We start from the raw sequence: 91851 nt of genomic DNA, 5'->3' as shown, positions 1-91851 counted from the left end.
ATAACTGTGCTTCGTCATTATTTGATCCTCCAATTTACTTCCTTAATTATACTAAATCAGAGTCTCTATTTAACTTGTACACTTTTTATTCTAGGCCCAAGTCCCGCAGCAAATTGTTCGAATGTTTCATTAGCATAAATAGTGACAACATTCTGATCATCATTATAAACACGTTCGCCCTCTTGATTAACTGGTATCCGTAACCCACGACCAATCTTCTGGCGACGTGTTAAATCGTTCTTAGGCGTCGTGATAGTTAAAATTTGAAAAACATTTGGATTATCCCACCCCTCTTTCAATGCCGAGTGAGTAAAAATGAATCTTAACTTAGCCGACTTAGTATCTGTTTCCGGCCTTCCGGGAACATATTGAGTAAGTAAGCCCTCCTTATCTGCCATAATAGCGTTATAGGCGGATTCATCTTTAACACTATCCCCCTTAGAATCACGATACATTTCTGGTTTCTTTTTTGTTACTTTATCCTTAGCAAAATAACCATCATGTACTTCTGAAACAGGGACATTATAATCATTTAATACTTGATATTTAGGATTGCTATGCAATATTTCAGTATAAAGTTGTTCAAACAATTTAGCATACCTACCACTTTTAGAGCCTTCCTCAGTGTAAATACGGTAATTCTTAACTTCATCTAAAAAAACCAAGGAGAGTACCTTAATCCCCTGACTCTGCATTCTAAGTTCACGATCTAAATGATCTCTAATCATCGCTTGCATCTGAGAAGTAACCCATATTTCACGTTCACCCTCTAATGAACCAATCACAGCTCGATAGCCATTTTCAAATTCAACAAACGATTCTAAAACATTAATTTCTGCAACTAATCCTAAAGCATTATATCGAGGATTCTTAGTTTTTTTAGCCAATGAATCATTTATCGACAACGTAATAACCTTTTTGTCAAAGTCACCATTAACTGCCTTATAAGCAATCACTTTTGCCCGTAATTTATTATCTTTATTTTTAGGCTGTTCTTTAAGTTCAACCACGGGTATATTTCCATCAGTATCCACATCAGTACCTAAAGTTTCGATATGTTTAACCATATGCTCCTTGTATGCCTGAACCGGTCCAAATTCATATAAAAGTGGATATTGTACATCCTTATGAGTCGCTGAATAACGGAGAACTACTTTTGGATTTAGTGAAGAGATCGCCCTTTTACCAGCTATTGCACCATCAACAGATTGGGGCTCATCAACAATCACAATCGGATTAGAATTAGTGATTTGATCAAGGGGACGACCACCAAAAAAGCCTTCACTATACTCTTGATTAATAACGTTAGTCCCTTTATTAAATGCTTGAACAGTCATTAGCATTATTTCAAAGCTACTACCCTCAAAATCTTGTAAATTGCTTATTTGTTTTGAGTCGTAAACAAAGTAATGATATTTATCAGTATTATAAATGTCACTCAAATAGTCTTTAAGTTTGTCAAGACTATCCGCCACTCCAGATTTGATGGCCCTACTAGGGACAACAATGATAAATTTATTCTCACCAAACTGCTTATGCAACGCCACGATGGTCTGCAAATATACCATCGTTTTTCCAGTTCCCGTTTCCATCTCAATATTAAATTGTGGAAATGGAGACAAGTACGTATCATCTGGATATTTACCGTTATTAGCTAATAAAGTTTTCTTAACCGACTCATCTAATATTTCGGGATCAACAATAATCTTATCCATAGTGCTGTCATGGCCAGATAGAGTATCGATAACTGATTCAACCGCTTTTTTTTGATAACCTAATTTTTCATAATTAATCTGCATCTAAATCCACTCCAAACTGAAGTGATTATTTAATTCTGAGTCTTGCTTCAATAGTTCAATCAAATTGAATTTTTCAGGCGAACCATTGTCCATCTCTTTTAAAACTACTTTTGCGTTTTGTAGTTTTCTCTGAATATTCAATTTATCCATTAACGCTATACTATATTCACCAAAAATAACGAAAATCTCTTTATCATCAGATATAAAGTGATAATTATCACCATCAACCTTGGGACTTATATTTAACCTAATTCCCGACTTTAAAGCAATCTCCAGCGCACGCTGATCATTTGTAGATTCATCTGTAAAGGGTAACATAGTTAATTGCTGTGTAAATAATTGAGGATCCTGATCCCATCGATTTATAGTAGATCTTTTTAATTCATATACCCTAAAACCAGTATCCAAACTTACATCATTGGACTTAATTGCTTTATAAAGATTGTCTCCCGCCCGCCGAATTCGTTCTTCTGAGACCTCAGGTATTGTTACATATCCATCTTTAAATGCTACTGATGTTTCTTTTGTCTTTTCAGGTAACTGAACCAAAATATATTTTCTACTACCTTTGTCTTCTGAATTTAGCTCCATTACGGCTTGCGCAGTAGTTGCTGAACCCGCAAAGAAATCAAGAACTATATTATCAGATTTATCCATACCAAGATTAATACATCTTTTAATGGTACCAACTGGTTTTGGTTTTTCAAAATCCTCTTTATTGAAACCCAAATTCATAAACTGTTCCGTTCCACGTTCACTATTAACATCTGTAAAAGTCCAAGAACTAGTTGGCTTTACTAGAGTTCTTTCATCCAGATAATCCTTCTCCATAATTCCCCATATTTTACGCGTAGGCATGAATTTTGGAAGTAACTTGTTTATTTTTGACTTCGCTGTTTCAATTCCCCATCTCCATCTACCATCTTTTCCATCTTCTCTTTTAGGAACAATTTGAATATAGCCATCCATACCGTTTGTTTCATAGCTGGGAAAGAGATCTCCTGTATTTTTATTGTAATAAAAGTAATAGAACATCTTAGGTCTATCCTCACGAAGATCTTTTTCCCCTGTCTTTCTTAAATCAATTTCTCTATATTTTCGGTCATTTTTATCAGTTTTGTTATAACGTCTAGTGATTTTTTCAGTAGGTTCAAAACCATACCATTTTGTTTTAGCTATATTCTTAGCATAGACAATAATATATTCGTGTGCGGTTGCTATGAACTTATCATCCGATCTACCTTTGGGATTATTAGTATTACTGATAATTCCGATTCGATTATTTTCCCCAAAAATTTCATCCATTATGCTATATAAATTCTTTATTTCATTATTATCAATTGAAACGAAAATTACACCACTATCTTTCAGTAATCTTCGTGAAAGTTTTAGTCTTGGATACATCATATTTAACCAATCCGTATGAAAACGCCCACTAGTTTCTTTATTTGTAGTCGTAGAATTCCCATCTTCATCTATCTGTCCAGTTTCTCTCAGATAATGCTCATAACCATCATGGTAGTCATCATGGTAAATATAATCATTGCCAGTATTGTACGGAGGATCTACATAAATAACCTGAACCCTTTCTTCGTATGATTTTTGAAGTAATTTTAACACTTCTAAATTATCGCCCTCTATGTACACGTTTTCAGTATCTTCCCAATTTTTAGACTTACTCTTATTGGCAATTAGAGTCGTTTTTTCAGAAGGTGCATCAGCCTCTAATTTAGCATTTCCTTTACCTCTCCAAGTAAAATCATATTTTTCAACATTTCCCATTTCTTCTAAATCCGGCGAAAGTATTTCTTGAAGTTTATCAAAATTAATCTTACCATCGTTAATCACACTGGGAAATAATTTTGCTATTTTTTCTGCAGCTGAAGTTCTAAAGTTCAATGTGCTTGAATCAAATTTATTTTCATTCATTACATATACCCCATTCCATTTAAGTTATCATATAATAAATAACATTAGGTCTTTGGACAAAGAACATCTTCGATTCTCTTATCCTAATTGATTTTACCATCTAATATTACAATTAAAAATGTTCAATTCTTGAAGTCATTTAGCAACGCATCTCACCTAATAGAAAAACTAAAGGTATTCGTCAAACAGTTAATATGAGTGTATATTAACTAATTAACTACATAGCCTATATTTGAAACCTCTGTAGCTTTCGCATCACTTATGATACGGCGACCCAATATTAATCATAAACGCCCGGTACACCTGCTCCGACAGTACCAACCGCATCAACTGGTGTGGTAGCGTGAAGCGGCCAAATGAAATTTGGGTGTCGGCGCGTTTAAGGACTTCCGGCGAAAGCCCGAGCGAACCGCCAATCACAAAATCAATGTCGCTATGACCGTAAGTGGTTAGCTTATCGATTTCAGCCGCGAATTCTTCGCTGGAACGTTCCTTCCCCTTAATAGCGAGCGCGTAAACGTAATCACGATCCTTAATCTTATCCAGAATCCGCTGGCCTTCCTTTGCCATCACGTTAGCCATCTCTGCGTTACTTAATGACTCGGGGGCCTTTTCATCCGGAACCTCGATAATTTGGAATTTCGCAAATTTACTCATTCTTTTCGCATATTCTGCGATCCCCTGTTTGAAATATTTTTCCTTCAATTTGCCGACACAAATAATTTTGATGTTCATAATTTCCCACCTTTACACAAGTTATCAACATAGTTATCCACAGGTGCATAACTTAAATTTCAACATATTGTGTTGAACACTAGTTCGCCACAATATTTATTTGTCACTGATTTGTCAAGTCCTCATCGACTTATCCACAGTTATCCACCACAACATTTGTTTGCCCGTAGTATTTATAAAGCCCATTATATCAGCAATTCGCCCCTTTGAAAATATTTTTATAAAAATCAATCCACAAGTAGCCACGCCGCCTGTGGATAACTTTTAAACAAGGCTAATCCACACCGTTCCGGCCGTTGATTACCTACTAAATATTGAGACGTTTTTTATCCCCGAATTTATCCACAGTTTTCCACAATTAAAAAACTTGCAAAAAATGCTCGCTTGTAGTTTTTGAATTTCGTTCGGCTTTTGCTCAAGCAGTGGCGATTACATTCGTTTTGAGACCGTTTTATGAAACTTTATTCTTCGGGTTTTTCAAAATTATCAGTTTTACCGGTTGCAAAAACACTCGCAACCTGAACCAATTTGTCCACAAAATCCGCCGTATCCGTACTCGATCACCCATACCAATCTAAAAAAAGCGTGTCCGGATGATTCGTCCATCCGAACACGCTCATGAAAATTTAACTTCTAGTTACTCTGTTTAGTTAACGCTTTGGTAGTTTCCGTCAACTTCATGTCGGTCGTCTTCAACTTACTATTGTGGTAGTACTTGACCTTCACCGTATCGTTGACTTCGTGGCTGTAAAGCGCCGTCCGCAAGGTTGCTAAGCTAGTAACCTTCTTACCACCCAGCTCGGTGATCACGTCGTACTTGCTAATGCCGGCCGCTTTTGCTGGTGAACCGCTGTAAGTCTTCATCACAACGACCCCTTTGGTCACGCTAGTTGGCAAGTTTAGCACGGAGCGGCGGTCACTTTGCGAAATGTTCGCTAAGTCGTAGGTCGCAACCCCTAAGGCTGGCCGAACCACTTCACCGTTATTCACCAATTCATTGATGATCTTGACGACTTCGTTACTTGGAATGGCAAAGCCCATCCCTTCAACGCTGGTCCCAGAACTATCCGAAGACAGCTTCATCGAGTTAATCCCGATAACTTGGCCGGCTAAGTTGAAGAGCGGACCACCGGAGTTCCCGGGGTTAATGGCAGCGTCGGTTTGAATAACCGTCGCGTACCCGGTCTGCTGGCCGGACGTATTGGTCGTAGCGACCGTCCGTTTCTTAGCGGAAACAATCCCTTCAGTCAACGTCGTGGCGTAATTTGAGCCTAATGGCGACCCGATCGCCAAGGCGCTCTCCCCAACTTCAATGTTGTCGGAGTTACCGAAACTGGCCGTCTTGGTAACCTTTGAAGAATTGATCTTCAATACGGCTAAGTCGGTCACGGAATCGGTCCCAACGATTTTCGCGTCTAACTTGGTCCCGTTACTCATGATGACCCGGACCGCGTTCGAACCGCTGACCACGTGGTTATTGGTCACGATGTAGGCCGCGTCACCGCTCTTCTTATAAATCAGGCCGGAACCCTCACTATATTCTTGTAACTTACTCTTGGAGCTCGAACTTGAATTGGAATCATCACTCGACGACCCGTCGTCGCCACCCAAGATACCACTCCAACCGCTGTTCGTACTTTGCTTTTGCAAGTTAATCACGGAAACCACCGCTGCTTTATTATCCTTGAAAACTTTGGTAGCCTGCGAACTAACGTTAACCTTCACGTTAGTCGTCCCCGTTGAACCCGATTTATTGGAACCGGTCGGAACACTAGTACTAGACGTTGCGATGTTCGTATTTTGTAGCATGTTAATGCCGCCGTACGCCACCCCACCGCCGATTAAACCGGCAACTAACGCGGTGACTGCAACTTTGATCAATGATTTATTGGCCATAATGACGCGTCGAAACGCGATCCCTCCCTACTAATGCTGATTTTTAAGTTTAGTTTAGCTAAAAAGTGTGATTTTTCTATGACTGAACGTTAGTGTAATTATTAATTCGTCATCATAGTGTGATTAACTTGGTGGCTTGTTCGGGATCCGTATCGTAAATCTGAAAGTCGTGTTCGACACCGAAGTCGCGATCCTTCATCATCGACGCCACCGTTAAGTGTGCCAGTGACTTCATGTTATTATCCTGGCTACGGTGCCCCAGGTAAATGCGCTTCGTCCGCTTACCAATGACGTCCATTAAGGCGTTCGCACTATCTTCATTGGATAAATGACCTTCGTCACCTAAAATCCGTTGTTTGAGCGGCCACGGGTAGCGACCCATCCGCAACATTTCCAAATCGTGGTTACATTCAAACAGGTAACCGTCGGCGTCACGAATGACGCCCTCAACGTGGTCGGAAACGTAGCCGGTGTCGGTAATGATCACGAAGGATTTGCCGGCGTGGTGCAGTTCGTAAAATTGCGGTTCGGCGGCGTCGTGCGATACGCTGAACGATTCGATATCCAAATCGCCCAAGCCTAACGTCGTGTTCGGGTCAAAAACGTGGCAGAGTTCCGGTGGGACCTTGCCGATTTTATGCGCCATTGCGTCCCAGGTGCCCTGGTTGGCATAAACGTCCAAACCGTATTTACGCGCCAAAATCCCCGCGGAATGGCAATGGTCGGTGTGCTCGTGGGTCACGAACAAACTGTCGACTTCGTTGATGTCGCGACCGATTGAGGCCATTAAGTTAGTAATTTTCTTACCACTTAACCCGGCATCCACCAAGACCTTGTGTTCCGGCGTTTCAATGTACGTCACGTTGCCGGTACTCCCGGACGCGAGTACGCTCACTTTCATGTCATCTGTTGCTAATTTTAATACCATTTTTTCGGTTCTTCCCATCTCTGAAATCAGCTACTATCTAATCATGATACACGCTTTTAGCAGGGTTGCAAAGGTCGCGCTCCGCAGCCATTTAAAAAGGGCTCCCGCTTTGAGAGCCCTCCATCACGAGCCGCACTTACCAAATGAGGCCGGCCGCCGTCTCCAACGAACTGGCTTCATTTTCAGTGGTGCTCGTCGTATTACTTTTCATGGATGCACCCGTAAAGGCGTTGATCCGGTGTAAACTCACGTTCGAACTATTTTTACTCCGCACGGCAAAGATCCAGGTCGGCACGTAAACGCTACTGTCCTTCAGCTGTAATAGCCGTGAGTAGCCGAGCCGCCCCCACACGATGCGCGAGTTATTTGAGACCTGATTATATTGATACAGTGCCACCAGCGCCTTTTTCTCGCTAATGGTGACCGCCTTTTCACGCAGGGTCTTCACGTGGGCCACGTAGCTCTGGGTGTAGCCGGTCAACTGATTATCCTTGTCGACCGTGATCCGAATTTGACCCGTATTGGTCAGAATCTCACCATCCGCCACCTTCTGAACAAAGACGTAGTCGCCGTCGGAAGACTGCTGGTCATCATAAACGTACTGGTCACCGTTGATCACGTTCCCCGACTGCTTGATGAACGCGGTCAGTTCCTGCTTAGCGTTCTTCTTATCAATCGTCTGCGGGTCACGCAAGGTGCTAGTTAGCTTACCGTTGCTTTGCACCCGGGTGTTTTGTTCAGATAACTGACTGGTATGCTTTTTTAGCCCACTGTCGTTACTCCCGGCAATGTAGTAGCCGGTACCTTCCTTGTTATCCGGATTTTTAAAACTAATATTATCGGCCCGCATCTCGCTGATAACGGTCGTTACCGTATCCCGCGACGGTTTAGCCGACGTGGTCGAACTGGTCTGGACGAACATAAATATCAAAAAGATATCCAGCACGACAAACGCCACCAGGAAGATCCACTCAATTCTTCGAAAATTCATGCGCCCGCCCCCTTAAGATCCGCTAAGCATCGACGTATACGTTTTCCAACTACCATCGTAGTTAACGTAGTACGTCGGCGTTAAGTCGATCACTAGTTTGGACGACTTATTTTGCGACCATTGATAACCCAGTTCGACCGTTCCGATTTTATTATCCTTATAACCAGCCGCTAACAGTTTTTTGCGAACCGTTGCCGAACTTGGTAACGTCACCGACTGCTTTTTACCCGTCGTTGGTACCGGCACTTGCAGGCTGTACAGCGAGAAGTAGTAGCGGTCGAGCCCGTTAGCCGTCAGCTGAATCCGGACGTCGCCGTTTTCGGTCTGGTTAAAAATTGGGAAGCCTTCAACGTAGCTCCGATAAATCACACTGCTGCTGGTCGAATCAAAACCGTAGTAGCGAATATTATCCATCGGTACGCCGAGAGTACTTAAATACTTATAACTCCGCTGCAACTGGGTCGTCAGTGATAACTGACGGGATTCACCGGAATCACTGTAATCTTCAAAGTAAACCGTCCCCAACTTCGGGTTAACGGTCATCCGTTTGAAACTCCCGGTCGTATATTCCTGCTTACCGCTGCGGTTATGCACCGAAACGGTCGAGTTACCGTCCGCGTCTAATAAGCGGTTGGCGATTTCACTAGCCGCCGACTGGCTCCGTAAGTAACTGTAGGACTGCATCTTGACGTCCTTCGTATAGTCCAAGCGGGTCACGTTATTGGCGTAGGTCATCCGCACGGCAATCTGCGTCACCTGATCCTTAGCCAGTACCTTTTTCAACGCGCTCAACGACTTTTTCTCCAAGCGGACGCTGTAAACGGCGTGGTGGTTATCATTTAACAGGTATAGGTGGTCCTGATCATGAATTGGAATCACGATGCGACTGAACTGCGACGAGCGGAAGTTCCGCAAGTTTTGCTTAAAGGTGGTGTTAAACATGCTGACGGTTACGCTATCCGGAAAGTTCAGCACGTAAGTATCTTCACCATTGAGTAACGCCGTATAACTCTCAGCCGACGCCGTCCGGACTTTTGAAATACTCTTGGCGTCCCACTTGCTGATCTGTTCTTTGAACTGCGCCACCAGACTAACGTTGCGGTTGATCAGCAGCGACTGTTTCTTATTACTATCCGTATAAATTAACTGCGTCGGTAGGTAAATATCATCCACCGTCCGCGTTGCCAGCGTTGAATTGGACGACGTCGTGCTAACCTTACTTTCACGTTCATAACGCGACGGGTTCATCCAGATGTAAACCGATAAAACCACGCTGAGCGCAATGAGCAGGGTCAGGATGGTCGGTAAAATGAGGCGTCTAAACTTGTGCGTCGTCATCCCAAAGATCCTCCTCTTCATATGGTTCGTAAGGCAACGAAATGTAGAACGTCGAGCCCTTACCCTCTTCACTGTCGACCCAGATCCGGCCGCCTAGCATTTGAACGACTTCCTTAGAAATCGCCAAGCCTAGTCCGGTCCCACCTTGCGCCCGCGAACGGGCTTTGTCGACCCGGAAGAAGCGGTCGAAGACGTGGTTTAAGTCGGCCCGAGGAATCCCCAGTCCCTGGTCACTAATGCTAATAATGACCTGGTTATGGGTCTCCAGTAAGCGGCAGGTGACGACCCCGCCGTCCGGAGAATACTTGATGGCGTTGTTCATAATATTATCCAACACCTGGGTGAACTTATCGGTATCGATTTCGACCCACAGATCCCGTTTGGTAAACTCACGCTTGATCGTATAATACTTCGCCGGGTTGTCATCCTTTTTCAAAATCATGTCAAAGCGGTTCAACACGTAGTTAAATAACTCGTTGATATTAACGAGTTCCATGTCGACCCGGGTGGTCCCGGAATCCATCCGTGATAAGCTCAACAGTTCGTTGATCATTCGAATCATCCGGTCAGTTTCTTCCTGGGTGACCTTCAAAAAGCCGGGGGCCACTTCAGGATCCTTCCAGGCACCGTCACTCAACGCTTCAATGTAGCTCCGCAAACTCGTTAGCGGCGTCCGCAACTCGTGGGACACGTTGGAAACGAACTGTTTACGGTCATTATCAATTTTTTGTTGTTCAGTAACGTCGTGTAAAACGCAGACCAGCCCACTAATAAAGCCGGACTCCCGTTGAATCAACGAGAAGTAGGCGTTTAGGATCAAATCGCGTTCGTTTGACGAGAAGTCTAAGATCAATTCATCCTGCGTTTCGATTAAATCGCGTAACGAGTAGTCGTCGCGAATCTTCAGTACGTCCAGGATTGAACTACCAATGGCCTTTTCCGCACTAAAATCAACGAAATCGGAAGCCGTTTCGTTAATGATCGTAATGTTACCGCGGCGGTCGGTCGCAATCACGCCATCACTCATATGCGACAGAACGCTGTCTAGCCGCCGCCGTTCCGCTTCGGTCGATTCCTGGGACTCTTCGACTCGGATCGACAAGTTATTAATGGCGCGCGCCAGCTGCCCTAATTCGTCGTCACTATAGACCCGGACCTGGCCGGCATAGTCGCCGCGCGCGATCCGCTGGGTCTGTTGTTTCATTTCTTCGATTGGTCGGGTAATTGCCCGGGCAATAATGATGGCAATGCCCAGCCCGAGCACCATCGCCACTAGTGACGCAACCACGAAAATACCCATGATCGTGTTAATGGTACTGTAAACCGACTTCATGTTCGCCCGCACGTATAGCACCCCGACCAGCTGACTATTATTACCGGTCGAACTGGACGTATACAACGGCACGATTGAAATATAGTAGCGACCATTATTTTGAGTGTCGTAGGTGTTCTTGGTGTACGAGCGGTTATTATAAATCGCATTTTTAACGTTGCGGTCGGTCGTTTTTTGGCCGACAATTCCCTGATCATTGACATCGTTGGTCCCACGAATGGTCCCCTTACTGTCAATGACGCGGATTTCATCAATATTGTTGTAATTATAATTCGACAAAATGGTCTTAATTTGATTATTGGCCTTCGTCGTTTTATTAGACGCCAGTTGTTCCGCCAACGAATTATCCACGTAAGTCGGGATCTGCACCGTTGACTTAAACTGCCGAATGTTGGTCGATTCTAGTTGACGTACGAAGATCGCACCCACGATTTCCAGCGTGATTAAAAGTAATAACGCAAAAACGAGCGCAATCTTAAAATTGATCGACTTAAAAAAGTTTCTCCGTTTAAATCTCAGCACGGTCTAATAACCTCTACTCATTTTCTGGATTGCGTAGGTAGTAGCCGACACCCCGCCGCGTCACTAACCATTTCGGGTGACTCGGGTTGTCTTCGACCTTTTCACGTAAACGCCGAACCGTTACGTCGACGGTCCGCACGTCACCAAAGTAGTCGTAGCCCCAAACCGTTTGCAGCAAATGTTCCCGGGTCATCACTTGGCCAATGTGCTGGGCTAAATAATGCAGTAATTCAAATTCCCGGTGGGTCAGCTCGATATTTTCACCGCGTTTAGAAACCATGTAGGCTTCCGGGTGAATAACCAAGTCACCAATTTCGATATCCGAATTTTCTTCAACTTCCGCTGGTTGAGCCGCCGGGGTGCCTTGACGCCGCAAGTTTGCCTTGACCCGGGCAACCAGTTCCCGGTTTGAAAATGGTTTGGTGACGTAGTCGTCGGCACCCAATTCCAGTCCCAAGACTTTATCCAATTCGGAATCCTTGGCCGTGACCATGATAATTGGCATGTCGTAGTTTTTACGAACTTGCCGGGCGACTTCCAACCCGTCCATTTTCGGCAACATTAAGTCCAGTAAGATCAAATCCGGGTGAACCTCGTCGACCTTTTGTAAGGCCTCTTCACCGTCGGCTGCAACGTGGACTTCGTAACCCTCCTTGGTCAGGTTAAACTTCATAATATCAGAAATTGGCTTTTCATCATCAACAACTAAGATTTTCTTCATTACGATTCTTCCTCCTTAGGGGAAAACAGGTTTACTTTTATTTTTTGGTGGAGCTTCGATAAATTACGGTAAGTTGTTAAAAAAATTACCGCGTCAGGTGGGCTGAATGATATTTCAGCGCTATTTTTAGTATAGCACAAATATCGTAAGCTTTCTCACGGGGCAATCCGCGTGGTCACAGTATTTCCCGGGAAATAATTGCCGGCTTAAAGCCACCCTTTTTTACCGTTTTTCAAAAAAAATCGCAGTTTTTGAAAAAAAATTCAAAAATAGTGTTGTCAGAGTCCGATATTCATGATATTATATTTTTCGTTGAGTTATTCCGATTCAACAAAACGACATGGGCAGTTAGCTCAGCTGGCAGAGCAACGGACTCTTAATCCGTGGGTCCAGGGTTCGATCCCCTGACTGCCCATAACAAACCACTAATCAGTTTTCACGCCGTGATTATCCACCGTGAAAGCTGATTTTTTTATGCACAAATTTTTTGATACTTATACAAGAATCCCGTCGTGACTCCCGGATTACCCAACTAGGATTAATTCCGGAAACCACGCGTTTTTTATTTTTTCCAGCCAATGCCACTTTCTTTTGTTAAGCCCATTATACGAGGACCGCTTGCGTGCCCCACCTTTTAACGCTTAACTAGCGATTCTTTTCACCTTCAGGAAAAGTGTGCGCCTAGCATGACAATCACGCTATTTTCCGGCATACTAGACTTCAAAGGGGGTGGTACCATGCACCATACCACACGACAAGCCGCGCTACATATGATTCAAACGGCCCCCGTTTTTACGCTCGCAACCGTCGACGCGAACCAGTTCCCTACGATGGTTGCTCTAAGTCCGTTGCCGTCTTCGCGTAGCCTTGAGCGGATGCTCTTCTACACGAGCCGTCAAACGACGACCGCGCAAAACATTCAGGCTAGCAAGCGCGCGTGTCTATTTTGTTACGATGTTGAAAGCTATTCGTCCGTCCTATTAAAGGGACGCCTCAGTTTCGTTGGCAACGACGCCTTCGAGCAGGACTGGCACCTAGAATTGAACGACTTCCAGCGTCAATTAGCCTATAAAGATCCCGTCATTTTACAATTTCAAACGAGTGCCATCAAAGTTCGCAAGATGATGCAGTTAGATCACTTAGAACTTATCGATGAATTTCGACCGAAACCATAGACAAACATCATTAATTGCTTAGTGCCACCGACCGTTCGCGGGCGGTGGTACTTTTTTGATTAAAACATGTTTCAGTCGGCAACTTACGCCGTCTAACCCAGAATCAGCACCCATCCGTTCTTGGCTACGTGGCCGAAACGTGCTCGGGGCAGCTGACGCCTGTGCCTGCTACGCTAGTCCCACAATGCAAAGCCCGCATCATGGCTTACTTGGCTGCGTAGCCGAAACGTGCTCGCGCCAGACTGGGGCCTGCGGTTAGCTACGTTACCAGCACCATGCATACTTTGCTACGTAGCCGAAACGTGCTCGGGGTGGCTGACGCCTGTGCCTGCTACGCTAGTCCCACAATGCAAAGTCCGCATCATGGCTTACTTGGCTGCGCGGCCGAAACGTGCTCCGGTCGGCAACTTACTCCGTCTAACCCAGAATCAGCACCCATCCCAAAGCCCGGGATAAGTGCTGATTCTACGTTAGTACTCGTAAGTTACTCGCCTCCCTACGCACTCTTTGTTCCCTCACCTTCAAAATCTCCCCCTATTTTCTTAACTCCGCCATGCGGTTCGCCGGTCGATTATTTGCCTGACTTTTCAAAAGGGTCTAGGCTTGATTACGGAACGATTATTTTCATTCTTATGACTGTTGCACTTATTTAGTCATTAATTAAGGAGCGTGAGCTAATGCAACTGATTAAATTACGAATTGAAAATGACGCCATGGACATCGCCTACCATCCTGATTCAAAACAACCGGCGCGTGCCCACTACCTCATCACTTATAATCCCGACCAGACAATCGGCGAAAACCTCGAAAACATCAAGGTCCGCCTTGCCGGGTTGAAATTTGACGCCGCCATCCTCGAAAACGGCCTTAACTATCCCTTCTCGGATACCATCGTCGGCGTCAACTACGACCGCATCGACGTTGGGTTGGCCCTAACCAACCTGCTGAACATCCCGGTCGTTAGCCAGGCGACCGTTCAACGGCTCGGCCTCACCAAGGCCGTCCAGCAAAAAGCCGCCTACTTACGCTGGCACCTCGACTACTACGGCCAATACTTCGGTGCCCGTAATCACGGCCAGGAAGCCATGCTGACCATCGGCAACGGTTATTTTGGCTTACGAGGCGCCTACGTCGAAAGTCACGCCGACAAGGACAATTATCCCGGGACCTACGTGGCCGGCCTCTACGACCAGCAAACCACCCAAATTCAAGGTAAGGACGTTACCAACGAAGACCTGGTCAACTTACCAAACGCCCAGTTCATGACCTTTGGCGTTGATCACCAAACACCTTACACCACCAACAAGCACGATTTACAAGACGTCTATCGTAGTCTTGACCTCAAAACCGGGCTGTTAACCACGACCGAAATCGTCCGCCTGGCTTCCGGTCACCAGGTCCGCGTCCAAGTGCAAAAAATTGCGAACATGCACGACTGGCACCGCTACAGCATCCGTTACCGGGTCACGCCACTCAATTTCTCCGGTAGTTTACAAATCTACTCTGAAATCGATGGAAGCGTTGTCAACGCCAATGTAAGTCGGTATAATGTTTTTGACCAACACCACCTGCAAACGTTGGGGATTGCGTCACATGGCGATACCATCGCCCTTTCCGGTCAAACGCGGACGTCGCACCGTACTTACACGGTCGCCAGTCAGCTAACCAGTCCGGACGTCGACGTGGCCCAAACCGGTCAAACTAGCGATCAGCCCGCGGGCGTTCGCCAAACGGTTTCGTTAGCGGTCCGGGTTGGTCAGACCTACACGTTCGACAAAAACGTCGTCATCGCAACCGGTTCTTCAACCACGGCTCCCGTCCTCGCTGAAGTCAGTGCTGAGCTGCACCAGTCCAGTTTTGACAATACGGTCAAAGCCAGCACCGCCTATTGGCAAGCAACTTGGCGGGACGCCGATATTCAGGTTGACGGCGACTTGACGAGTCAACGGATGCTACGGGTCAACTTGTACCACAGCTTTGTGTCCGCCGCCGCAATCGAAAGCGGGCAGATCGACGCTTCCGTTGGCGCCCGGGGCTTACATGGCGAAGCTTACCGGGGACACGTGTTCTGGGACGAAATGTTCATTTTACCGTTCTACACCTTGCACCGCCCAGAACTCGCTAAACAACTCTTACTTTACCGCTACCGCCGCCTGCCCGCTGCGCGTCAAAATGCACAAGCGGCCGGCTTTAGCGGCGCGATGTACCCGTGGCAATCTGCCCAAACGGGGGACGAACAGTCGCAGTTCACCCACTTAAATCCGCTGACCAAGACTTGGGATCCGGATAATAGTCGCTTGCAACGCCACGTCTCCCTGGACATTGCTTATAACGTTTGGTTTTACGTTCACGCGACCCACGACCAGGATTTCCTTAGCCGTTACGGGATGGAAATGCTGCTCTCAATCGCCGCATTTTGGATCAGTAAGGCCACTTACGATCAGCAAACCGGCCGTTACAGTATTCGGGGGGTCATGGGACCCGATGAATTCCATGAAAACTACCCGAACAGTGACCAGGCCGGTCTGACGAATAACGCCTACACCAATATTATGGTTGCTTGGCTGTTCAACACCGTCAGTGCCCTTAAAAAAACGCTGCCCGCAGCGGCTTACGAACAGGCTGCCAGCGCCGCTCACTTTGACGCTCAGCTGGCCACTAAGATGAAAACAATCAGTCAACATTTAACGTTGGAAATCAACCGCAGTGGCGTTATCGCCCAATTTGCGGGCTATTTCAAGCTACCCGCGCTCGATTTCCGCAAGTACCAACAAAAATACGGCAACATTTCACGGATGGACCGCATCTTGAAGGCCGAAGGTAAGACCCCCGACGCCTACCAAGTTGCTAAGCAGGCCGACGCGCTGATGGCCTTTTATAACTTCGACGTCAGCACGGTCCACGCCCTCATTACCAAGATGGGCTACCAGCTACCCGCAGCTTACCTGACCCATAACATTCAATACTACCTCGCGCGGACGACCCACGGCTCAACGCTGTCACGCATCGTCTACGCCGTTTTGGAGCAATTGGACGGGAATTACGATGAGGCTTGGCAACTCTTCTCAGACGCGCTCGTATCCGACTATTACGACATTCAGGGTGGCACGACCGCCGAAGGAATCCACCTCGGCGTGATGTGTGCAACCCTCAACCTGACGACCCGTAACTTTGGTGGGGTCAGTCCGTTCGGCAACCAACTACGGGTCAGTCCCCAACTACCCGAACAGTGGCAAAAGCTCCACTTTAAGCACGACTTCCGTGGCGTCCATTACGACTTTACGGTTACGGCAACCCAGATTACCGTTAGTGCGGACGCGGATTGCACCATCACCATTGTGGGTCAGGACTACCACTTAAAAGCTCACCAACCTCAGACGGTGGCTTACGAGACGAATTAGGAGGAACTTCGATTGACAAAATTTGCAGATATTAAAGGCTTTGTTTTTGATTTAGACGGCGTCATCACCGATACGTCGGTATTCCATAGCCAGGCTTGGCACCAAGTGGCCGATAAAGTTGGCGTGACTTGGGACGACGAGTTGGCCGACGCCTTGAAGGGCATCAGTCGGATGGACTCGCTAAACCTGATTTTAAAAAAGGATCACAAGGAAAACGACTTCAGTGAAGCCGAAAAAGAAGCCTTAGCGACCGAAAAAAACGACAACTACTTGAAACTGGTCAACCAAATGACACCCGCCAACATCTTACCGGGAATTCAGGATTTTCTAGCGACTGTTAAGGCAAAGGGCTACTTATTGTCATTAGCTTCCGCTTCAAAGAACTCGCCGTTAGTCCTTAAAAAATTAGGCTTGAGCGACTACTTCCCGAAAGCGGTCGACCCGGCAACTTTGACCCATGGCAAGCCCGATCCCGAAATTTTCCGGCGCGGGGCTGAAATTCTCGACCTCCAACCCGGCGAATGTATCGGGGTGGAAGACGCCGCGGCCGGCGTACAATCAATCAACGCGGCCGGCGAAACTTCGATTGGCATCGGCGACCCGCAAATCCTAAGTGCGGCCGCCATTAACTTTACCGATACGACCCAGTTGACGTTAGCTAATATTCAACAACGTTTAGCCTAACCCGCCACTGAAAAAGGACCAGTGCTTCAGTTAAATTCTGAAGTACTGGTCCTTTTTGATAACGGCTAAATTAAGCCAAAGTGTTGTAAGCCTAATTTAATCCCGTCGTGCATATTATCCGCCGTGACGTACGCGGCCATCTTTTTAACGATTGGATTACCGTTGCCCATTGCGACCGGCGTCTGTACGGTGTCAAACATCTCAACGTCGTTCAGCTGATCACCAAAACCGTACGTTGGCACGTTCGTCAGGTGGGCCTTAGTCAAAATGTCGTGAATCCCGACCGCCTTCGACACACCCCAGGCCATCGTATCGAGCGCCCGCGGATTATTACGGACAAAACTCAGGTGCCCCCGGTAACGCCGCCGGTACTGGTCACCGACAAACGGGTCAAAGGTTAGCAGGAAATTAATGTGGTGGTGCTGATAAAAGGCTGGGTCAATTGTGGCCCGTTGCTTAAGCACCCGGTAATTAGTTACCGTCAGCGCATCCTTATGGCTTAGCGCAAAACCGGCGTTATTATAATAAGCCAAAGCTTGCTGCTGACGGTTAGCGAAGTGGGTCACGTCCGCCAAGAGGTCCTTGTCCAGCTCGTGGGCCGACAAGAACTTCCCCTGGTAAGCGACGTAACTCCCGTTGGCACTAACGATCGAGTCGATTCCGGTCGCGGCCATGATGTCCGCCACTTCAAACACGTTGCGCCCGGTCGCAATCACCGGCAAAACGTGGTTGGCTTTTAGCTGCTTAATCGCAGCCACACTACTGGGCGCCACCGTCTTATCATCACGCATCAGCGTCCCGTCCAAATCAAAAAATACAACTGCTTGATACAAATGAAGACCTCCCATGATATCAAATCCCATCAAACGGTTAGTACCTTTCCATTATAACGCCGCTTACCAGATTGCTGGGAAAAGCAGCCGCTCAATTCGATTAACGCCATCAAAAAAAGCCATGACCAATCAAGGCAAGTCATGACTTTTTTTACGTCTCTTAAGGATTGACGGGGATACTTCCTAATGACATAATCGCGGGGTGCTGATTAAGAAGTACACTTAATAATAACCATAGTGTTAGCGGCCTCACTATCAATTTTGTGTAAACTTTTTGTAAATGACCGCAATTTTTGCGTAAATGCTAGCGCCGCGTTTGGCCGTTACCATCAATAACGTACTTATACGACGTTAATTCCGCTAAGCCCATTGGCCCACGGGCGTGTAACTTCTGCGTCGAGATCCCGATTTCCGCACCAAAGCCGAACTCAAAACCGTCCGTAAAGCGGGTCGAGGCGTTAATGTACACGCAGGCTGCGTCAATCCGTTGCTGGAAAACCTTGCCCGCCCGGTAATTATCGGTAACGATGGCTTCGGAATGCTGCGTATTATACTGGTTAATATGCGCAATCGCCGCGGCTTCTGAATCAACCACCTTCACGGCAATGATCAGGTCGTTGTACTCGGTGCCCCAGTCGGCGTCCGTCGCCGGGACCACGTCGGGCACGATGGCTTGAGTGGCCGCGTCCCCGCGAACTTCAACGCCGTTATCCCGTAACGCTTGAATCATGGATGGCAAGTAAGCCGCCGCAACGTCTTTGTGGATCAGGAGCTTTTCAGTCGCATTGCAGACGGATGGCCGTTGGACCTTCCCGTTCAACACAATGTCGGTCGCCATTTTCAGCTGGGCGTCCTTATCCACGTAAACGTGGCAGTTCCCGGCACCGGTTTCAATAACCGGTACGGTCGCCTTCGTCAGCACCGTTTGAATCAAGCGAGCACTTCCGCGCGGAATCAACACGTCGATGTAGTCGGTCAGTTGCATGAATTTTCCGGCCGTTTCGTGGGAGGTATCTTGAATCAACTGAATCGCGTTTTCATCAACGTCCTGTGCCGCTAACGCCCCGCGTAAGACGTTGACTAACGCCAAGTTCGAATGAATGGCTTCCTTACCACCCCGTAAAATGACCGCGTTTCCGGTCTTAAAGCACAGCGCGGAAGCGTCGACCGTTACGTTGGGCCGCGCTTCAAAAATCATGCCGATCACCCCTAAGGGTACCCGTTCCTTCGCAATCGTCAGACCGGCTTCGTTGCGCCAAGCACGGTCAACGTTACCGATTGGATCCGGCAACGCCGCCACTTGTTTCAAACCGGTCGCCATGTCCGCGATTCGTTGCGGCGTCAGCTTTAACCGGTCGATAAACTTAGCCAGTACCTGCGGGTTTTCTAGGTCGCGAGCGTTCGCGGCTAAAATGGCGTCTTGCTGATCAAGTAACGCCTGCGCCATCGCTAACAACACGTCGTTTTTCTTAGTGGTCGTTAATAACCCCAAACCGTAGCTGGCTTGCTGCGCTTGTTGGCCTAACTGATTTAAATCGGTAGTTGCCTTCTCCATGGAAAATTCCTCCTAAACTTTAATTAGCCAAATAATGTGCCGACCGCTTCGCCGGCTAAAATTTTAAAAATAATCGTTGGGTCCTCACCGTTAGCGAGAATCATCTGCCCATCGGCCTTGATCATCCGTTCCGCGGCTTTAAGCTTAGTGACCATCCCCCCGGTTCCAAAGCGACTGCCACTGCCCCCCGCTAAGTCGTACGTCTGCTGGTTCACTTTTTCGACGTGACTAAGCAACTGGGCACTCGCATCCGCGTTCGGATTGCCGGTGTAAAAGCCGTCAATATCCGACAACATAATCAGTAGGTCGGCACCGATATTCGTCGCCACGATGGCCGACAACTGGTCGTTATCACCGAACTTGGTTTCGTGATCCAATTCGTCAACCGCGACCGTATCGTTTTCATTAACAATCGGTACAATGTTTTGCTGCAACAACGCTTCAAACGTGTTCAAAACGTTGCGATGACTCTCCGGGTACACGAAGATGTCGCGCGTCAGTAATAACTGGCCGATTTTTTGTTCGTAAATCGCGAAGCGTTCCTTATAAATCGAAATCAGTTCCGACTGGCCGATTGCGGCAATCGCCTGTTGTTCTGGAATCAATTTTGGCCGCTGCTTCAACCCCATGTAATTTAGGCCAACCCCGATTGCCCCGGAAGATACCAAGACGACTTCGCGACCACGGTGCCGCATCGCACTGACAACGAAGGCCAACTGGTCAATCGCGCGCAGGTTGATTGCCCCGTCCGGATAGACCAGCGTACTCGTTCCGACCTTAATGACGACCCGCTTGGCCCGTAAGTTTCGCACTGCTTTCACTTTTTGCCACCAACTTCTCAATTATTTTGTTTCACGTGAAACACGTTCACTTTTAATTTCTTGCGCCATATAATTCGTCGTTGCCCGCTGGTTGACGTGCACGATTCCCATATTGGCTGCTAACACTATTAATAAAACCACAAACGCCAATAAAAACAAAGTCTTGTAGGACCAATTATCAATGATGACCCCACCAAATAACGGCCCTAACGACCGGCCGAGGGCGCTAAACGCTTGGACCAAGCCCTGGTAGCGGCCCTTCGCGGCAATTGGCGATAATTGACTGACCAGCGTCGGCATCGCCGGTGACCAGGTTGCTTCACCAATCGTCAACAGGACCATCGCAAAGATGAAGTGGGCGTAATCGTGGGCACTGACTAAGGATAGAAACGACAAGCCCACGAATAACATCCCGAAGAAGAATTGGTGGTACAAGCTTTTGATCCGATCGCCTAGTAAACTCAGTAAGCTTTGAATCAGCACCAGTAACCCGGCGTTGATCGTCCACAAGAAACTGTAATTCCGCAACGGCATCCCTAAATTCGTCATGTACACCGATAGGTTGCTGACCCATTGTTCGTATAACAACCAAATAATGAATAGGCTGATGAAGAAGGTCCACACGATCCGAAAGTTCGCCCGTGGTAACTTGATATCGCGCGCTTGCCGCGGGTCGACCCCGGTCACGTTCCCCGGTGCAACGTTGTATTCAAATAACGCGATAATCAAGAAAATCACGAATAGCCCGGTCGTCATTGAGAACAGTAGGGCCATGCCCATGCTGTACACGATTCCCACGAACATCGTCCCGAAGACGACCCCTAAGTTTGCCGCTAGGTACATCAAGGTAAACGTCCGCCGTACTTTGTCGCGCGGGACCCCCGCAGCCAGCGCGTTAAACATCGTATTCAACCAGCCGGCGGCAAAACCGGTCACCACCAGTAAAATCGGGTACCACGGCCAGCTATGTAGGAAGATCAACATAAAGTTTGCGCCGCCGTTTAAAATAATCCCCATCAACAGTAAGTAGTACGGGTTACCGCGGTCAAAGATCCGACCGCCAAGCGTACTGGCCACCACGTTCGCCACCGAGTTCAGGAGTAAAACGACCCCGGTTTCGGTCAACGACTTTCCCAACACGTTATGCATGTAGATGGTCGTTAATGGCCAAATGAAACTCATCCCGATGTTGTTCATGAATTGCCCGGCGATTAGCCAGGGTGTTGCAATTGCCTGCTTTTTAGCCATGACATCACCACCTCATAGTAAATTAATCTACTTTTAATCATAGCAAACATTAATCAAAATAACAGGGGGCGCTGACGAATAAAAACGCCTTCCCGAGCGGTTACTCAAGAAGACGTTCACTTCATTTTATTTAGCCCTGCTGGGGATCCTGGGCGTAGGAGACTGACGAAAACTTATTAAACGGTTTGACGAACAATAACTTAACCGTCCCTCGGGCACCAGCACGGTTCTTTTCAATAATCACTTCAACTTCCCCAACGTCCTGCGAGGCATCGTCGTCACGCGGGTCGCCACCGTTGAAGTCACCACCGCCACCGAAATTGCCGCCGTCGTCATCGTCGCCGCCTTCCCGGTCGTAGTAATCTTCCCGGTAAAGGAAGGCCACGATGTCGGCATCTTGTTCGATCGATCCGGATTCCCGGATATCGGATAGCACCGGCCGCTTATCCTGACGTTGTTCCACGCCCCGGGATAGCTGTGACAGTGCGATGACCGGAATACCAAGTTCCTTAGCCAACTTCTTCATCTGCCGTGAAATTTCGGACACTTCTTGTTGCCGGCTTTCGGTGTTACCACCTTCAATCAATTGCAAATAATCGACCACGATTAGGCCCAGGTTGCCCTGTTCCTTCGCGAGCCGGCGACTTTTCGCCCGGATTTCTGACATTTTGATACCGGGGGTGTCGTCAATGTAGATGCTGGCCTTGGATAAACTCCCCATGGCCACCACTAAGTGTTCCCACTCTTCTTCGTTTAACTGCCCGGTCCGTAAATGGCCGGCATCAATACTGCCTTCCGCACAAAGCATCCGGTTGACCAGCGATTCGGCCCCCATTTCCAAACTAAAAATGGCTACGGTCGTGTCGGTCTTAGTCGCCACGTTTTGGGCAATGTTCAACGCAAAGGCGGTTTTCCCGACGGCTGGCCGGGCCGCCAAAATAATCAGGTTATCCGGCTGCAGGCCGGCCGTCATTTTATCCAGTTCGGTAAAGCCGGTCGGTAAGCCGGTGATATCGTCATTATTTTGGTACAAGCGGTCAATTTCTTCAATCGACGAATTTAAAACGTCGTTGATCGACTTAAAACCACTCTGGTTACGTTGCTCGGACACGCTCATGATGTCGCGTTCGGCGTCATCGAGCAGCGTCGTCACGTCGTCGCTTTCGGTATAAGCCTTCTGGGTGATCTCGGTCGCCGTTTTAATGAGCCGCCGAACCGTCGCCTTTTGCGCCACGATTTTTGCGTAGTACCCGGCGTTAGCGGCCGTTGGGACCGAACCCGCCAGTTCGGCGATGTAGCTCATGCCACCAACGTCATCGAGCTGATTTTGGGCCGTCAAGAGGTCGCTGACCGTCACCGCATCGATGGCTTCGTCGCGATTGTTTAACGTCACCATACTTGCGAAGATGATCTGATGTGCGCGCCGGTAAAAGTCCTGCGCCTCGACAAACTCCATCGCTTCAACGAGCGCGTCGCTATTTAGGAAAATCGCCCCGAGTACCGCTTTTTCAGCTTCAATATTTTGGGGCGGTGTTTGATCTAGCACATCATTGTTCATTTACGGTCCCCTTTTTACTTTTCGACCACGTGCACGCGAATCTTAGCCGTAACTTCCGGGTGCAACTTAACGGGCACGTTCGTGTAACCCAGAACCCGGATTGGATCTGGTAATTCGATTTTACGTTTATCTAACTTAACGTTGTACTGGTCAGCCAACGCGGTTGCAATCTGCTTGCTAGGAATCGAGCCGAATAAACGCCCGTCCGTCCCGGCCTTGGCTTTCAATTCAACCACCGTTTCGTCAGCTTCCAACGAAACCTTCGTCTTTTTAGCGTCGGCGAGTTCTTCAGCCGCCTTAGCCGCTTCATTTTTTTGTTCTGCCTTTAAAGTGGCTACGGCACCCTTAGTGGCTTCCTTGGCTAACCCCTTTTTGATCAAAAAGTTTTGGGCGTAGCCGTCGGGAACGTTTTTAATTTGGCCCCGTTTACCCTTGCCACGAACATCGCTTAAGAAAATAACTTGCATCTTGCTCACTCCTAATTAGATTCTGGTGTTGTTTCATCCGTCGCCGTTAGCAGGTCAATCAGTTCCTGCTTAACGTCATCCACGGACTTCCCTTCAATTTGGGTTGCAGCGTTCGATAAGTGACCGCCACCCCCCAGTTTTTCCATGTAAACCTGGACGTTGATTTCACCCAACGAACGGGCCGAAATACCGACGCGGCCATCTTCACGGCGGGTAATCACGAACGACGCGTCCACGCCGGACATCGACAGCAGCGAATCCGCTGCTTGGGCCGCCGTGACCGGATCGTAAACCTGGTCATTTTCGCCGACACACAGGGCCATGTCCTGGTTAACGAACTCGACCGACTCGATCAAGTGGTTCCGTTGTAAGTAACTATCGACGTTTTCCTTCATAAACTGTTGTACGAGCAACGCGTCGGCTCCCGCGGAACGCAGGTAACTGGCGGCGTCAAACGTTCGTGAACCTGACCGTAGTGAGAACGACTTGGTATCGATCACGATCCCGGTCAGCATCGCCGTCGCTTCAATTTTATTGATTGGTTCCGCGTCGTGCGACTGGTACTCGAACATTTCGGTAATCAGCTCACAAGTCGACGAGGCGTAAGGTTCAATATAAACCAAAACGGGGTTTTCTGGAAATTCTTCGCCCCGGCGGTGATGGTCAATGATCATCACGCGGTTTTCCAACCGTTCGTACAGGGCTTGCGACATCGAAATACTTGGCTTGGAATGGTCCGCCATGATCAACAGGCTTTGGTCGGTCGCCTTTTCCAAGGCTTCTTCCGGCGAAATGATGGCCGACTCGATTTTTTCATCGGTCTTCAGCTGGTCTAACAACCGTTGAATATCGGAATGCACGTTTTGTTCATCCAAGACAATCCAACACTGCTTGCCATTCATTTCGGCAATCCGGCGAATCCCTAAGCAGGCCCCGACCGCGTCCATATCCGGTTGGTGGTGCCCCTGAACAAAGACCTGGTCGGACTGGTTCATCAGCTCTTGTAACGTCTGACTGATCATCCGCGCCCGTACCCGGGTCCGCTTTTCCATCGGGTTGGTCTTGCCACCGTAGAAACGGGCCGGTTCGTCTTCAGCCTTAACTACGACCTGGTCACCCCCACGGCCCAACGCGAGGTCCATGTTACTCTGAGCCAGGTCGGCCAGATTATTCATGTTGCGTTCGCCGTAAGCAATCCCGATACTTAAAGTCAACGGGAAGTTTTGCTTGGAAGTCGATTCACGAATCCGGTCAAGAATCCGGAATTTATTTTCCTCGACCCGCTGTAAGCTGCTGGCGTAACCGAGTAAGAAAAAGTGGTCGTCATCCAGCCGCTTGAGATACATCCCGAACATCTGGGTCCACTTCGATAACTCGTTGGTCACGTAGTTATTTAAGTTTGAAATGTCGGTATCGGCCATCGACTGCGTAATTTCATCGTAGTTATCCAAGAAAATCTGGCCAATAATTAACTTACCGGCTTCAAACTGGTCGGTCAGTTCAGCGTACTTGGTCACGTCCATCATGTAGACCGTATTGGTACTCTGCTGAACGCGTAAGTCAAACTGGTAGTCCTTCCAGCGAATCGTCGTGGGTTCATCCAGGTTAGCCCGGATCGTGGCGTCTAACGCGGCGTCCACGTCCGCCAGCTTATAACCCAGTAGGTCTTCGTCGCCGAAGTAACGTTGTAAATACGGGTTGACCCATTCGATCGTATCGTCATCGTTAAAAATCAGAACCCCAATTGGCATCTGAATCAGGGCTTCCTGCTCGCCCCGTTTAATCCGGTACGTCAAATCGGAAATGTACTCGTTAGCGCTCGAACTCAACTCAATCAACGTGTTATACGACATGACCCCGGCCATAATGATTAAAATCAAGATAATCGTTCCGAAAATCCAGTTCATTAAAAAGCCGGTAACTAACGTGATTAGGGACAACCCAAAAATAACCAACGCTAGCAGCCGCAACTGTTGATTTTGTAAGAAAAATGGAATTTTTTCGCGCGAAAAAATTTTTTTCATTTTAAAAATCCCTCAATAATTCTTCAGTAATAACTATATTTTATCACAATCGCCTAGCAGCTTCAGCGATTACTCGCCAAGCCGTGGGAACATTTCGCGCGCGCTACTTCGCCCCTCAGGGTACAAAAAAGCCACAGCGCCGATGGCTGTGGCTTTTGGAATAACTGAATTATTCTTCGGATACGAATGGTAATAAGCCCATGATCCGTGCACGCTTGATGGCGATAGTTAAAGAACGTTGGTTCTTAGCACTAGTCCCCGTTACACGACGTGGCAAAATCTTCCCACGTTCTGAAATGAAACGACGTAATAAGTCAGTATCCTTATAATCGATGTATTCGATATGGTTTGCGGCGATGAAGTCGACTTTACGACGACGACGGCCACCTCTTCTTTGTTGTGCCATTGGTATTTCCCTCCTCGGTCTCCGTAGCTAAGCTACTAGAATGGTAAGTCATCATCCGAGATGTCAATCTGGTCCCCGTTATTTGCAAACGGGTCGGCCTGGTTATTGTTGTTAGTTGCACTGGAAGGTGCCGAACTAGCAGCGTTACCGTTACCGAACGGATTGTTATTGTTGTTGGATGATGGTTGTTGAGGAGCAGCGTTTTGGCCTTGATTACGGAACCCATTATTATTGTTGTTGTAACCAGAATTACCGTTGTTGTAATTATTGTTACCACCGTTGTTAGCAGCCTGATGACGTTCAGACTCAGCGCGGGTCTCTAATAATGAGAAGTTATCAACGACGACTTCCGTCACGTATACCCGCTGTCCCTGTTGGTTTTCGTAATTCCGGGTTTGAATCCGGCCATCGATCCCAACAAGTGAACCTTTATGGGTAAAGTTCGCAAAGTTTTCAGCAGCTTTACGCCAGATGACGCAGTTGATGAAATCAGCTTCGCGTTCCCCATTTTGGTTCGTGAAACTACGGTTAACGGCGAGGGTAAATGACGCAACGGCGGCACCACCATTCGTGTAACGTAATTCCGGATCTCTTGTTAGTCGGCCAACAAGAACTGTACGGTTAATCATGCAGAAGCGCTCCTCTCTGAATTAGTATCGTTTATTAGTCTTCGCGTTTAACGATCATGTGACGTAAGATGTCATCATTGATCTTTGAAAGACGATCAAATTCGTTTAAAGGCGTGTCATCAGTCGTCGTTAAGTTAACGATATGATAAGTACCTTCATTGAAACCGCCGATTTCGTATGCGAAACGACGCTTTGACCAATCTTTTGAATCGATTACTTGCGCACCGTTATCAGTTAAGATTTTGTCGAAACGATCAACTAAAGCTGTCTTGGCAGCGTCGTCGATGTCGGGACGTACGATGTAAGTAATTTCATATTTCTTTGATTCACTCATGAAATTTGCACCTCCTTATGGACTTCAGGCCCTTCTTTTTGAAGAGCAAGGAAAGTAATCTAAGGGCTACTTAGATACTCACGAATTACAAGTATAGCATCTCATTCCAATTGTTGCAAGGTACTGCGGCCGACTAACTCAAAAGATCATGGAACCCGTTACATGGTTTAATTTCGTAAAGTTAGCCGCAAAATCATTTTATTTCCCGGGAAATATTTCAAAAAAATTAGGTTACCAGCCAACGCTAGCAACCTAATTTTTTAAAACTTAACTATGCTTGATCATCATCGTTTGGTGTTGCTTGTTCATCCGGCGTGGTAGGTGCTGCTTCACTCGTCGCACCGTCGTTTTCGGTTGCGGTCGTTTCAGCAGTCTCATCCGGCTGGTCGTCCTCAACTGGTTCCGGATCGACCTTTGCCATCGTAGCCACCTTACCACCGTCATCTAACCGGATCAATCGTACCCCGAGGGTCGAACGTCCAGTTTGTGACACGGTCGTAATGCCGAAGCGAATCATGACCCCCTGGTCCGTCATGACCATGATGTCTTCATCGCCGGTAACGGTCGTCAACCCAGCTAAATGCCCGTTCTTGTCGGTCACGTTAGCGGTCTTGATTCCCTTACCGCCACGGCCCTTAATCGGGTATTCCGCGGCCGGCGTTTGTTTGCCGTAACCCTTTTCGGTGATAACAAAGACCTTACTGTCCGGTTTCAGGACATCAAAACCGATTACGAAGTCGTTATCCCGTAACCGAATCCCGCGGACCCCGGTTGCGGTCCGGCCCATTGAACGAACGGCTTCTTCTTGGAAGCTGACCGCGTAACCATCGTGGGTCCCGATAATGACGTTTTGGTCGCCATCGGTAATCCGCACACCGATCAGTTCATCGCCGTCCTTCAACGTAATGGCCTTCAACCCGTTACTACGAATGTTGGCGAATTCTTGAACCGGCGTCCGCTTAACGACCCCGTTAACGGTCGTAAAGAACAGGTACTTGTCAGTATCATCCGCCTTACCGGAAACGTTAACCACCGCCTGAATCTTTTCGCCGGAGTTAACACCCAGTAAGTTGATGACCGGAATTCCCTTCGCCGTTCGGCCGTATTCCGGAATCTCGTAAGCCTTCATCCGGTAAACTTTACCAGCGTTGGTAAAGAATAGCAGCACGTCGTGGGTCGACGTGGTCAGTAAGTGTTCGATGAAGTCGTCATCGTGCACGTCCATCCCTTGAATACCGCGACCACCACGGTGTTGCGACTTAAATTCAGTCGTTGGGAGCCGCTTAATGTAGCCGTTATGGGTCAGCGTGACCGCAACTTCTTCTTCTTCGATCAAGTCTTCGTCTTCAATACTCAGGACTTCCCCGACCATCAACTCGGTCCGGCGCGGGTCGCCAAATTTACGTTGAATCTCAAGCAATTCTTCGTAAATAATTTGGTTAATCCGTTCCCGACTAGCCAAGATGGCCTTGTAGTCAGCGATGGCCTTCAAGAGGTCTTGGTATTCACTCTCGATCTTTTCACGTTCCAAACCAGTCAACCGCACTAATCGCATGTCCAAGATTGCTTGGGCCTGCTTATCAGATAGGCCGAAATTGTCCATTAACTGGTTCTTCGCGATTTCGCTAGTTTGCGACTGGCGAATGATCCGAATAATTTCGTCAATGTGATCGAGCGCGATGCGCAACCCTTCTAGAATGTGGGCCCGTGCTTGGGCCTTCTTCAAGTCGAATTGTGTCCGCCGGCGAATCACGTCTTCTTGGTGTTCCAAGTAGTACGTCAAGATTTGCTTCAAGCTCAACACTTTCGGCGCACCCTTAACGATGGCTAACATGTTGAAGCCAAAGTTGGTCTGCATCAGGGTCATCTTGTAAAGGTTGTTTAAGATCACCGAAGCACTCGCATCGCGCCGCACGTCAATCACGACCCGCATCCCTTCGCGGTCACTTTCATCGTTGATGTCGGTAATCCCTTCGATTTCCTTATCACGGGCTAACGAGGCGATCCGTTCGATCAGCTTCGCCTTGTTGACCATGTACGGTAACTCGTTAACGATGATCCGCTGTTTGCCGTTCTTTTCTTCTTTGATATCGACCTTAGCGCGGACGATAATGTTACCGCGACCGGTCTCGTAAGCCCGGCGAATCCCGGACTTCCCCATCACGATCCCACCGGTTGGAAAATCGGGACCGGGTAAGACTTCCATCAAGTCGGTCGTCGTTGCGTCCGGATTATCCATCAGCATGTGAATGGCCGAAATAACTTCGGACAAGTTATGCGGCGGAATGTTGGTCGTCATCCCAACGGCGATCCCAGTTGCCCCGTTAACGAGCAGGTTCGGGAAGCGCGCTGGTAAAACTTCGGGTTCCCGTTCGGTATCGTCGTAGTTGGGTTGCCAATCAACCGTGTCTTTATTAATATCACGTAACATTTCAACCGCGATCTTACTCATCCGGGCTTCGGTATACCGCATCGCCGCGGCACCATCACCGTCGACCGACCCGAAGTTCCCGTGACCGTCAACTAACATGTACCGGTAACTAAAGTCCTGGGCCATCCGTACCATTGATTCGTAAATTGCGGAGTCACCGTGGGGATGGTACTTCCCCATGACGTCGCCGACGATCCGGGCAGACTTCTTATAAGGTTTGTCCGGAGTGACCCCGAGTTCGCTCATGCCGTAAAGAATCCGGCGGTGAACTGGCTTTAAACCATCCCGCACATCCGGTAACGCCCGCGCAACGATAACACTCATTGCGTAGCTTAAAAATGACGTCCGCATGGTCTTGGAGAGGTTCACGTCTGTTATTCGATTGTTCGATAAATCTGAATCAGCCAAAGTAGTGTCCTCCTTCTTGACTGCCGTTGTTGTTTGTTAAAGCGCAAGCCGTTAGTCAGCACGTGACTAGACGTCCAGATCCTTAACAAAGGTCGCGTTCTCTTCGATGAATTGGCGCCGCGGCTTAACCTGGTCACCCATTAACATCGAGAAGATCCCATCAGCGTCCGCGGCGTCTTCGTCACGAACCCGCAATAAGCGGCGCTTGTCCGGATCCATGGTCGTTTCCCATAATTGTTCCGCGTCCATTTCACCTAACCCTTTGTACCGTTGAACGACCGGCTTTGGTGAAGGAGCTAACTGCCCTAACACTTCGCTCAGTTCTTCGTCGGAGTCAATGTACTTCACGAACTTCCCTTGCCGTACTTGGTACAGCGGTGGTTGGGCGATGTACACGAACCCGGCGTCCACTAACGGTCGCATGTAACGGTAGAACAACGTCAGCAACAAGGTCCGAATGTGGGCCCCGTCGACATCGGCATCGGTCATAATAATTAATTTATGGTAGTTGGCCTTGCTCAAATCAAAGTCGCCACCGAAGCCGGTCCCCATCGCCGTAAATAGCGAGCGAATTTCTTCGTTGGCCAAAATTTTATCGATGCTGGCCTTTTCAACGTTTAAAATTTTCCCCCGGATCGGCAAAATCGCTTGCGTTAACCGCGAACGCCCCTGCTTAGCGGAACCACCGGCGGAATCCCCTTCGACAATGAATAATTCACTGATTTCCGGGTCCTTACTGGTGTTGTCCGCCAACTTACCAGGTAGATTACTAATTTCCAGCCCACTCTTCTTACGGGTCACTTCACGGGCTCGCTTAGCGGCAACCCGCGCCTTAGAGGCCAGTAAGCCCTTGTCGACCACTTTACGGGCGACACTCGGGTTTTCCATCAGGTACTTACTGAAATGCTCTGAAAACAGCCGGTCAACGGCTGCCCGGGCATCCGAGTTCCCTAACTTGGTCTTGGTTTGCCCTTCAAATTGCGGGTTGGGGTGTTTCACGCTGACAACCGCGGTCATGCCTTCACGGACGTCTTCACCGGAAAGGTTGGCGTCGTTTTCCTTCAACAGGTTATTCTTCCGCGCGTAATCGTTGATGACCCGCGTTAGTGCCCGTTTAAACCCTTCTTCGTGGGTCCCACCTTCGTAGGTGTGGATGTTGTTCGTAAAGGTCATTAAGTTGCTATGGTAGTCGTCGGTGTATTGTAAGGCAACTTCCACCGTGATGCCCTTTTGCGCCCCTTCAACGTAAATCGGGTCCGGGAACAGCACGTTCTTATTCTTATCGAGGTATTCAACGTAGTGGCGGATCCCACCTTCGTACAAGAAGTCGTCTTCAGTCGGTTCATCCGGCCGGTTGTCGCGAATCGTAATCCGCAAGCCCTTGTTTAAGAACGCCAGCTCACGAATCCGGGTCGTCAAAACGTTGATGTCGTAAGTGGTCGTTTCCCGGAAAATATCCGGATCCGGCACAAAGTGGACCGCCGTACCGTGGTCATCGTCACTGGCATCGCCAATGATCTTCATCGGCGTCTTGACCTTCCCGCGGGCAAAGTCCATGTAATAGACGTGGCCGTTCCGGGTTACCTTGACGTCCAGTTCGGATGACAGCGCGTTAACGACCGACGCCCCGACCCCGTGGAGCCCACCGGAAACTTTATACCCGCCACCGCCGAATTTACCACCGGCGTGCAGAATCGTATAAACCGTTTCAAGGGCCGGCTTCCCGGTCTTCTTTTGAATATCGACCGGAATTCCGCGTCCGTTATCGGTAACGGTAATACTGTTATCCTTTTCAACCGTTACGTGGATCACGTTAGCAAAGCCCGCTAAGGCTTCGTCGATCCCGTTATCAACAATTTCCCAAACCAAGTGGTGGAGCCCCTGGCTACTAGTCGTCCCGATGTACATCCCGGGACGCTTCCGAACAGCTTCGAGCCCTTCCAAGACTTGAATTTGGCTGGCATCGTATTCACGGGCCTCTTCAAGTTTGGTTTCTTTTTCGTTTTCGGTCAATGCGGTTCCTCCTCATGTAAAATACCGTGATTAACATTAAATACTTTGGGTGCGTTGATCAATTGACGCGCCACGCCGTCTAGGCTCGGGGTGGTCAAAAAGGTCTGCACTTTATCTTGAATCGCCGTCAACAGGTGGGTCTGGCGGTCGGCATCGAGTTCCGACAAGACATCGTCAAGCAGTAAAACGGGGTATTCCCCGGTCTCGGCCTTCATCAGGTCGATTTCCGCTAACTTGACGGATAACGCGGTCGTCCGCTGCTGGCCCTGAGAACCGAACGTCTGAACGTTTTTGCCGTTGACACTAAATTGTAAGTCGTCGCGGTGCGGACCAATCAACGTCGTTCCCTGAAAGATTTCCTTTGCTTCCTGCTGGGCGTATAACTTTTGTAAGGTTTCGTATAGGTGGTCGACCGACGTTTGATCCTCGGTCGGAACCTGTGTGACGTAGTGGAAAGTCAGTTGTTCCTGCTGCTGCGTAATTTCGCTGTGCACGCCCTGGGCCCACTGTTCAAGTTGGCCCAGGAGTTCCAAGCGCTTATGAATAATTTCGGCGCCAAACGCGGCTAACTGATCCGACAACACGCCGAGGTACACCTTATCCTTGACCTGGTGGCGGCTTAATTGCCGCAAATAGAGGTTCCGTTGCTTTAAAATTGCACGGTACTGGCTCAGGTTATAAAGGTACTTCGGACTCATTTGGCCGAACTCCATGTCCATGAAGCGCCGCCGAATCGACGGTGCGCCCTTGACGATCGACAGGTCTTCCGGGGCGAACACGATGACGTTTAACTGGCCGACGTATTGCGATAGTTTCGCCTGTTCCAGGTGGTTGACCTTGGCGCGCTTGCCGCGTTTTCCCAGGGTCAGCTCTAACGGCACACTACCGGTGGCGCGGTGCAACCGCCCCTTTAACAGGGCCGTCTGGTGCTGCCAGCGAATCAGTTCGCGGTCGTTGGCCGTCCGGTGACTGCGCGTTAATGCCAACACGTAGATGGCTTCCAACAAGTTGGTCTTGCCCTGGGCGTTTTGCCCCAGCAGCACGTTGACACCGCGGTCAAAGGTCACGTCCAAATCAGCGTAATTGCGAAAATTATGCAGCGTTAAATTTTCTAAGTACATCTAATCAGTCGTTTCTTGTTCCGAGCGAATAAAAAATGATCCGTTGTCCGCAACTTCAATCGTGTCGCCCGGATAAAGTTTACGACCCCGCCGATCATCTGGTTCACCATTCACGAGAACGGTCGTTTCTTTTAAGAACCACTTTGCTTGACCACCCGATCCAATGATGGCCGTTTCTTTCAGAAGCTGTCCTAACGTGATGTAGGACGTTCTGATATCTACTGGCTGTTTCACAATGTCACCTGCCTAACCTTTCCTCACAAGCTATCGAGCATCTATTAACGCGTCAAAAGACACGCTTCAACAGGTTATATTATACTTGTTTTTTCATGAAAATTCAATTTGTAACCGTGCTCAGAGCCATTTTAAGCCGATTTAAGCCATTTTAATGTCGGGGTACTAACCCGGGGGTAAATTTGCTAAAATTCCCGAATTTTGCGTTTTTGCTAAAAGTTCCGTGATTTTTTACCGCAAAATTCAGGGGTAACGCCCGCCCTTCAACCTAACAATCCGTCACCCGATCCATAATCAGCCGATTTCCGTAACGACTAGTTTATGCATTTACACGAACTTCAATAGTTACAGCACTGTTAAAAAGCGTGCTGCCCATGGCCTTAGCATTACTTACACGCGTTAAAAAGCCCCGTCATTTCAGCTTGAAATGACGGGGCTTTACTTGAATTTGGATATTTATTCAGTGCTTAAAAAGTCCGTACCGGCGTGATCAACTGAATAAAGTTTTCGCCGTCTTCGGTTGGGACCAACGTAAATGGTCGTAACGCCATCGTGAACGAAATCCGAATCATGGCTTGGCCGAACGAACGTAAGGCTTCCTTCATGTAGTCCGGGTTAAACGAAATTTCCAGTTCATCACCGGTTAATTCGGCTGGTTGCAACTGTTCGGTGACTTCACCGACGTCCGGCGAGTTCCCAAAAATCGTCACCGTCTTATCACTTGGGTTGACCGAGAACCGAACCACGTTATTGCGGCTTTCGTGTGACAGTAATGATGCCCGTTCAATTGCAGCGGAGAGCGCCGGCGCTTCGATTTCCACGGTTGTACTCGATTCTTTTGGAATCAAGCGCGATGTATCGGGATAGTTCCCCTCCAGTAAGCGGGAATAAAACGAAGTGTTACCCAACACGAACAACACTTGGTTTTCGGATAAGCGCATCTGAACGTCGGGGTTGTTGTCACCGATCATCCGGGAAAGTTCGGTTAAGCTTTTCCCCGGAATAATCACGTCATAATCGGCGTTATTAGCTTCCGGTAACTTAATTTTACGTTGACTTAAGCGGTGTGAATCGGTTGCAACGGCTAAAAATTCGCCGTCCTTCAAAATAAAGTGGACCCCGGTCAGAATCGGCCGGCTTTCCTGGGTTGAAACGGCGATAACCGTTTGACCGATCAATTCTTTAAAGACGTCGCCGGCTAGGGTCACGGTGTTGGTCGTATCAATTTCGGGTAGGTGCGGGTAGTTTTCCGGATCTAAGCCGTTGATCGTAAAGGACGCGGCCCCCGAGGTGATCTGGGTTTGAAAGCCGTCTTCAACGTTGACCGTCATGGTATCTTCAGGTAATTTCTTAACGATTTCGCTGAAGAAACGTGCGGGTAAGACGATGGAGCCTTCCGCTTCCACGACTAACGTATTGTTGTCGTCGACAGCTGGAATCGTGGTTTCAATTGAAATATCGGCGTCACTACCGGTTAAGGTAATGGCGTCACTAGCAACGTCTAGCTTTAAACCAGTTAAAATTGGAATCGTGGTTTTAGAAGAAATTGCCCGTTGGACGTTGTTTAATTCTTTAATGAATGCTGATCGGTTGATCGTGAATTTCATAAGTTGATCCTCTCTTCTAGTAACGGTGCGGTTAAATATAGATTAGTAATTAAAGTTCGTAGTACTAGTAGTGCGGTGGATATTGTGGAAAAGTTTGCAAAAAGCCTGTCTGACTTGAATTGTCCACATGTGCATAACTTGTGGACAATTTAGCAACTTATTCATTTTTATCCACATTAGGCTTTGAGCTGCCCCTTCAAATCACCAACTGATTTTTGCATCTCGGTGTCGGTTTTAAGGGCCGCTTCAATCTTATCATAGGCGTGAATAACGGTCGTATGATCCTTCCCGCCGAATTCGTTACCGATTCGCGGTAGTGAACTGTCGGTCAGTTCGCGTGATAGGTACATGGCGATTTGGCGCGGGATCACGATTTGTTTATTCCGTTTCTTCCCCTTAAGTTCCGCCACGGTCACGTGGAAATACTTAGCGACCTTTTCCTGAATGACCGGAATCGAGACTTCGGATAGCTTCGAGTTAAGGTGTAGGCTTTTCAAAGCATCGGCCACTAAACTCGTGGTGATTGGTGAGTTATTAAGGCGCGAATAAGCCTGAACCCGGGCAAGGGCGCCCTCAAGTTCACGCACGTTGGAGTCGATTTGGCCGGCGATGTAACTTAACGTATCGTCGGGAATGGTAATGCCTTCCAGATCCGCTTTATTCCGTAAAATTGCAATCCGGGTTTCGAGGTCTGGTGGGGTGATATCAACGGATAAGCCCCATTTGAACCGTGATACGAGTCGGTCTTGCAGTTGCGGAATTTCGTTCGGCAAGCGGTCGGACGTTAAGACGATTTGCTTGTTCTCTTCATATAAAGCGTTAAACGTATGGAAGAACTCTTCTTGAGTGGCTTCCTTGTTAGCAAAGAACTGAATATCATCGACCAAAAGCAAGTCGACGTTACGGTACTCTTCCCGAAACGCTTCTTGTTTTTTAGTTTGGATCGCATTGATCAGTTCGTTGGTAAAGGACTCGCTGGTCACGTACTTGACGTTACGCGTCGGGTCCGATTCTAATAATTTGTTACCGATAGCGTGCATTAGGTGGGTTTTGCCCAGACCAACGCCCCCATAGAAAAACAACGGATTATACATGGAGCCGGGTTCTTCCGACACCACTAACGCGGCGGCGTGGGCCATTTGGTTGCCCTTGCCGATCACGAAAGTATCGAACGTATATTTCGGGTTGAGTTTCGTTTCCCGCATAAATGTGGGGGTAGTTGCGTTGGCGGATTGACCAGCCGCAACGTTACCGGTAGTCACTTGCGAATCTTTCGTAAGTTGCTGATGTTCTTCTTCCGTTATCATGACCGGGCGAATTTGCTCGTTGGTTGCCTGCATTGCGAGGTCCGTAAATTTGGCAGCCAGGTTCTTTTCCCAATAATCGCGGTGTAAATTAGTTGGCACTTCGATCGTCATTTGGGAGTTATCGAGCTGGAGTGGTTTCGCGGGTTCGACAAACGTTTGGAACGTGATCTTGGACAGATCCTGTTCCATGGAGAACTTAATGAGATTCCATAAGTCATTACGTTCCAGCACGTGGATACCCCTTTTCTTAAAAAACGTAATTCTATTTTAGCATGAACGTATTGAGTTTTCCACAGGTGGACAACTGAAGTTAGAATAAATCACAGGCTGTTTTTAAAATAATCACAGCTTGTCGAAAAGTCAGCCGAAATTTCATAAGCTGCCAGTTATCCACAAAATTAAGTTTAAAATTAAGCCTAACGTAGCAAGGCATCTCAGAGTTATGCACACGATAAAATGGGGCTGTGGATAACTTTAATCACAACCAGTGATTCTGTGCAAAAGCCTGTTCACAGTTTGGGGATACCGGAAAGTTGTTCGCGGACCATCCCCAACGTTGCCCCCAAAATAAATCGATCAGCTGGTCGGTATTAGCGGTGAAAATTTTAACTTTTTGTTTTCAAATTTGGCATTCTATGCTATAGTAGTCAGGAAATGCGTTTAGGATTTAGACTGCGTTTTGAAACTAACGACTTAAATCGTACCGATTCATGTCATTATGGAGAAGGAGGTGTCATCATGAAGAGAACTTACCAACCAAAGAAGCGTCATCGTCAACGTGTACATGGCTTCCGCAAACGGATGAGCACCAGCAATGGCCGTAAAGTGTTAGCTCGTCGCCGCCAACGAGGCAGAAAAGTATTGTCTGCATAGGCCACTGATAATCAGTGGCTTTTTCTTTACAGTCCTAGACCGTTGCGTTTAGGGCTGTAAAGTTGTGTAGCAATTCGCTCAGGTTAGCTTGAGCGCACACATGGAGATGGATTATGCGAAAATCATATCGGGTAAAAAAGGAAACTGAATTTCAACAAGTTTTTGAGACCCGCAACTCGTATGCCAATCGTCAATTTGTCATTTACGTTTTGGAAAAACCGGGGCAACCCCATTTCCGCGTGGGCATCTCAGTCGGTAAAAAGATTGGGAACGCCGTTGCACGTAATTGGGTGAAACGCCGGATTCGGCAATCAATCACCGAGTTAAAGCCGCAGCTTAAGCAAGATGCCGACTTCCTCGTCATTGCCCGACCAACCGTTGCCGGTAAGTCGCAAGCCGAAACCAAAGCTTATCTAAGCCATGCGCTAAAGCTAGCGCACCTGCTGGACAATGATTAAAGTGAGGACATTCGTTTGAAAAAGTACAAAAAAATACTGGCAATGCTGGCCGTACTAGCCATCGCACTAGTGTTAACCGGATGTAGTAATGCGCCGATTACGGAGAATAGCACCGGCTTTTGGGATGGCTTGATCATCTTGAACTTCTCACGGGCGATTATTTGGTTATCAAACTTATTTGGCCAAAGTTACGGTATGGGGATTATCCTCTTTACGTTGATTATCCGGATCATTATCTTACCGTTAATGATCTTCCAGACGCGTAACATGGTCGCCATGCAAGAGATCCAACCGCAGTTAAAGGCGATTCAGAAAAAGTATTCGTCACGCGATATGGAAACTCAGCAAAAGTTGCAGGCCGAGATGAAGCAACTGTACGCTAAGCACGGCGTTCATCCAATGGCCAGCATGTTGCCATTACTCGTTCAATTGCCAATCCTGATTGCGTTGTACCAAGCCATCTGGCGGACGCAAGTCTTGAAGAGCGGAACGTTCCTCTGGCTCCAATTAGGGAGCAAGGACCCGTACTACGTGTTACCGATTCTGGCCGCGCTGTTCACGTTCGCAAGTTCGTGGTTAGCGATGAAGTCACAACCGGAAACCAACGGGATGACCACTTCGATGACGTACTTGATGCCGATCGTAATTTTAATTACGGCCATCAACGTCCCATCCGCGTTATCCCTCTACTGGGTAATTTCCAACGCGTTCCAAGTTGGACAAACCTTGTTATTACAAAACCCATTCAAGATCAATCGCGAACGGGCGGAAAAGAAGCAAGCGGAACGTGATCGTAAGAAAGCACTTGAAAAAGCTAGAAAACGTGCGATTCGCAATCACAAACGTTAAATACAAATGGACCTGCCATGCGGTGGGTCTTTTTTGTGGGTTCCTTTTGAAGGACCAACGCCCAATCTTTGCAGTGATGTTTACTAGATGGTCAAAAACGAATTTGAGCATCAACCCTAATTAATATGCTTAACCCCGGTCAACCTTCTTCACCGGCAGTCGTGCTGAAATGCTATAATGGACGCAGGTATTTTTTATGAGGAGGAAACACGAATGACAGTATTTGAAGGTAATACCGTCGAAGCCGCCATCGCGGCCGGCTTAAAAGCCATGCAAGTGACGCGTGACCAGGTCACGATTGACGTGGTTGCGGAACCGAAGAAGGGCTTTTTGGGACTGGGTAAGAAACCCGCCCAAGTTAAGTTAACGGCGGTGCCAGCCTCCGCAGCGCCAGCGCCGAAGAAACCGGCGGCACCAAAAGTGACCGTTCAGCCACAGTTGAAAGTGACGCCCGCACCAAAAGTGAAGCCGGCGGCGGTTATTCAGACGCAGGCCGGGATTAAAACGACGGCCGCACCGAAAAAGCCGGCCGTGGCTAAGCAGTCGCCGGCCGCTAAGGCGACCAAGGCTGCAAAGTCCGCAACCATAAAATCGGCTAAAAAGGCGGATCAGCCCGCACGGACAGCTGACCAAGCCATTCCGGTGCGCTCACCGCAAGAAATTGCGGCCCGGCAAGCGGCTAACGAACAAGCGGTTCGCGATCTCAGTGCGTACTTGTTAGAAATCGTTAAGCAGCTCGGTATCGTTGCGGACCTAGACGTCGACTTCGGCAATCGCCACGCGACCCTGAATTTCGATACGGCTAAGCAAGGGCTGCTGATTGGTAAGCACGGGCGTACGATCAACGCTTTGCAGGATTTAGCCCAAGTTTATATGAATCATCACGGCGCTTCGCACGTTAACGTCGTGTTGGACGTCGACGACTACCGGGAACGGCGGGCCGCGACCTTGAAACGGTTAGCGGAAAGTACCGCCCGTGAAGCGATTGCGACTGGCAAGCAGGTCTTTTTGGACCCGATGCCGTCGTTTGAGCGCAAGTTGATTCACGCGGAATTGGCGAATAACCGCCACGTCACCACTTTTTCGGAGGGCCGCGACCCGCACCGTGCCGTCGTGGTAACGATTCGTAAATAGTCGGCGTAAATGAACGCAAACAGGCGTTTGACAAACGTCAAATGAGCTATTATAGTAAGTATTAATCATTCTTATCTTTTAGATAAAGTAGTCAAAGTGCTTTATCCACGCTTTAAGGTGGCGTGGACTAGGCGCTTTTTTTATGCTTTTTAGGACATATTGTTAACTAATTAGAAGTGTTTTTTGGTATGGTATTAGGCGGTATGACGGGAATTTCCCAGCACTACTGACTTAATTGTGGGGCGAGCCCCACCGTACGGATGTTTAGAGAAAGGACATGATGAAAGATGCCAACGACCACGGAATTTGATACGATTGCGGCGATTTCCACGCCACCTGGCGAAGGTGGTATTTCAATTATTCGAATTAGCGGTGACCAGACGTTCAACGTTGTCGCGCAAATCTTTAAGGGCAAGGACCTGAGCAAAGTTCAGTCCCATACCATTAACTACGGTCACATCGTTGACCCGGACACCCATCAGGAAGTCGATGAAGTGATGGCTTCGGTCATGCGGGCACCGAAAACTTACACCCGTGAAGACGTGGTGGAAATCAACTGTCACGGTGGCTTAGTGGCGACCAACAAAATTTTGCAATTGATTTTAAGTCACGGCGCACGGATGGCCGAACCGGGTGAATTTACCAAACGGGCCTTTTTAAACGGTCGCTTGGACCTTTCACAGGCGGAAGCCGTCATGGACCTGATCCGCGCGAAGACTGATAAATCAATGAAAGTTGCGTTGAATCAGTTGGACGGGGACCTCTCGAAACTCATTCGCCACCTCCGCCAAGATATTTTAGACGTATTGGCACAGGTCGAAGTCAACATCGACTACCCGGAATACGACGCGGTCGAAGCGATGACGACTAAGATGCTTAAAGAAAAGGCGGTCGAGGTCGGACAAAGTATCGACCAGCTGTTGGCAACCGCTAAGCAGGGGAAAGTCCTGCGTGAAGGGTTGGCAACGGCAATTATCGGCCGGCCGAACGTGGGTAAGTCGAGTTTACTAAACCACTTATTACACGAAGATAAGGCCATCGTGACCGACGTAGCCGGAACGACTCGGGACGTGATTGAGGAATACGTGAACGTCCGCGGGGTACCGTTGAAGTTAGTTGATACGGCCGGCATTCGCGATACGGAAGACAAGGTCGAAAAAATCGGGGTTGAACGCAGTCGCAAGGCGATCGGGGCCGCCGACCTCGTCTTGTTAGTGCTGGATAGCAGCCAGCCGCTAACCAACGAAGACCAGGAATTGTTGAAGCAAACCGCTGAGTCGAAGCGGATCGTGATTTTAAATAAAACCGATTTACCGACCCAGTTGGACCGCAAGCAGCTAGACCAATTGGTTGATCCCGCCGACGTGTTAAGCATGTCGGTCCTGCAACAGTCCGGTGTTGAACAGTTGGAACAGCGGATTGCCAAGATGTTCTTCAACGAAGGCATTGAAAGCAGTCAAAATAACGTCATGGTCACGAACGCCCGCCACATTGGGTTATTAAACCAGGCCAAGCAGGCGCTGAGCGACGTTCAGACGGGGATCGCGGCGGGGATGCCGGTCGACCTCGTACAAATTGATATGACTCGTTGTTGGGAATTTCTCGGTCAAATTACCGGGGACAGCTATGAAGATGAATTATTAGACCAGCTATTTAGCCAGTTCTGCTTGGGTAAGTAGTGTAGGAGGAAAAAGAGAATCATGACAGAAGTAAAGCAGTATCAGGGTCGCGACTACGACGTCATCGTTGTGGGTGCCGGCCACGCCGGCTCAGAAGCGGCCTTAGCCGCCGCCCGGATGGGAAACCGGACCTTATTAATGACCATTAACTTAGACATGGTCGCCTTTATGCCTTGCAACCCGTCCGTGGGTGGCCCGGCGAAGGGGATCGTTGTGCGCGAAATCGACGCGTTGGGTGGCGAAATGGGCCGCAACATCGATAAGACTTACGTCCAAATGCGGATGTTAAATACCGGGAAGGGTCCGGCTGTCCGGGCACTGCGGGCACAGGCCGATAAGCACGCTTACAGCGCTGAAATGAAGCACACGATCGAACGCGAACCCAACTTGACCTTACGCCAGGGAATCGTCGACGGCTTGATCGTCGAAGACGGCGTCTGCAAGGGGGTTATTACCAATACCGGCGCCCACTACTCCGCCAAGAGCGTAGTGTTGACGACCGGGACGGCCGCCCGTGGGAAAATCATCATTGGTGAATTGATGTATTCTTCGGGTCCGAACAACTCCCAACCGGCGATGAAACTTTCGGGTGATTTGGAACGCCTTGGCTTTAACCTGGAACGCTTTAAGACCGGGACGCCGCCACGGGTTGATGGTAATACCATTGACTACGGCGTGACCGAAGAACAGCCCGGTGATCCGGAACCACACCACTTTAGCTTTGAAACTAAGGACGAGGACTACCTCGATTTAAAGCACCAACTGTCTTGCTGGTTGACGTATACCAACGAAACTACTCACAAGATTATTCATGACAACCTTGACCGTGCACCGATGTTTACCGGCGTGATCGAAGGGGTCGGGCCGCGTTACTGCCCGTCGATTGAAGACAAAATCGTCCGTTTCGCAGACAAGAAGCGTCACCAACTTTTCTTGGAACCAGAAGGTCGCAATACGGATGAATGGTACGTACAAGGCTTGTCCACCTCGATGCCCGAAGAAGTCCAACAACGCATTCTGCACTCGATTGCGGGCCTGGAAAAGGCCGAAATGATGCGGCCGGGATACGCCATCGAATACGACGTCGTATCGCCTTACCAGTTGAAAGCCACGCTCGAAACTAAATTGGTGAAGAACCTTTACACGGCGGGGCAAACTAACGGGACGTCCGGTTACGAAGAAGCGGCCGGACAAGGCCTAATCGCCGGCATTAACGCTGGTTTGCGGGCCCTAGACCGTGACCAGCTGACGCTTAAGCGCAGTGACGCCTACATTGGGGTCATGATCGATGACTTGGTCACTAAGGGAACTAGCGAACCGTACCGATTATTAACGAGTCGGGCGGAATACCGCTTGATCTTACGGCACGACAATGCTGATTTACGCTTGACCGATAAGGGACGCGACCTCGGCTTGATCGATGATGACCGTTACGCCGCGTTTGAAGCTAAACGCCAGGCTATCAAGGATGAGCTTGACCGGTTAGGCAAAATCCGTATTAAGCCTAACGATGCGGTCAACAGTTTCTTAGAAGCCCACCATTCCGGCATCTTAAAGGACGGCGTCTTAGCAGCCGACTTCTTGAAGCGGCCGGAAGTGCGCTACGCCGATTTGATGAAGTTCATTCCGGCAGCGCCGCAACCGCTAGAACGACACATTATCGAACAAGTTGAAATCCAAATTAAGTACGCGGGTTACATTACCAAGGCCGAGGAACGGGTCGACCACTTGAAGAAGTTGGAAGCCAAGAAGATTCCGGACCGTATCGATTACTATGCGATCGACGGACTCGCAACCGAAGCCCACCAAAAACTAAAGAAAATTCAACCAACGACGATTGCCCAGGCATCCCGGATCAGTGGAGTTAACCCTGCCGATATCGCGATTTTGAGTGTTTACATTCAGCGCGGGCGCATTGCTAAAGTTGAAGATTAATGAAGCAAAACGGGACGCGCCCGCCAAGTTTGGCAGGCGCGTTTTTTTCGTAAAAAAATAAAGGACCGGCACAGACAAGCGGCGCCGTTTGGATTATAATTATGGGAAGTTAACGGTTAGGGAGCTGCAGAAATGAGAGTGTTCAAGAGTATCATGAGCTGGGTAGTTCCGATCGTCATCGGGCTGCTGGTGGCCACGATTATTCGTTACTTTGTATTTACATTAGTTCGGGTTGACGGACCCTCGATGGAACCGAACTTAGAAAATAATGAACGGGTCGCCGTGGTTAAAACGGCAAAGATTCGACACCTCAGTGTGATCGTGTTCAACGCCCATAAGGTTGATCCGATTGCGAAGACCGGGGTGAAGTACGTGAAGCGGGTGATTGGGATGCCCGGGGATACGGTTAAAGCGCAGGACGGTAAGATTTACGTCAATGGTAAGGTCGTTTCGCAAAAGTTTATCAGTCAGTTTGAACGAACACAGGGGACTGGCAACTGGGACCTCTACGCGTTAGGGAATCGCAATGAATGGGCCGATAAGACGGTCAAAGTACCGAAAAATAGTTACTTTGTATTAGGCGATCACCGGTCGGTCTCAAACGATAGTCGCTACTGGGGCTTCGTACCGGCGAAAAAGGTGATTGGCGTCGTTAAAGTCCCACTGTGGGATACGAACGCGACCCGCCGGCATAACGTTAATAGTCTGGGTTATTAAAAAAACGGGTGATGCACCGGAATGGCGTATCACCCGTTTTTGAGCGGTAACTGTTCAGAAAAGTAAACAATTATTGTGTTTAGCAATGAACAAGCCTAAAATATAAACTAATTAATTGACAGGAGGCACCAGCATGGGCGTATTTGCAGAACGATTAAAGACGGCAATGCAGCAAGCGGAGCTGAGTTCAGCGCAGCTTGCAAAACAAACGGGGATTGGCCGTTCATCAATCAGTCAGTGGCTAAGTGAAAAGTACGTGGCGAAGCACGATAAGGTCGTCACTTTGGCAGAAGCGTTAGCGGTTGACCCGGAATGGCTGGTAGGTTTGACTGACCAGCCGACCCCGCCAGCGACCTTGCCGGTGGAACCAGTCGTTGAGGCGACCCCGCCAGTTGATCCACAACTAGTCGCATTGTGGCAGCAACTCGACGAACCGCAGCGGGCCAAGTTGCTGAAAAAGGCCAATAAGTTACTGGCGAAGGAAGTTCAGGAAACCGGTAAGGGGAAGCGGAAAGCCAAGAAGAAAAAGAAAAAGTCGAAGAAAAAGTAACGTTAAAGGGCCGTGTTATGAAGTGAACGCTTCATAATACGGTCCTTATCAGTTAATGGTTATTTTTCAACTGGCCAGCGTTCCCAGTCCTTGGCCCAAATGAGCCCCATCACGCCTTCGCCAACGTGGACGCCAACAACCGGTCCGATTTCACCTTCATCAATGGTAATGTCGGGAAAACTGGCGGTTAGGTCAGCGGTCCATTCGGCCTGAAGCTTGGGATTATTCCCGTTTTCAATGGTGACGCGCAGCGGGTAGTCGGCGGCGGCCACCGCCGCGGCCAGTTTAGCTTTAATAGCGGTGTAGGCGCGGCGCATCGTCCGTTCTTTTTCAATCGCCACAATCTTGCCATCTTCAAAGGTTAACACTGGTTTGATGCGTAACAGGTTGCCAACTAATCCGGAAGCGTTGGATAAGCGCCCGGTGCGGACAAGGTGGCTAAGGTTGTCAACGACGAAGAAAACTTGGGTCGTTTCCCGAATTTTTACCAATTGGTCAATAACTTCTTCGGGAGTGTAGCCGGCCGCGACGAGTTTGGCGGCGAGTAGGACCATGTAAGCCTCACCGGCCGCGGTAATTTTGGAATCGAACGGGTAAACTTTAATGTTCGTGACGTTCGGGAGAAAGCTTTCTAGATTATTGATAAAACTAGTGATCCCGGAAGATAGGTGGATGCTGATTACGGCATCGTAGCCCTCATCGGCGAGTTGATCATACATTGTTTGCATCTGACCCAGGGTGATCTGCGTCGTTGTTGGCAATTCGGGCGCGGTGCGCATTCGTTCGTAAAATTCTTTGGAAGTGATCTCGACGTTTTCGAGGTAGGTCTGCTTACCAAAGATGACCGTGATTGGAACAACGTGGATATTGTATTTCTGGATATCGGCTGCCGATAAATAACTAGCACTATCCGTGACAATTGCGGTTTTCATAGTGGCTCCCATCTTGTGAAAGAATTTATACTGTATTATAACGCTTGTTAATACCCGAATCTAGCGTCTTTCAGGTTCCAAAATCCCGAGTTGTAATCGGGGATTGAAACCGGCATAATGAAAACAATTAATTGCTAGGAAGGGTGGTTTGATGACAGCTCAGATGACGATAAAACCAGCGACGGCGGCGGATCAGGCGGCGTTAGCTGAAATTTACCTAATTGATCGCCAACGCGAATTTCCGTGGGTTAGCCACCCGCAATTGGCAGATTTCGACCAGGATAGCCGTGGTGAATTCGTCCTGGTGGCGTGGATCGATGGCCAGCGCGCCGGTTTTTGTTCATTATACCGGCTGGCCAACTTCATTCACCTATTATTTGTTAGTCCGGACTTTCGCCATTTAAAAGTTGGCGAGCGTTTGTTGATGGAAATGCGGCAGTACGCAACGGCGCCGTTGACGCTGAAATGCGTAATTGCTAACCAGGCGGCGCTGGATTTCTACGCCCAGGTCGGCTTTGAAATCGTACAAACTGATGAGGACGCGGTACCGCCGAATTACACGCTGCGGGATACCCGCACGGAGCAATACGTGGCCCTTGTTGACTTAAACGCACTAACTCATCACCACTTTAATTAAATCTAATTATTTTTTAATTTTGGGGTTGACATCGGTAAAAACCGGCGCTAAACTCTAATCATTAATTAAATTAAGATTAAAAACTGTGATGAGGAACGGCACTGGAAACGTTAGTCAGCGAGCTGCAGGTTGGTGAAAGGCAGTCAAAACGTCTCAGCGCGGATCACCTTGGAGTTGCGCCCCGAAATGATTTGGAGAAGGCGTTGGATGGTACCCATTAGTGTACCGGCGTATCGCACCCAGTGTGCCGTACGTGCTAAGGTGTTGGCTGCGAAGCTGACACGAATAAAGGTGGTAACCCGTTACAGACGTCCTTTAATTAACTCGGTAGAGTTAGTTGAAGGACGTTTTTTTAGTCAATTAAAGGTGGTGAGGATGATGAAATCGGACATTCAGGTGGCTAGTTACCAACAGTGGGCAACGGTGGCTAGTCGCATTAACCTTGGGCGAGGGGTCAGCATCCTCGTTGCGTTAGGGTAAATTGCTGACACATATTGATTTTAGCGGTTACGAACGTAGCCACACATATTTTAGGCGTTACACATATTATTAAGGACAACTCAAACGATTAACACATAGCAATCACACATAGTTACAGCACTAACACCAACACCAACACATAGACGGAGGTAGCACTTATGACCAAAACAATGACAGTAACCGAAACCCAAGTCGCACAACAACTTTTTGACGCGTACCGCCACCAACAACCGCTTAACATGGCCGACTTAGCCAACCAAGTACCGGATGAAGACGCTGCTTACCGGGTTCAAGCCGCGCTCACTGTGCTCAAGAATCAACCGTTGGGCGGGTATAAAGTTTCACTGACTAGTGAACAGACCCAAAAGATGTTTGACGCCGATGCGCCGCTATACGGGGCGCAGGTTGCTGATCATTTCTTAGCGGCCCCGGCCACGGTCCGGCAAAGCCAATTGATGGATCCACTCGTAGAAGTTGAACTGGTTTTTAAGGCCAAACAGACGCTGACCGCTGAAGACAGCCTAACCGATTTGTTCCACAAAACGACGGTCGCACCGGCGCTGGAATTACCAGATTCGCGTTTTTCGGACTGGTTCCCAGATTTACCTAAGAACTTAGTCGTGGCGGATGCCGCGGTTGGCGGCCTAGTCGTTTACGGCACTGAACGGGATACCGACAGCGTCTTTGATTCGGTTGCGGACGTGGCGACCCCTAAGTGTACCTTGGTTCACGATGGGGAAACGTTGAAAACCGGGGTTGCCAGCGAAGTGCTGGGTAACCCGTTAAAATCGTTGCACTGGTTAGTGGGTAAACTGGCAAGTCAGCATAAGCAGCTGACGGCCGGTCAGCGGGTCTCTTCCGGTACGTTCGTGCTACCGCCGCATTTAACGGTCGGTCACTGGCAAGCGGATTTTGATCATCAACTCGGAAGCGTTCAATTAGAGATGACTAACGATTAAAATAGTTAAGCCGTTGCGCATTTGCGTAACGGCTTTTTTTCTGCCAATGTTTCACGTGAAACATTCAGGTCGTGGTAGGCGGCCAGTGGGGACACCGGTATACTGTGGGTGTGGACGTTGCGGTGCGCTTGATTGGCGACCGAACGAAACGGATAAAAGGGGGATAGGTGGCGTGCTAATAGCTAAATCGCGAGGGTTAACATTATTCACAGTTAGCTTGTTACTGGTGCTAACTGGGTGTCATAAGGCGACGCGGGCAACGCCGGACATTGATGCGCCCGCCATCGTAACGAAGATGGATCGTACCGGAATTATTGAACATCCTAAGCGGTGGGCGGCGTTAATGAAACAAACCGAACACGGCCAAAAAATTAAAAGTGTGCGCGAACTTAACCAAGTTTTACAGCAGGGTAACCGGCACTCGTTCGTAGCGACAACGCCCAAACAATTCGAAGATATTAACGCGCCATCGATTAGTGCCGTTCGCGGTTACCGGGTCCTGAACGTGCCGTCGTTTTTTTCGACTGACGATGCGCAGACGCAGAAGTATCAGCAGCAATTACGCCGGTGCGTGACTAAGTTGAAGGACGAACCGGTCCTGATTTTGAACTTTGCCCATAATCGGGGTGGCGATTACCGTCCGATGATTGCGGGGCTGGCGGCTGTCATTCCCCGGGGAACGTTATGGTCAGAAGTTGATAAGCACGGTCACGCCAAACCGGTAGTCATGACCACTAAACGCATCTACGGTGGTCTGAATAAGCAGTCAATGACGTACCGGGCGCCGCGGCAGCGAACCGACCAAAAGGTGCTGTTGATTATGGATAATCGCACCGGTAGTGCCGCCGAATAAACGGTTATGGCTTTGAAACGTAATCCGAACGTGACGACGATTGGCCACCCGACAGCCGGGTATACGAGTGTGAATACGGGCTACGTTGCCAAGTCTAAAAAAGCGGCGGCCGTGCTGACGGTCGGCACGATTACTAGTCAGGTCGCGATCAATGGTCAAAGGCAGTTCAATAACCAACCGCTTAAGCCGGATGTCCAGACCTTGTATGCACCGGTCGCACCGCGGGGCAGTCAGTACCGCAAGCAACAGCCGCTCGATGCTGATTTTTGGGATGAATTGGTTCAGCAGTTACCACGACAATCCGCAAAAACTGGAAACTAAACTAAATTAAACCGCGCACTGCAACTTGTCGCTAGACGGTTACAGTGCGCGGTTTAATGCTGGTTATAAAACCTCTTTTAATACATTGTTATAAAACCTGCTGCAATACCGGTTAACTACGCGTTAATACGGTGATAATTTTGATCAAAGTACTTGCCGTTACGGATGTCGTCGGGTAAGCCGGCGTAAGGGGCTTCAGCAATGACGTCGTCGTTATTTTGACCGGCGTCGCCCGCGTAGGTGATCGTGGCAAATTCGGGAACGACAAGCTTCGGGTAGGTCGCGTATTTTTCGCGGGCTTCTTCCATTAAATCGATGTGGTCGTTTTGGAAGGTAACGGTAATTTCAGGATGGTCTTGCACCCATTTTGGGAAGAAAATCGTGCCGTTGACCTTGTTATCATTAGGCAGAAAATCTAGGGCAACGTCGGTCCCGGTTGGTTCGGTCCAAGCGACCTTGTAGATGCCTTCGGTCAGCATCACGATGTTGGCTTCCTGATCCTTGACCCAGCGGCCGGCAACCATCCCACCGTGGATCCGGTAGTCGACGGTGTGGTCATTTTTAGCGTACCATTCGTATTCCCACCCGTTATCGTAGGTGTAAATGAAGTGGGTGCCTAAAAAGTCAGCGAGCGTTTTGAATGTTTTAGTCATGTGATGAGCTCCTCTAGTTTTATGATTTTATATACATGTAATTAATTACATGTTAAGCGACGGAATTAAGCATAAACCGATTCGGGCTATCCGTCAAGCCCGGGGCCTTAAGCAGTCATTGTTAACCTGTCGTTAACAACCGGTTTTGTGCCGCTAATTAGTGTATACTGGGAGCGAGGGAGGGATTTTATGGCACAAAAAAATAAATTACAGTTTATTATTTTAGGGCTATTAAATCAGCGGCCCCTGACCGGTTACGACCTGACAAAGTCGTTTGATAACGAAATCGGCGAGTTTTGGCAAGCGCAGCACAGCCAAATTTACCCGCAATTAAAACGTTTAGAGGAACAGGGCGCCATTACCCACGAAGTGATGGTGAGCGGTGAAAAACTGGAAAAGAAACTGTATCACATTACCGACTTGGGAACGGCGCGCCTGCGCGACTGGATCACGGTCGGAACACCGGAATTAACAGCGACTAAGGATGAATTTATTTTAAAACTCTACTTTATCCGCAAAAGTACTGATCCGCGGTTATCCGTAATGTTGCACGAACAGTTGCGATTGCATACGGCGAAGCTGACCCATTTAAAGGGGCGGATGACAACCGTCTTTGGCGACGACCAGCAAATCGCGGACAACTACGGCCATTACTTGATCTTGCAACACGCGGTCGGCCGGGAAAGTTACTACGTGAACTGGCTCAAGCAGACGTTGAAAACCGTGAAGCACGCGCAAGCTTAGCGGTATAATGACAGTGTTACAACTCAATTAGCAGATAGGGGCGTTAGCAATGGAAAACCAAGCTATGCAGGAACCGTTAGTCTACCGGCGGGTATTACTAACGGTGGATGAAGATGATAATACGTCGTCCGAACGGGCATTTCGGTATGCCACGACGCTGGCCCGCGACTACGCGGTACACCTCGGAATTTGTTCGGTGTTAGAAAGTGAAGATATCAATATTTTTGACTCACTGACACCGTCCAAGTTGCAAGAAAAGCGGCGGCACGTGGAACAAGTCGTGGCCGACTACGTTAAATTGGCGGAGGCCAACGGCGTGGAACACGTGGAACCACTGGTCTACGAAGGCGGCGACGTCGATGACGTTATTTTGGAACAGGTCATTCCGGACTTCAAGCCGGATCTGTTAGTCACGGGCGCCGACACCCAGTTTGCCCATTCGAAAATTTCGGGGGCAATTGGTCCGCGGTTAGCTAAAAAGGCACCGGTCTCCGTTATCGTTGTGCGCTAAGGCGGATACGAAATAAAATTTTGAAAAAACGTTTCGAACCAAGCTTTAATTAGCATGGGCGGAACGTTTTTTTTATGGTTTTGTGGGACATTTTATGTCCAGATAGGCAAACAAACCGTCCAGACTTGTGTATGTGTGAGCTTGATTTTAAATTTATTTAAAAATCTAAAATCCCTTAATATAAGCGATTACAAACGGTAAAGAACATAATTTTTGAAAAAATTTCAAATTGGTTGTTGCATTTTGAACAAAGCTCGCTATAATAAAGTTTGTAAATTGATTCACAAAGAATGGAATGGAGGAACCGAACCATGATGAAAGCTGCAGACACCAAAGAAACCAAGAAAACGACTAACGAGGTTGATGAACTCGTTAAGCGTTCTAAGAAAGCCTTAGCGGAATTAAAATCGTACGACCAAGCACAGATTGATGAACTGTGTGAAAAGGTCGCGGTGGCCGCTCTGGATAACCACATGAAACTGGCCAAGATGGCCGTTGAAGAAACTGGCCGTGGGGTCGTTGAAGATAAGGCCATCAAGAACATTTATGCTAGTGAATATATTTGGAATAGTATGCGTCATGATAAGACCGTTGGGATCTTAGAAGAAGATGCCGAAAAGAAAATGATGAAGATTGCCGAACCAGTCGGCATCGTTGCCGGGGTTACGCCGGTTACGAACCCAACTTCAACGGTTGTTTTCAAAACTTTAATCTCATTAAAAGGACGGAACACGATTGTCTTTGGTTTCCACCCACAAGCTCAAAAGTGCTGTGCGGAAACTGCCCGGATTATTCAGACGGCGATTGCAGCTGCCGGTGGCCCGGCTGACGCGGTGCTCTACATTGAACACCCAAGCATTGACGCTACCAGCGCTTTAATGCACCATCCGGACGTTGCCACGATCTTGGCAACCGGTGGTCCAAGCATGGTTACCGCCGCTTACTCATCAGGGAAGCCAGCCTTAGGGGTTGGTCCTGGTAACGGCCCGACTTACGTTGAAAAGTCCGCTAACATCAAGCAGGCGGCTAACGACATCGTTCTTTCTAAGACCTTTGATAACGGGATGATTTGTGCGTCAGAAAACAGTGCCGTTATTGATAAAGAAATCTACGCCGATTTAATGGCAGAATTCAAACGCTTAGGTTGCTACATTGTAAAGCCTAAGGACGTCCAAGCGTTGAGTGACGCGGTTATTGATCCGAACCGCCACACCGTTCGTGGTCCGGTTGCCGGGAAATCCGCTTACGAAATTGCTCAAATGGCCGGCTTAAAGGACGTTGACCCTGAATGCCGCGTTCTGATCGCCGAATTAAAGGGTGTCGGCTTGAAATTCCCACTTTCCGGTGAAAAATTATCACCAGTTCTGACGGTTTACAAGTCCAGCTCGAACGAAGAAGCCTTCAAGATTTGTGACGACTTACTTCATTATGGTGGTTTAGGTCACACGGCCGGCATTCACACGACTGACGACGACTTAGTTAAGAAGTTCGGCCTGGCCATGCCAGCTTGCCGGATCTTGGTTAACACACCATCTTCAGTTGGTGGGTTAGGTAACATTTACAACAACATGACCCCATCGTTAACTCTGGGCACGGGTTCTTACGGTGGTAACTCGATTTCTCACAACGTTTCTGACATGGACTTGATCAACATCAAAACGGTGGCGAAGCGTCGGAACAATATCCAATGGGTAAAGATGCCTCCCAAGGTCTACTTTGAGCCCAATTCTCTCCGCTACCTTGAAACAATGGCTGGCATCAAAAAGGTTTTTCTAGTTTGTGACCCTGGGATGGTTAAGTTCGGCTACGCTGACCGAGTAACGGCCGTCTTGAATCAACGGGTTGAACCGGTTGATATCGACATCTTCTCCGAAGTTGAACCGAACCCGTCATCGGATACGGTCTTCAAAGGGGTCGAACGCATGAAGGCCTTCGAACCAGACACGATCATTGCCTTAGGTGGTGGGTCCGCAATGGACGCCGCCAAGGGGATGTGGCTCTTCTACGAACATCCAGAAGCTTCCTTCTTAGGTGCTAAGCAGAAGTTCTTGGATATTCGGAAACGGGCTTACAAGGTCCCAGTACCGAACAAAGTAACTTACATTGGGATCCCAACGACTTCCGGGACCGGGTCAGAAGTAACGCCATACGCGGTTATTACTGACTCCCAGACGCACGTTAAGTACCCGATCACCGACTACGCAATGCAACCAGACATTGCCATCGTTGACCCACAATTCGTTGAAACGGTACCACCACGCACGACTGCTTGGACTGGGTTGGACGTGATTACCCACGCTACCGAAGCCTACGTTTCAGTCATGGCTACCGACTACAGTCGCGCATGGTCGATTCAAGCCTTGAAGTTAGCCTTCAAGTACTTGAAAGCGTCCTACGATGGTGACCAGGAAGCGCGTGAACACATGCACAATGCGTCCACGATGGCCGGGATGGCCTTTGCGAACGCCTACCTGGGCATTAACCACTCAATCGCCCACAAACTTGGTGGGGAATTCAACCTTCCTCACGGGTTAGCGATTGCGATCACTTACCCACAAGTTGTTCGTTACAATGCGGAAATCCCAACGAAGCTGGCAATGTGGCCGAAGTACAACTACAATACCGCTTTAGGCGACTACGCTGATATTGCCCGGGCCATTGGCTTACCAGGCAAGACCGACGAAGAACTCAAGGAAAGCTTAGTTAAGGCATTCATTGACTTAGCACATTCAATGGACGTCACGTTATCACTCAAGGCTAACCGGGTTGAAAAGAAGCATTTCGATGCGAGTGTTGATCACCTTGCTGAATTAGCATACGAAGATCAATGCACCACGGCTAACCCGCGTGAACCACTCATTAAGGAATTGAAGGCCTTACTCGAACGCGAATGGGACGGCCAAGGAGTGGAAAAATAGGGTTAATTAAATACGGGTTCCTCTAATTTCATCATTAGGCTCTCGTTTTGGTGGCTAGCCACCAAAACGGGGGCCTTTTTGGTGTTCATAATTAATTGAAATATTAGTTCCTTTTATATCCAAACTAACCTATACTTATGACGGATAAGGTAAATGCAACTCAACCTTATAACGAAGGGGGACTTCTAAATGAAGTTATCGGTAACTAAACGGGGGCTTGGGCTATTGTTAGCTGGCGTTATCAGTGGGGGGCTACTGGCGACGCCAAGCGCGACTGCTGACAATGCGACGGCCACGCGCCCAACAACTCGTACGGCAACGGTCAAGTTACGGCCAACCGCGTATTACAGTGTGCGGGCGGGAAAAACGTACCGCTTTACGGATGCGCACGCGCAGGTCAAGTTGAGTGCAAACCATGATTTGAAAAATTACCGCCAGACGACTTGGACGGCGACCGGACGGAGTGATGTAACAACGCCGAACGGGCAAACGACCCGTTACTTGTACGTTAAGAACGCGCGTAACGGGGCAACCGGCTGGGTCGCGGCTAAGCTGATGAAGGCTGGCCGCCATTACCAGGTCAACGGGGCGCAAAAGATCAAGGCCAAAAATTACGTTCGGGCGACGAGCTTTAAGAAGGCAAAGGCGCCGACGCAAAAAATTTATCAACTTTCTGGTAAAAATAGTGCGATGCACTGGGTCAAGGGCCAAACCATTAGTAAGAAGAAGACTTACCGGGCGACTAAGAAGCGCCATTACTATCAAAACGGGAAAACCTACTGCTACTACTACGTCACGAGTGGTAAAACCAAGGGCTGGGTCTGGCATAAGGACCTTAAGAAGGGCACCTATTACGACGTAGCCAAGCACCAAGCCGCGATTCGCAAACGGCTCAAAACGTATTTAACGTCGGTGACCAAGGATAAAACTGCCGAAGTGGCGTTTTACAATCTGTCACCAGTTAAGGGCAGTAAAGCCGCAAAGGCGCCGCACGCCTCGGTTTATAAAGCGGGTAAGCTGGCGGTCAACGCTTGCGGTAAGTATTCAACCGTTTCGGCCAGCACTTATAAGCTGTACATCGCGGCCTACGTCTTGCACTTAAAGCAACAGAAGCGTTTCAAGTGGACTAAGGCGAACCGGGCGGGAGTCACGCGGATGATCGTTAATTCCGCCAACGACTACCCGGTCAGCATTTTACGCAAGTACGGCCGGACTAACATCAACCGCTGGCTTGCATCGCAGGGCTATTACGGCAATACGTTTAGCGCGACCCGGGCATCGCGGACGACGGCTAACAGCCTGATCAAGGTGCTTAAGGACTTACAAAATGGTAAAAAGGCCTTTTCGAATAAATCGGACCGCGCCTTCATTTTGAAATTGATGGGCAAGCAGGTTTACCGGAAGGGAATTCCAACTGGCGCCGCGCGGGCTAATAAGGGTACCAAGGTGCAGGATAAGGTCGGTTTCTTGGAAAGTAACAACGGCGACGCCGGAATCGTGCGGTTACCGAACGGTCAGCGCTACTTGCTGGTTGTCTTGACTTGGGGCCACCATCAATCCGGTTTCAGTGGTTTCCCGCGGATTGCCAAGATTACGAAAAAAGTACAACAAATCGTTTATTAACAGTTAAAAAAAAGTCCAAAAGGGCCAGTGTTCAGTTTTGTGAACACCGGCCCTTTTGGGTAGAACTAATAAACTAAGTGCTGGGTGCAGCCAGCACGAGGAGGTAACAATAGATTAAATCGTCCATGTTTTTCAAATCGAACCCGCTGGCGCGTTCGAACTTGTCGATGCGGTAAAGCAGGGTATTCCGATGGACGAAGAGGTGGGCGGCCGCCTGACGGACGTTGCCTAAAGTTTGGTAAAGCGCCCGGATCAACTGCTGGTTTTCGGGCACTCGTAGCAGCGGGGTACACAGCGCCCGTAATTCCAGCTTGCGCGGTCCAGCTAACGCGGGCAGTAGTTGCGCCGTAACCGTGGTGACCGCTTGCTGGTGCTCTTGACTGAACAACTGCTGCTCAACGGTATAGACGCGGGGCAACTTGGCATCGTGCGGTTGCTGGCTTCCTAGTAATACGGTGGTATTGGTTGCAAAGTCATCGTCTAGAAGTGCCAGCATGGCGGGCAGGTCGGTTTCGGCGCTGACCGGTTGCTTCAATAGTAAGTACCCTGCCGTTTTAGCCGTCCAAGCTTGGTGCAGGCAGCCGTCAAAGAGGGCGGCGAAGGCTTGCAACCAAGCGGTCCGGCTCTGGGTAGCGTCGGTAAACCGTACCCGGAAATAGACGAGCTGAAACTGTTCAGCGGTGGTTTGCGGCGCGTGCGCCGTTTTTCCGAGTAAGTAGGCGGTCCAGTCGTCGGTTTGGACGCTGGCCTTTGGCGTGGCTAGCAATTCTAGGAGGGCGAGCTCGCGGTCTTCCAAGTTCGTCGTATCGATGCACAGGTACTTACCGGCGGCTAGCTTAACGCAAACGGTATGGTCGCTTAACGCCGGGGCGGACTGAACCGTCGCGTGCGGATAAATTGCCATTAATTGTTGAGCATCCATGAAGATCCCTCCTATGTGTGGGTGAGCTAGTTACGAACGGTTTCGGTCGTTGAGGCCCGCGCTACCAACTTGACGGCGACCGTTTCGGGGTTGTTAAAGGTGCGTTCGGGGTTGTTGATCTGATCCAGCAACGCTTCGACGGCCTTAGCACCGATACCGGCAAAGTCCTGGACGACGGTGGTCAGCGCGGGGTCGTTTTTCGCGGCGGCCGGCAAGTTATCAAAGCCGATAATCGCCAACTGGTCTAAAATGGTCGGCGTTACTTCCTGTAACCGGTGCATCGCTTTTAGGGCCACCACGTCGTTTTCGGCAATTAACGCCGTAATTTTCTGGGCGTGGAGGTAACCTTCAAGCTGAACTGCGTCGGTACAAGTCTGAAGCGCCTGTGCCCAACGTAGCGGGAGCGTGACGTCCGTGTCCGCTAGCTTCAACTGGTTGAAGTACCCCATGAAGCGGTCGCTGACGGTCCCGGTGAACGTTTGCCAAAACGGGGTCTCGGGTAAAAAGGCGATCCGTTGGTGGCCGTGGCGTTGTAGGTGGGCGCAGGCTAACTGGCCGCCGGCAACGTTATCACTGACGATGCTGGGCACTGCCAGCGCGGCCGGCCGCTTATCCAGCACGACGAGCGGTAACCGGTGAGCGTGTAACGCCATCAGTAGGGGCAACTCGGTTGCTAAGTTTTGGGGGTAATAGATCACCCCGGCAACGTGGTGCGCCAAGTCGAGCGGGTCCCGTTGCAGAAAGCTGTCGTTAGCCATTAAGCGCAGTTGCCAGGTCGTACCGGCAAGGGTCGCCTGGATACCGCTTTGGTAATCCCCGAAAGCCGGTGCTTCAAATGGTAGTACTAACAGGATTTCACGCTGGCTCGTACTTTTATGCGGTTTCACGTAAGTACCGCCGCCGCGAACCCGATAGACCAGGTCGGCCGCGGCCAGTTCGTTGAGCGCCCGCTTAGAGGTGATCCGACTGACACCGTACTTGATTGCCACGGCATTTTCACTAGGAAGGCGGTCGTTAGGTGCGTACTCGCCACGCAGAATCGCCATCCGAAGTTGTTGATATAGAACCGCGTACTTTGCCATCGTATCCCTCCACCTGGTATACCGACGAAAACAACTTTTTTCGTCAATTGCCTTAAATTTAGTATGATTTTAAGCGCTTACATGATATATTTCAAGTGACAAAGTATATCAACTTACCTTTAAATATTGACTATGTTTCACGTGAAACAATCGGATGAAACGAGTGATCCTGTGATTAAAGTCAGCTGATTTTTGGCACGCAGTTCGACGATTAGCGGACGGAAACGCAAAGAGGCCGTGACATTAGTCACAGCCTCTTGTGCGTCTCCGAATATTGATAGCCAAAACGTGCGCCAAAAGTTTTGCGTACGTATTAAGTTGCTTGCAACATGCGGTACTGCGAATCGTATAGTTCGTAGTACTGACCACGTTGGGCCATCAATTCGGCGTGGGTCCCGGCTTCAACAATCTGGCCGTCATCAACGACGAGGATCTGGTCGGCTCGTTGAATGGTCGATAAGCGGTGCGCCACGATGAAGCTAGTCCGGCCTTTGAGTAGCTCGTTAAGGCCTTCTTGTAACAAGGCTTCAGTCTTGGTATCGATCGCGGCGGTGGCTTCGTCCAAAATCAGGATGCGCGGGTCGGCGAGTAGGACGCGGGCAAAGGCGATCAGTTGCCGCTGCCCGGCCGACATGCTGCCACCACGTTCTTGAACGGTCGTTTGGTAACCATCCGGGAGGGTTCGGATGAAATCATCCGCCCGGGCGACCTTAGCCGCCTGCACGACTTCATCATCGGTTGCGTCTAAACGACCGTAGCGAATGTTATCCATAATCGTCCCAGAAAAGATGAAAGTGTCCTGTTGCATGACGCCCATCTGGGTTCGCAACGAATCCAGCGTAATCTGGCTAATATCGACGTTGTCGATGGTGACCTGCCCCTCAGAAACGTTGTAAAAGCGGGAGAGGAGGTTGATGATCGTCGACTTACCGGCACCGGTCTCACCAACTAGCGCAATCGTTTGCCCCGGTTTGGCGTGAAACAAGACGTGCTTTAAAATCATCGGCTCATCTTGGTCGTAACGAAACGAGACGTCGTTAAAGCGCACGTCGCCCTTAATCGGTGGCAGGTCGAACGCGTCGGGGGCGTCGATCACGGTTGACTTTTCGTCCATCGTTTCAAAGATTCGCTCGAGGTAGGCGGTCGCGGTAATGAGTGAATTATAGAAGTTACCGATGTTAATGATCGGGTTCCAGAAGTTGTTGATGTAACCGATAAAGGCGATCAGCGTCCCGGTACTAACGACCACGCCAAGTTGCTGAATCCCGATAAAGTAAATCAGCGCGGTCGTGATCGTCGACACGTTTTGGACCCCCGGCCCCAGCGCGTACTGAATTTTAACCGCCCGCATGTAGGAATCGCGGTTGTCGTTAGCGACGTCGTCAAAGGCTTGAATCGCATTTTCTTCCTGCGCAAAGCCCTGGGTAATCTTGATGCCATCGATGCTTTCGTGGATGTAGGCGTTCAGGTTGGATTGCTTGTTGCTTAGTTCGCGGAAGGCGACCCGCTGCTTTTTCTGGATTACGTAGGCCCAAAGAATCAGGACCGGAATCAGCACTAGGCTGTCGAACGTCAGCTTCCAGTTGATGGCAAACATGAAGATCAACGTGATGATCACCGAGATGATGTCGGAAATTAGGTTGACCAGTCCGTTAGCCAGTAAGTCACTCAGCGTGTTGATGTAGTTGACGACCCGAATCAAAATTTTACCGTGTGGGCGCGAATCAAAGTAGGAAAAGGGGAGTCGCTGAATGTTGGTAAACAGGTCGGTCCGCATATCGATCAGTAGGTCCTGACCGATTTTCGTAATGGACCAGATGCGGTAACGGAAACAGCCAAAGGCCACCAGCAGGCTGGTGAGAAAGATGCCGCCAAGCAGCCATAGCTGGTGAAAATCACGGTTGGGAATTGCTTGGTCAATCGCCACCTTCATCAAGTAGGGGCCTAAAATGACGGCCACGTTACCGAGCAAAATTGAACCCAGAACTAATAACATTTGGCCAGCGTAAGGTTTGAGGTAATGACCTAACCGGGCGTAGTCGTGCCAGTTAAACCGTTGGCGTAGACTTTCATCCTGGTTATAAGTGTTGCGTTTTGCCATTAATGTTCCCCTCCCTTCGCTTCTTTGAGTAAGCCGAGTTGCCGGCGGTAGGTTTCGGCGTAGTAGCCGTTTTCCGCTAATAAACTTTCGTGGGTGCCGTGTTCGACGATTTGACCGTGACGTAAAACGATGATCTGGTCCGCTCGGCGCAATGACGAAATCCGTGAGGCGATGATGAAGACCGTCTTATCAGCGGTAATTTTTTTCAACCGCTTTTGGATCGTCGCTTCGGTTTCCATGTCCAGTGCACTGGTCGTATCGTCCAAAATCAGGACTTGCGGGTCCTTGACCAGTGCCCGCGTCAGCGAAATCCGTTGCTTTTGCCCACCGGACAAGCCGACGCCGCGTTCGCCCACGACCGTATCGTAGCCGTCGGGCATCGTGCGGATGAAGTTGTCGGCGTCGGCCACGGTTGCCATTTCGCGCATGAACGGTGCCGAGGCGTCCTGGTTACCGTAACTGATGTTATCCGCAATCGAATCCGAGAAGAGGAACAGGTCTTGCGTCACGATGGTGATTTGATTACGTAGTTGTTCGGCCGGCCAGTCGCGCACGTCACGGCCGTCGATCAGGACGCGACCGTGTGTCGGGTCGTAAAAGCGGGCAATCATGTTCATTAAGGTTGATTTACCGGAACCGGTCTCACCAAGAATCCCGAGGGTCTGACCAGGTTGAACGCTGAAGTTGATGTCGTCTAAGACCTTAACTTCGGGCGCGTCCGGAAAGGCGAAGTCCACGTGTTCGAACTTTACGGCACCGTGCAGCGGGGCACTCGTGGTGCTGGTTGCCGGTACGATGGCCGGCTCGGCGTCCAACATTGCGCGAATCTTAATGGTGGCGGCGGAGAAGCGTTGAATATCGTTAATCAGCCAGCCACTCATCCGCATCGGTTGGTTGAGTAGCCATAGGAACCCGTTAAAGGACACGAGTTCCCCGAGGGTCATGTGCTTGGTGATGACGAGAAAGCTCCCGAATAACAAGACGATAACCGAGAGCAGCGAGGCTAGCAGGTCCAGTGCGGGTAAGTACCGACGCGAAACGGCGGCCGAAGCCATGTTCTTATCGCGGTAGTCGTAATTCAATTTTTGGAATTTCTTGATTTCGAAGTCTTCACGGGCGAAGGCGCGGATGACCCGGTTACCGGAAATGTTTTCTTCCACCATCGCGTTCAGGCGGGCGAAACTTTGCCGGATGTTGAAGAAGACGGTGTGGGCTTCGGTGCTCATCCGTTGGGTCAGGTACCAGATCGCCGGAGTCAGGATGACCAGCGCCAGCATCAACTGCCAGTTGATCATGCCCATGACAACGACCGCGGTTAAAAACCACAGGACGCATTCCGATGAGTTATAGGTCACCCAACAGAGAAAGTGGCGAATGGCGTCGGTGTCACCGGTCAGGCGCGCCATGATGTCGCCGCTGGTGACCGAGTTAAAGAAAGTGTAGTCCAAGGATTGCAACTTGCTGAACAGGTCGTGACGGATGGCAAACAGTGAATTTTGACCGACCCGTTCCCACAAAATGATGTAACAATAGCGCATAATGGTTCTTAGTAGGGTAACGCCGACCATGGCAGCCAGTAACGGCACCAAGCGTTCCAAGTGGCCCTGGTTAATGACCTGGTCGACGATGAAACCGCCAAATAGGGGAACGATGACGATTCCGGCGGCGTTAATAACGATTAAAATGATGGCGAGAATAATCTGAATCCGGCTCCGCTTAGCGTATTGCCAGATCCACTGGTAAGGGTTCATATCGATGGCCTCCTAACGGTGCGGCTGGTCGCCGGACCACCCGCGAGTTTAATCTTAGTATGCGGGGAAGGCGGGGGCGGTTGAATAGACGTTTTTGACTAATAGCATGTCTTTTTTTGCGAAAGGGGGGAAGTGACTTGCTAGCACTCAGTGACTTTACACCGGAAGTGCTCTACGCGTTTCCGTACCGCAACGAGCAGCCGGGCACCTACGTGTACCACAAACATACTTTTTTAGAGTTATCGACCATGCTTGAAGGCTACTCCGACTATAACGTGGAGGGCCGCTGGCGGCGGGTCGTGGCTGGGCAGGCGCTACTCTTTAATCCCGGGGTGCACCACCAGGAGACCCAACCACCGCACACCCAGAGCTTGCAACTGCACATTGGTTTTCGTCACGTGGTCTTACCGGGACAAACGCCGGACCACTTACCGTTTGCGGATAGCTTAATTGACTTGGGCGCTTACCGCGAGGAGTTCATGGCGGGTGCCCGCCGGATCGTGACGGAAAGCCAGCGCCCGACCGCGTTCGGCCATGATTTACTGATTCAGGCGATGGTCGTGCAGCAACTCTGCCTCCTGTTACGGGCGTTACCGGAAAATAACGTTAGCAGCGATTACTTATCGGTCAACGAAGCGGGTGATCCCAAGGCGGACCGCTTGGCACTGGTCAGTGCGGCGACCTACTACTTGGAAGCCCACTATAACGAAGACGTGACCTTAAGTGAACTGGCTCAGCAACTACACGTTAGCGCCGCCTACCTGTCGCGGACCTTTAAAAGCGTGCAGGGGACCAGCCCGATTAACTACTTGACCGGGCTGCGGATGCGGCGGGCCAAGCACTTATTGGCCAACGAGCAGCTGACGGTAACGGCGGTTGCCCAAGCAGTTGGCTACCAGGACCCGTACTATTTCAGCAAACTTTTTAAGCGCTACTTCGGCGCCGCACCAACGCTACTGGGTAAGTCGTTACGCGGTGATTAGGTATACCCCGACCAGCCAAGTTTTTGGCGTCCCGCGGTTCAAATTAGCAGGCAAGATGGGTATACTCGGGGGGATATCACGACGTTAAGGAGGTTAGCTTTAATGAAACTGCAATATTTAGGGACCGGTGCCGCCGAACGGGTCCCCGCGTTATTTTGTCATTGTAAAGTGTGTCGCTACGCCCGTGAACACGGTGGAAAGGACGTTCGCACCCAGACGCAGGCGCTGATCGATGACGGCCGGTTAATGATCGATTTTCCGGGGGATAGTTATTTGCACGCCCTGAATGACGGGTTGGACTTTGGCCAGATACACCAACTATTGATCACCCACTGGCACAGCGACCATTTATACGCTGAAGACCTGGCGCTACGGATGCACGGTTACGGGCAATCCTTGGGGTCGGTCCTTCACGTTTATGGTAACCGTACGTGCAAAAGTTTTACGACCGCGCGTTTGACTTGGAAGGGCGTGACGATCCGCAGCGGCTGCAGTACCACCCGCAGAAGAATTTCACGACGTTTATGGTCGCCGGGTACCAAGTTTGGATCTTGGCGGCTCAGCATGGTCATTATCAGGGCGACTGCTCGATTTACGCGATTCGCGACCAGGCGGGTAAGACGCTGTTATGGACCCACGATTGCGCCTACTTTAGCGAGGAGATGTTCCAATACTTAGTCGACCAGCACCTGCACTTCGACTTCGTTTCGCTAGACTGTAATAACCAGCCCCACGCCGGCCAACCGGGCGGTCCCCATATGGGCTGGCCGGATGACCAACGGATGATGGCCCGCTTTAAAGCGCTCGGGCTGGCGGATGATCAGACCCGCTACGTGGTGAACCACTTTTCGCATAATTCCGGCTTGACCCACGCCCAGATGGAAAATTTAGTTGCCGGTAGCGGCGTGACGGTTGCTTACGACGGGTTAACGGTTGAAATTTAAGGTTAAAACGGTCGGCCGAGAAATGCTCGCAATCGTTATCGGTAACGGGTTGACGGCTTGGGCCTATTCGTGGGTGCTGGTCCGGGCAAACGTTATTAGCGGTGGGGTCACCGCAACGGCGATGGTTGCCGCGCGACTTAGTGGCTGGAGCGTCACCGGTTGGACGAACCTGATCACGGTTAGTTGTTTACTGGTTGCGTTAGGGTTCCTAGGTGGGCACAACTTTATTAATTCTATCGTTTCCAGCCTCAGCTACGTCGGTTGGTTCAGCGTGGCGCAGGCGTGGCCACCACCACTATCGATTTCGCTATGGTGGGGCTTACCACTAGCCGGTCTACTGGTTGGGCTCGGCTACGCGCTGTGTTTGACGCACCACGCATCGACGGCCGGACTGGACGTCTTGGCGTTAGTGGTCCACCGGTTTTGGCCGCGGATTCCGGTGGCCCATAGTTTACGGGTCATTAACTTAGCCGTCTTGTTACTGGGGGCTTGGCAATTTGGGTTACGGTCATTTATACTCGGCTTAGGTTTTATTTTGATTTATACGCAGACGTTAGCGGTCGTGATGAAGCGACAGCAACGGCGGGCACTTGCGTAAAATGTAAGCGCTATACTAAACGAATAACTGGATTGTAAATAGAACGGGGTCAATCCCCAAGGAGGAAGAATAGCATGATTGAATGGCGTGGATTAAGTGCGGAGCAACGGTTGGCGGTGTCCGCCGTTTGTTTACCCGAAACGCGGGTGCTGGATTTAACGGTGACCTGCCAGCAGGGGGCTAGCGGCGTTAAACTCAGCCGCGATGGTCGGCAGGCGACCTTAACGTACGGTACGACGACTGATTTGATGCGCGGAGCCGCGTTATTAAGTGCCAAAGCGCAGACGACCGAGCAGTTCGACCTGCAACAAACGCCGCAGTTTAAAGTGTTAGCGGCGATGCTGGACGTTGCTCGTAACGGGGTACCGACGGTTGCGATGATCAAACGGATGATCCGGCGGTTAGCCAGCATGGGCTACAACGAACTGTGGTTATACTTAGAAGATTTATTTGAAATTCCGGAAGAACCGTACTTTGGGCGCGAACGTGGCCGTTATTCGCAGGCCGAACTGCACGAACTTGCCGTGTACGGTGACCAGTTCGGGGTTAAGTTGGTGCCGGCGGTCCAAACCTTAGCGCACATGCATAACGCGTTGAAGTGGGAAGCCCATAATCCAGTTAAGGATACCGACGACACCTTGTTAGTCGGGGCGCCGGCAACCAAGACGTTTATGACCCACTTACTCAAGGCGGCCAGCGCGCCGTTTACGACCAACAAGATTCATATTGGGATGGACGAAGCTTACCAGTTAGGCCGCGGGCGCTATTTGGATCAAAACGGCTTTACCGACCAGCAGACCCTGATTTTGGAACAATTAAAAATGGTGGTCGGGTTGACCCAGCAATTGGGGCTCGACGCTTACATGTGGAGTGATTTGTGGTTCACCTTTGCCTCACCGAAAAACGAAATGTATGATCCGGACGTGCACTTTGACGCCGACTTTAAGGCGAGCCTGCCACCGGTTGGTCAGGTTTATTGGGACTACTACCACGAAGACGAACAAACTTACCGTGACCGCTTTGCGCAACACTTCGAACTTAGTGATAACGTGGTCTTTGCGGGTGGCATCTGGACTTGGAGTGCGCTGGCGCCCGACCAAAGTAAGATGATGGCGACGGTTAAGGCCGGATTGAGCGCGGCCAAGGCCAGTGGCGTGCAACAAGTGGTTGCGACCATGTGGTTTGATGATGGTGCCGAAGTACCGTTAAGCGCGGCCTGGTACGGGTTGCAAGCGTTCGCCGCTTACCAGTACCACGCCGACGTTACGCCGGCGACCATCGATGCCGAGTACGCGCTGACCCAGGGCGAAGCCCCGACGTTCTACCACTTGTTAGACCAGTTCGATAACTTCACCGGCAAGGTCAACGTCGACGCCGACAACGTCAGCAAGATTGTCTTATACGAAGATTTGTTATTACAAAAGTACCGGCAGAACTTACAGGCGATCGACCTCGAAAGCCAGTATCAGGACCTGATCACCCAACTGGGCCAAGTCCAACTACGGCCGGAAAACCGGGTAACCTTAACCTTTTACCGGCAACTCGCAAAAACGGTACTGGCCAAGCAACGGGCGCTAAAAGCGGTGGCCAGTTTAGGCCAACCGGATGCCGACGATGCGCAAGCCGAGCGTGCGTTGCAGGCGGTAGCCACTTACCGACAAGCCTTAGAGACGTTTATTCCCGCGTTCCGGACGGTCTGGCATGACCAACGGCGCGGTAACGGCTACGAAGTCATCGACGTTCGCTTAGGCGGGCAGTTTATGCGCTGTGCGACCGTTAGCTGGCGGATTCAAGAATGGCGGTTGGGCCATGACCAGCTGGCCGAGTTGCAAGAACCGCTATTACCAATGGATAAGTTCAATAACGGTATCGTTGGCCACGGGTTGTATAAGCAAATCGTTAGTGCCTGTGACTTGTCGTTCTAAAGGTACGGCACCTATACCAACTTAGTGGAAACATGTTTAGTTAATTGAACATAAAGACTTAAACTGTCAATTAAACCGACAATTACGATTTTTTTAGAGGTAATAATAATCGTAATTGTCGGTTTTAGTATAAAAAATATACCTAATTTTTTTAAAACCTTAAATTTGTTAACAATTACCTTAAATACGTGGATTGTTGCCAAAAAAGAAAGCGGTTACTATTAGAGCTGTAATTAAATGAAAGGAGGGAGAAACGATGACACAAGGTGTTACGAATACGGATCCAGTTCCGGTCTCGCAAAAGCCAGACCTGAACTTTTTCCAGCGATTGTGGGCTAACCGGGTATTTTTACTAATGGTTTTACCAGGATCGATCTTTCTAATCGTTTTCTTCTATATTCCGGTGCTGGCCAACGTTGTGGCCTTCCAGGATTTCCAGTATTCAGATCAAGGATTTATTTACAGTGTGTTGCACAGCCCGTTCGTTGGCTTCCAGAACTTTAAGTTCTTCTTCAAGTCGGCCGACTTCTGGCTCGTTCTCCGTAACACGGTCGGGTACAATTTGACGTTCCTGCTACTGAATTTCTTCTTCGCCATTTTCTTTGGGGTCGTTATGAGTCAGATGCGGAATCAGCGGCTCCTCAAGGTTTACCAAACGTCAATGTTGTTCCCGTACTTCCTGTCATGGGCCATCCTGTCGTACTTCGTTTACGCCTTCTTGAGCTCTGATAAGGGGATCTTGAACCACATGATCCAAGCGATGGGCGGAACGCCAATCGACTTCTACAACTCACCGTGGGTCTGGCCGTTTATCATCATCTTCCTGGGGGTTTGGAAAGGGATCGGTTACAACAGTATCCTGTACTTCGCGACCGCCATGGGAATCGACCCGTCATACTACGACGCGGCGATGATCGATGGTGCCAACAAGTGGCAACAAATTAAGAACGTGACCTTGCCACATATCTTACCGGTTGCCACGCTGATGTTGATCTTGAACATCGGGGGGATCTTCCGGAGTGACTTCGGGCTGTTCTACTTGATTCCACGTTCTTCAGGGGCACTGATCAACGTGACCCAAACGTTCGATACCTTTATTTACCGTGCTTTGACAACGACTAACGATATTGGGATGTCAACGGCCGCCGGGTTATTACAATCCATCGTCGGTGCGTTACTGATCTTTATCAGCAACTGGGTCGTTCGTCGCAAGCAACCAGAATCAGCACTATTTTAGGGGGTGACGCCATTGCGTAAAAAGAAGCAAATTACAGCAGTTGAAATCCGCAAGTTCGGACCTGGCGCCAACCTGTTTTTCAACATTTTTCTCGGTATCTTTGCCCTAAGTTGTATTCTGCCATTCTTCTTCATCATTATTTTATCGTTGACGCAGGAATCAGATATCACGACTTATGGTTATCAGTTCTGGCCGAAGCATTGGACCTTTGCCAGTTACCAGTACTTATCCAAAATGGGACACCAAGTACTGGTTTCCTTAGGGGTTACCATCTTTGTCACGGTTGTCGGGACGATTATGAACAGTTTGTTTAGTTCCACTTATGCTTACGCGATTTCACGGAAGGACTTTGCCTACGCGCGGTTCTTCACCATCTTCGCCTTGATTTCAATGTTGTTTGTTCCCGGCATGGTTCCGACTTACTTGATCGTGACCCAAATGTTGGGCTTGCAAGATAATATCTGGGCCTTGATTTTGCCAATGAGTTTTGGGGTTTACAACGTGTTGATCATGCGGACGTTCTTCAAAACGTCGATTCCGGAACCAATTATCGAATCGGCCCGGATCGACGGGGCCAGCGAGTTCAAGATTTTCTGGACAATCGTTGTGCCACTGGCAATTCCAGGGATTGCGACGATTAGTTTGTTCACGTCGCTCGGTTACTGGAACGACTGGATGAACGCCTTGCTGTACATCAACAAGGACAGCGTTACACCGTTACAATACTTGTTAGTTAAGATTCAAAATAACATTCAGTTTATGACGCAAAACATGGCGAATAATGGAGCCGTAGCCGGTGCAGCTAACGTGCCAAGCGAAGGGATGCGTTTTGCCATCGTTGTGGTTGCCACCTTGCCAATTGCGTTAACTTACCCATTCTTCCAGAAGTACTTTGTTAAAGGGATGACCATTGGTGGGGTCAAGGGGTAATCGGTAGCACTTGAAATTGAAAACGCTATCCGAAATTAACCACCAACTAAAAGCGGTAGTTCAATAAACTAATATCCTGAGGAGGATGAAAGCTATGAATAAATTATTGAAGGGCGCGACGGTTGTCAGTATCGCTGCGTTAGGAACCATTGCACTTGCTGGTTGTGGCAAGTCCAACTCAAGCTCCGATTCTTCAAAGAAGACAACGGTCAGCATGTATATGCCGGGGGATAAGCCGAAGAACTATGATGCAATGATTAAGAAGGCTAACAACCGGATCCACAAGACCTACAAGAACATCAACATCAAGATGAACTTTATCGGCTGGGGGGACTACACCCAGAAATATAACGTTATGGTCACTTCAGGGAACGACTACGACTTAGCCTTCTCCCAAAACTACACTAATAACGCTTTAAAGGGCGCTTACGCCGATATGACCAGTGAATTAAAGAGTGGCGTTGCAAAGAAGGCTTACCAAGAAGTCGATCCAGCTTACTGGAAAGGCTTGAAGATTAACAATAAGATCTACGGTTTCCCAATCAACGCCAACGTTTACGCGCAAAACATGTTAACATTCAATTCAGAATTTGTTAAGAAATATAATATTAATATTAACGACGTTAACTCCTACGCAAGCATGGAACCCGCTTTGGCGAAGTTCCACAAGCAAAACCCTGGGACGGCCGGCTTTGCCATTGGTCAAGGCTTCAAAGCTTCCCCAGCCCACATGGACTTCCCGCTGGGTAACGGGCTACCATTCGCCATCGATTCAAGTGGTAAGAGCAAGAAGGTCGTTAACGCTTACGATACCACCGAAATGCGCGATATCTTGAAGACCTTGCACAGCTACTACCAAAAGGGTTACATTCCTAAGGATGCGGCTACTTCAAGTACCCAATACAACTTGCAAGATAACACTTGGTTCGTACGTCAAGAAACCCAAGGTCCTTACGACTACGGCGATTCAACCTTGATCAACAACGCCGGTGGTAAGAAGATGCAATCGAAAGCCATCACCGACCCTTACAAGTCCTCTGCACAAGCCCAAGTTGCGGTTTGGAGCATTTCCAAGACTTCTAAGCACAAGAAGGAAGCTATGCAAGTCTTGAACCTGTTGAACACGGATAAGACCTTATTGAACAACATTACTTGGGGTCTTGAAGGTCAACAATGGAACTTCACCGATAAAGAAAAGGGTAAGATCAAACTTACTAAGAAGTACAAACCAAACTACTTCATCGGTGCTTGGATGATGGGGAACAACAAGAACTTGTACACGCTTGATACGACGACTAACGCGATGATCAAGAAACGTGACAAGGACATTAAGGAATCCAAGACTTCAGCTGCCCTTGGTTTCAACCCAGATACCAGCAAGCTTAAGACTGAAATCACGAACTTAAATAACGTCATGAGTAAGTACCTCGATATTTTGAATACCGGGACTGCCGATCCAGTACCAACCATCAAGAAGATGGATAAGGAATTGAAGACGGCCGGTTATGACAAGGTTCAAAAAGAATTGCAGAAGCAATACGACGCCTTTCTTGACAAGAACTAATTCATGATGATTTGCAGAGAAGTCGGGTGCTGGGCACTACGACTTCTTTGTCTACATAGCACCAACTAATTTAGGCAAGTATTGAAAGGATGGTCGACATGACGAAACACTGGTGGCAAAGCGCCGTCGTTTACCAAATTTACCCCCGCAGCTTTCAGGATAGTAACGGTGACGGCATTGGGGACTTAGCGGGCATCATTAGTCGGCTTGATTATTTGCAACAACTGGGCGTCGGCGCAATTTGGCTCAGTCCGGTTTATCAAAGCCCGAACGCCGACAACGGCTACGACATTGCGGATTATCAGGCGATTAACCCGGAATACGGGACGATGGCCGATATGGACCGCTTAATTGCCGAAGCCCGGCAACGCGGGATCCGCATCGTGATGGACCTAGTTGTTAACCATACGAGTGATGAACACCGCTGGTTCGTGAGTGCCAAGCAGGATCGTGACGCTGCGACCCGCGACTACTACGTCTGGGCCGACCCGGTCGACGGCCACGAACCTAACGACTTAACGTCGGGCTTTATCGGCGGCTCGGCGTGGGAATATGAACCCAAGACCCACCAGTACTTTTTGCACCTCTTTTCAAAAAAGCAAATTGACTTGAACTGGCAAAGCCCTAAGCTCCGGCAGGCGGTCTACGACATGATGAACTTTTGGATCGACAAGGGCATCGGGGGCTTTCGAATGGACGTCATCGATATGATCGCCAAGGAGCCGCTCAAAAAAATTCAGGTCAACGGTCCGCACCTGCACGAGTACCTGCACGAAATGAACCGCCGGACCTGGGGCGACCGCGACTTCTTAACGGTCGGCGAAGCTTGGAGTGCCGGGCCTAAGGACGCGTTGCAGTATAGCGACGCCGCTCACCAAGAACTTAGCATGATTTTTCAATTCGGCCACATGTGGGCGGACCGCAAAGTTGGCGGTGAGAAGTGGGAGACCCGCCCGCTCGACGTGGGGCAGTTGAAGCAGGCGTTGTATGATGATCAAACGACGCTGGCGACTAGCGGCTGGAACAGTCTATTCTGGAATAACCACGATTTACCACGGGCGGTCTCGCGTTTTGGCACGACCGGTCCGCAACGGGAACTGAGTGCCAAGATGCTGGCCATCACGCTACACGGGTTGAAGGGGACGCCGTACTTATACCAGGGTGAAGAAATCGGGATGACCGACTGCCCAGTCACGTCAATCGACCAAGTTGACGACGTTGAGGCCCGCACGATTTACCGGCAGTTACGTGAACGTGGTGATTCAGCGGCGCAAGCAATGGCGAAGCTCAACACCTTTAGCCGCGACAACGCCCGCACACCAATGCAGTGGTCGCCGGCGGCAAACGCCGGCTTTACGACCGGCCAGCCGTGGTTGGCAGTTAACCCTAACTACCGCACGATTAACGTGGACGCCGCGGTTACCACGCCGGGTTCGTTATTTTACACGTACCAACGGCTGATTGAGCTACGGCGGACGTGCCCGGTCCTCCAAACCGGTCGCTTTTACGCCCTAGCCAACGTCCCAGCAACGGTCTTCGCGTACACCCGAACACTGGGGACGACCCGCTGGTTAATTTGTAGCAACTTCACGGCCGCACCGACGATGGTGACCTTACCGGCAAAAACCGCTAAGGTGATCATCGCCAATTATCCGGACGCACCGACCCAGTTGGGCACGGTGCAGTTACGGCCGTACGAAGCAATGATTTTAGACATAACAGAGGAATGAGGGGGAATCAAACATGTCAATTGGACGCGCAGCGGATAAAATTTTTACCCGGGTCTTTATCGTTTTGATCATGTCAGTTTACTTTTGGATTTACACCGTCGCCGGGTTGGTCATCTTCGGAATCGGGCCGGCCGCCCGTACGGTAACGGAAATGTACATGGATAAGGAATGGGACTACCGGTTATATAGTTTTAAGGACGGCTGGCACCGTTTTAAAACCAATTTCTGGCAAATCAACTTACACGCTTGGCTGTTCATTGGTGCCGGCGCGATTCTAGCCTATAACCTGTACCTGAGTACTCAGATTCGGGGCGCTTACTGGGTGATCTTTAGTCAGTTCATTATCGTGTTTGCACTGCTATTTGATTTTTGCCTAGCCATCTTCACGTTAATGCTGCGGTCCCACTACGACGTCGCTTTCAAAGACGCCATTAAATTAGCCATCGTTCAATTTTTTAATAACTTTATGCAACTGCTAGTGTTCGTCGTGATGACCGCGATCATGATTATGATCTCCATGAAGTGGCCGGGGATGATCCTCTTTATGAGCCCCGGTATTTACATGGTGGTCGCGGATATTTTATCCAAGCACTGGTATGAAAAAATCGATCAGATGTTAGGTGCGGCCTAGCCCCATGCCGTTTTCGAACCACGTTCAGCGGTCGAGCTTTACCCATTTAATTAAGCTTTATACGATCATTATTTCGGTAATGGTCATCTTAGCCACTGGAATTTTTGTAGGCGTCAGTATTCGCACCTACAACGCGGAAGTTTCACAGGCGGAAAGTACGGCTGAACGCCAAATTAGTCAGACGCTGGCGCGTAATCAACAGGTCGTGAACCAGACAGCGACCCAGCTCCCTGACGCCACCGATAACTTAACTAGCTTAACCAAGTATTTTAGTTTATCACCGGGGGCGTATAGCGATTACGCCATCGATGAAAGCCTGAGAGGGCGTAAGTACTTTTACTGGCCAACGGAAGCCCGCCAGCTCTTTGTTCAAAATGAGTCGCTATCACAATTAACGCTGCGGCTCGCAAACCAGCCGAGGGTCTTCGTGGCAACCACTAAAAATACCGGTGGACAGCTGGTTAATGAGAAACGCGTCAAGCAAGCCTTTGCGCTAAGCGCCCCGCTGATCAACCCCTACACGTTGCAAACGGACGGGGTCATTAGCATGAGCTTTGATCAAAGTGCGCTGAAGGACCAGTTGAACCACTTAATGGCAGTCCGACCGTTACAAATTGCGGTCCGCTCCGACGCCAATGACCAGTTATTCTACTTCGCCGGTGTCCGGGTCAACGCGCAACAGCAACGGGCGTTTAAACGGGCGCTCAGTACGGGTAACGCGACTAGTCTGAAAGGTTATCACGTTACCGAAAAGACGTTGCCGTCCGGGTACCAGCTGACGATGGCCGTCAACCAGTCGGCGCTGTTCGGCTTGTTGTTCGGGCGGGTGCTACCGGTCGTGGTACTGGGAATCTTATTGTTCGTTGGGTTGAGTGTCGGGTTATGGTTAACCTTTCGGCGCTACCAGCACCAGCTGGACACCATTGTGGCAACCGTTAAGACGGTTTCGGCGGGCGATTATGACGCCCGCGTACCGGTTGATTTGAAACCGACCGATCTGCACACTTTGGCCGATGGTATCAACGTGATGCTGACGGAAATCCACCGCCACATTCATACGATTTATCAGCTACAAATTGCCCAGCAGGAGGCTAATCGCAAGGCGCTTCAATCACAAATCAACCCGCACTTCATGTCTAATACGTTGGAGTATATCCGGATGGCCGCCTTAGACGCCGATCAACCGGAACTCGCGGAAGTGGTTTACAGCTTTGCGGCGTTATTACGAAATAATACCGACTTATCGTCGCGAACGACGATTAAGCAGGAATTAAGCTTTATTGAAAAATACGTGTTCTTGTACCAGGTGCGGTTCCCGGATCAAATTGCCTACCAGTTTCAAATCGATCCGGCGGTGGCCGACGTCGAAGTGCCGAAGTTCAGTTTGCAGCCGTTGGTGGAAAACTACTTCGTGCACGGCATTGACTTTACCCGCTTCGATAACGCCGTGAGCGTTAAGGCGTGGCGGGAAGGGTCCCTGGTGCGGATTAAAATCCGCAATAACGGTAAGGGACTGACCGACAAGCAAATTGCGTCGATCAACGCCCGCATGCAAGAACCGTTTGACGCCGGTCAGCACCGTTCGATCGGGTTACAAAACGTTTATTCGCGGATGGCCGACTACTTCGGGGCGTCGTTCATGATGACGCTGAGCCACGACGAGCCCCTTGGTGTGACGGTCAACGTTCAGTTCAGTGATCAATTAACAACTAAAAATCAATCCGGCCAAGCCGGAATTAAGAGTGAGGATGATTAATGATGAGTAAGACATTAGGAAGTATTGAAGCTGGCGGTACGAAGTTTGTTTTAGCCGTTGCCGATGAAACCTACCGGGTGAGCGCCAAGAAGCGGATTCCAACCACGTTGCCGGACAAAACGCTGGCGGCCTGCATCGCCTTTTTCAAAGAAAATCCGGTCGACGCAATCGGCTTGGGCTCGTTTGGTCCGATTGGGATTAAGCAAGGGACTAGCGATTACGGACACATTTTAGCGACGCCGAAACCCGGCTGGGCGGGCACCAACATCGTTAAGATTTTGACGGACGCGTTGAACGTGCCGGTCTTCTTTACGACCGACGTCAATGCTTCAGTATACGGAGAATACATTGCCGGCGAAGCCAAGGACGTTGATTCCGCGGTTTACTTCACGATTGGGACCGGGATCGGTGGCGGTGCCATTCAGGACGGTAAGTTCATTGGCGGCTATTCTCACTTGGAAATGGGCCACGCGCCGGTGATGATGCATCCGGATGATCATTACGAGGGCTTTTGCCCGTTCCATGGTAACCGCTGTTTTGAAGGGGTCGCAGCCGGCCCAACCATTGAAGGTCGGACGGGTCAACGGGGGGAAACCTTAGCCCGTGATAACCAAGTGTTCGACTTTATTGACTACTACGCTGCTCAGATGGCGTTCAACGCCTACGTTAACTTGGCACCGGCAAAGATTATTTTTGGTGGTTCGGTCATTAACGACGGTGACATGCCACGGGTTCAAAAGTACTTTGACGAACTCAACAACGGCTACGTTCAGGTGCCGGATAACTTGATTGTGCATAGTCACTTTGCCGATAACGCGTCGGCAACGGTCGGCGACTTTGCGTTGGCGGCGTCACTTCTGAAGTAACTTGGTATGTCACACGCTGCGTTAGTGGGCACTTTTGGTATATTGACCGGAACTTTGCCGGCATTTTGTACAAGGTGCCCATTCAATATGATAGCGTTTTCATATACAATAAGGCTTGTAAGGAATTGATATATTAAATTTAAAAAAATACCGATAATTTGATATTGATCGGGTAAAAGATGAGAAAGGCGGAGACGCACAATGGTTGAAATTGACTTAGATCACATTTACAAGCGTTACCCAAACGCGGAAAAGAACTCGGTTAACGACTTTGATTTACACGTAAAGGATAAGGAATTCATCGTGTTCGTTGGCCCTTCCGGTTGTGGGAAGTCGACGACGTTACGGATGATTGCCGGGCTAGAAGAAATCAGTAAGGGCGATTTGAAGATTGATGGCAAGGTCATGAACGACGTGCCACCGAAGGATCGTGACATCGCGATGGTGTTCCAAAGCTACGCCCTCTACCCCCACATGACCGTGGCCGGTAACATGGCTTTCGGGCTAAAACTGCGGAAGTACAGTAAGGAAGACATCGATAAGCGAGTTTTAGAAGCCGCTAAAATTTTGGGATTGACCGACTTCCTAGATCGTAAACCGGCCGACTTGTCTGGTGGTCAACGGCAACGGGTTGCTTTAGGCCGGGCAATCGTGCGGGATGCCCCAATCTTCTTGATGGACGAACCGCTCTCTAACTTGGATGCCAAGTTGCGGGTTTCCATGCGGGCTGAAATTGCAAAGCTCCACCGGCGCCTGAAGACGACGACCATTTACGTTACCCACGACCAAACCGAAGCGATGACGATGGCCGACCGGGTGGTAGTTATGTCGGTTGGGGAAGTCCAACAAATTGGGACCCCGTCCGAAATTTATGACCGGCCACGGAACATGTTCGTTGCCGGGTTCATCGGTTCACCAGCGATGAACTTCTTTAACGTTCGCTACCAAGATGGCGTGGTTGACGACCATAAGGGGATTCACCTACACATTCCAGAAGGGATGTCGAAGGTCTTGGACAAGCGCGGCTATAACGGTAAGGACCTTGTCTTCGGGATTCGGCCGGAAAACATTCACACGGAAGAGATCTTCCTGAAGACTTGGCCGGATTCAGTAGTCAAGGCAACCATCAACGTTTCCGAATTATTAGGGGCAACGAGTCAACTATATTGCCAAGTTGGCGATACGGAATTCGTGGCTAACGTAGACACGCGGGACTTACACGAGCCGGGTTCGGTCGTTGAAATGGGCTTTGACATTAACAAGGCGCACTTCTTTGATAAGGAAACCAAGAACTCGATCATGTTGGACGAAGAAGAAGAAAACGCCTAATTGGTCTACCTAATTTTTTGAGATATCCCACTATAATATCTAGTCAAAGCGCTCGCATAAACATGCGAGCGCTTTTGCTGGTGTAAAGACAACCCGATTATTATGATAGAAATTACCAAGCAAAGGCACTTAGACTAATCAAACTTTTAGAAATTTTAAAAGCGCTAACGTAATATGCCATAATTAGGGTAGTTATAATCAATTTATTAGTTCAAATTGCTGACAAAATTGGGAGTGTCAGGATAACGGGGGACGATCGGCTAATGGGTAAGTTGCGGCGCAAGGATACTTTGGAACGGGTGATGGGACGCTATACGGGGTTGGTGATCTTGCTAACTGGTCTAGTTACAATTATTGGTAGTACGGGGCTGGTTTACCATGGTCAGCAAGCCGTCACTGAAAGTTTAACGACCGGGCTAGATGAAGTGGCGGATCAGCTAGCGCTAGCACCTCGGCACCAATCACCAAGCTTGGTGCTTGCGCCACAACGGGCAACGATGACCCGTGAACTAAAACGGGCAACCGGGGCGACTAATCCGGACTTGCAGTTGGCCGTCGTTCAAGCGTCTGATGTGCGTTATGCGTATCGCGGTCAGGATGTTTTGCCGACTGAACACCGGCAATTACTTGCGCAGCTAGCGCCAATCGGAGCTGTTAACGCGGATTTACGCACCAGCTACCACTTCCGGCAACGCCGTTTACCGGATGGCAGTCGGCTGATTGCGTTAACGGCGAAACAAGCGGTGACCCAGCGGCAGACGGTCCGGATTTTACGCCTAGTTGGTATGGCAACACTAGTGGACGCGGTCCTGATTAGGGGGCTGTGGCTGACTTTCCGCCGGTATCGTCACCGGTTGGCCGCCGTTAGCGGGACGCTGGATGATACTGGCCGACCGGTCGCGGACGTCGGTGCGATGACGACCGCCGTTGAACGGTTGCTGACCGACGTTCAACAGTACGGTCACCAGGTTAATCAGCCCCAGTCCACGCCGAACCAAGCTAACCTGCAGCGGTTGCAGGCCCAGATTAAGCCGCACTTTTTATATAACACCTTGGAATACATTCGAATGTACGCCGTGGCGGAGGCCGAACCGGAACTGGCCAACGTGGTGGTGGCCTTTGCGACGTTACTACGCAGTGATGCGGACCAAGCACCGGTGGCAACGCTGGATCAGGAGATTAGTTTCGTTAGGAAATATATGTATCTTTATCAAATGCGCTTTCCTGACCAGGTCGCGTACGGGTTTCAAGTTGAGCCACAGTTGGCAACTTTACGCTTGCCTAAGCTAATTTTACAGCCGATTGTTGAGAATTATTTTATGCACGGGATCGATTATAGTCGTCAGGATAACGCCATTGACGTGCGTGGTTGGGTGGATGAGGACGACCGGGTCCGCCTGCAAGTCCGGGATAACGGTAAGGGCATGACTCCAGCGGCTTTAGCCGGATTACGCCAGCAGCTCACCGGGTCGCTTGGTGCCGAACAACGGCGTCAACATATTGGAATGCGCAACGTTTTGGAACGATTACGGAGCTACTTTGGTGCGTCTGCCGATTTAACCGTTCAAACGAATGCAATGGGTGGTCTAACGGTTGAACTAGCGTTTTTAAAAGAGGGTGGATTAAATGCATAGTGTCATGATTGTTGATGATGAATACATGATTTTAAAAGGCATGGCGAAGGTGGTTGACTGGCAGGCCAACGGGTTTGAAATCGTTCAGACCGCCCGTAACGGTCAGCAAGCCCTGACGGCATTTAAACAACGGCCGGTCGACTTGGTAATCACGGACGTTCGGATGCCGGGATCGACCGGGTTGGAGTTGATGCAACAGTTGCACGCCCAACCGAACGCGCCACTGGTCATCGTTTTATCTGGGTATCAGGAATTTGATTACGTTAAGGAAGCGTTACGCTATGGTGCAATTGACTACCTAGTTAAGCCGATTGACGCCGAGGAGCTAGTCAAGGTGTTGCAAAAAGCGCACCAGCGTTTGAATCAGCAGGTTAAAATCGACGCGACTAAGCGGTATTACTTAGAAATGCAGACCGAGCGGCTGGTAGCCGGTGATTTACCGGCGGCACAAAGTGCAGAGGTGCTTGCCAGTGCCGGCGTGACGGCTAATGAAGACCAGTTTACAGTGCTCGCCTGCAACGTCGTGCATAATTTTGAAGCGTTGAGCCGTACCTGTCAGGAACAGCACCAACAGCTTTTTTACAGCAGTCAGGATCAGCTGATCGTGGTCTTTGTAGGTTCTCACGCCCGCCTGAAACAGTTCATTCGGTACTTGGAAACGACCCAGTTGATTTCCGGCCGTTCCTTCGTCACCGTTGGCCAGCAGGTCCACACACTCGATCAACTGGCGGACAGCTTAGAACAGGCGCAGACGTTAGCTGAACTTTACCAGTTTTACGAAGGCCGAGTCCCGTTTCTATCCGGTGCGTCCCGGACGGAATGGTTGCGGCAGGCGGAAATCCCAAAAATTTCACTGGTTGCTTTTAAGTAGGCCCTGGGTACCGAAGACCGGGGGGCGATGGCCGAATCGGTGACGGCGATTTTTGAACAGTTGAGTGCGGAACACGTGGTGCCGTCGTACGCGCGCCAGGTTGCCTTTTTAATCTTAAACGTTCTTGGAAATTATCAATTATTCAGCAACCAGCAGTACGAACAGCAATTGACGTTGATTGACAACGCGCCGACGATTGCAAGCTTAAAAGACGCCGTTTTAGCCATGGTTCGTGGTTACGAACCGAAACAGCAAACCAGCTTTTCACAAAACGTTAACCGGGTCGTTGACATCGTGGCCAAAGAGTACGCGCAGGATTTATCACTGGCCCAGGTTGCGGAGCGGTTACACTTGAACCCGGTATATTTGGGACAGCTCTTTAAAAAAGAGGTCCATACCAGCTTTTCCAAGTATTTGAACCAGTACCGGATTGACCAGGCCAAGCAGCTATTAGTGAACACTGACGAGAGTATTAATAACATTGCGCTGGCGATTGGTTATTCTAACAGTGGCTATTTCTATAAAAATTTCCGCTTGATTTGCGACATTTCGCCGAAAGAATACCGGCAAAAAGCGGTTAAGCGGGTTAAATCGTAGGGTTGAAGGCGCCAAAACGGGTGTGACGGATGTCGCACCCGTTTTTTTGAGTGGCTGGGGGTATGCGGTAATGAGTATGTGAAGCGGCGGCGGTCAAGGGCGCGCGTTGCTATGCCGAAACAGCGGTAATGATTGGTAAAAAATACTGACATTATGGTAATGGTTAATGATCATTATATTTTAAAATCTAGAACAATATAAATTATATCCATAAGGATAATAATTGGATTATAACGCTGGGTTAATACAGACTTACCCATGAAATTACTGATAAATCACGGTTCTTAGACCGTCAATATTATCAATATAAAAAAAGTTTAGCTTGTATTTTTATAGGTAAATTATTTAATTTTTTTTAAAAATAAAGGATTAATGATATTTAAAAACTGTTTTTAAGTATAAACAACCGCACCAATTAGCCCGAGTAGCGGGAAACGTATTGAGTGGCTCAGCATACTTGCGTCCTGGGGTGGCACGGATACTGATCCCGGATAACGGGATGCCCGTACCGGTGGTTGGCAACCAATAATTTTCATCATTTTCTAATGGATAACCCGTGAGTGGTTACCCGGATAAATCCCCGCTAAAACTGGTTATAACTTGATTTTTGGTTGATTGTGTTCAGAATGGAATCGTACCAAGCCAACGACTAAAATGAGAAATTGGCTAAACTAAATCGGTAGGAACCTACCAAAAGAGCGATTTTTTGTGAAAACTTCAACCAAAATCTTGACCGGCGCCGCTTTACTCGCCGGAACTTTGTCCAGTACCTCACTGAACGCTTCAGCGGATACGACTAACCAAACGGTGGCTGACGCCAACGTTCAAACGACCCAAACTGTGACGGCGCCAGCAAGTAAGACAGTTACTGGTAGTGTACAAGCCACTAAAAAGTCGGCTTCATTGACTCCGACAACCACTACTGAATCCCATCAAGTAACGCCAGCTAAACCAACGACGCGGAAAGTAGTTCCGTTGAACGCAACGGCCTTAAACGACGCGGTGCAATCGCAAGTTGAAAAGGATCCTACCGCTCAAGCAGCTAAGCAGACGACGAACAAGATTCAGTCCCAACTTGACGCGGCAAAAAAGACCGATAGTGCGGCGCAACATGAATTAGCGCAACAAGAAGCCGCCTACCAAGCTGCCCATGACAAGCAACACCAAGCTGAACAAGACTTCACGGCTGCTAAGGATGCGCGGGACAAGGGCTATGACCATAAAGCCCAAGCTCAAAAGGACCAACAAACGGCTGAAAGTCAGGTCACGGACGCGTTAAATAAGTTACCAAAACAGCAAGCCGCCGTGAAAGATGCCGAACAGGCCCTGAATAAGGCCCAGGCAAACGCGGTTACGGAAGCTAACGATCCGCATACGGCTGACAAAGCAAAAATTGCTGATTTAAAGCACGCCGTTGCAAATGAACAAGTAATGGTGGCTGATGCGACCGCTAACGTCAACGCCGCCCAAAAGAAACTCGATGACGCCAACGCGGCAAAGGCGAAGTTACCAGCTGCTCAGAAGGCGTTAACAGACGCACAACGAGCCCAAGCCAACTTTGAATCCGAAAATCACGTTACCTTAGACCAGGCCAAAACAAACTATGAGGAGCAAACAAAAGTTACGAAGGCGGCAGCCGATAAAGTTGCGGATTTAAAAAATCAGTTAGCCAACATTACTGAAATTGGTGAACAAGTGAGTGCCCAATTCCCAATGGAGGAACAACCGGCCACACGGGCGGCATTGACTGGGACAGCTGATTCGGCTACTGCCGTTGAAGATTTGGCCACGTTACCAGATCGCTTACAAAAAGCAGAAGAGACACTTGCCGGTGAAACTGGTAAGGAAGAAATTCTTAAAGGAATCTACGATGACGCGCAAGCGTTAAACAACGCGGTTGATCAGGTAGACACGGCACTTAAAAATACCGAAGAAGTCGCAGACACCGCTACTAACGCTCAAGCAGCGTTGAAACAAGCTAACGATAATCTAGCAACGATAACTGCTGATTTAAATAAGAATCAAGCAAGTTTAACGCAAGCCCAAGCCAACCTTGATAACCTTGAAGGCGACAGCAACGCCGCCGTTGCCGAAGCCTTAATTGCGTTAGATCAAGCTAAGGACGCCTTGGCGAAAACGCAAGCGGACCTCACCGCTGCCAAGCAAGCCGGTGACGCTGCGGCTGCCGACGAAGCAACTGCCGACCAAGAAATTGCGAAAGCTGAAGCCGATTTTCGGGTGGCTAAGCAGGCCATTCGCGATTACCAAGATAAGGTTGCGGCGCTCAGTCCCGAAGTTGCTAAAGCTAAAACAACGGCGACTGCAACGGCCGCAACCGTTGCAAAATTAAGTGCTTCGTTAGAACAAGCGCAAGCAACGTTAGCACAAAAGCGCCAAGTTGTTTTGGCTCGTTTAACGGCCCAGCCAACACCAGCGCCAGGCAAGACCACTGACAACTCAACTACCCTTGGGACGACAACGTCGAGCACGTCAACCGATAATCCAACAACGCCTGACGGTTCAACACCAACACCGGAACCATGCCCAACGACCCCAGCCTCATCGGTTGATCAATCAGCCGGTGAAACTAACTCAACGGAAAGTCATCCAATTAATGATCACGGTGCAGCGAACACAACCGTAGTGCCCGTTGCAGCGGCCACGACCGCTGCAACTAGTGACGGCCATGCGGTAGACGCATCAGCTGGGAACCACGCTGTAACGTTACCACAAACTAATGAAAAGACGACCGGTGTCCTTAGCTTAATTGGCGCGTTAGTATTAGCCGTTGCCGGGATGTTCGGTTTTAACGCTAAAAAACGGGTGACTAAGTAAGTTAACTTAACTTAACTTAACGAATAGATAAATGTACAACCCTAATGAAAAACGCTAGTCAACAATCTTTGCTGACTAGCGTTTTTCTACTAAATTACGATTTTATTTGCTTGGCACTAATCCTAAGCGGGCGTCCAGGTGGTGAGCCGTCATCAGCTGGGCGTGACTGATCAGTTGGTCGTGATAGTCGTGACCGTCAACCTTAACGCTAGTGACGAAGTTGTTATGCTCGTGGTTATTTGCGGTGGTCAGTGTGAGGTCGTGACCATCGAGGTGGAGCGTAACCGCGTCAAAGGCTGGAATACCCAGCACGTATTCGGCGTTGGCCGGGCAAACCGGGTAGAAGCCGAGGCAGGCAAAGATGAACCAGCCGGCCATTGAGCCGTTGTCTTCATCGCCAGGGAAGCCTTCCGGACCGGCGTTAAATAGTTTCCGTAGTTGCTTGACGGTTACCTGCGTTTTTTCGGGGTGGCCACTGTAAGCAAAGAGGTACGGCAGGTGGAAGCTTGGTTGGTTGGAAATCGCCAACTGACCGTAGTCGACCGCCGCCATTTCCGCCATTTCGTGGATCACCATTTGGTAACCGCCGACGTGGTAACTCGGCTTGGTATTGCACAGTGCCGTAAGTTGGGCGTCGAAGCGGTCGGCACCGCCCAGTGCGACCATTAAACCGGGGATGTCGTGAAAGGCGCTGTAACTGTTTTGCCAAGCGCTACCCTCAGTGTAGTCACTGCCCCAGCGGTCGGGCACAAAGTCGGCTTTGAACTGACCATCGCTATTTTTGGGGCGGAGGAAACCACTATCGGCGTCTAGCAAGTTTAAGTAACGCTTAGATAACTGCCAATATTTTTCAGCAACGGCCGGCTGTTTAAGCGTGTCGGCAACTTGACCGATACAGTAATCGCTATACGAGTAGTCCTGGGTCCAGTTGACGCTTTCCGGATACTTATCGGCCGGAATATAGCCAAGCAGGTCGTAGTCGGCACTCCCTTGGCGACCGTAACGTTCGTTTGCCGCGGCCTTTGAATCGCTATCGCGCATGGCAGCTAACAGTTCGGGCATTAGTTGGGTGGCAATCCCCTTTTTTGCACATTCCGCAATGATCGAGTCAACTAAGTTCCCCGGCATCATGCCACGTTCGTCGGGTGCCAGCCAGCGTGGCAAAAAGCCAGTTTCCTGGTAGCTAGTTAGGAAGCCGCGCAGGAATTTCGGTAATAATTCTGGTGCCAGAATCGAGAATAAACTGTACACCGTTTTGGACGTGTCCCAAAAGCCGTTATTAGTATAGAGAACCCCGGCCTTAGCCGTTTGCGCCGTGGTGTCGTAGTGGACCGGCTGGTTATCGATATCCAGTTCGTAAAAGCGTTGCGGGAATAAGAAGAGCCGGTATAGGCACGTGTAGAACGTCTTGACAACGGCCGGATGGTGGTCGCGGACACTAACGCGGTTTAAGTAATCGTTCCAACTGTTGGCGCTTTCATTTTCGAGTGCTTCTAACGGTTGTTCCTGAATCCGGCTTAAGTTCAATTGGGCTTGCGCAGCGCTAACGTACGACGTGGTGAGGTAGCAGTCCAGTTGGGCGGCCTTGGTCGCAATCATGATTGTTAACCGTTGCCCCTGACCACTAGTCGCGGCGTGCCAATGATTGTCTTGATCATAAAAACCAGAATTTGCCACGTCAAGGTTGGGTACCGTTAATTCGACGTACATGGTGAGGTTCGGGTCCTCACCACCGTGGTAGTCGGATACGGCGAGTTTGATACCGGTATCGGTTAGCTTAAACTGCCCCTGGTCAGGAAGCTGGAGCGCAATCCCGTGGTGGGCGGTTTCTAACGTTGTGAACGTGTAGCGTAAGGCGGCCCCGTAAGTGGTTGGCACCAGCTTGGTGAAGACGTTGAAGTGGTCGTCGAAGACTTCCAGCCGGTGGGCGTTAAAGGTTGCTTCGGCTGGCCGGTAGTTACCGACGAGGTCGGGGCGCTTCGTTGGGTCTTCCCAGGCCGCCGCCGTCAGTAATAAGTGGCAGTAATCACCGATCCAGGGACTGGGTTGGTGAGTTAGGCGAATCCCTTCAAAGCGCGGACTGGCCGGTTGGAAGAACCAGGCGCCGGCCGCACCGTTAGTTTGGACGCTAAAATAGTTCATGCCGAAAGGAACGCCGACGTACGGTAAGCAGTTACCGTGTGAGCGTTCCGGCGTGTTGGCAGTACCTTGGCGAATATCAATATCAGTGATTTGCAAGATTCAATCCTCCCGATGGTTTAAATTAAGTGGTTGAGTTGAGTGACGTTGAATGAGTTGAACTGGAAGGCGAACGACACTAGCTTCCTTAGGATTGCTAAGCAGGAGCTCGACAGCTCGTTCGCCCATGCCCTTGAAATCCTGGGCAATCGTGGTCAGGGACGGGAACGTTAGGCTAGCGGCTTGAATATTATCAAAGCCGACGATCGATAGCCGTTCCCAAATGGTCGGGTCCAGTGCCCGCAGGCTGTTCATCAAGTTAATGGCGACCAAGTCATTTTCAACCACGATGGCAGTAATGTGACGCTGCTTTAAGTAGATCAACCAGGCTTCGGGCGTGAAGTGTCCGAGTTCCGGTAGGTCGTGCATGGTGGCAGCCGGCGCCAAGTTGGCTTGGTGCAGGGCTTTAAGGTAACCAAAGTAGCGGTCGTAAACCGAGCTTGGTAGGACCGGTTGGGCACTCGCATAAAATAGAATGTGTTGGTGCTTTAAATCGATTAAATGCTGGGTGGCCAACTGCCCGCCGTTGAAGTTATCGGCGGTGACGACCGGGACTTCTAACTCGGGGAATAACTTATCAAGCAGGACGACCGGAATGCGCTCGAGCTTCAAACGGTAGACTAATTCGGCTTCTTGGTACAAGTCTTGCGGCAAGTAGATGATCCCAGAATACTTGTGCCGAATCTCCGTCATTGATAAGCGGGCGAAACTATGGGTGTCCATCGTTACCGCTTGGTAGTGGTGACGATTGGCGGCGATGCTGACGCCGGACGCGTAGTCGCCCAGACCGGCATCGGTCGGGAAGGGCAGGACGAACAGCAGTTGCTTATTGGGCGTTAACTGGTTGTTCGGTTGGACGAAGCTCCCACTACCCTGCTTACGATAAATTAGACCACGGCTTTCCAACTCAGTCAGGGCCCGCTTGGATGTGATGCGACTAACCCCGTAAGTGTCGGCCAACTGCAATTCGGTCGGTAATTGTTCGTTGGGTTGCAGCGTCCCCGACACGATCTGCTCTTTTAACTGTTTATAAATAGTAAGGTAACGTGGTTCTGACTTTGGCATGGCGAGGTCCTTTCTCTCGGGTTAAGTTATTATTTAATATATCATTTTTACGAAAAAAAGGGAAGATTAAGTTGTATTTGATATAGACAACCGGGGTAGCCATGGTATAATTATGGAAAATGATATATCAAATATGAGGTGACAAAATGACGACTAATTACGTTGATCCACAAGTTCAAGGCTTTGTTTCTAAAGTTGACCAGCTCAGTCAACCGCTCGACCCCAAGTTTGGGACGGTCTTTCAAAAAACGTTCTTAAATACCTTGGAAACGACGATTTCCGATGACGAAAATGGCTACGCTTTCATTTTAACGGGGGATATTCCGGCCATGTGGCAACGTGATTCGACCGCCCAAGTGCGGCCGTACCTCGTCTTAGCCCACGAACAACCGAAAATTGCTGATTTGATTACGCGGGTCGTTCAACGCCAGTTCTTCAACATGGCGATCGACCCCTACGCAAACGCCTTTAATGAAACCGCTAACAGTCACGGTCACCAAACTGACCAAACGGAGATGGGCCCGTGGATCTGGGAACGTAAATTTGAAATTGATTCCCTATGTTACCCGGTACAACTCGCTTACCTACTTTATAAAAATACCGGCGTGACCGCGCAGTTTGATGATAACTTCGTAGCGGGGGTCAAGAAATTGTTGACGACCTTTGAAGTTGAACAACACCACGCGACCTCGCCATACCGCTTTATTCGAACGATTGACCGGCCGGAAGATACCTTGGTTCGCGATGGTCGCGGAACACCGGTTGCCGATACCGGCATGATCTGGTCCGGTTTTCGACCGAGTGACGACGCCTGTGAATACGGCTACCTAGTGCCGGCGAACATGTTTGCGGTCGTAATTCTTGGTTACTTACAGACGATTTTCAGTAGCGTACTCGACGATCCGGAAATTGTTGCGCGTGCTAAGCGCCTGCAGACGACCGTCCGTGACGGAATCGAAACGTACGGCTACACGACTAACGCGAACGGCGACAAGGTTTACGCCTATGAAGTCGACGGTTTAGGCAACGCCAAGTTAATGGATGACGGAAACGTCCCGAGCCTCCTCAGTGCGCCGTACTTGGGCTACTGCGACTTGCAGGACGCCAATTACCAACGGACCCGCCAAACCTTACTGAGTCCGGAAAATCCCTACTATTATAGCGGAACTTTAGCGGCTGGTCAGGGGAGTCCCCACACGCCGGAAAATTATATCTGGCCGATTGCGATTGCCATGGAAGGTCTGACGACTAGTAGTCGCGACCACCAGTTGGCCGCTCTGCAGACGTTGATCAAGACAACCGGTGGCACCGACTTAATGCACGAATCGTTCCACGTTGATGATGACCATCAGTTTACCCGCGAATGGTTCTCTTGGGCCAACATGATGTATTGCGAATTATTGCTGACGACACTAGGTTTTAAAATTGAAAGGTAGCTAATTATGACAAAGAAAAAAGTCTTTATTATTTCCCACAGTCACTGGGACCGCGAATGGTACATGCCGTTTGAACAACACCACATGCGCTTGGTGACCCTGATCGACAACTTATTGGATATTTTTAAGAACGACCCCGACTTCGATAGTTTCCACTTAGACGGTCAAATGATTGCGCTGGACGACTACCTAGAAGTTCGGCCAGAACGGAAACCCGAATTAGCCGCGGCGATTCAAGCCGGCAAACTCCGAATCGGACCGTTTTACATTTTACAAGACGATTTCCTGATCAGCCCGGAATCCAACGTCCGTAACATGATCGTTGGTCGCGACCAGGCCCGTGAATACGGCCAGGAAGTGCCACTGGGCTACTTCCCGGACACCTTCGGGAACATGGGCCAGACGCCGCAAATGATGAAGTTAGCCAACTTACACACGGCGGCGTTCGGCCGCGGGGTCACCCCAACCGGCTTCAATAACCAGGTCAGTGACGCCGACTACGAGTCCCAATACTCCGAAATGTGGTGGCAGGGGCCCGACGGTTCAAAAATCTTAGGGCTACTCTTTGCCAACTGGTACAGTAACGGGAACGAAATTCCGGTCGACCGCAAACAAGCTAAGGCTTTCTGGGATCAAAAATTAGCCGACGCGGAAAGGTTCGCTTCGACGGATAACTTACTAATGATGAACGGGGTCGACCACCAGCCGGTTCAAAAAGACGTGACCGAAGCAATCAAGGTTGCTAACGAACTTTACCCGGACTACGAATTTATTCATACTAACTTTACTGATTATTTAAAGACGCTCAGCGCGGACTTGCCGAAGGATATGAGTACCATCCACGGCGAACTAACCAGTCAGGAAACCGACGGCTGGTACACGTTAGCCAACACGTCGTCTAGTCGGGTTTATTTGAAGCAGGAAAATACCAAGACGGAACGCTTGTTGGAAAACCAGGCTGAACCGTTAGCAACGATGGCCTACCCGGCGAACGCTTACCCGCACGACCGCTTGCGTTACGCGTGGAAATTATTGATGCAAAATCACCCGCATGACAGTATTTGTGGCTGTTCGGTCGACGCGGTTCACCGCGAAATGCTGACCCGCTTTGCGAAGTCGCAGGAAGTGGCCCGGTTTGTCGCGAAGGACGCCTTAGAAACGTTGGCGGCAAAGGTCACCACCACCGGCTTTGGTTCGGCGGCGAAGCCGTTTATCGTCGTTAACACGACCGGTTTTGCGAAGTCCGGTACCGCCCAAGTGACGGTCGAATGGGATCGGCGAGCCTTTAGCGAAGCCGGCACGATTCAGGAACAACGCGCGGACTTGGAACGCGAATTAGCGGACATGCCGGAGTTAACCGTAGTTGATTCCAGTGGTCAGCAAGTGCCGTTCCGGGTTGTCGACCGCAACATCGAGTTCCACTACGACTTACCGAAGGACCGCTTCCGGGTGGCCTACCAGTCGATCGAACTGGTCTTGGCCGTTAACGTTGCGGAGCTACCGGCGTTCGGCTGGCAAGCACTGGCCGTTCAGCCGGCCACAGCCGCGGTGACTCCGGTTGCAGCACCGGATGCGGACGACCGTACCATTAGCAACCGGTGGCTCAAGGTCCAAGTTGAAGCCGATGGTAGCTTAACGGTTACGAACCGTGAGACCGGTCGGACTTATCAGCAGATGCTGGTCTTTGAAGACACCGGTGACATGGGGAACGAATACATTTACCGGCAAACGGCGGATAACCAGGCGCTACTTTCGACCGACTTCCCAAGCCGGGTGCGCCTCGTCCACAACGACGCGGTGGGTAGTGAATTAGAACTGACGAACTATTTGGAAGTCCCGGTTAGTGCGGATGACCAACTGGCTAAGGAAACCCACGGGGTTGTCGACATTACCCAACGGACGGCTAAGCGTTCTACGACCTTAGCGCCGTTGACGATTACGACCCGGATTCGGTTGACACCGAATAGCCGCCAGTTGTTGTTCGAATCACAGTTAAATAATCAAATGAAGGATCACCGTGTCCGGGTACGCTTCACGACCAACTTGGATACGACGACCAACGCCACCGACGCGATTTACGAAACGGTGACCCGCCCGAACCGGCCAGCTAAGACTTGGCAAAACCCAACTAACCCGCAACACCAGCAAACCTTTACCAGCTTGTTTGACGCGGATAACGGGGTCACGGTCGGTAACTTTGGCTTAAACGAATACGAAATTTTACCGGATGATAACACGATTGCGGTAACCTTACTGCGCTGTGTGGGCGAAATGGGCGACTGGGGCTACTTTGCTACGCCGGAAGCCCAGTGCCAAGGCGAATTTACGTTCCATTATAGTTTGGAATTGACCGACGGCAGCCATGCCCAGCGGGTTGCCAGTTACCAGCGGGCACAAACGGTCCAAGTACCGTTTAGCGTTCAACAAACGGGCGTTCATGGTGGCGCACTGCCGGAAACAGGCCACTATTTGACGACGACTACGCCGGCCTTTGCCATTACGAGTGTTAAACGGGCGAACGAGTCGACCGGGGTCACGGTCCGGGGGTACAACCTTGGCCACCACGCCGAAGATTTACACGTTGACTTCAAGGGTGAAACACCGCAAGTGGTCAACTTCTTTGAGGAACCGCTCGACATTGCCGCTGACCAACTAGCGCCGGCAGAAATCAAGACGCTGCTCTATCCAGATGCGGAGGCGAAGTAGATGGCAACTTTAGCACTCGTTGATATTGGTGGGACGACCATCAAGTTTGCCCTTTGGCAGGATCACCAGTTGAAGAACCACCACGCCGTTAAGACGCCGGCAACTAAGGAAGCGTTCATGACCTTATTAACGGATGAGGTTGAAAAGATGAAGGCGCAGGCACCGATTACGGGCGTTGGCATCAGCTCACCGGGAGCAGTCAACAAGACGACCGGGGTCATTGAAGGGGCCAGTGCGATTCCATACATTCATAACTTCCCGATTCAAGCTGAATTGGAGAGCCGCTTCGGCTTACCGGTTAGTTTAGAAAACGACGCGAACTGTGCGGCCTTAGCCGAATTGGATGGTGGCGCTGCTGAGGGTGTGACCAGCCTAGCGTTCCTGGTGATTGGGACCGGTGTCGGCGGTGCGTTGATTTTCAACGGCCAGGTTTGGCACGGTGCCCACTTATTCGGTGGCGAGTTTGGGTACACGAAAATTAACGACTACGGGACGTTGAGCGAACTGGGAACCGTTCCGAACGCGATCCGGCGCTATCAAGCGGCGACTGGTCGGACTGGGGCGATGAGCGGTCAAGAGCTCTACGCCTTAGCGGCCAAGGCCGATTTGGACGCACAGCGTGAATTAAATACGATGTACGCGGCGCTTGCCCAGGGCATCTTTAACCTCCAATACAGTTTTGACCCGGAAAAAATCGTGCTCGGTGGCGGGGTTTCAAATAACCCACAGTTGATTCCGGGAATTGAAAAAGCACTGGAAGCCATTTATCAGCAAGTCGAGATTGCGACGATTAAGCCGCGGTTAACGCTTTGTCACTATACTGACGAAGCCAATCTGCGTGGTGCGGCGGTCGACTTTGAACAGTCAATAACGAAAGCGGGGTAAGAAAACGATGGTAACTTTTCCAAAGGACTTTATTTGGGGTGCAGCGACGTCCGGACCCCAAACGGAAGGTAACTTCCATAAACAGCACCAAAACGTCTTTGACTACTGGTTTGCAACGGAACCGGATGCCTTTGATAGTGGCGTTGGGCCGGACACGGCGTCGAACTTTTATAACGACTACGACCACGATTTGGAATTGATGGCGCAAGCCGGAATCAAGGGGCTGCGGACGTCGATTCAATGGACCCGCTTAATTGACGATTTCGAAACGGCTAGTTTGAACGCGGACGGGGTGGCCTTCTATAACCGGGTCATCGATAGCATGTTGGCACACCACATTAAGCCGTACATCAACTTGCACCATTTCGACTTACCGGTTGAACTGTACGATCGTTACGGCGGTTGGGAGTCCAAACACGTTGTCGACCTATTTGTGAAGTTTGCCGAACAGTGTTTCAAACTGTTCGGTGACCGGGTCGACGACTGGTTTACGTTCAATGAACCGAAAGTGGTGGTTGACGGTCAGTACCTCTATGGTTGGCACTATCCGTGCTTAAAGGACGGCCCGAAAGCGGTCCAAGTCGCGTATAACATGAACTTGGCGTCGGCCAAAGTTATTGCGGCCTTTCGGCAGTTGTGTCCGGGTCACGATAAAAAAATCGGTATTATCATTAATTTAACCCCGGCTTACGCTGCGTCGGATGATCCGGCCGACCAAGCCGCGGCGAAGTTCGCCGAGTTATGGTCGAACAACTTATTCCTGGATCCGGCCGTTCTGGGTCACTTCCCGGCTGAGTTGGAAACGGTCCTGAAACGTGATGGCGTGCTTTGGGATGCGACACCGGAAGAAGCGACAATTATTGCGGCCAACACGGTCGACTACCTGGGTGTGAACTACTACCACCCGTTCCGCGTGCAGCGACCGGATATTAGCCCGAAGAGCCTCCAGCCGTGGTTCCCGGACATCTACTTTAAGGACTACGCGATGCCTGGACGCGTGATGAACGTGGACCGCGGTTGGGAAATTTATCCGCAGGCGATGACCGACATTGCGAACAACATTCGCGAGAACTACCATAATATCCCGTGGTTCATTTCAGAAAACGGGATGGGGGTTGCGGGTGAAGAACGTTTTCTTAATGATGACGGGGTCGTTCAGGACGATTACCGGATCAACTTTATGAAGGACCACCTGACCGCGTTAGCGAAGGGCATCGATGCCGGTTCCAACTGTTTAGGTTACTTTGTTTGGAGCGGGATCGATTGCTGGTCGTGGAACCACGCCTACCATAACCGCTACGGTCTGATTCGCGACGATATCCACACGCAGACTAAGACGTTGAAAAAGTCGGCGGGCTGGTTTAAGCAGCTGAGTGATAGTAACCAATTTGATAATTAGAACTGAATGAATTGAAGGGGAAGTCGTGACGATGGTCGCGACTTCTTTTTGTTTACGGATGATAACGTTAAAACGGGTGCTCAGGGTAGCCAAAATTTGGCACCCGTCTTTTTGAAATAAAAGGTTGACGGTTGCTGAAATTATTGGTAAATTAGTAAACGCTGCTGCAACGACAGGAACGGGTTAACTTAATAATTCCAGTTATCAAAATTAATTTTAATTAATTGTTGACAGATAGTTTAGGAATTGATAAGATAGTTTTTGTTGTCGCAAAGGCAATGATGATTTCTAAGTTGAGTTGCTTCTTGAAAAAAAGATGTTGACATAAAATAACTTAGATGTTATGATAATTAAGTTGCGTTAAGGAATTAACGTTACGAATTAGACCTTTGAAAACTGAACAAAGTTTCGACGAATCAAATGTGTAGGGTCTCTTGATCTTGAATCAAGAGCAAACATTTGCGAAGTCAATTCGCTAGCAAATAAATTTTTGAACAACTTTAAATGAGCTTTTTAGAACTCATCATTAATTTGAGAGTTTGATCCTGGCTCAGGACGAACG

At 49.6% G+C, this 91851-nt stretch carries 72 protein-coding genes and 1 tRNA gene; 40 read left to right on the top strand and 33 right to left on the bottom strand.

The genetic code is table 11. From position 1 onward, the window contains the following. Nucleotides 1-65: 65 nt before the first annotated feature. The 9 genes from FFM82_RS06840 to yycF all read right to left on the bottom strand — a co-directional run bounded on the left by FFM82_RS06840 (nucleotide 66) and on the right by yycF (nucleotide 12192). Nucleotides 66-1799, bottom strand: coding sequence for a DEAD/DEAH box helicase family protein (locus FFM82_RS06840; protein WP_137645117.1), 1734 nt, complete (start codon nucleotides 1797-1799; stop codon nucleotides 66-68). After that, nucleotides 1800-3728 carry a site-specific DNA-methyltransferase gene (locus tag FFM82_RS06835; RefSeq protein ID WP_137645116.1) on the bottom strand — a complete coding sequence of 643 codons (1929 nt, stop codon included), beginning with the start codon at nucleotides 3726-3728 and terminating at the stop codon, nucleotides 1800-1802. 255 nt (nucleotides 3729-3983) lie between these two features. Continuing rightward, nucleotides 3984-4463 (bottom strand): 23S rRNA (pseudouridine(1915)-N(3))-methyltransferase RlmH, encoded by a 480-nt coding sequence (gene rlmH, locus FFM82_RS06830; protein WP_137645115.1) that lies wholly within the window; start codon nucleotides 4461-4463, stop codon nucleotides 3984-3986. Between the two features lie 633 nt (nucleotides 4464-5096). Continuing rightward, on the bottom strand, nucleotides 5097-6359 hold the full coding sequence (locus FFM82_RS06825) for a S1C family serine protease (protein ID WP_137645114.1): 1263 nt from the start codon (nucleotides 6357-6359) through the stop codon (nucleotides 5097-5099). Nucleotides 6360-6471: 112 nt separating this feature from the next. After that, on the bottom strand, nucleotides 6472-7287 hold the full coding sequence (locus FFM82_RS06820) for an MBL fold metallo-hydrolase (protein WP_137645113.1): 816 nt from the start codon (nucleotides 7285-7287) through the stop codon (nucleotides 6472-6474). Nucleotides 7288-7423: 136 nt separating this feature from the next. Then, entirely contained in the window at nucleotides 7424-8278 is an 855-nt protein-coding gene (locus FFM82_RS06815) for a two-component system regulatory protein YycI (RefSeq protein ID WP_137645112.1), read from the bottom strand. Nucleotides 8279-8290: 12 nt separating this feature from the next. Next, the gene (locus FFM82_RS06810; RefSeq protein ID WP_137645111.1) at nucleotides 8291-9616 is read right to left on the bottom strand and encodes a YycH family regulatory protein; all 1326 of its coding nucleotides are present in this window, start codon (nucleotides 9614-9616) and stop codon (nucleotides 8291-8293) included. After that, nucleotides 9597-11471, bottom strand: a complete 1875-nt coding sequence (gene walK, locus FFM82_RS06805) for a cell wall metabolism sensor histidine kinase WalK (RefSeq protein ID WP_137645110.1) — start codon at nucleotides 11469-11471, stop codon at nucleotides 9597-9599. Before walK ends, FFM82_RS06810 begins: the two co-directional genes overlap by 20 nt. 13 nt (nucleotides 11472-11484) lie before the next feature. Further along, nucleotides 11485-12192, bottom strand: coding sequence for a response regulator YycF (gene yycF / locus FFM82_RS06800; RefSeq protein WP_137645109.1), 708 nt, complete (start codon nucleotides 12190-12192; stop codon nucleotides 11485-11487). A gap of 342 nt (nucleotides 12193-12534) precedes the next feature. On the opposite strand from yycF, the gene FFM82_RS06795 reads away from it, so the two are divergent. The 4 genes from FFM82_RS06795 (at nucleotide 12535) to pgmB (ending at nucleotide 17452) form a co-directional block, all read left to right on the top strand. After that, nucleotides 12535-12607 (top strand) — tRNA-Lys (locus FFM82_RS06795). A gap of 322 nt (nucleotides 12608-12929) precedes the next feature. Continuing rightward, a complete protein-coding gene (locus tag FFM82_RS06790; protein WP_137645108.1) occupies nucleotides 12930-13367 on the top strand; it encodes a pyridoxamine 5'-phosphate oxidase family protein in 438 nt (145 codons plus the stop codon). A gap of 677 nt (nucleotides 13368-14044) precedes the next feature. Continuing rightward, complete coding sequence (locus tag FFM82_RS06785; RefSeq protein WP_137645107.1) at nucleotides 14045-16768, top strand: glycoside hydrolase family 65 protein; 2724 nt, start codon at nucleotides 14045-14047, stop codon at nucleotides 16766-16768. Between the two features lie 12 nt (nucleotides 16769-16780). Further along, nucleotides 16781-17452 carry a beta-phosphoglucomutase gene (gene pgmB, locus FFM82_RS06780; RefSeq protein ID WP_137645106.1) on the top strand — a complete coding sequence of 224 codons (672 nt, stop codon included), beginning with the start codon at nucleotides 16781-16783 and terminating at the stop codon, nucleotides 17450-17452. A 65-nt stretch (nucleotides 17453-17517) separates the two neighbouring features. Here the strand turns inward: pgmB and FFM82_RS06775 are convergent, their stop codons facing one another. From FFM82_RS06775 to dnaA, 16 genes are all read right to left on the bottom strand, one after another. Beyond that, on the bottom strand, nucleotides 17518-18285 hold the full coding sequence (locus FFM82_RS06775; protein ID WP_137645105.1) for a Cof-type HAD-IIB family hydrolase: 768 nt from the start codon (nucleotides 18283-18285) through the stop codon (nucleotides 17518-17520). Nucleotides 18286-18589: 304 nt separating this feature from the next. After that, nucleotides 18590-19840: a glutamate-5-semialdehyde dehydrogenase gene (locus FFM82_RS06770; protein ID WP_137645104.1), complete on the bottom strand. Its 1251-nt coding sequence runs from the start codon at nucleotides 19838-19840 to the stop codon at nucleotides 18590-18592. A 23-nt stretch (nucleotides 19841-19863) separates the two neighbouring features. Continuing rightward, on the bottom strand, nucleotides 19864-20661 hold the full coding sequence (gene proB / locus FFM82_RS06765) for a glutamate 5-kinase (protein WP_137645103.1): 798 nt from the start codon (nucleotides 20659-20661) through the stop codon (nucleotides 19864-19866). Between the two features lie 21 nt (nucleotides 20662-20682). Further along, on the bottom strand, nucleotides 20683-21909 hold the full coding sequence (locus tag FFM82_RS06760; RefSeq protein WP_137645102.1) for an MDR family MFS transporter: 1227 nt from the start codon (nucleotides 21907-21909) through the stop codon (nucleotides 20683-20685). A 130-nt stretch (nucleotides 21910-22039) separates the two neighbouring features. Next, nucleotides 22040-23467 (bottom strand): replicative DNA helicase, encoded by a 1428-nt coding sequence (gene dnaB, locus FFM82_RS06755; RefSeq protein ID WP_137645101.1) that lies wholly within the window; start codon nucleotides 23465-23467, stop codon nucleotides 22040-22042. A 14-nt stretch (nucleotides 23468-23481) separates the two neighbouring features. Then, nucleotides 23482-23934: a 50S ribosomal protein L9 gene (gene rplI, locus FFM82_RS06750; protein WP_137645100.1), complete on the bottom strand. Its 453-nt coding sequence runs from the start codon at nucleotides 23932-23934 to the stop codon at nucleotides 23482-23484. 11 nt (nucleotides 23935-23945) lie between these two features. Beyond that, a complete protein-coding gene (locus tag FFM82_RS06745) occupies nucleotides 23946-25958 on the bottom strand; it encodes a DHH family phosphoesterase (RefSeq protein ID WP_137645099.1) in 2013 nt (670 codons plus the stop codon). 169 nt (nucleotides 25959-26127) lie between these two features. Further along, complete coding sequence (gene rpsR / locus FFM82_RS06740) at nucleotides 26128-26364, bottom strand: 30S ribosomal protein S18 (RefSeq protein ID WP_125072224.1); 237 nt, start codon at nucleotides 26362-26364, stop codon at nucleotides 26128-26130. A gap of 35 nt (nucleotides 26365-26399) precedes the next feature. Next, nucleotides 26400-26993, bottom strand: coding sequence for a single-stranded DNA-binding protein (ssb, locus tag FFM82_RS06735; protein WP_137645098.1), 594 nt, complete (start codon nucleotides 26991-26993; stop codon nucleotides 26400-26402). A gap of 34 nt (nucleotides 26994-27027) precedes the next feature. Next, nucleotides 27028-27327 (bottom strand): 30S ribosomal protein S6, encoded by a 300-nt coding sequence (rpsF, locus tag FFM82_RS06730; protein ID WP_137645097.1) that lies wholly within the window; start codon nucleotides 27325-27327, stop codon nucleotides 27028-27030. Between the two features lie 271 nt (nucleotides 27328-27598). Continuing rightward, on the bottom strand, nucleotides 27599-30166 hold the full coding sequence (gene gyrA / locus FFM82_RS06725) for a DNA gyrase subunit A (protein ID WP_137645096.1): 2568 nt from the start codon (nucleotides 30164-30166) through the stop codon (nucleotides 27599-27601). Nucleotides 30167-30232: 66 nt separating this feature from the next. After that, on the bottom strand, nucleotides 30233-32179 hold the full coding sequence (gene gyrB / locus FFM82_RS06720; RefSeq protein ID WP_137645095.1) for a DNA topoisomerase (ATP-hydrolyzing) subunit B: 1947 nt from the start codon (nucleotides 32177-32179) through the stop codon (nucleotides 30233-30235). Then, nucleotides 32176-33300 (bottom strand): DNA replication/repair protein RecF, encoded by a 1125-nt coding sequence (recF, locus tag FFM82_RS06715; protein WP_137645094.1) that lies wholly within the window; start codon nucleotides 33298-33300, stop codon nucleotides 32176-32178. The genes gyrB and recF overlap by 4 nt, the downstream gene beginning before the upstream one ends. Next, a complete protein-coding gene (yaaA, locus tag FFM82_RS06710; RefSeq protein ID WP_137645093.1) occupies nucleotides 33301-33534 on the bottom strand; it encodes a S4 domain-containing protein YaaA in 234 nt (77 codons plus the stop codon). It lies immediately after the preceding gene. Between the two features lie 467 nt (nucleotides 33535-34001). Further along, complete coding sequence (dnaN, locus tag FFM82_RS06705) at nucleotides 34002-35141, bottom strand: DNA polymerase III subunit beta (protein ID WP_137645092.1); 1140 nt, start codon at nucleotides 35139-35141, stop codon at nucleotides 34002-34004. A gap of 176 nt (nucleotides 35142-35317) precedes the next feature. Beyond that, entirely contained in the window at nucleotides 35318-36679 is a 1362-nt protein-coding gene (gene dnaA, locus FFM82_RS06700) for a chromosomal replication initiator protein DnaA (protein ID WP_137645091.1), read from the bottom strand. Between the two features lie 507 nt (nucleotides 36680-37186). Here dnaA and rpmH point away from each other — a divergent pair. From rpmH to FFM82_RS06660, 8 genes are all read left to right on the top strand, one after another. Then, entirely contained in the window at nucleotides 37187-37321 is a 135-nt protein-coding gene (gene rpmH / locus FFM82_RS06695) for a 50S ribosomal protein L34 (RefSeq protein ID WP_003640225.1), read from the top strand. 113 nt (nucleotides 37322-37434) lie between these two features. Continuing rightward, nucleotides 37435-37779 (top strand): ribonuclease P protein component, encoded by a 345-nt coding sequence (rnpA, locus tag FFM82_RS06690; protein ID WP_003640224.1) that lies wholly within the window; start codon nucleotides 37435-37437, stop codon nucleotides 37777-37779. A 15-nt stretch (nucleotides 37780-37794) separates the two neighbouring features. Beyond that, the gene (gene yidC / locus FFM82_RS06685; RefSeq protein ID WP_137645090.1) at nucleotides 37795-38628 is read left to right on the top strand and encodes a membrane protein insertase YidC; all 834 of its coding nucleotides are present in this window, start codon (nucleotides 37795-37797) and stop codon (nucleotides 38626-38628) included. Between the two features lie 213 nt (nucleotides 38629-38841). Continuing rightward, nucleotides 38842-39762 (top strand): RNA-binding cell elongation regulator Jag/EloR, encoded by a 921-nt coding sequence (jag, locus tag FFM82_RS06680; protein WP_137645089.1) that lies wholly within the window; start codon nucleotides 38842-38844, stop codon nucleotides 39760-39762. Nucleotides 39763-40049: 287 nt separating this feature from the next. Beyond that, nucleotides 40050-41441: a tRNA uridine-5-carboxymethylaminomethyl(34) synthesis GTPase MnmE gene (mnmE, locus tag FFM82_RS06675; RefSeq protein WP_137645088.1), complete on the top strand. Its 1392-nt coding sequence runs from the start codon at nucleotides 40050-40052 to the stop codon at nucleotides 41439-41441. Nucleotides 41442-41462: 21 nt separating this feature from the next. Beyond that, nucleotides 41463-43376 carry a tRNA uridine-5-carboxymethylaminomethyl(34) synthesis enzyme MnmG gene (mnmG, locus tag FFM82_RS06670; RefSeq protein ID WP_137645087.1) on the top strand — a complete coding sequence of 638 codons (1914 nt, stop codon included), beginning with the start codon at nucleotides 41463-41465 and terminating at the stop codon, nucleotides 43374-43376. A gap of 132 nt (nucleotides 43377-43508) precedes the next feature. After that, nucleotides 43509-44093, top strand: coding sequence for a signal peptidase I (gene lepB, locus FFM82_RS06665; protein ID WP_137645086.1), 585 nt, complete (start codon nucleotides 43509-43511; stop codon nucleotides 44091-44093). Nucleotides 44094-44226: 133 nt separating this feature from the next. After that, a complete protein-coding gene (locus FFM82_RS06660; RefSeq protein WP_137645085.1) occupies nucleotides 44227-44643 on the top strand; it encodes a helix-turn-helix domain-containing protein in 417 nt (138 codons plus the stop codon). Nucleotides 44644-44702: 59 nt separating this feature from the next. Here FFM82_RS06660 and FFM82_RS06655 read toward each other — a convergent pair whose 3' ends face one another. Next, complete coding sequence (locus FFM82_RS06655) at nucleotides 44703-45575, bottom strand: DegV family protein (protein WP_137645084.1); 873 nt, start codon at nucleotides 45573-45575, stop codon at nucleotides 44703-44705. A gap of 151 nt (nucleotides 45576-45726) precedes the next feature. Here FFM82_RS06655 and FFM82_RS06650 point away from each other — a divergent pair, with 151 nt between their 5' ends. From FFM82_RS06650 to FFM82_RS06635, 4 genes are all read left to right on the top strand, one after another. Continuing rightward, a complete protein-coding gene (locus tag FFM82_RS06650; protein ID WP_137645083.1) occupies nucleotides 45727-46212 on the top strand; it encodes a GNAT family N-acetyltransferase in 486 nt (161 codons plus the stop codon). 638 nt (nucleotides 46213-46850) lie between these two features. Further along, nucleotides 46851-47651: a 2-keto-4-pentenoate hydratase gene (locus FFM82_RS06645; protein ID WP_137645082.1), complete on the top strand. Its 801-nt coding sequence runs from the start codon at nucleotides 46851-46853 to the stop codon at nucleotides 47649-47651. Between the two features lie 172 nt (nucleotides 47652-47823). After that, nucleotides 47824-48504, top strand: a complete 681-nt coding sequence (locus FFM82_RS06640; protein ID WP_170178240.1) for a S41 family peptidase — start codon at nucleotides 47824-47826, stop codon at nucleotides 48502-48504. A 6-nt stretch (nucleotides 48505-48510) separates the two neighbouring features. Continuing rightward, complete coding sequence (locus tag FFM82_RS06635) at nucleotides 48511-48825, top strand: hypothetical protein (protein WP_137645080.1); 315 nt, start codon at nucleotides 48511-48513, stop codon at nucleotides 48823-48825. 116 nt (nucleotides 48826-48941) lie between these two features. On the opposite strand, the gene FFM82_RS06630 is transcribed toward FFM82_RS06635, so the two are convergent. Next, entirely contained in the window at nucleotides 48942-49478 is a 537-nt protein-coding gene (locus tag FFM82_RS06630; RefSeq protein ID WP_137645079.1) for a phenolic acid decarboxylase, read from the bottom strand. 189 nt (nucleotides 49479-49667) lie between these two features. Here FFM82_RS06630 and FFM82_RS06625 point away from each other — a divergent pair, with 189 nt between their 5' ends. The 4 genes from FFM82_RS06625 (at nucleotide 49668) to FFM82_RS06610 (ending at nucleotide 55274) form a co-directional block, all read left to right on the top strand. Then, nucleotides 49668-50222: a PadR family transcriptional regulator gene (locus tag FFM82_RS06625; RefSeq protein WP_137645078.1), complete on the top strand. Its 555-nt coding sequence runs from the start codon at nucleotides 49668-49670 to the stop codon at nucleotides 50220-50222. Nucleotides 50223-50271: 49 nt separating this feature from the next. Then, nucleotides 50272-50733, top strand: a complete 462-nt coding sequence (locus tag FFM82_RS06620) for a universal stress protein (protein WP_137645077.1) — start codon at nucleotides 50272-50274, stop codon at nucleotides 50731-50733. Nucleotides 50734-51044: 311 nt separating this feature from the next. Beyond that, nucleotides 51045-53651 carry a bifunctional acetaldehyde-CoA/alcohol dehydrogenase gene (adhE, locus tag FFM82_RS06615; protein ID WP_170178239.1) on the top strand — a complete coding sequence of 869 codons (2607 nt, stop codon included), beginning with the start codon at nucleotides 51045-51047 and terminating at the stop codon, nucleotides 53649-53651. Nucleotides 53652-53840: 189 nt separating this feature from the next. After that, on the top strand, nucleotides 53841-55274 hold the full coding sequence (locus FFM82_RS06610; protein ID WP_137645076.1) for a serine hydrolase: 1434 nt from the start codon (nucleotides 53841-53843) through the stop codon (nucleotides 55272-55274). Nucleotides 55275-55347: 73 nt separating this feature from the next. On the opposite strand, the gene FFM82_RS06605 is transcribed toward FFM82_RS06610, so the two are convergent. The 4 genes from FFM82_RS06605 to FFM82_RS06590 form a co-directional block, all read right to left on the bottom strand. Beyond that, nucleotides 55348-56196 carry a helix-turn-helix domain-containing protein gene (locus FFM82_RS06605; protein WP_137645075.1) on the bottom strand — a complete coding sequence of 283 codons (849 nt, stop codon included), beginning with the start codon at nucleotides 56194-56196 and terminating at the stop codon, nucleotides 55348-55350. Between the two features lie 26 nt (nucleotides 56197-56222). Beyond that, complete coding sequence (locus FFM82_RS06600) at nucleotides 56223-57278, bottom strand: GntR family transcriptional regulator (protein WP_137645074.1); 1056 nt, start codon at nucleotides 57276-57278, stop codon at nucleotides 56223-56225. Between the two features lie 313 nt (nucleotides 57279-57591). Then, nucleotides 57592-59379 carry an ABC transporter ATP-binding protein gene (locus tag FFM82_RS06595; protein ID WP_137645073.1) on the bottom strand — a complete coding sequence of 596 codons (1788 nt, stop codon included), beginning with the start codon at nucleotides 59377-59379 and terminating at the stop codon, nucleotides 57592-57594. Continuing rightward, on the bottom strand, nucleotides 59379-61130 hold the full coding sequence (locus FFM82_RS06590) for an ABC transporter ATP-binding protein (RefSeq protein ID WP_137645072.1): 1752 nt from the start codon (nucleotides 61128-61130) through the stop codon (nucleotides 59379-59381). Before FFM82_RS06590 ends, FFM82_RS06595 begins: the two co-directional genes overlap by 1 nt. A gap of 137 nt (nucleotides 61131-61267) precedes the next feature. Here FFM82_RS06590 and FFM82_RS06585 point away from each other — a divergent pair, with 137 nt between their 5' ends. The 16 genes from FFM82_RS06585 (at nucleotide 61268) to FFM82_RS06510 (ending at nucleotide 81560) form a co-directional block, all read left to right on the top strand. Next, complete coding sequence (locus tag FFM82_RS06585) at nucleotides 61268-62113, top strand: AraC family transcriptional regulator (RefSeq protein ID WP_137645071.1); 846 nt, start codon at nucleotides 61268-61270, stop codon at nucleotides 62111-62113. Between the two features lie 431 nt (nucleotides 62114-62544). Continuing rightward, a complete protein-coding gene (locus tag FFM82_RS13745) occupies nucleotides 62545-63057 on the top strand; it encodes an MBL fold metallo-hydrolase (RefSeq protein WP_225425636.1) in 513 nt (170 codons plus the stop codon). Further along, nucleotides 63047-63655, top strand: coding sequence for a YitT family protein (locus FFM82_RS06575; protein ID WP_137645070.1), 609 nt, complete (start codon nucleotides 63047-63049; stop codon nucleotides 63653-63655). Before FFM82_RS13745 ends, FFM82_RS06575 begins: the two co-directional genes overlap by 11 nt. A gap of 74 nt (nucleotides 63656-63729) precedes the next feature. Then, nucleotides 63730-65580 (top strand): beta-N-acetylhexosaminidase, encoded by a 1851-nt coding sequence (locus tag FFM82_RS06570; RefSeq protein WP_137645069.1) that lies wholly within the window; start codon nucleotides 63730-63732, stop codon nucleotides 65578-65580. A gap of 256 nt (nucleotides 65581-65836) precedes the next feature. After that, complete coding sequence (locus tag FFM82_RS06565) at nucleotides 65837-66817, top strand: ABC transporter permease (RefSeq protein ID WP_137645068.1); 981 nt, start codon at nucleotides 65837-65839, stop codon at nucleotides 66815-66817. 12 nt (nucleotides 66818-66829) lie between these two features. Further along, nucleotides 66830-67747, top strand: a complete 918-nt coding sequence (locus tag FFM82_RS06560; RefSeq protein ID WP_137645067.1) for a carbohydrate ABC transporter permease — start codon at nucleotides 66830-66832, stop codon at nucleotides 67745-67747. A gap of 94 nt (nucleotides 67748-67841) precedes the next feature. Further along, entirely contained in the window at nucleotides 67842-69311 is a 1470-nt protein-coding gene (locus FFM82_RS06555; RefSeq protein WP_137645066.1) for an ABC transporter substrate-binding protein, read from the top strand. Nucleotides 69312-69409: 98 nt separating this feature from the next. After that, nucleotides 69410-71041, top strand: a complete 1632-nt coding sequence (locus FFM82_RS06550; RefSeq protein ID WP_137645065.1) for a glycoside hydrolase family 13 protein — start codon at nucleotides 69410-69412, stop codon at nucleotides 71039-71041. Nucleotides 71042-71054: 13 nt separating this feature from the next. Then, entirely contained in the window at nucleotides 71055-71672 is a 618-nt protein-coding gene (locus tag FFM82_RS06545) for a YesL family protein (protein ID WP_137645064.1), read from the top strand. A gap of 4 nt (nucleotides 71673-71676) precedes the next feature. After that, the gene (locus FFM82_RS06540; protein WP_137645063.1) at nucleotides 71677-73428 is read left to right on the top strand and encodes a sensor histidine kinase; all 1752 of its coding nucleotides are present in this window, start codon (nucleotides 71677-71679) and stop codon (nucleotides 73426-73428) included. 2 nt (nucleotides 73429-73430) lie between these two features. Continuing rightward, nucleotides 73431-74294, top strand: a complete 864-nt coding sequence (locus FFM82_RS06535) for an ROK family protein (protein ID WP_137645062.1) — start codon at nucleotides 73431-73433, stop codon at nucleotides 74292-74294. 201 nt (nucleotides 74295-74495) lie between these two features. Continuing rightward, entirely contained in the window at nucleotides 74496-75623 is a 1128-nt protein-coding gene (locus tag FFM82_RS06530; protein ID WP_137645061.1) for an ABC transporter ATP-binding protein, read from the top strand. 263 nt (nucleotides 75624-75886) lie between these two features. Next, nucleotides 75887-77257: a sensor histidine kinase gene (locus tag FFM82_RS06525; RefSeq protein WP_137645060.1), complete on the top strand. Its 1371-nt coding sequence runs from the start codon at nucleotides 75887-75889 to the stop codon at nucleotides 77255-77257. Beyond that, entirely contained in the window at nucleotides 77250-78128 is an 879-nt protein-coding gene (locus FFM82_RS06520; RefSeq protein WP_137645059.1) for a response regulator, read from the top strand. Before FFM82_RS06525 ends, FFM82_RS06520 begins: the two co-directional genes overlap by 8 nt. 27 nt (nucleotides 78129-78155) lie before the next feature. Further along, the gene (locus FFM82_RS06515) at nucleotides 78156-78725 is read left to right on the top strand and encodes a helix-turn-helix transcriptional regulator (protein ID WP_137645058.1); all 570 of its coding nucleotides are present in this window, start codon (nucleotides 78156-78158) and stop codon (nucleotides 78723-78725) included. Nucleotides 78726-79433: 708 nt separating this feature from the next. Next, nucleotides 79434-81560, top strand: a complete 2127-nt coding sequence (locus tag FFM82_RS06510) for an LPXTG cell wall anchor domain-containing protein (protein WP_137645057.1) — start codon at nucleotides 79434-79436, stop codon at nucleotides 81558-81560. Nucleotides 81561-81662: 102 nt separating this feature from the next. On the opposite strand, the gene FFM82_RS06505 is transcribed toward FFM82_RS06510, so the two are convergent. Both FFM82_RS06505 and FFM82_RS06500 read right to left on the bottom strand, forming a co-directional pair. Continuing rightward, on the bottom strand, nucleotides 81663-83798 hold the full coding sequence (locus FFM82_RS06505; RefSeq protein WP_137645056.1) for a GH92 family glycosyl hydrolase: 2136 nt from the start codon (nucleotides 83796-83798) through the stop codon (nucleotides 81663-81665). 3 nt (nucleotides 83799-83801) lie between these two features. Continuing rightward, on the bottom strand, nucleotides 83802-84863 hold the full coding sequence (locus FFM82_RS06500) for a GntR family transcriptional regulator (RefSeq protein WP_137645055.1): 1062 nt from the start codon (nucleotides 84861-84863) through the stop codon (nucleotides 83802-83804). Nucleotides 84864-85009: 146 nt separating this feature from the next. Between FFM82_RS06500 and FFM82_RS06495 the strand changes: the two genes are divergently transcribed. From FFM82_RS06495 to FFM82_RS06480, 4 genes are read left to right on the top strand one after another with little or no spacing between them, the layout of a single operon-like run. Next, a complete protein-coding gene (locus tag FFM82_RS06495; protein WP_137645054.1) occupies nucleotides 85010-86299 on the top strand; it encodes a glycoside hydrolase family 125 protein in 1290 nt (429 codons plus the stop codon). A gap of 6 nt (nucleotides 86300-86305) precedes the next feature. After that, nucleotides 86306-89005 (top strand): alpha-mannosidase, encoded by a 2700-nt coding sequence (locus tag FFM82_RS06490; protein WP_137645053.1) that lies wholly within the window; start codon nucleotides 86306-86308, stop codon nucleotides 89003-89005. Continuing rightward, nucleotides 89006-89890 carry an ROK family protein gene (locus FFM82_RS06485; protein WP_137645052.1) on the top strand — a complete coding sequence of 295 codons (885 nt, stop codon included), beginning with the start codon at nucleotides 89006-89008 and terminating at the stop codon, nucleotides 89888-89890. A gap of 7 nt (nucleotides 89891-89897) precedes the next feature. Continuing rightward, nucleotides 89898-91289, top strand: coding sequence for a glycoside hydrolase family 1 protein (locus tag FFM82_RS06480; RefSeq protein WP_137645051.1), 1392 nt, complete (start codon nucleotides 89898-89900; stop codon nucleotides 91287-91289). Nucleotides 91290-91851: the final 562 nt, after the last annotated feature.

The organism is Lactiplantibacillus plajomi, from assembly GCF_005405405.1.
GTDB lineage: Bacteria > Bacillota > Bacilli > Lactobacillales > Lactobacillaceae > Lactiplantibacillus > Lactiplantibacillus plajomi.
The sequence above is the reverse complement of the archived record's forward strand: the minus strand, read 5'-3'. Positions and strand labels throughout refer to the sequence as shown.

What these genes read in the sequence shown, in the direction of transcription:
- FFM82_RS06840 (WP_137645117.1), bottom strand. Translation starts at nt 1,799, where the DNA reads ATGCAGATTAATTATGAAAAATTAGGTTATCAAAAAAAAGCGGTTGAA.
- FFM82_RS06835 (WP_137645116.1), bottom strand. Translation starts at nt 3,728, where the DNA reads ATGAATGAAAATAAATTTGATTCAAGCACATTGAACTTTAGAACTTCA.
- rlmH (WP_137645115.1), bottom strand. Translation starts at nt 4,463, where the DNA reads ATGAACATCAAAATTATTTGTGTCGGCAAATTGAAGGAAAAATATTTC.
- FFM82_RS06825 (WP_137645114.1), bottom strand. Translation starts at nt 6,359, where the DNA reads ATGGCCAATAAATCATTGATCAAAGTTGCAGTCACCGCGTTAGTTGCC.
- FFM82_RS06820 (WP_137645113.1), bottom strand. Translation starts at nt 7,287, where the DNA reads ATGGTATTAAAATTAGCAACAGATGACATGAAAGTGAGCGTACTCGCG.
- FFM82_RS06815 (WP_137645112.1), bottom strand. Translation starts at nt 8,278, where the DNA reads ATGAATTTTCGAAGAATTGAGTGGATCTTCCTGGTGGCGTTTGTCGTG.
- FFM82_RS06810 (WP_137645111.1), bottom strand. Translation starts at nt 9,616, where the DNA reads ATGACGACGCACAAGTTTAGACGCCTCATTTTACCGACCATCCTGACC.
- yycF (WP_137645109.1), bottom strand. Translation starts at nt 12,192, where the DNA reads ATGAAGAAAATCTTAGTTGTTGATGATGAAAAGCCAATTTCTGATATT.
- FFM82_RS06790 (WP_137645108.1), top strand. Translation starts at nt 12,930, where the DNA reads ATGCACCATACCACACGACAAGCCGCGCTACATATGATTCAAACGGCC.
- FFM82_RS06785 (WP_137645107.1), top strand. Translation starts at nt 14,045, where the DNA reads ATGCAACTGATTAAATTACGAATTGAAAATGACGCCATGGACATCGCC.
- FFM82_RS06770 (WP_137645104.1), bottom strand. Translation starts at nt 19,840, where the DNA reads ATGGAGAAGGCAACTACCGATTTAAATCAGTTAGGCCAACAAGCGCAG.
- FFM82_RS06760 (WP_137645102.1), bottom strand. Translation starts at nt 21,909, where the DNA reads ATGGCTAAAAAGCAGGCAATTGCAACACCCTGGCTAATCGCCGGGCAA.
- dnaB (WP_137645101.1), bottom strand. Translation starts at nt 23,467, where the DNA reads ATGAACAATGATGTGCTAGATCAAACACCGCCCCAAAATATTGAAGCT.
- rplI (WP_137645100.1), bottom strand. Translation starts at nt 23,934, where the DNA reads ATGCAAGTTATTTTCTTAAGCGATGTTCGTGGCAAGGGTAAACGGGGC.
- FFM82_RS06745 (WP_137645099.1), bottom strand. Translation starts at nt 25,958, where the DNA reads ATGAAAAAAATTTTTTCGCGCGAAAAAATTCCATTTTTCTTACAAAAT.
- rpsR (WP_125072224.1), bottom strand. Translation starts at nt 26,364, where the DNA reads ATGGCACAACAAAGAAGAGGTGGCCGTCGTCGTCGTAAAGTCGACTTC.
- ssb (WP_137645098.1), bottom strand. Translation starts at nt 26,993, where the DNA reads ATGATTAACCGTACAGTTCTTGTTGGCCGACTAACAAGAGATCCGGAA.
- rpsF (WP_137645097.1), bottom strand. Translation starts at nt 27,327, where the DNA reads ATGAGTGAATCAAAGAAATATGAAATTACTTACATCGTACGTCCCGAC.
- recF (WP_137645094.1), bottom strand. Translation starts at nt 33,300, where the DNA reads ATGTACTTAGAAAATTTAACGCTGCATAATTTTCGCAATTACGCTGAT.
- dnaN (WP_137645092.1), bottom strand. Translation starts at nt 35,141, where the DNA reads ATGAAATTCACGATCAACCGATCAGCATTCATTAAAGAATTAAACAAC.
- rpmH (WP_003640225.1), top strand. Translation starts at nt 37,187, where the DNA reads ATGAAGAGAACTTACCAACCAAAGAAGCGTCATCGTCAACGTGTACAT.
- rnpA (WP_003640224.1), top strand. Translation starts at nt 37,435, where the DNA reads ATGCGAAAATCATATCGGGTAAAAAAGGAAACTGAATTTCAACAAGTT.
- jag (WP_137645089.1), top strand. Translation starts at nt 38,842, where the DNA reads ATGACAGTATTTGAAGGTAATACCGTCGAAGCCGCCATCGCGGCCGGC.
- mnmE (WP_137645088.1), top strand. Translation starts at nt 40,050, where the DNA reads ATGCCAACGACCACGGAATTTGATACGATTGCGGCGATTTCCACGCCA.
- mnmG (WP_137645087.1), top strand. Translation starts at nt 41,463, where the DNA reads ATGACAGAAGTAAAGCAGTATCAGGGTCGCGACTACGACGTCATCGTT.
- lepB (WP_137645086.1), top strand. Translation starts at nt 43,509, where the DNA reads ATGAGAGTGTTCAAGAGTATCATGAGCTGGGTAGTTCCGATCGTCATC.
- FFM82_RS06660 (WP_137645085.1), top strand. Translation starts at nt 44,227, where the DNA reads ATGGGCGTATTTGCAGAACGATTAAAGACGGCAATGCAGCAAGCGGAG.
- FFM82_RS06655 (WP_137645084.1), bottom strand. Translation starts at nt 45,575, where the DNA reads ATGAAAACCGCAATTGTCACGGATAGTGCTAGTTATTTATCGGCAGCC.
- FFM82_RS06650 (WP_137645083.1), top strand. Translation starts at nt 45,727, where the DNA reads ATGACAGCTCAGATGACGATAAAACCAGCGACGGCGGCGGATCAGGCG.
- FFM82_RS06645 (WP_137645082.1), top strand. Translation starts at nt 46,851, where the DNA reads ATGACCAAAACAATGACAGTAACCGAAACCCAAGTCGCACAACAACTT.
- FFM82_RS06635 (WP_137645080.1), top strand. Translation starts at nt 48,511, where the DNA reads ATGGCTTTGAAACGTAATCCGAACGTGACGACGATTGGCCACCCGACA.
- FFM82_RS06630 (WP_137645079.1), bottom strand. Translation starts at nt 49,478, where the DNA reads ATGACTAAAACATTCAAAACGCTCGCTGACTTTTTAGGCACCCACTTC.
- FFM82_RS06625 (WP_137645078.1), top strand. Translation starts at nt 49,668, where the DNA reads ATGGCACAAAAAAATAAATTACAGTTTATTATTTTAGGGCTATTAAAT.
- FFM82_RS06620 (WP_137645077.1), top strand. Translation starts at nt 50,272, where the DNA reads ATGGAAAACCAAGCTATGCAGGAACCGTTAGTCTACCGGCGGGTATTA.
- adhE (WP_170178239.1), top strand. Translation starts at nt 51,045, where the DNA reads ATGATGAAAGCTGCAGACACCAAAGAAACCAAGAAAACGACTAACGAG.
- FFM82_RS06610 (WP_137645076.1), top strand. Translation starts at nt 53,841, where the DNA reads ATGAAGTTATCGGTAACTAAACGGGGGCTTGGGCTATTGTTAGCTGGC.
- FFM82_RS06605 (WP_137645075.1), bottom strand. Translation starts at nt 56,196, where the DNA reads ATGGATGCTCAACAATTAATGGCAATTTATCCGCACGCGACGGTTCAG.
- FFM82_RS06600 (WP_137645074.1), bottom strand. Translation starts at nt 57,278, where the DNA reads ATGGCAAAGTACGCGGTTCTATATCAACAACTTCGGATGGCGATTCTG.
- FFM82_RS06595 (WP_137645073.1), bottom strand. Translation starts at nt 59,379, where the DNA reads ATGGCAAAACGCAACACTTATAACCAGGATGAAAGTCTACGCCAACGG.
- FFM82_RS06590 (WP_137645072.1), bottom strand. Translation starts at nt 61,130, where the DNA reads ATGAACCCTTACCAGTGGATCTGGCAATACGCTAAGCGGAGCCGGATT.
- FFM82_RS06570 (WP_137645069.1), top strand. Translation starts at nt 63,730, where the DNA reads ATGATTGAATGGCGTGGATTAAGTGCGGAGCAACGGTTGGCGGTGTCC.
- FFM82_RS06565 (WP_137645068.1), top strand. Translation starts at nt 65,837, where the DNA reads ATGACACAAGGTGTTACGAATACGGATCCAGTTCCGGTCTCGCAAAAG.
- FFM82_RS06555 (WP_137645066.1), top strand. Translation starts at nt 67,842, where the DNA reads ATGAATAAATTATTGAAGGGCGCGACGGTTGTCAGTATCGCTGCGTTA.
- FFM82_RS06550 (WP_137645065.1), top strand. Translation starts at nt 69,410, where the DNA reads ATGACGAAACACTGGTGGCAAAGCGCCGTCGTTTACCAAATTTACCCC.
- FFM82_RS06545 (WP_137645064.1), top strand. Translation starts at nt 71,055, where the DNA reads ATGTCAATTGGACGCGCAGCGGATAAAATTTTTACCCGGGTCTTTATC.
- FFM82_RS06540 (WP_137645063.1), top strand. Translation starts at nt 71,677, where the DNA reads ATGCCGTTTTCGAACCACGTTCAGCGGTCGAGCTTTACCCATTTAATT.
- FFM82_RS06535 (WP_137645062.1), top strand. Translation starts at nt 73,431, where the DNA reads ATGAGTAAGACATTAGGAAGTATTGAAGCTGGCGGTACGAAGTTTGTT.
- FFM82_RS06530 (WP_137645061.1), top strand. Translation starts at nt 74,496, where the DNA reads ATGGTTGAAATTGACTTAGATCACATTTACAAGCGTTACCCAAACGCG.
- FFM82_RS06525 (WP_137645060.1), top strand. Translation starts at nt 75,887, where the DNA reads ATGGGTAAGTTGCGGCGCAAGGATACTTTGGAACGGGTGATGGGACGC.
- FFM82_RS06520 (WP_137645059.1), top strand. Translation starts at nt 77,250, where the DNA reads ATGCATAGTGTCATGATTGTTGATGATGAATACATGATTTTAAAAGGC.
- FFM82_RS06515 (WP_137645058.1), top strand. Translation starts at nt 78,156, where the DNA reads ATGGCCGAATCGGTGACGGCGATTTTTGAACAGTTGAGTGCGGAACAC.
- FFM82_RS06500 (WP_137645055.1), bottom strand. Translation starts at nt 84,863, where the DNA reads ATGCCAAAGTCAGAACCACGTTACCTTACTATTTATAAACAGTTAAAA.
- FFM82_RS06495 (WP_137645054.1), top strand. Translation starts at nt 85,010, where the DNA reads ATGACGACTAATTACGTTGATCCACAAGTTCAAGGCTTTGTTTCTAAA.
- FFM82_RS06490 (WP_137645053.1), top strand. Translation starts at nt 86,306, where the DNA reads ATGACAAAGAAAAAAGTCTTTATTATTTCCCACAGTCACTGGGACCGC.
- FFM82_RS06485 (WP_137645052.1), top strand. Translation starts at nt 89,006, where the DNA reads ATGGCAACTTTAGCACTCGTTGATATTGGTGGGACGACCATCAAGTTT.
- FFM82_RS06480 (WP_137645051.1), top strand. Translation starts at nt 89,898, where the DNA reads ATGGTAACTTTTCCAAAGGACTTTATTTGGGGTGCAGCGACGTCCGGA.